General features: G+C 70.5%; 70 protein-coding genes. 37 read left to right on the top strand and 33 right to left on the bottom strand.

Annotated elements, in window-relative coordinates:
• The first annotated feature begins 211 nt into the window (after positions 1-211).
• The 7 genes from K8638_RS38675 to K8638_RS38645 all read left to right on the top strand — a co-directional run bounded on the left by K8638_RS38675 (position 212) and on the right by K8638_RS38645 (position 8,708).
• Positions 212-1,846, top strand: a complete 1,635-nt coding sequence (locus tag K8638_RS38675) for an NACHT domain-containing protein (RefSeq protein WP_223759761.1) — start codon at positions 212-214, stop codon at positions 1,844-1,846.
• A complete protein-coding gene (locus tag K8638_RS38670; protein ID WP_223759760.1) occupies positions 1,843-3,783 on the top strand; it encodes a hypothetical protein in 1,941 nt (646 codons plus the stop codon). The genes K8638_RS38675 and K8638_RS38670 overlap by 4 nt, the downstream gene beginning before the upstream one ends.
• 298 nt (positions 3,784-4,081) lie before the next feature.
• Positions 4,082-4,609 (top strand): hypothetical protein, encoded by a 528-nt coding sequence (locus K8638_RS38665; protein ID WP_223759759.1) that lies wholly within the window; start codon positions 4,082-4,084, stop codon positions 4,607-4,609.
• Positions 4,610-4,619: 10 nt separating this feature from the next.
• Positions 4,620-5,456: a hypothetical protein gene (locus K8638_RS38660; protein ID WP_223759758.1), complete on the top strand. Its 837-nt coding sequence runs from the start codon at positions 4,620-4,622 to the stop codon at positions 5,454-5,456.
• A gap of 527 nt (positions 5,457-5,983) precedes the next feature.
• Positions 5,984-6,778, top strand: coding sequence for a hypothetical protein (locus K8638_RS38655; RefSeq protein ID WP_223759757.1), 795 nt, complete (start codon positions 5,984-5,986; stop codon positions 6,776-6,778).
• Positions 6,775-7,695, top strand: coding sequence for a type VI immunity family protein (locus tag K8638_RS38650; RefSeq protein WP_223759756.1), 921 nt, complete (start codon positions 6,775-6,777; stop codon positions 7,693-7,695). Before K8638_RS38655 ends, K8638_RS38650 begins: the two co-directional genes overlap by 4 nt.
• A 173-nt stretch (positions 7,696-7,868) precedes the next feature.
• Positions 7,869-8,708: a hypothetical protein gene (locus K8638_RS38645; protein ID WP_223759755.1), complete on the top strand. Its 840-nt coding sequence runs from the start codon at positions 7,869-7,871 to the stop codon at positions 8,706-8,708.
• Between the two features lie 24 nt (positions 8,709-8,732).
• Here the strand turns inward: K8638_RS38645 and K8638_RS38640 are convergent, their stop codons facing one another.
• Complete coding sequence (locus K8638_RS38640) at positions 8,733-9,905, bottom strand: FAD-dependent monooxygenase (protein WP_223759754.1); 1,173 nt, start codon at positions 9,903-9,905, stop codon at positions 8,733-8,735.
• 531 nt (positions 9,906-10,436) lie between these two features.
• Between K8638_RS38640 and K8638_RS38635 the strand changes: the two genes are divergently transcribed.
• The 7 genes from K8638_RS38635 to K8638_RS38605 all read left to right on the top strand — a co-directional run bounded on the left by K8638_RS38635 (position 10,437) and on the right by K8638_RS38605 (position 18,891).
• Positions 10,437-11,579, top strand: coding sequence for an ABC transporter substrate-binding protein (locus K8638_RS38635; RefSeq protein WP_223759753.1), 1,143 nt, complete (start codon positions 10,437-10,439; stop codon positions 11,577-11,579).
• 18 nt (positions 11,580-11,597) lie between these two features.
• Positions 11,598-12,623, top strand: a complete 1,026-nt coding sequence (locus K8638_RS38630) for an ABC transporter ATP-binding protein (protein WP_223759752.1) — start codon at positions 11,598-11,600, stop codon at positions 12,621-12,623.
• A 3-nt stretch (positions 12,624-12,626) separates the two neighbouring features.
• Entirely contained in the window at positions 12,627-13,586 is a 960-nt protein-coding gene (locus K8638_RS38625) for an ABC transporter permease (RefSeq protein ID WP_223759751.1), read from the top strand.
• Positions 13,576-14,403: an ABC transporter permease gene (locus tag K8638_RS38620; protein ID WP_223759750.1), complete on the top strand. Its 828-nt coding sequence runs from the start codon at positions 13,576-13,578 to the stop codon at positions 14,401-14,403. Before K8638_RS38625 ends, K8638_RS38620 begins: the two co-directional genes overlap by 11 nt.
• 46 nt (positions 14,404-14,449) lie before the next feature.
• Positions 14,450-15,874, top strand: a complete 1,425-nt coding sequence (locus K8638_RS38615) for a gamma-aminobutyraldehyde dehydrogenase (protein WP_223759749.1) — start codon at positions 14,450-14,452, stop codon at positions 15,872-15,874.
• Positions 15,875-15,896: 22 nt separating this feature from the next.
• On the top strand, positions 15,897-17,174 hold the full coding sequence (locus K8638_RS38610) for a 4-aminobutyrate--2-oxoglutarate transaminase (RefSeq protein ID WP_223759748.1): 1,278 nt from the start codon (positions 15,897-15,899) through the stop codon (positions 17,172-17,174).
• Between the two features lie 109 nt (positions 17,175-17,283).
• A complete protein-coding gene (locus K8638_RS38605; RefSeq protein ID WP_223759747.1) occupies positions 17,284-18,891 on the top strand; it encodes an NAD(P)/FAD-dependent oxidoreductase in 1,608 nt (535 codons plus the stop codon).
• A 195-nt stretch (positions 18,892-19,086) separates the two neighbouring features.
• Here K8638_RS38605 and K8638_RS38600 read toward each other — a convergent pair whose 3' ends face one another.
• Complete coding sequence (locus K8638_RS38600) at positions 19,087-20,115, bottom strand: kinetoplast-associated protein (RefSeq protein ID WP_223759746.1); 1,029 nt, start codon at positions 20,113-20,115, stop codon at positions 19,087-19,089.
• A 385-nt stretch (positions 20,116-20,500) separates the two neighbouring features.
• Between K8638_RS38600 and asnS the strand changes: the two genes are divergently transcribed.
• The 3 genes from asnS (at position 20,501) to K8638_RS38585 (ending at position 26,090) form a co-directional block, all read left to right on the top strand.
• On the top strand, positions 20,501-21,901 hold the full coding sequence (gene asnS, locus K8638_RS38595) for an asparagine--tRNA ligase (RefSeq protein WP_223759745.1): 1,401 nt from the start codon (positions 20,501-20,503) through the stop codon (positions 21,899-21,901).
• 135 nt (positions 21,902-22,036) lie between these two features.
• A complete protein-coding gene (locus K8638_RS38590; protein WP_223759744.1) occupies positions 22,037-24,787 on the top strand; it encodes a TonB-dependent receptor domain-containing protein in 2,751 nt (916 codons plus the stop codon).
• 1 nt (position 24,788) lies between these two features.
• A complete protein-coding gene (locus tag K8638_RS38585) occupies positions 24,789-26,090 on the top strand; it encodes a hypothetical protein (protein ID WP_223759743.1) in 1,302 nt (433 codons plus the stop codon).
• 6 nt (positions 26,091-26,096) lie between these two features.
• Here K8638_RS38585 and K8638_RS38580 read toward each other — a convergent pair whose 3' ends face one another.
• Together K8638_RS38580 and K8638_RS38575 are read right to left on the bottom strand one after the other, a co-directional pair.
• Positions 26,097-26,768, bottom strand: coding sequence for an abortive infection system antitoxin AbiGi family protein (locus tag K8638_RS38580; protein ID WP_223759742.1), 672 nt, complete (start codon positions 26,766-26,768; stop codon positions 26,097-26,099).
• 200 nt (positions 26,769-26,968) lie between these two features.
• Positions 26,969-28,351 (bottom strand): cytochrome P450, encoded by a 1,383-nt coding sequence (locus K8638_RS38575; RefSeq protein WP_223759741.1) that lies wholly within the window; start codon positions 28,349-28,351, stop codon positions 26,969-26,971.
• Between the two features lie 109 nt (positions 28,352-28,460).
• Between K8638_RS38575 and K8638_RS38570 the strand changes: the two genes are divergently transcribed.
• From K8638_RS38570 to K8638_RS38555, 4 genes are all read left to right on the top strand, one after another.
• Entirely contained in the window at positions 28,461-28,838 is a 378-nt protein-coding gene (locus K8638_RS38570) for a TonB family protein (RefSeq protein WP_223759740.1), read from the top strand.
• A gap of 15 nt (positions 28,839-28,853) precedes the next feature.
• Positions 28,854-29,588 (top strand): purine-nucleoside phosphorylase, encoded by a 735-nt coding sequence (deoD, locus tag K8638_RS38565; protein ID WP_223759739.1) that lies wholly within the window; start codon positions 28,854-28,856, stop codon positions 29,586-29,588.
• 254 nt (positions 29,589-29,842) lie between these two features.
• A complete protein-coding gene (locus K8638_RS38560; RefSeq protein WP_223759738.1) occupies positions 29,843-31,315 on the top strand; it encodes a penicillin-insensitive murein endopeptidase in 1,473 nt (490 codons plus the stop codon).
• 142 nt (positions 31,316-31,457) lie between these two features.
• A complete protein-coding gene (locus K8638_RS38555) occupies positions 31,458-32,336 on the top strand; it encodes an alpha-ketoglutarate-dependent dioxygenase AlkB (RefSeq protein ID WP_223759737.1) in 879 nt (292 codons plus the stop codon).
• A 33-nt stretch (positions 32,337-32,369) separates the two neighbouring features.
• On the opposite strand, the gene K8638_RS38550 is transcribed toward K8638_RS38555, so the two are convergent.
• The 6 genes from K8638_RS38550 to K8638_RS38525 are packed head-to-tail and all read right to left on the bottom strand — an operon-like array spanning position 32,370 to position 38,389.
• Entirely contained in the window at positions 32,370-33,626 is a 1,257-nt protein-coding gene (locus tag K8638_RS38550; protein ID WP_223759736.1) for a DEAD/DEAH box helicase, read from the bottom strand.
• Positions 33,627-33,683: 57 nt separating this feature from the next.
• Positions 33,684-34,589 (bottom strand): VWA domain-containing protein, encoded by a 906-nt coding sequence (locus K8638_RS38545; protein WP_223759735.1) that lies wholly within the window; start codon positions 34,587-34,589, stop codon positions 33,684-33,686.
• 34 nt (positions 34,590-34,623) lie between these two features.
• A complete protein-coding gene (locus K8638_RS38540; RefSeq protein ID WP_223759734.1) occupies positions 34,624-36,027 on the bottom strand; it encodes an adenylosuccinate synthetase in 1,404 nt (467 codons plus the stop codon).
• Positions 36,024-36,377, bottom strand: coding sequence for a hypothetical protein (locus K8638_RS38535; RefSeq protein ID WP_223759733.1), 354 nt, complete (start codon positions 36,375-36,377; stop codon positions 36,024-36,026). The genes K8638_RS38540 and K8638_RS38535 overlap by 4 nt, the downstream gene beginning before the upstream one ends.
• 12 nt (positions 36,378-36,389) lie before the next feature.
• Positions 36,390-37,367 (bottom strand): VWA domain-containing protein, encoded by a 978-nt coding sequence (locus tag K8638_RS38530; protein ID WP_223759732.1) that lies wholly within the window; start codon positions 37,365-37,367, stop codon positions 36,390-36,392.
• Entirely contained in the window at positions 37,367-38,389 is a 1,023-nt protein-coding gene (locus K8638_RS38525) for a hypothetical protein (protein ID WP_223759731.1), read from the bottom strand. The genes K8638_RS38530 and K8638_RS38525 overlap by 1 nt, the downstream gene beginning before the upstream one ends.
• A gap of 38 nt (positions 38,390-38,427) precedes the next feature.
• On the opposite strand from K8638_RS38525, the gene K8638_RS38520 reads away from it, so the two are divergent.
• Complete coding sequence (locus K8638_RS38520; RefSeq protein ID WP_223759730.1) at positions 38,428-38,940, top strand: putative toxin-antitoxin system toxin component, PIN family; 513 nt, start codon at positions 38,428-38,430, stop codon at positions 38,938-38,940.
• 11 nt (positions 38,941-38,951) lie between these two features.
• Positions 38,952-39,965, top strand: a complete 1,014-nt coding sequence (locus tag K8638_RS38515) for an NAD(P)-dependent alcohol dehydrogenase (protein WP_223759729.1) — start codon at positions 38,952-38,954, stop codon at positions 39,963-39,965.
• Between the two features lie 41 nt (positions 39,966-40,006).
• On the opposite strand, the gene K8638_RS38510 is transcribed toward K8638_RS38515, so the two are convergent.
• Positions 40,007-41,971, bottom strand: coding sequence for an RIO1 family regulatory kinase/ATPase (locus K8638_RS38510; RefSeq protein ID WP_223759728.1), 1,965 nt, complete (start codon positions 41,969-41,971; stop codon positions 40,007-40,009).
• 273 nt (positions 41,972-42,244) lie between these two features.
• Complete coding sequence (locus K8638_RS38505) at positions 42,245-42,814, bottom strand: DUF4833 domain-containing protein (RefSeq protein ID WP_223759727.1); 570 nt, start codon at positions 42,812-42,814, stop codon at positions 42,245-42,247.
• 328 nt (positions 42,815-43,142) lie between these two features.
• On the opposite strand from K8638_RS38505, the gene K8638_RS38500 reads away from it, so the two are divergent.
• Positions 43,143-43,883, top strand: a complete 741-nt coding sequence (locus K8638_RS38500; RefSeq protein ID WP_223759726.1) for an EF-hand domain-containing protein — start codon at positions 43,143-43,145, stop codon at positions 43,881-43,883.
• On the opposite strand, the gene K8638_RS38495 is transcribed toward K8638_RS38500, so the two are convergent.
• Positions 43,880-45,058 (bottom strand): hypothetical protein, encoded by a 1,179-nt coding sequence (locus K8638_RS38495; RefSeq protein ID WP_223759725.1) that lies wholly within the window; start codon positions 45,056-45,058, stop codon positions 43,880-43,882. The genes K8638_RS38500 and K8638_RS38495 overlap by 4 nt on opposite strands.
• Positions 45,059-45,306: 248 nt before the next feature.
• Between K8638_RS38495 and K8638_RS38490 the strand changes: the two genes are divergently transcribed.
• The 4 genes from K8638_RS38490 (at position 45,307) to K8638_RS38475 (ending at position 51,859) form a co-directional block, all read left to right on the top strand.
• Complete coding sequence (locus K8638_RS38490; RefSeq protein ID WP_223759724.1) at positions 45,307-48,093, top strand: response regulator; 2,787 nt, start codon at positions 45,307-45,309, stop codon at positions 48,091-48,093.
• A 119-nt stretch (positions 48,094-48,212) separates the two neighbouring features.
• The gene (gene gor, locus K8638_RS38485) at positions 48,213-49,628 is read left to right on the top strand and encodes a glutathione-disulfide reductase (protein WP_223759723.1); all 1,416 of its coding nucleotides are present in this window, start codon (positions 48,213-48,215) and stop codon (positions 49,626-49,628) included.
• Between the two features lie 141 nt (positions 49,629-49,769).
• Positions 49,770-51,065: a DNA polymerase beta superfamily protein gene (locus tag K8638_RS38480; RefSeq protein ID WP_223759722.1), complete on the top strand. Its 1,296-nt coding sequence runs from the start codon at positions 49,770-49,772 to the stop codon at positions 51,063-51,065.
• Entirely contained in the window at positions 51,062-51,859 is a 798-nt protein-coding gene (locus tag K8638_RS38475) for a DNA polymerase beta superfamily protein (protein ID WP_223759721.1), read from the top strand. The genes K8638_RS38480 and K8638_RS38475 overlap by 4 nt, the downstream gene beginning before the upstream one ends.
• Positions 51,860-51,885: 26 nt before the next feature.
• Here K8638_RS38475 and K8638_RS38470 read toward each other — a convergent pair whose 3' ends face one another.
• Positions 51,886-53,199: a chitosanase gene (locus K8638_RS38470; protein WP_223759720.1), complete on the bottom strand. Its 1,314-nt coding sequence runs from the start codon at positions 53,197-53,199 to the stop codon at positions 51,886-51,888.
• A 211-nt stretch (positions 53,200-53,410) separates the two neighbouring features.
• On the opposite strand from K8638_RS38470, the gene K8638_RS38465 reads away from it, so the two are divergent.
• Complete coding sequence (locus tag K8638_RS38465; RefSeq protein WP_223759719.1) at positions 53,411-54,745, top strand: hypothetical protein; 1,335 nt, start codon at positions 53,411-53,413, stop codon at positions 54,743-54,745.
• Between the two features lie 24 nt (positions 54,746-54,769).
• Here the strand turns inward: K8638_RS38465 and K8638_RS38460 are convergent, their stop codons facing one another.
• The 4 genes from K8638_RS38460 to K8638_RS38445 all read right to left on the bottom strand — a co-directional run bounded on the left by K8638_RS38460 (position 54,770) and on the right by K8638_RS38445 (position 61,617).
• Complete coding sequence (locus K8638_RS38460; protein WP_223759718.1) at positions 54,770-55,918, bottom strand: serine hydrolase; 1,149 nt, start codon at positions 55,916-55,918, stop codon at positions 54,770-54,772.
• Positions 55,919-55,998: 80 nt separating this feature from the next.
• Complete coding sequence (locus tag K8638_RS38455; protein WP_223759717.1) at positions 55,999-56,919, bottom strand: hypothetical protein; 921 nt, start codon at positions 56,917-56,919, stop codon at positions 55,999-56,001.
• Positions 56,920-56,988: 69 nt separating this feature from the next.
• A complete protein-coding gene (locus tag K8638_RS38450; protein ID WP_223759716.1) occupies positions 56,989-60,102 on the bottom strand; it encodes a poly(A) polymerase in 3,114 nt (1,037 codons plus the stop codon).
• 144 nt (positions 60,103-60,246) lie between these two features.
• Positions 60,247-61,617: a BamA/TamA family outer membrane protein gene (locus K8638_RS38445; protein WP_223759715.1), complete on the bottom strand. Its 1,371-nt coding sequence runs from the start codon at positions 61,615-61,617 to the stop codon at positions 60,247-60,249.
• Between the two features lie 106 nt (positions 61,618-61,723).
• Here K8638_RS38445 and K8638_RS38440 point away from each other — a divergent pair, with 106 nt between their 5' ends.
• Together K8638_RS38440 and coaA are read left to right on the top strand one after the other, a co-directional pair.
• The gene (locus tag K8638_RS38440) at positions 61,724-62,455 is read left to right on the top strand and encodes a M90 family metallopeptidase (protein ID WP_223759714.1); all 732 of its coding nucleotides are present in this window, start codon (positions 61,724-61,726) and stop codon (positions 62,453-62,455) included.
• Positions 62,456-62,530: 75 nt separating this feature from the next.
• Positions 62,531-63,484, top strand: coding sequence for a type I pantothenate kinase (coaA, locus tag K8638_RS38435; protein ID WP_223759713.1), 954 nt, complete (start codon positions 62,531-62,533; stop codon positions 63,482-63,484).
• 2 nt (positions 63,485-63,486) lie between these two features.
• Here coaA and K8638_RS38430 read toward each other — a convergent pair whose 3' ends face one another.
• The 4 genes from K8638_RS38430 to K8638_RS38415 form a co-directional block, all read right to left on the bottom strand.
• Positions 63,487-66,069, bottom strand: a complete 2,583-nt coding sequence (locus K8638_RS38430; protein WP_223759712.1) for a hypothetical protein — start codon at positions 66,067-66,069, stop codon at positions 63,487-63,489.
• A gap of 16 nt (positions 66,070-66,085) precedes the next feature.
• The gene (locus K8638_RS38425) at positions 66,086-68,485 is read right to left on the bottom strand and encodes a hypothetical protein (protein WP_223759711.1); all 2,400 of its coding nucleotides are present in this window, start codon (positions 68,483-68,485) and stop codon (positions 66,086-66,088) included.
• A 220-nt stretch (positions 68,486-68,705) separates the two neighbouring features.
• Positions 68,706-70,274, bottom strand: coding sequence for a DUF1570 domain-containing protein (locus K8638_RS38420; protein ID WP_223759710.1), 1,569 nt, complete (start codon positions 70,272-70,274; stop codon positions 68,706-68,708).
• Positions 70,275-70,292: 18 nt separating this feature from the next.
• Entirely contained in the window at positions 70,293-70,796 is a 504-nt protein-coding gene (locus K8638_RS38415; protein ID WP_223759709.1) for a GNAT family N-acetyltransferase, read from the bottom strand.
• A gap of 83 nt (positions 70,797-70,879) precedes the next feature.
• Here K8638_RS38415 and K8638_RS38410 point away from each other — a divergent pair, with 83 nt between their 5' ends.
• From K8638_RS38410 to K8638_RS38400, 3 genes are all read left to right on the top strand, one after another.
• Complete coding sequence (locus tag K8638_RS38410; protein WP_223759708.1) at positions 70,880-71,947, top strand: AbrB family transcriptional regulator; 1,068 nt, start codon at positions 70,880-70,882, stop codon at positions 71,945-71,947.
• A gap of 100 nt (positions 71,948-72,047) precedes the next feature.
• Entirely contained in the window at positions 72,048-73,832 is a 1,785-nt protein-coding gene (locus K8638_RS38405; RefSeq protein ID WP_223759707.1) for a hypothetical protein, read from the top strand.
• 96 nt (positions 73,833-73,928) lie between these two features.
• A complete protein-coding gene (locus K8638_RS38400) occupies positions 73,929-74,792 on the top strand; it encodes an NAD-dependent protein deacetylase (protein ID WP_223759706.1) in 864 nt (287 codons plus the stop codon).
• A 46-nt stretch (positions 74,793-74,838) separates the two neighbouring features.
• Here the strand turns inward: K8638_RS38400 and K8638_RS38395 are convergent, their stop codons facing one another.
• The gene (locus K8638_RS38395; RefSeq protein ID WP_223759705.1) at positions 74,839-76,224 is read right to left on the bottom strand and encodes an aldehyde dehydrogenase family protein; all 1,386 of its coding nucleotides are present in this window, start codon (positions 76,222-76,224) and stop codon (positions 74,839-74,841) included.
• A 212-nt stretch (positions 76,225-76,436) separates the two neighbouring features.
• Here K8638_RS38395 and K8638_RS38390 point away from each other — a divergent pair, with 212 nt between their 5' ends.
• A complete protein-coding gene (locus tag K8638_RS38390; protein WP_223759704.1) occupies positions 76,437-77,414 on the top strand; it encodes a bifunctional 2-polyprenyl-6-hydroxyphenol methylase/3-demethylubiquinol 3-O-methyltransferase UbiG in 978 nt (325 codons plus the stop codon).
• A gap of 276 nt (positions 77,415-77,690) precedes the next feature.
• Positions 77,691-80,642: an ELWxxDGT repeat protein gene (locus K8638_RS38385; protein ID WP_223759703.1), complete on the top strand. Its 2,952-nt coding sequence runs from the start codon at positions 77,691-77,693 to the stop codon at positions 80,640-80,642.
• A gap of 22 nt (positions 80,643-80,664) precedes the next feature.
• On the opposite strand, the gene cysI is transcribed toward K8638_RS38385, so the two are convergent.
• From cysI to K8638_RS38345, 8 genes are all read right to left on the bottom strand, one after another.
• On the bottom strand, positions 80,665-82,362 hold the full coding sequence (gene cysI / locus K8638_RS38380; protein WP_223759702.1) for an assimilatory sulfite reductase (NADPH) hemoprotein subunit: 1,698 nt from the start codon (positions 82,360-82,362) through the stop codon (positions 80,665-80,667).
• Positions 82,363-82,388: 26 nt separating this feature from the next.
• Entirely contained in the window at positions 82,389-84,248 is a 1,860-nt protein-coding gene (locus K8638_RS38375; RefSeq protein ID WP_223759701.1) for an assimilatory sulfite reductase (NADPH) flavoprotein subunit, read from the bottom strand.
• Positions 84,245-85,981, bottom strand: a complete 1,737-nt coding sequence (locus tag K8638_RS38370) for a GTP-binding protein (protein WP_223759700.1) — start codon at positions 85,979-85,981, stop codon at positions 84,245-84,247. Before K8638_RS38370 ends, K8638_RS38375 begins: the two co-directional genes overlap by 4 nt.
• Positions 85,981-86,886, bottom strand: a complete 906-nt coding sequence (gene cysD, locus K8638_RS38365) for a sulfate adenylyltransferase subunit CysD (RefSeq protein WP_370644224.1) — start codon at positions 86,884-86,886, stop codon at positions 85,981-85,983. Before cysD ends, K8638_RS38370 begins: the two co-directional genes overlap by 1 nt.
• Before the next feature lie 7 nt (positions 86,887-86,893).
• Positions 86,894-87,694: a uroporphyrinogen-III C-methyltransferase gene (gene cobA / locus K8638_RS38360; RefSeq protein WP_223759698.1), complete on the bottom strand. Its 801-nt coding sequence runs from the start codon at positions 87,692-87,694 to the stop codon at positions 86,894-86,896.
• The gene (locus tag K8638_RS38355) at positions 87,691-88,347 is read right to left on the bottom strand and encodes a bifunctional precorrin-2 dehydrogenase/sirohydrochlorin ferrochelatase (RefSeq protein ID WP_223759697.1); all 657 of its coding nucleotides are present in this window, start codon (positions 88,345-88,347) and stop codon (positions 87,691-87,693) included. The genes cobA and K8638_RS38355 overlap by 4 nt, the downstream gene beginning before the upstream one ends.
• A gap of 10 nt (positions 88,348-88,357) precedes the next feature.
• Entirely contained in the window at positions 88,358-89,107 is a 750-nt protein-coding gene (locus K8638_RS38350) for a phosphoadenylyl-sulfate reductase (protein ID WP_223759696.1), read from the bottom strand.
• A gap of 496 nt (positions 89,108-89,603) precedes the next feature.
• On the bottom strand, positions 89,604-90,158 hold the full coding sequence (locus K8638_RS38345) for a Uma2 family endonuclease (RefSeq protein ID WP_223759695.1): 555 nt from the start codon (positions 90,156-90,158) through the stop codon (positions 89,604-89,606).
• Positions 90,159-90,409: 251 nt separating this feature from the next.
• Between K8638_RS38345 and K8638_RS38340 the strand changes: the two genes are divergently transcribed.
• On the top strand, positions 90,410-91,558 hold the full coding sequence (locus tag K8638_RS38340; RefSeq protein ID WP_223759694.1) for a trypsin-like serine protease: 1,149 nt from the start codon (positions 90,410-90,412) through the stop codon (positions 91,556-91,558).
• A 60-nt stretch (positions 91,559-91,618) separates the two neighbouring features.
• Here the strand turns inward: K8638_RS38340 and K8638_RS38335 are convergent, their stop codons facing one another.
• Positions 91,619-92,839, bottom strand: coding sequence for an alpha-hydroxy acid oxidase (locus K8638_RS38335; RefSeq protein ID WP_223759693.1), 1,221 nt, complete (start codon positions 92,837-92,839; stop codon positions 91,619-91,621).
• 121 nt (positions 92,840-92,960) lie between these two features.
• On the bottom strand, positions 92,961-97,463 hold the full coding sequence (locus K8638_RS38330) for a non-ribosomal peptide synthetase (protein ID WP_223759692.1): 4,503 nt from the start codon (positions 97,461-97,463) through the stop codon (positions 92,961-92,963).
• Between the last annotated feature and the right edge of the window lie 28 nt (positions 97,464-97,491).

Genomic DNA, 97,491 nt, shown 5'->3' with positions numbered 1-97,491 from the left:
GCTCCCCGAAGCTATCGCTACCTCTCCTGCCGCCCCGCCCGCCAGGGAGCCTCCTCCATCACCTTGAAAGGGGTGGGACTCAAGAGCCCACGAATTTCTCCGGAAGCATCTTCAAGACGACCTTGAGCGGCTACGTCAGGGCCGGGAGGAGCGGCTCCACAAGTCCACGCACAAGGTACTAGGCGCCCTCCGTGGCATTCCGGGCTTCGACGTGAAGGCGCTCGCACGTCTCCATGTCGAGTTGCTCGATACTCCCGAGAAGGTCGCGTTCCTGCTGCTGAAACAGGTCGTGAGGGCCGGGCGTGAACAAGATGCCTGGAATGCGCTCTTGAAAGAGGCGTTGAACCTCATGCGGCTGAGCGGTCGCAGAACGGAGCAGCATTGGCGTGAATATCTGACGAGTGAGGGCATCCCCCTCTCCCGGGAGGCCGTCGAAGCGGAGACCGTCAGGCGGCAATACCAGGATTGGCTTCTCCAGGAGACCCGCACCCTCTTTATTCCGGGCCTCGGGCGGGAACTGCCCGTCACGGCGGCATGGCTTCGATTGCAGGCGAGAAAGGTGCCATCACGAGCGCAAGTGGCCCAGGAGACGATTGAGGCTCAGGTCGAGGCCTATCGCCAGTGGGGGCAGCGCGATGGAGTCGAACCCGAGAACTCGATCGATGCGGAGCATCTGACGGAGCTGGGCTCCCGGCACGTCATCATCGGAGGCCCGGGAGCAGGCAAGAGCACGCTGCTGCGGTACGTGGCCCACCAGAAGTCCCGTGAGGGGCGGCTTGTCGCTCGCGTACACCTGAAGCTCGTCGCGCTCCGCATCCAGCGGGGCGATACGTTCGACGAGGCGCTGAGCCGGGTGGCCAGCGACGGCTCGGGCCTGTCCGCGTACAGGTGCGAGGAGCTACTGGCACACCCGGAGTTCCTCCTGGCAGATGGACTGGACGAGTGCGGGGCCGATGCTCCCTCTATCGGGGACGCGCTGAGGAAATGGAGCCACGGACACCAAGGCACCACGCTCCTTGTTACGACGCGCCCCGTGGGGTACGAGGCAGAGCGTTTCTCGGACTGGCTGCACCTGGAGTTGCTGCCGTTGAACCGGGAGGAGATCGCGAAGCATGCGCGGCAGCTCCTCCAGATCGTTCTACCCGCAGAGCAGGTCGAGGCTGCCTTGCGGCGCCTCGAGAGTACGGTCGAGAACCATCAGGCGAGCTCGATTGCTGCTCGCAATCCTCTATTGCTCGGCTTTCTCACGAGCCTGGTGAGCCAGAACCGGCTACGAGGGACCCGCCGTGTCGGGCTCTACCGGGAGATATTCAGCCTGGCGGAACAGAAGCTCTCTCGCGAAGGCGCCGTGGAAGCCCCACCCGATATCGCTGTGTCGCGGCACATCCTGGAACAGGCGGCCTGGGAACTCCAAGAGACGCCGGTGATGTCCTCCGACATATTGACGAGGCGCTTGGGCGCTGACCTGGCCCGTCGGCTACAGGTGGATGCGATTCGGGGAGAGGTCAGCGCAGGACAGGCACTGGAGTTCTGGGAGCGGCAGCGGCTCATCGAGCGTTTGCGGGCGGGGACCGCGGAAGTCCATGTCTTTGTCCACGCGAGCTTCGGTGAGTTCGCGGCGGCCCGCCGTTGGGTCCAGATGCCGGTGGAATCACGCGAGATGCTCGTGGCGCAGATGAGACGGCAACCGCGCTGGCATGAGGTCCTTCTGCTGGCGGCGGGCCTTCAGCCCGACTCGGTCATTCCCCCCTGCTCGCACTCGACGACCCCGGTGATGTTGTCTCGTGCGAGGCGGTACTTGCGGCCGAGGCGCTTGATGAGAGCGAGGAGCCGCCTCCCGAGTTGATCAAACAGACCTTGGAGAAGCTCAAGCCGCGGCTCGAATCACCCATCCCCCTGCTCGTCTTCGAAGCTGCGGAAGCCGTCCGGCCGCTGGCCCGCCGTTTCCCTGAAACCATAGGGCCTCTGGCACTTGAATGGAGCGGCTCCGTCAGTTTCTCCCTCCGGCTCAGTGCGCACCTCCTGCTGCTCGAATGTGGCGGGCCCTGGGCGGAACCTTCGAGGGTTCGGGGCATGCTCCGAGAGGTCGCACAGCTCTCGGAGGAGGAGTGGAAGCAACAGTCCTGGGATGGGACAAACCTGTCAGGTCAACGAGCACGGGGCTGGCTTCGGCTCCCACATGAGTTTGTAGACAAGAGCTTGGTCCTGCTCGTCGAGGAACAATCCAACCCGGAACATGACGAGCTGATCATGCGGGTGGGCATGCAGGAGCGGGGAACGCTCTCTGCCTCACTGGGACTGTTCCACCGGCTCGATCGAGAGCGCTTCAAAGCGCTCTTCGAATGGCAAGACCTGATGATGGCAGAGGCGTTGGTTGGGCTCGTGAGCTCCAAGCCAGAGATAGAGCCTCCGCCTTCGAGGGACTGGGATATTCTGGACTTCATACTCCGTATCACTCCCGAGTCACCATCAGGCGCTGTGGCGTCGGCGAACTCGAACCAAGCCTTCGCTCTGGGGCGGTTCATCTGTGGGCTCGGGTTCTCGGATGAGATGTCGCTCGGCGATACGGTCACCTTTCTGACGAGAATCGGTGATTCCGAGCAGAAGGATCTGATCGGCCGCGCAGCCGTGGTGGCGCTTGGGATTTATCCCCTCCTGTTGAGGCAAGAGGCCCTTGCGCTACTGGACTGCGCACGTGGCCCTGTTTCCTGGCTCTCTTTGATGGAAGTCATGGCAGTCATGTTGAAGCTCCCCCGGCTGCCTGTAACGCCCGACTGGAAGAAGGCCGCGAAGCTGGAACTGTCTGGGAGCGACCTCGTTCTTGCTCTCTCCCACCCCTCCTGGGCTGTCAGTCATATCGCGGCCCAGCTCCTGGAGTGTGGCGCTGGAGGACAGGACGTGCCCGAGATGCTCGAGCAGAGATCCCGCGCGCTCCGAGAATACGAGGATGAGCATCTGGTCCGTCACGTGCTCACGCTCGCACCTGTTCTCTGGGGAGCGCGGAGGTCTGCTGCCGTTCTCCTGCCGCTGCTCGCGCCTCCCGTCAGCCTCCTCAACTCAAGGTTGTACGAGGCATTGCCGTGGCTGTATCGACAGGAGCGGTCCGAGGTCATCGTCGAATGCCTCCTTCGAGGAATCGAGTCGCCGGACTCTGGCGTCGCGCACAGGGCGGCCGAGGCGTTGCTTGAGATAGCCGAGCTGCTCCCCACGAATGCGCTCGATGTGCTCTCACGCTCCACTGAAGGATGGGCTTGGAGGGAGCCCCGGTGTGAACGGCACCCCCAAGCGGCAGTGGAGGGAAGAGTCTGCTCCGCGTGTCGCACCGTTCTTTCCCATCCCAAGGTGCCGCTCCTGAAGCTCCTGTTGCGCAAGGGATACCTGGGCGTCGAGCAGGGGCTTCGGCTCATCCAGAGTCCGGACCAGGAGGTTCAACGCATTGCCGCCGCTGCACTCGTCTCTCAGCCTACCGCAGAGCGTCTGGCCGAGCTGATTCGCAAGGGGGCCGAACAGCAGCTCCCGGCGTGCGTAATGGAGCAAGTGCTCGCCCTGGAGGCGATTCACCTGCGAGAAGTTCAAAGCGAGTTGATGGCGCTGCTTCGGTCGCACTGGGCGGCGCTGCGCGAGCGCATGATTGAGGCGCTCGCTACCGCGGAGTGGGTGCGGCGTGATGAGGCGCTGCGCTGTGCAAGGTCCGCGCTCCAGGATCCTGTTCCGAGCGTACGAAATCAGGCGGTCATGACCATCCGGTATCTCGTGGCACAGGAGATTGTTACGGGGGCCTGAGCAAGTCGGAGGGCGCTCAGCCTTCTGCTCTCGCCTCGGAACGACGATGACGCCTTCGCCGCCGAGGCCGCGCGTGACTGCGGCTGGGAGCAGGGGCTCGTGAGTTACGAGGCGCTCACCCGGGGAGGCTCCCTCATGGTCAGTTCTCCGGCCTCCCCAAGCGCGCCAACCTCCACACCTTTACACCGAGCTGGAGTCCCGCCTCATGGCATTAATCCGTTGATGGAGGACCCGGGGACGTGGCAGCGTCCCACTTATGTTGCGTTCTCGACAGTATAAGCTTCCGTTTTTCCTGGCCTTGCTGGGCTCCGCCGCCGTGTCGGCCGCGGAGAAGGCCCCTCCCGAGCCACCGGCCCCCGTGCGCAAGGTGGACCCGACCAAGGAGCAGACCGAAGAGTGGCTGCGCGAGCACATCGAGGCGTGGAACGACTCGGAGGTGCATGTCACGGTGAAGGACTGCCGCATCATGGTGCTGGACAAGCCTCGTGAGCGGACGGAAATCGTCGACCTGCGCGGGCTGCTGCTGCCCATCGAGGTCATCCGGGTCAACAACGGGAATGACGCGACGCTGCGGCTGCGCGTGAAGCAGAAGCACACCGGGACGTACTCCATGTTTCGCAAGTGCAGCGCGGAGAACCGCTACTGCGCGGAGCCGACCGGCAAGTTCCAGAGCCTGCCCTATGTCGACCTCTCGGTGACGTCGGTGCGGGACTTCGTCCCCGGACGGCACACGGATGTCGACAAGAGCCAGCGGCTGGAGCGGGCGCTGGAGCACTACTCGAAGCTTTGTGGAGCGATGGAAGATGCGCGCAACCGGCTCTTCTAGGCTTGGGGCCGTGGCGCTCGCGGCGCTGCTCCTCTCCCAGGCGGGCTGCGGCACGACCTCCGAGTACGTTCGCGGAGAGCGCCTGCGGGAGGTCCCGCTGGAAGAGACGCACACCGACACGCTGGAGACGGTCGTGGACGCGTCCTATGCCGGCCGCGTCACGGTGCGGCGCAACACCTGCACCGAGGTTTCCACCGAGTTCAGCAAGAAACGCATCGACACGACGACGAGCCCGCCCATGGGCTCCCTGATTGCCGGCGTCGCGCTGCTCGGGGGCGGTCTCCTGCTGATGTCGCAGTCCGAGGACTCCTCCGACGAGGAGGACGGCATGGACCTTTCCATGACGCTCGGCATGGGGCTGGCGCTTGGTTCCATCTACCCCCTGGTGACGGCCCTCACCGACGAGGACGTCAGCCGCGTCGAGGTCGCCACCGGCGAGGTCGAGGAGGAGCGCTCGCGGCGTTGCGAGGACCGGACCTTCACGCTCGAGGCCCCCCTGCAATGGAGCGTCACCATGGGCTCCGTGCGGCGCACGGGGCGCACCGGGGAGGACGGCACGGTGCCGCTGCTGCGCCCGCTGCACGAACTGGTGGAGGAGGCCATCACCGACGAGGCCGCTGTCCGCCGGCTCGTCTCGGGACGGGGCATCGGCTTCCGGCTGGAGCTCGAGCGCGCACCGGCCGCGGACTTCCGGCTCGACTCGAAGGCCCTGCCGGACGAGTACTTCCGGCGCTTCGCGGAGAATTACGGGCGGCAGCTCGGGGGCGATGCGCGCGCCCGCTTCGAGAACTGCGAGCTCATTGGCAAGTCCGCGCGCGAGACGCTGGAGTGCTACTGGTCCCAGTAGCGCGTGGGGCCGGGCCTGGTGTTGGCGGAGGGGGGAGCGCCTGGTCGAGGACTGCTCCTTTCGGCCGTGCTCTCGCGTCCGTGATGACCCCTCCCTGCGAGCCGACGGGCCGACGGCGTCCCTCTCCCCGTCGCTTCAACGACGAGCCCCCGTCCGCCAGCACCGCGGCCGGGGGCTTCGTCTTTTCCTGCGCCCCCGCGCCGCTTGATGCCCGGGACTCAATGCGGACTTCATGTTCCACGCCGGGTCCACTTCACGAGAGCTGAAGCGCTGAATCCCAGGGGAAGGCGCGCAGGTAGGCTGCATGGTGCCGCCTCGCGAGGAGATACGGTTCGTCCCGCGCGCCGGCAGGCTCCGGGAAGCGAGAGAGAGGCGGGGGCCAGTGCAACGGGAGTCCCCGCACCGCCGGCGCTGGTGTCTGTGTTAGGGATGAGAGGCGCCTCGTTGTGCCGGCCTGTCGCGACGCTCTCCGTCTCCGCCGCTCGAAGAGGAATATGCCCGCTCTCCGAATGCCGTGCTGGAAGTCCATGCTGCCGCTGGTCGCCAGCGTCCTGCTCGCGGCCTGTGGCAGCAGCCCTCAACGGGCCCCGCGCGGAGTGTTGCGCTTCGTGGACACGGAGACGGCGGGCCGGCTGCGCCACACCGCGGCGGTGGGGAGGGCGGCGAGCGCCGCGGCTCCCGCCGCCACCCGGGTGGTGGCCTCCGTCCTGGCCCAAGCCGTCCCCGTGCTGCTCACGCTGCTGGAGGGCGACAACGCGGTGGGGGAGCTGGAGGAGCGCCTGGTGGAATGCGCCCGGAAGGCCGAGCGCCAGGTCAACGCCGCCTACTTTGGCAACCGCTCCCCGACACGGCAGGAGTGCGGCGAGGAGGTGGAGGTGGACAGGTGCGGAGAGCGAATCACACGGGCGATGGTGCTGGGGCAGCGCAAGCACGAGGTGGCGCTCCGGTGCGCGCGCGAGGTGCTGGAGGAGCGATGGCGCCGGCCGTACAGCATCGAGCAGCGCTATCGGTACTACCCCCACGCGAAGGTGGTGGAGAGGGTGAGTCGTGAGGAGGAATCACGGCTCCTCAAGGAGGGCTGCACGAAGGAGCTGTGGCGAACCATCAAACCGGACCTGGTGCTGCATGAGAACAGCGGCCTGCTGCTGAAGTCGGTGCTCACCGTGGATTACAAGTTCCCCTGCCCTGATACCAACAAGCCGCAGTGGAAGGAATACGGAGGCAACAGTGCCTATGCTGGCTCGGATCAGGGCAGAATCTACCGGGATGCACTGGGAGGAAAGACCTTCCTCATCTCGCCACGGATGGGGGTGAGCCAATGAGAGAGAACATTCCCATCATCCGTTTGCGGAACAGCCACGGCGATCTGGAGGTCCGTGACGGGGTCATCCTCTGCTTCTTCATGCGCCGCTCGCATGGGGAGATTGCCCCGGCGGTGTGGCGCGCCTTGCAGACCTATCAGCGTGCCATTCCGCCCCAGTCGCTGAGTTGGTACGTCAGTCCCGATGGAGACATAATCCCTCTCGACGAGCAGGGATGGGCGCACACCCGCGAGAAGATTCTCGAGCGCCCCTGGGGAGTCGAATGGCTCGTTTCACTATCTGAGGACCCCGGCGAAGCGGGTGGGTATCATTTCAACTACGACGGTCGGAAGCTCGATGACGACTTGTTCTCACACGACGAGGGCGCCACGAGCGCGGTATCCTTCTCCTTGCCCACCGAGTACCTCCTGGAGCATGGCCCCGCCCACCTGCGCGCGCTGGCCCTGGAGCTCGGCCGGGAGCTGCCTTTCAGCTTCGGCTACGCCAGCCTCGGCTTCGTCTCACATCCTGGCAGCTGGTACACCGTGCTGAATGACCTCTTCGGCCTCCTCCACCGCTATTGGGGGTTGGACCTCCATGACCTGGCTGAAACCAGCCGGAACATCGGCACCGGGGCGCGTGGCGCCTGCTGGCTCACGTTTCTAGGCCAGCCGCTCCTGGGGCAGCTCGGAGGCAGTGAGGTGCTGCGGCAGCGGCTGTCATTTCCGGAAGTCACCCTGGAGCCGATGGAGGGGGAGCGGCTGCTCCTGACTCTGGGCGAGTGGCCCGACGCCATGGACACGGAGAAGGGGGGGGGGCCGCCCCAGTATCGGGCGCTGGCGCGGCTGCTGGAGCCCTACCTCCGCGAGGAGAAGGCCGACTGGCCCTCCCTGAACAAGGGATTCAAGCACGGCTGGTCCCGGCGGCTCTGCGAGTAGGCGGGCGCGCCACGCCCAGCGCCCCGGCGCGTCCGACCCCCACCGTGCCGCCTGCGCTGGAGCCCGTTGTGCGCGTCGCTCGCGTAGAATGACGGAGGCCCATTCGAGAGGAGCCCGCCATCCGTCCCTTTCGTCTTGCTGAAAACCGCCTCGCAGTGCCGGGAGTCATCGGCGTGCGCGCTCCCAGCAGCCTGTCCTTCGGAAAGAGGGTGCACGTGCTCCTTGGCCCCGACGCGGGCTTTCCCGAGGCGCATCCGCTGGCGGAGTGGAAGAGCGACGTGGCCCTGGTCGACGCACGCACGATTCCACCCGAGCTGCGGAGGCAGGCCGACCTCCGGCTCCCCGAGGAAGAGCGCGCCGAGTTCGAGGTGTACCTCTGGGAGATGGCGGAGCAGAACGCCGAGTTCATGCCCGACACCCGCGAGCTCGAGGCCTTGAATCTCGACCAGCTCGCGAGGCTGACGTCCCTGGATGCGCAGACGCGCCACTTCCTCGAAAGCCATGGGCAGGCGTACTGGCTGGCCGGATACACGCGGCACTCGGACACGCTCTGGCTCCACCGCGAGGGAGGCGCCGCCCCGTTCAAGTCCTGGGTCAACTGGCGGGATACGGTGCGCGAAGACGCGTCCCCAGGAGCGCCGGGCTGGCTGTCGCGGGAGGCCTGGTCCGACCTGTGGCGTGTGCGCTGGGCGGACCGCGTGCTTCGCGCGCTGAGCGGCGGCGAGGTGACGGAGGCCGCGCTCCTGCTCGCCCACGCGCACAGGGGCCGGCGGCACCTCATCCCGGACGACATCGCCCAGGCCGCCGCCGAGGCCGCGGCCCGCATGGCCGAGGGGGCGGACGAAGTCGAGCTTCCCCTCCACGGCCCCGCGCGGCGCGTGCGGCTGCCCGGCTTCACGATGACTGTCTGGGAGACTCATCCCCTCGATATCAAGCCTGGCGCGCCCGCGCCCTCGCACGAAACCCACGTCCCCGCCGAGGACGCATGGGTGCTCGTGAAGGACCCGGGCTGAGTCGCGAGTCGTTGTTCCCTGGGACTACGCCAGGAAGTCGTAGGCCACCACGGAGCGCAGCTGGTTGAGCGCCACGGAGGGCGGCAGGGTCTGCAACAGCAGGTCTCTCGCCCACCGCGCCACCGGGTTGCGGACGTACCGGATGGACCCCGCCTTCAGGCTCAGCTCGGAGACGTGCGCCGTGCGGGGCCGGCGCCTCGACTCGTAGGTCCGCAGCGCCCGGACCCGGTCGGAGTCCTCGCGCAGGAGCTTCGCCAGCACCAGCGCATCCTCGATGGCCTGACACGCCCCCTGGGCCATGTCGGTCACCATCGCGTGCGCCGAGTCGCCCAGCAGCGTGACGGGGCCCTCGCCCCATTTCGGCAGCGGCTCCAGGTAGTGGATGTCGGTGCGGAGGATGGCGGACTCCGGCGTGGCGCGGACCAGCGACTCGACGGGCTCCATCCAGCCCCGGACCTGGCTCAGCACCGCCTCCCGGTGGCCTCCCTCCGCGTCCCGCCCACCCTCGGGCGCGGGCGCCAGCAGGAACCAGTACATCCGCCGCGTGCCCTCCGGTCCCCGGCCGATGTGGCAGATGCCGAAGCGGGCACCCGGACCGTAGATCTCGAACTGGCTCCCCTCCGGAATCACCTCGGAGGCGACGTCCACGACCCCGCGCCAGGAAGTCCGCCCGCCGTACCGAGAACGCACCTCCGGGAGCAGCCGCTGACGGACGGCCGAGTGCAGTCCGTCCGCGCCGATGAGGCAGTCGCCCCGCACCTGCTGGCCGTCGGCGAAGGTGACGCGGACCCCTCCATCCTCCACGTCAAAGCCCGTGCAGGCGGCCCCCAGGTGCACCACGTCCGGCCCGAGCGCCCGCAGCAGCACCTGCTGGAGCTCCGAGCGGAGCACCCCCACCGTCGGCTGGCCCAGCTCCCGGCACAGCGCGTCCACGGCCAGGCGGGAGAGCACCTTGCCATCCCACCGGTGCATCACCGTCTCGCGCCACGAGGCCCCCGCGCCGGCCACCTCCCGGGCCAGCCCCAGCGCCTCGAAGGCCCGCATCGCGTTCGGCCAGAGCGAGAGCCCGGCGCCGACGGGCCAGTAGTCCTCGGCCCGTTCGTATACCGCGACCTCGAGACCGGCCTGACGGAGCGCGATGGCGGCACACAGCCCACCCAATCCCCCGCCGATGATGACGACTCCGCGTGATTGCATGTGGCCCTCCCTCCAATGCATCGAGGACGGGCGAGGCCCCCCTCGATGGGCTCACCATAATTCGCGGCGGAGTCACCCGCCTCCAGGTGCATCCCGGCCCAGGCGCGGATGCGGAAGACGCTTCATGGCTTCCATGAGCAGGTCCTCGAACGTGGTGACGACGCTTCGCGATGTGCTCGTGCGTGAACGCGTCGGAGGGCTCCCCGTGAGTGGGCCGGCCGTGCTGGGCAAAGCAGACCTCAACCGGCAAGGGCGCCCCTTGCGCTGTCCGCACCCGGGGCGTCCGCTGCCGCCGCGGCATGTCCAGGTGAACGACGAGCGCGTCCGCTGGATTACTCCGCGCGTACTGCAGCGGTTCGATTCGCCTTCAAGCAGGCGGGCTGGCGTCCGCCGCTCGATGCCGCGAGGCACGACAGGCGCTCCCTCCGGCCCTGGTGTCCGCCCGACCCCCCAGGTTCTGGCCCGTGCTGTTGACGCCCCAATCGGCTCCTCTAGAGTCCTCCCGCATCACACAGCCAACGGGAGAACCGCATGCTGAAGCATCTCGCAGTGGGTGCAGTGATGGTCGCGGCGACGCAGGCGTTGGCGGCTCCGCCGCAGAAGCTCGGGAAGCCCGAGGGGCAGCTCAACATCATCGCCTGGCCCGGCTACATCGAGCGGGGCGCCACCGACAAGAAGTACGACTGGGTGACGAAGTTCGAGAAGGACACCGGCTGCAAGGTCAACGTGAAGACCGCCGCCACCTCGGACGAGATGGTCTCCCTGATGAACCAGGGCGGCTATGACCTGGTCACCGCGTCCGGCGACGCCAGCCTGCGCCTCGTCCACGGCAAGAAGGTGCAGGAGCTCAACATCGGGTTGATTCCCTCGTGGAACACCATCGACGACCGCCTGAAGAACGCGCCCTGGCACACGGTGGACGGAAAGCACTACGGCGTGCCCTACCAGTGGGGCCCCAACGTGCTCATGTACAACACCCAGGTCTTCAAGACGGCGCCCACGTCCTGGGCGGTGGTGTTCGAGGAGCAGAAGCTGCCCGATGGCAAGTCCAACAAGGGCCGCGTGCAGGCGTATGACGGCCCCATCTACGTCGCCGATGCCGCGCTGTACCTGATGAAGAAGCAGCCGGAGCTGGGCATCAAGGACCCGTTCGAGCTGAACGACAAGCAGTACGCCGCCGCCGTGGCGCTGCTGCGCGCCCAGAAGGCCCTCACGCACCGCTACTGGCACGACACCACCGTGCAGATGAGCGACTTCAAGAACGAGGGCGTCGTCGCCTCCAGCGCCTGGGGCTACCAGGTCAACGCCCTCAAGGGCGAGAAGCAGCCCATTGACTCCGTGATTCCGCAGGAGGGCTCCACCGGCTGGGCCGACTCCACCATGCTGCACGCCAACGCCAAGAATCCGGTGTGCGCCTACAAGTGGATGGAGCACTCGCTGAACAAGGACCTCCAGGCCTCGCTCGCCGAGTGGTTCGGCTCCAACCCCGTGGTGCCCGAGGCTTGCAAGACGAAGGCGCCGGGCGGCACGGACTTCTGCAAGACCAACGGCTTCGAGCGCTTCAGCCAGGTGCACTTCTGGAAGACGCCAGTGGCGAAGTGCGCCACCCAGGCCGCCTGCGTGCCCTACAGCCGCTGGACGCAGGACTACATCGCCATCATGGGCGGACGGTAGGAGGCACAGGGACACGCCATGAGCAGCTTCGCCGTCGAGCTGAAACACGTCAGCCGTCACTACGGCGCCGTCAAGGCCGTGGATGGCGTGTCCCTGTCCATCCAGGACGGTGAGTTCTTCTCCATGCTGGGGCCCTCCGGCAGCGGGAAGACCACCTGCCTGCGCCTCATCGCGGGCTTCGAGCAACCCACGTCCGGCAGCATCCTGCTGCATGGCCAGGAGGCCGCCGGACTCCCGCCCTACGAGCGCGACGTCAACACCGTCTTCCAGGACTACGCCCTGTTCCCGCACATGAGCGTGCTGGACAACGTGGCCTACGGGCTGATGGTGAAGGGCGTGGCGAAGGCCACGCGCCACAAGGAGGCGGAGGCCGCGCTGGAACTGGTGGCGCTGGCCGGCTTCGGTTCGCGCCGGCCCGGGCAGCTCTCCGGCGGCCAGCGCCAGCGCGTGGCCCTGGCGCGCGCGCTCATCAACAAGCCCCGCGTGCTGCTCCTGGACGAGCCGCTGGGCGCGCTGGACCTCAAGCTGCGCGAGCAGATGCAGACGGAGCTGAAGTCGCTCCAGCGCCGGCTGGGCATCACCTTCGTCTACGTCACCCACGACCAGGGCGAGGCGCTGTCCATGTCGGACCGGGTGGCCGTCTTCAGCCAGGGCCGCATCGAGCAGGTGGACAGTCCGCGCAACCTCTACACGCGCCCGAAGACGGTGTTCGTCGCGGGCTTCGTGGGCACCGCCAACGTGGTGAAGGGGGAATTGGCGCGCCGGCTCACCGGCAGTGAGCGGCCCTTCTCCGTGCGCCCCGAGCACGTGCGCTTCGCCACGTCCGCCGAGGGAAACCGGGTGAGCGTGGAGGGACAGTTGGTGGAGGTTCAGTACCACGGCGCCACCAGCCGCTACGAGGTGCGGGTGGAGGGCAACCAGGTGCTCACCGTCAGCCTGCTCAACGGCGAGGCGGACGAGGCGTCCCTGCCGCGCCGGGGCGAGACGGTGCGCGTGGCCTGGGCCCCCGAGGCGATGGTGCAGCTGGAGCAGGGGGGAGGGTAGGGCATGGACACCCTGCCTGGCATGGCGCTGCCCGCTCCCGCCCGTCCCCGCGCCGGGCTGGCGCGCACCGTGGCCAACGTCCTCTACCGGCGGCGCACGCTGTACCTGCTGCTGCTCCTGACGCCGCCGCTGTTGTGGTTCGGCGTGGTGTACCTGGGCTCGCTCCTGTCGCTGCTGGTGCAGAGCTTCTACACCTTCGACGACTTCACCATGGGGGTGACGCCCGAGCTGACGTGGGCGAACTACCAGGCGCTGCTGGACGCGGCCAACCACGACATCATCCTGCGCACGCTGGCCATGGCGGGCTCGGTGACGGTGGCCTCGGCGGTGCTCGGCTTCCCCGTGGCCTACTACATGGCCCGCTACGCCACCGGCTGGCGCAAGGGCTTCTTCTACATCGCCGTCATGCTCCCCATGTGGGCCAGCTACATCGTCAAGGCCTACTCGTGGACGGTCATCCTCTCCAAGGGCGGCATCATCTACTGGATGGTGGAGCGGCTGGGCCTGCTGCCCGCGCTGGAGTGGGCGCTGGCGCTGCCCGGCGTGGGCGGCTCGTCGCTGTCCACCTCCAACCTGGGCCGCTTCCTCGTCTTCACCTACGTGTGGCTGCCGTTCATGATTCTGCCCATCCAGGCGGCGATTGAACGGGTGCCCGGCAACCTCCTGCAGGCGGCGGCGGACCTGGGCGCGAGGCCCGCGCAGTCGTTCCGCACCGTGCTGCTACCCCTGGCCTTCCCGGGCGTGGTGGCGGGCTCCATCTTCACCTTCTCGCTCACGCTGGGGGACTACATCATTCCCCAGCTCGTGGGCCCGCCCGGCCTCTTCATCGGCAACATGGTCTACACGATGCAGGGCTCCATCGGGAATATCCCCATGGCGGCGTCCTTCACGGTGGTGCCCATCGTCATCATCGGCATCTACCTCACCGTGGCGCGCAGGCTGGGAGCGTTCGATGCGCTCTGAGGCCCGGCGCGAGGACGGCCCCCGGGCCCCTGTGTGGCTGCGGGTGCTCGCCTACGGTGGGCTCCTCTTCCTGCACTTCCCCATCCTCATGGTGGGGCTGTATGCCTTCAACACGGAGGAGAGCGCCTTCAGCTTCCCGCTGAAGGGCCTCACCCTGCGCTGGTTCCAGGCCGCCGCCGCGCGCGAGGACGTGCTCGGCGCCATCAAGCTGTCGCTCCAGGTGGCCCTGGCCGCCACGGGCGTGGCCCTGGTGCTGGGCACGCTGCTGGCCGGAGCGCTCTACCGCCGCCGCTTCTTCGGCAAGGAGGCCCTCAACCTGATGGTCATCCTTCCCATCGCCCTGCCCGGCATCATCACCGGCATCGCGCTGCTGTCCGCCTTCCGGCTGGCGGAAGTAACTCCCAACTTCTGGACCATCGCCGTGGGCCACGCCACCTTCTGCGTGGTCATGGTCTACAACAACGTCGTGGCCCGGCTGCGGCGGATGCCGCACAGCCTGCTGGAGGCCTCCGCGGACCTGGGCGCCGATGGGTTCCAGACATTCCGCCACGTGGCGCTGCCGCAGATGGCCACCTCGCTGCTGGCCGGTGGCATCCTCGCCTTCGCGCTCAGCTTCGACGAGCTCATCGTCACCACCTTCACCGCCGGGCACGAGAAGACGCTGCCCATCTGGCTGCTCGACCAGCTGGGCCGCCCGCGCGACGTGCCGGTGACCAACGTGGTGGCGCTGTGGGTGATGCTCATCACCGCCGTTCCCATCCTCGTCGCCTGGCGCCTGACGCAGGGGACGGAGGACGTGGCCGGCAGCAGCAGGTGACTCGCAACAGCGGCCACGGTGGCCGCGTGAACCTGGGGAGGACGGCATGGACGGCAAGCTGTTGATTGGTGGCGAGCTGGTGGTCGGTGAGGGCCCGGCGGAGGAAGTCCTCAACCCGGCGACGGGCGAGGTGCTGGCGCGCGTGCCCGAGGCCTCCCTGCCGCAAATCCAGGCGGCGGTGGCGGCCGCGGAGCGGGCCTTCCCGGCCTGGTCCCGCACGCCTCCCAAGGACCGCGCCACGGTGCTGCTGAAGCTGGCGGACGCGATTGAAGCGCAGGGCGCGGAGCTGGCCCGGCTGGAGTCGCTCAACTGCGGCAAGCCCTACGCGCTGGCGCTGGGGGACGAGATTCCGGCGGTGGCCGACGTCTTCCGCTTCTTCGCGGGCGCGGTGCGCACCATGCAGGGCGCGGTGGCCGGCGAGTACGCCGCCGGGTACACGAGCATGATTCGCCGGGACGCGCTCGGCGTGGTGGCCTCCATCGCCCCGTGGAACTACCCGCTGATGATGGCGGCGTGGAAGCTGGGGCCCGCCCTGGCCGCCGGCAACACGGTGGTGCTCAAGCCCTCCGAGCAGACGCCGCTGACGACGTTGAAGCTGGCCACCCTCATGGCCGGCCTCTTCCCGCCCGGCGTGGTGAACGTGGTGACGGGCCGCGGCGAGTCCGTGGGTGCACCGCTCATCCGCCAGCCGCAGGTGCGCATGGTGTCGCTGACGGGCGACGTGTCCACCGGCCAGAAGGTGCTGGAGGCCGCGGCCCAGGGCGTCAAGCGCACCCACCTGGAGCTGGGCGGCAAGGCGCCCGTCATCGTCTTCGACGACGTGGACCTGGAGACGGTGGTGGCCGGCATCCGCACCTTCGGCTTCTACAACGCGGGGCAGGACTGCACGGCGGCGTGCCGCATCTACGCGGGCCCCAAGGTGTACGACAAGCTGGTGGCGGACCTGTCCAGCGCGGTGGCGTCCCTCAAGGTGGGCGAGCAGGATGCGCCGGGCGTGGAGATGGGCCCCCTCATCACCGAGAAGCAGCGCCAGCGCGTGGCGGGCTTCGTGGAGCGCGCGGCGGAGCTGAAGCACGTGGAAGTCACGGTGGGCGGCAAGGCGCGCGGCACCCAGGGCTTCTTCTTCGAGCCCACCGTGGTGGCCGGCGCGCGGCAGGAGGACGAAATCGTCCGGCGCGAGGTGTTCGGCCCGGTGGTGTCGGTGACGCGCTTCAGCGACGAGGAGCAGGCCATCGCCTGGGCGAATGACTCGGACTACGGCCTGGCGTCCTCGGTGTGGACGAAGGACCTCTCCAAGGCGATGCGGGTGGCGGCGCAGCTCCAGTACGGCTGCACGTGGGTGAACTCGCACTTCATGCTGGTGAGCGAGATGCCCCACGGTGGCGTGAAGCGCTCCGGCTACGGGAAGGACCTGTCCATGTACGCCCTGGAGGACTACACCGCCGTGCGCCACGTCATGGTGAAGTACTGAGCCGGAAGGGAAGGGAACGCACATGAAGAAGGACACCGCCAACGCCAGCCTGCTCGCGCGCAAGGAGGCCGCCACCCCGCGTGGAGTGGGCGTCATGGCCCCCTTCTTCGTGGCGCGCGCGGAGAACAGCGAGCTGTGGGACGTGGAGGGCCGCCGGTTCATCGACTTCGCCGGCGGCATCGCCGTGCTGAACACCGGCCACCGGCACCCCCGGGTGGTGGAGGCGGTGCGGGCGCAGCTCGACGCCTTCACCCACACGGCCTACCAGATTGTCCCGTACGAGAGCTACGTGTCGCTCGCCGAGCGGCTCAACGCGCTCGTCCCCGGCCCGCACCCGAAGAAGACGACGTTCTTCTCCACGGGCGCGGAGGCGGTGGAGAACGCGGTGAAGATTGCCCGCTACGCCACCGGCCGTAGCGGCGTCATCGCCTTCAGCGGCGCCTTCCACGGGCGGACGATGATGGGCATGGCGCTTACCGGCAAGGTGGTGCCCTACAAGACGGGCTTCGGTCCCTTCCCGGGCGAGGTGTTCCACGTGCCCTTCCCCATGCCGCTGCACGGGGTGAGCGTGGAGGACTCGCTGAAGGCCTTGCAGAACCTCTTCAAGGCCGACATCGAGCCGAAGCGCGTGGCCGCCATCATCATCGAGCCCGTGCAGGGCGAGGGCGGCTTCTACGTGGCCCCGCCGGAGCTGATGCGCGCCTTGCGCAAGGTGTGCGACGAGCACGGCATCCTCCTCATCGCGGATGAAATCCAGACGGGCTTCGGCCGCACCGGCAAGTGGTTCGCCATGGAGCACCACGACGTGGCGCCGGACCTGATGACGATGGCCAAGTCGCTGGCCGGCGGCTTCCCGCTGTCCGCGGTGACGGGCCGGGCGGACGTCATGGACGCGCCCACGCCGGGCGGCCTGGGCGGCACCTACGCGGGCAGCCCCATGGCCATCGCCGCCGCGCACGCGGTGCTGGACGTCATGAAGGAGGAGAAGCTGGTGGAGCGGGCCCACCGCCTGGGTGGCGAGCTGCGCGAGCGGCTCCTGGCCCAGAAGGCCCGGGTGCCGCACATGGCCGAGGTGCGCGGCCTGGGCGCCATGCTGGCCGTGGAGTTCTGCCAGCCGGGCAGCGACACCCCGGACCCGGACTTCACCCAGAAGGTGCGCGCGCGGGCCCTGGAGCGCGGGCTCATGCTCCTCACCTGCGGCGTGTACGGGAATGTCATCCGCTTCCTCTTCCCGCTGACCATCCCCGACGCCGTCTTCGCCGAGGCCCTCTCCATCCTCGATGACTCACTGACGGCGTGAGGTCCTGCGTACGGACTGTTCAATAGTCTCCAGCTTGGCTTGAAAATTACATCTTCAAGAAAATTCTGAGTTGTGAGAGAAGACGGGACCCCACCCACCTGGAGGTCCCGTGGCCCGTACGCCCCTCTTCGAGCTGTTCCGGCAGACCACCCGCGTTGCCCTCGCCTCGGAGCGGCTGGGGGCCCCCAGCCGGGAGGCCACGCAGGTGATGCGGATGGACCGCCGCTCGGTGCTCCAGGGCCTGGCGGCGGTGGGCGTGGGGCTGGCGGCGGGGGCGGCACGCGCGGAGGAGGTGAAGGCGCCACCTTCGGTGCGCGTGGGCATCATCGGCGCGGGGATGGCGGGGCTGGCGTGCGCGTACGACTTGAAGCGCGCGGGCATCCTCGCCACCGTGCACGAGGCCAACGAGCGGGCCGGTGGGCGCGTGTTCTCCATGGGCGGCGCCTTCAGCGGGCCGGTGAGCTTCCCCGGCCAGGTGGTGGAGCGCGGTGGTGAGTTCATCGACACCGGCCACAAGACGATGCTGGCCTACGCGCAGGAGTTCAACCTGCCGAAGGAGGACGTAACCAAGGGGCCCGGCGAGGTCTTCTATTACTTCGGCGGCCAGCGCTACCCGGAGTCCGTCGTCGTCGACGAGTACCGCGCCTTCGTCGCGGCCATGCGGCCTGACCTGCGGGCGCTCTCGGACGCGCCCACCGCGGACCTGCACACGGAGGTGGACCGGCAATATGACTTGATGGACCTGGTGACGTACCTGGAGACGCGGGGCGCGGGGCCGGTGGTGAAGGCGGCCATCATCGCCGCGTACGAGGGTGAGTACGGGCTCCCGGCGCACCAGCAGAGCTGCCTCAACTTCCTCTTCTTCATCCGCGCCAACCGGCGCTCTCGCTTCGAGCCCTTCGGCGTCAGCGACGAGCGCTACCACCTGGTGGGCGGCAACCAGCAGATTCCGCGCGAGCTGGCGGCGCGTCTGCCGGGACAGCTCCGCTACGGCGAGCGGCTGGAGTCGGTGCGCAAGACGGCGGCCGGCGCGCTGGAGGTGGCGCTGCGGCGCGGGAGCACCGCCGTCACCGCGACGTATGACGCGGTGGTGCTCGCGGTGCCCTTCACCGTGCTGCGGAGCGTGCACCTGGACGCGTCGCTGGCGCTGCCCACGTGGAAGACGCTGGCGATTCAGGAGCTGGGCTACGGCACCAACGCGAAGATGATGGTGGGCTACCGCGGGCCCGCCTGGGCGGAGCATGGCTGCAGTGGGGCGACGTACTCGGACCTGGCGGACCATCAGGCCACCTGGGAGACGAACCCCGCGCGGGCCACCGCGGAGGACGCCGTCCTCACCGACTACTCGAGCGGCGTGCGCGGGGCCTCGCTGGACCCGAACAACGTCGCCCGCGAGGCCGAGCGCTTCGTGGCGGGCATGGACCGGGTGGTGCCCGGCTCGGCCGCGGCGGTGAAGCGCGGTGCCGGGGGCCGCATCCTCGCGCACCTGGAGCACTGGCCGAGCAACCCCAACACGCTCGGCAGCTACACCGCGTACAGGCCCGGCCAGTTCACCACCATCTGCGGCAACGAGGGCAAGCCCGTGGGCAACCTCCACTTCGCGGGCGAGCACGCCAACTCGTTCTACTGGTGGCAGGGCTTCATGGAGGGCGCGGCGCTGTCCGGCAAGGACACCGCGGCGGCCATCCTCCAGGCGATGAAGGTGGCGGTGCTCTGATGCGACGCGTGGCCCGGGGCTCCCATGCGCCCCGGGCCGCTGGGCGGCGCGGGCCTGGAGCCGCCACGTTCCAGGCGGTGTCGCTCACTCCGGCGGGGAGAAGGACGGGTCCAGCCGCGGGGCTGGTGCGCTCGCTCTCGTCCAGCGAGGCCCCGCCCTCACACGGGCGAGGCCCTCCGCGGAGGACCACCGGGACTACTTGTTCTTGGAGAACTCGCGGCTGGCGATGACGCCCTGCACCTCGGCCAGCGCGCGGGCGCCGGAGGCGGACTCCAGGGCCTTCTCGGCGATGGCCTGGACCTGGCGCTTGGCCTCGTTGAGCTCCGCCTGGAGCGTCTGGATGGCCTGCGCCTGCTTCGTGCAGGTCTCCTTCAGCGAGGCAATCTCCATGGTGGCCACTCGCTGGGCCGTCTCCGCGTCCTTCGTGGCGAGCGTGAGCTTCATCTCCCACTCGGACTTCACGCGGTTGCCGGCGATGGCGGCCGCCGTGTCCGCCTCCTTCTTCAGCACCTGCGGGAACTCGGCCACCTGCTTGCGCAGGTCCTCCAGCTCCTTCTCGCGCAGCTTCAGGGCCTCCTCACGCGTGGCCCAGTCCTTCTCCAGCTTCTCCTTGCGGTCGCGCTCCTGGGCGGCCTGCTGGCGCAGCCCCTCCGCGAAGGCGTCCTGGTCCTTCTTGCGCGCGAGCTGGGTGTCGTAGGCGTACTGCTCCTCGGCGCGCTTGCGGGCCACCTCGGCGGCCTCGCGCTCCGCGGCCAGCTCCGCGGCGGCCCTGGCGCGGCTGTCCGTGATGTCCTTCTGGAGCCGCTCCATCTCCGCCTCGAGCTCCGCCTTCTTCTTGTCGTACTCGGCCACCAGCACGTCGATGGCGCTCGCGGCCACGTCCTTGCCGTGCAGACCGTTCAGCTCCTCCGTCTTGAGCTGGATGGCCTCGTCGAGCTGCTTCAGCTCCTCCACCAGCGAGATGACCTGCTCGTTGATGCCGGCCAGCGTCTTGTTGATGGTGAGGCCCGCCTCGGTGACCTTCTTCACCGCCGTCTCCGCGGTGAGGCCGGACACGTCCGCGAGGACGTTCTTCGCGTGGGCGTCCTTCGCCTCCTGCTCCTTGGAGACGACGACGGGCTTGTTGCGGGCCTTGCGGGCCAGGTCCTCGAAGGCGGCCTTGGTGGCCTCGGCGGAGCGGTTGCGGGCGACGGCGTTGCGCTTGGACGTGTTGCGAGTAGCCATGTGACTCTCCAGGTATGGCAAGGCCAAGGCAGGCACGAAGGCCTGCGAATGGCGTGTGAGTTCTGCGGGAAGGCTGGCCGCCTCTCTCGCGGCCACGGGAAAGAAGATACCCATGGGGTCTGACACGCTCGGCGGGCGTCCGGACACCCGGCAGGGCCCCTGGATGCCCCGGGAAGGGCCTCCGGGTGGGGTGGGGAAGGGGGACTCCAGGCCTCCCCGGCTTCCGGCCCCTGGCGAGGCTGCTGGAGGCCCCGCTTCCAGGCCGGGCAGCGGGCCTTCGGACGGGGGTCGGAGGGCTTCAGGGCGCACACCAGCCTTGTCCTCGGACCGTCGGCGCGGCTAACTCGCCTTCCAGAATCGGGATTCGGCTCAAGGGAGAGCGTCAATGCAGGTCGTCAGTGTGAAGAAGGTCCTCGCGGGCGCGCTGGAGGAGGGGACGAAGGTGGAGGTCCGCGGGTGGGTGCGCACGCGCCGCGACTCCAAGGCGGGCATCAGCTTCGTCAACGTCAGCGACGGCTCGACCTTCGACCCCATCCAGGTGGTCGCCCCGGCCACGCTGCCCAACTATGAGAAGGAGGTGCTGCACCTCACGGCGGGCTGCTCCGTCGTCGCCCGGGGCACGCTGGTGAAGTCCCAGGGCAAGGGGCAGGCCTTCGAGGTGCAGGCGGACGAGGTGCAGGTGCTGGGCTTCGTGGACGACCCGGACACCTACCCCATCCAGCCCAAGCAGCACACGCTGGAGTTCCTGCGCGAGGTGGCCCACCTGCGCGTGCGCACCAACACCTTCGGCGCGGTGACGCGCGTGCGCCACCGGGCGGCCCAGGCCATCCACCGCTTCTTCGACGAGGAGGGCTTCTTCTGGGTCAACACGCCCATCATCACCGCCAGCGACGCGGAGGGCGCCGGGCAGATGTTCCGCGTCTCCACGCTGGACACGGTGAACCCGCCCCGCACGCCGGAAGGCAAGATTGACTGGCACAAGGACTTCTTCGGCAAGGAGGCCTACCTCACCGTCTCCGGCCAGCTCAACGTGGAGGCGTACTGCCTCGCCATGTCGAAGGTCTACACCTTCGGCCCCACCTTCCGGGCGGAGAACTCCAACACCACACGCCACCTGGCCGAGTTCTGGATGATTGAGCCGGAGATCGCCTTCGCGGACCTCAACGCGGACGCGGACCTGGCCGAGCGCTTCCTCAAGTCCGTCTTCAAGGCAGTGCTCTCCGACTGCGCGCCGGACATGAAGTTCTTCGAGGAGCGCGTGCAGAAGGGCGTCACCGAGCGCCTGGAGAAGTTCATCAACTCCAGCTTCGAGCGCATCGACTACACCGAGGCCATCGACATCCTGAAGAAGGCCAAGAAGAAGTTCGAGTACGCGCCGGAGTGGGGCAAGGACCTCCAGACGGAGCACGAGCGCTACCTGTCCGAGGAGCACGTGGGCCGGCCCGTGGTGGTGATGAACTACCCGGAGGCCATCAAGGCCTTCTACATGCGCATCAACGAGGACGGGAAGACGGTGGCCGCCATGGACGTGCTGGCGCCCGGCATCGGCGAAATCATCGGCGGCAGCCAGCGCGAGGAGCGCCTGGACGTGCTGGACGCGCGCATGAAGAAGTTCGGCCTCCAGCCCGAGCACTACCAGTGGTACCGGGACTTGCGCCGCTACGGCACGGTGCCGCACGCGGGCTTCGGGCTCGGGTTCGAGCGGCTCATCGTCTACATGTGCGGCCTGCAGAACATCCGCGACGCCATTCCCTACCCGCGCGTGCCGGGCTGGGCGCAGTTCTAGGCCGGGATGGCTGCCACGGTGACAGCCGGGCTGCCGCCGCGCGAGGGGTAGACAGTTGCGCTCGCGTATGCAGGTCCGGGGCTCTCGGCGCCCGTTCGAGCCAGTGGGCACACTCCACTGCGTATCCGGACTGGTATGGCCTCTCTTCTCCGAATCGCCCTGTTCGCCGTCGCGCTGTGCACCCCGCCGGGCGTCGCGGGAGCCCAGGCCCCGCCCACCGCCACCAGCGAGCCCCGCGAGGTGGAGGTGGACGTCCTGGCCACCGATGCCGGAACCGCCGTCTCCGAGGACGATGCCTCGCGCCTGGGGCTGGACGCGGATGGCGGCGCGGCGTGGCTGCAACCTCCCAGGCGGGTCGCCGACTCGCCCGCCGCGTGGCCCGAGGGGCTCTGGGGCGCCGCGTCCGAGGTGAAGCTGGTGTTGCTCGTGGATGAGCAGGGGGCCGTCACCGAGGTGAAGGTGGTGGAGCCCTCCGAATACGAGCCCCTCAACGAGGCCGCGCTCAAGGCCGCCCCGGGGCTGCGCTTCACCCCCGCGACCCTCTCCGGCAGGCCGGTGGCGGTGCGTATCGAGTTCGTCTACCGCTTCGAGCCGCCCGCCGAGCAGTACACCCTCCCGGGCCGGATTCGCGGCGAGGTGCGCGCCCGGGGGACGCGCCGCCCCCTGAAGGACGCCGCCCTCTTCGTCGACGGGAGCGAGGGGCCGTCCTCCCTGGTGGACGAGCAGGGCCGCTTCGACCTGGAGGTGCCCGCCGGCGCCCACCGCATCACGGTGCGTGCGCCGGGCCACCAGCCCTTCACCTTCGAGGAGACGGTGATGGGCGGCCAGTCCCTCGAGGTGGTCTACCGGCTCCAGCCCGGCCAGGTGAATCCGTACGAGACGGTGGTGCGCGACGACCGTCCCCGCACCGAGGTGACGCGCATCACCCTGCGCGAGCAGGAGCTTCGAGAGGTGCCCGGCACGCAGGGGGACCCGTTCCGCGTGGTGATGCTGATGCCCGGCGTGGCCAGCGTGGCCTCCGGCCTGGGCTATCCGGTGGTGCGTGGCGGCCAGCCCGCCGCCACCGGCTACTTCCTGGACGGCGTGCGCGTCCCCATGCTGTACCACCTGCTGCTCGGGCCGGCGGTGGTGCACCCGGACTTCATCGACACCATCGACTTCTACCCGGGCTCGCCGCCGGTGCAGTACGGGCGCGTGCTGGGCGGCGCGGTGGAGGGGCGGCTGTCCCGGCCCCGTGAGGACCGGCTGCACGCCACCGTCTATGCGGACCTCATCAACGCCGGGGGCTTCATCGAGTACCCCTTCGAGAAGACGGGCACCTCCGTCACCGTGGCCGGCCGCTACAGCTACACCGGGCTGCTCATCCCCCTGGCGTACGCCATCTTCAACGACGAGGAGGACCATCCCCTCCACGCCGGCTTCTGGGACTACCAGCTCCGCGTGGAGCAGAAACTGGGCGAAGGCCGGCTGCGCCTGTTCGCGCTGGGCAGCTCGGATGACGCCGGCGAGTCCTCCGGCGACTACGAGGGCGGCATGGGCGGCTCCATCGTCTCCCGCTTCCACCGCGTGGACCTGCGCGGCACGCACCCGCTGGCGGGAGGCGAGGGCGAGCTGGGCCTCACCGTGGGCCTGGACGAGGTGGGGCTGGAGGGGATTCGGACGCTGGAGCAGCCGGACGGGAAGCTGCTGCCGATGAAGGTGGGGGTGTATGGCCTGGACCAGCTCACCTTCTCGGCCCGCGCGGGCTGGAAGCGGCGCCTGTCGGACGCGCTGGAGGTCCACGCCGGAGGAGACGTGGAGCACCGGCGCGTGGCCACCACCACCACCGGCACCGCGCGGCCTCCCGGCTGGCGGCCCTCGGATGAGGCGCATCCGCTGAAGCAGCCTTCCTCGCTGGGCACCTTCTCCGGCGCGTTCGCGGCGGTGACGTGGCGTCCCTCGGAGCGGTGGATGGTGCTGCCCGGCGCGCGCGTGGATGCGTACCACCTGGTGCCCGGCATCACCCACGTCGCCGTGGAGCCGCGCCTCAGCGTGCGCCACGCCCTCACGGAGACGCTCACCCTCAAGGGGGGCGCGGGCCTCTTCCACCAGCCGCCCACCGTCCTGCTGCACCTGCCCGCCATGGACGTCTCCGGCCTGCGCTACGGCCTGCAGGAGGGCGCCCAGTTCGACGTGGGCGCCGAGTGGAAGGCCGCCGAGGGCCTGGAGCTGACGGCGGACGCCTTCTACAACCCGCTGTCGCGCACGGTGGAGTTCGACGTGAAGCAGGTGCTGGAGAACCGGCAGCGCCGGGGCCTGCTGCGCGGGGACCCGGTCGCGAGCGGCTACGCGTACGGACTCGACCTGATGGCGCGCCACCCGCTGGGCGGCAACTGGTTCGGCTGGGTCACCTACAGCTTCCTCCAGAGCAAGCGGCACAAGCAGTTCCCCCGGTACAACGACGACACCACCGTCCGGGAGACGGCCGAGGCGGACCTGCCCTTCGCCTTCGAGCAGGCGCACGTCTTCAACGCCGCCCTCAGCTACAAGCTCCGCAACAACTGGACGCTGGGCACGGTGCTGCACTTCAACACCGGCCGCCCCGAGTCCGGAGAAATCTCCTCGGTGACGCAGCGGGGGACGCAGATTGGCAACCAGCGCACGTGGGTGCGGGAGGATGCGGACCAGGTGAGCCGGCTGAGGCCCTTCTTCCGTGTGGACTTCCGCGCCGCGAAGTCCTGGGCCATGGACGACTTCAACCTCGAGGCCTCCCTGGACGTCCTCAACCTGTCCCTCCAGCAGGAGGTGTTCGCCTACGAGTACACGCGGCGCAACGGCAAGCTGCAGCGGAAGCCCCTGGGCGTGCCCGTCGTCGTTCCGCTGCTCGGCCTGAAGGGGAGCTACTGAGATGCGTCATCCATTCCAGACACTGGCGATGCTCGCCGTTCTTTCCAGCGGGTGCGACCGCCTGCAGGACGACCCCATCTTCGCCTACGGCCGCGCCGAGTTCTCCGATGGCTCGCCAATGGTGGGCGTGACGCTGTCCCATGACCGCGCGAAGGTGGTGGAGCCCGGGAGCAACGGGGGCCCGGCCATTCCCTGGCAGCCGCCGGTCTTCACGCCGTACGGGACGGCCACCACCGAGGACTCCGGGGACTACTTCCTGGAGATGCGCTACGGCGACGTACAGGCGGTGGACCCCAACTCGCCGCTGCCCAACGCGACGCAGCCCTACCGCTTCCGCGTGTCGCGGCTGGAGGAGGACGGCTCGGGCACCTTCGTGTCCTTCCTCTTCCGCGACGACGTGGAGCTGCCGGCCCTGCGCCACTGGGACTCGCGGCTGCGAGTGGACCCGGGCTCCGGAGGGCCTGTCGTGTCCTTCGCGCCCGCGCCGCCCACGCCCCAGGTCCCCGTCACCGGTGAGGAGGTGCACACCACCAACGAGGCGGGCGAGGAGGTGCCCGTTTCTCCCACGGAGCCCGAGGTGGTCCTGCAGGTCCTCAGCGGTGGACAGACGGTGTTCCGCTGGTGGGGCGCCACGTCGCCGTGGACCGCGAGCCCCTATGTGCTGGAGGACTTCGCCAGCCCCGAGGTGAAGCTGCGCGCGATGTCGCTGGGCGTCTGGCTCTTCTACCCGCTGGGGGCCCTGCACTCGGAGCTCGACTTCCGCGTGGAGTGGCGCACGCCATCGCTGCCCCTGCCGGCCGGCAACCTCCGGCCCGTCAGCCGGGGCGTGTCGTGCACGCCCTCGCCCGCGGGCGCCTGCCCATGGACGGATGGGCGCCTGGAGCAGGTGCCGCTCTCGACGACCACGAGCGGCGTGCCGTGGCTCACCCTCACGCTGTCCGAGCCCCGGGTGCTCCGGCACGCCGTGGTCCGCGGCATGGGTGGCGTCGAGGGTGGGGCCTTCCGTCTCGAGGGGAGCCTGGATGGCGAGCAGTGGGCGCTGATGGCCGTCTCTCCCCTGCTGCTGTCCGACTCCAATCTCGACCATGTCGGCCTCATTCCCCGCTTCGAGGAGGCGACCCAGTGGGACAGCCCCTTCGACGGGCCGCTGCGCAAGAAGGACGGGTCCCACTTCGGCGAGGCGGCCCTGGCGGAGGTCGGGCCGGTCCGTTACGTGCGGCTCACCGGAACGAGCTTCGCCAACGGGAACAACGGGGTGGAGCGGTTCATCTCCCGGCTGGCCGAGGTGTCGCTGTTCGAGTAGGGCGGCCTACGCCGTCTTGAGGCGCGCCGAGCCCTCGGCGTGCTTCGCCAGCGCGGCGGCAATCTGGTCCGCCTTCCACAGCGGGTCCAGGCAGGGGCAGAAGTAGCCGGGGCCGGCCTTCTCCTTCACGGCCCACTCGAAGAAGCCGCGGGCGGTGGGGTGCAGTTCCTCGGGGAGGAAGAGGGCGGCGACGTCGTACTCGGTGAAGCGCAGGAGCCCCGGCACGCGCCACTCGCGCTCCCAGTCGAAGCGGTAGCTGTAGGGCGCGTTGTGGGTGTCGCCCTGGATGTCCACGAAGGGCGTCATGGACCAGATGGGCTCGCGCTGCGGCTCCTTCGCCGCGAGCGCCTGCCGCACCTGGTGCTTCAGCGCGAGGTGCGCGGGCGAGCCGTACTGGACGTACCAGACGGGCCCGCCGCCCTGGGAGAGGATGTAGCTCTTGCGGAAGGCGATGCCGTACAGGCTGCGGCGCTGGACGAGCCGCCCGAGCTGGTCCAGCGGAATCTCGCTGAAGCACACCGAGCGGTGGCGCTCCGCGACGGCCGGCTCCCCGCGGGTGATGCCGAAGCCCTCCGCGCCGGGGATGAGCGTCCGCGAGCCGAGGATGCTCATCATGTTCTGGTAGGAGTCATGGTAGGGCGGTCCCGGCTTCGTGAAGTGCACCACGAAGTCGGACATGTCTCGCCACTGTGGATTCGCCTGGTAGCCGAGCATCATCCCTACCCCTTCGGTAATGTCCCGGAGGTGCGGGAGGGATGCAACCCGAGGCGCCGGTGGTGCCCGGTGCCTGCCCGGTGTGCATCCGGACGGGCAGGCACCCGCCGCCTCGCGGCAGGGCGGGAGATGCGGGGCCCCTGCGCGTACTCAGGGGCCGTGCCTCAAGGCCGTGTGGCCGTCACCCAGACGCCGGGCCGCGGGCGCAGGGTGATGGCGGGCGCCGGGGCGAAGTCGTGGCCCGGCGCCAGGTCCAGCCGCACGCGCTGGAGCAACGTGGCCAGCACCAGCACCAGCTCCATCAGCGCGAACTGGTTGCCGATGCACTGGCGCGGCCCTCCGCCGAAGGGGAACCAGGCGAAGCGCGGCCGCTCGCGCTCGCGCTCCGGGAGGAAGCGGTCGGGGTCGAACGTGTTGGGGTTGTCCCAGAGCTTCGGGTGGCGGTGCGTCACCCATGGCAGCAGCAGCACGAAGGTGCCCCTGGGGATGCGGAAGCCTCCCACGACGTCGTCCTGGATGGGCGCGCGGGAGAAAATCCAGGCGGGCGGGTAGAGGCGCAGCGACTCGTCCACCACGCGGCGGGTGTACGCGAGCCTGGGAATGTCCTCCACCGTGGGGGCCCGGCCCGCCAGCTCCCGCGCCAGCTCCGCTTCCAGGCTCCGCCGCGCCTCGGGGTTGCGCGACAGCAGCACCACCGTCCAGGCCAGCGCGCTGGCCGTCGTCTCGTGGCCGGCGAGCAGCAGCGTCAGCACCTCGTCCCGGAGCTGGGTGTCGCTCATCCGCTCGCCGGTGTCCTCGTCGCGCGCCTCCATCAGCATCTGCAGGAGGTCGTGATGCTCTCCACCCTCGCGGCGCCGGCGGTCGATGATGGTGCGCACCACGCGGTCCAGCGTGGCCACGTCCTTCTTGAAGCGGAGGTGCGAGGGCAGGGGCAGGGCGCGGGGCAGCGGGATGAGCCGCGTGAGGCGCTGGTTGGCGAACGTCTGCGCCCGGCCGAGCGCCTCGCCGATGGCGTGCGACTCGTCGCCCACGTCGGTGCCGAAGAGGGTGAGGCCGGCGATGCGCAGCGTCAGGTGGGTGAAGTCCTCGGCCACGTCGAAGGGCTGGCCACTGGCGATGCGGGACTCGAGCGTGTTGGCGAGGTCCACCGACGCGTCCACCATGGTGCGCGCGAAGCCGGCCAGCCGCTGGCGGTGGAAGGCGGGCTGGGCCAGCCGGCGCTGGCGCAACCAGAAGTCGCCCTCGCTGGTGAGCAGCCCCTGCCCGAGCAGCTCGCGCACGACCGCGAAGCCGCGCGTCTGCTTGTTGTAGTTGCGCGCGTTGTCCTGGAGCACGTGCCGCACGTGGTCCGGGTGGGCCAGCATCGTCACGAACACCGGGCCCACGCGGATGCGCACCACGTCGCCGTATTCGCGCAGTTGCTTGGAGAAGAAGGCGAGCGGATCCTTGCGCAGCTCGCGCACGCAGCCCAGCAGCGGCTCGCCGCGAGGTCCGGGCGGAAGCGGGGCGTCGGCGGGACTGGACGCGGGGGCGGAGGCGGTGGACATGGCGGTGCGCTCCCTGGGGGCTGGAGGCCCCATGTTACCCTCGCGCCACTTCTCCTGATGGAGGGAGCACCCCCTGGATTCCCTGTTCCGCATCCGCCGTCTGAGCCTCGTGGCCCTGCTCGCGCTGGCCGTGGCTCCCGCCGCGCTCGCCGCTTCCGGCAGCCCCCGGCTCGAGGCCTTCTTCCAGTCCGAGCTCAAGAGCGCTGACTACCAGCAGAAGGTCTACTCCCGCGTCGCCGGCAAGTGGCGTCAGCCCGGGCCCAAGGGCTCTCCGGCCCTGGGCAGGAAGACCGTGGTCCAGGCGGTGATTGGCCGGGACGGGAAGCTCGTGTCCGCCACCGTGTCCGCGGAGTCGGGCTCCAAGACGTGGGACGCCGCCGCGCTCGCGGCCGTGAAGAAGGCCGCGCCTTTTCCCCCGCTTCCGGAGAGCTACACGCTTTCCACGCTGGATGCCCACTTCCACGTGTCCTGGGTGGCCGGCCCGTAGGTATGGTGCGCGTCCATGGCCACTCCTCATATCTCAGCCGCACCGGGCGACTTCGCCGACGTGGTGCTGATGCCCGGTGACCCCCTCCGGGCCCGTCACATCTCCGAGCGCTTCCTGGAGGACGCCCGTGGCGTCACCTCCGTGCGCAACATGTATGGCTTCACCGGCACGTACCGGGGCCGCAGGGTGTCGGTGATGGGGCATGGCATGGGCATCCCCTCGCTCTCCATCTATGCCACCGAGCTCATCCGGACCTACGACGCGCGCGTCCTCATCCGCGTGGGGAGCTGCGGGGCCCTGCGCCAGGACGTGAAGCTCCGGGACGTCATCGTGGCCACGGGCGCCGGCACCGACTCCAGGGTGAACCGGATGCGGCTGATGGACCATGACTTCCCGGCGGTGCCGGACTTCACCCTCGCGCGGCGCGCGATGGAGGCGGCCGAGCGGCGTGGGCGGGCGGTGCGCGCCGGCTCTGTCTTCTCCTCCGACCTCTTCTACCACCCGCAGGCGGCGCTCAACGACACGTTGGCGCGCATGGGCATGCTCGCCGTGGAGATGGAGGTCGCCGGGCTCTATGGCATCGCCGCGGAGCTGGGCGCCCGCGCGCTGGGCCTGCTCACGGTGTCCGACCACATCCTGACGGGGGAGAAGCTCTCCCCCCATGAGCGCCAGACGTCCTTCGACGAGATGATCGAGCTGGCGCTGGACGTCGCCATCGCGGAGCCGGTTCCCGCTCCGGCGGCGGGCTGAGCGTTCCGGCGGGGCGGGGGCGGGCGTCAACCGGCCCCGTCACGCCTCGCCGGAGAGCAGCCGGCAGGGCGGTGACGCGGCGGGGTCCACTCTGGAAGTGTGAGGTGGGCCGTCCCGGAGCGCCCTCCGGGGTAGGGGGGGCGTCCAGAATCTGGTGACGGGTACTTGGAGGTCGGACGGTTTCCGGGTCATCCTTCGCCCCGGTGCGTTACCCAATCTGGTTCCTGCTCGTTTGCGCCGGCTGTGCCGCGCGCGTGGCCCCCACTGCTGGCAATGCGCCGGCCCTCGCCGCCGTGCGTCCCGAGGTCTCCGACGCGGCTCGCGCCGAGGCGCCCCCGGCGGCTTCGGCCCCGGCTTCGGCTCCCGCCGCGGAGAGTGCCGCTCCGGTGGCGGCTCCCACCGCGGACGCGGTGGCAGAGGCTCCCGCTTCCAGTGAGGGCTGCGCGCTCTCCGCCGAGGACCTGGAGGGCGAGGATGACGAGTCGGCGGAGGCCGCCGGCGACGTTGGGGAGGGTGAGTCGACGGAGGCCGTGGCCTCGGGCGACGTGCCGACGGGGCCGCTGTACACGGCCGAGCTCTCCGACGAGGAGCTGACCCGGCGGTGGAAGGAGGAGATTGCCTCGCTCGGGTCCATGGCGGTGGGCTTCGTGCACAGCGGCCGGCTGGTGAACGCGAAGCGGTTCCCGGAAGGCCCCGAGTGGATTGTCGTCTCCCCCGAGGTGGCCTGGGCCACCGAGGAGACGGTGAACTACCTGGCCGAGGCCATCCGCGAGGTGCGCGCGAAGTTCCCCAACGCCCCGCCGCTCCGGGTCAATGGCATCAGCAACAAGGAGGGCGGCTACCTGCGCCCCCACAAGAGCCACCAGAACGGCCGGGACGTGGACGTCGGCTTCTACTACCCGACGGTGGACCCCATCCGTGAGCGCGAGCGCGAGAGGTACATCAACGTGCCGCTCAACTGGGCGTTCATCCGCGCGCTGGTGACGAAGACGGACGTGCAGATGGTGCTCGTGGACCGCCGCGTGCGGAAGGTCATCTACGACTACGCCGTGCAGTCCGGTGAGGACAAGGCGTGGCTGGACTCGATTTTCAATGACGGCCCCACGGGCATCGTCCGGCACGCGCGCCGGCACCGGGACCACTTCCACATCCGCTTCCACAACCCGCGCGCCCAGGAGCTGGGCCGCCGGGTGCAGCCGCTGCTCGCGCTCCAGCCCGAGCACAACGTCGTCACCCACCGCATCCGCAACGGCGACACGCTCGGCGGCATCGCCCTGCGCTACGGGTCGACGGTGTCGATGATCAAGAAGGCCAACCGGATGCGCAGCAACTTCCTGCGCGCCGGGCAGCGGCTGGCCGTGCCGCTGCGCGGGCCGTGCACGCACTGCCCCGTGCCGCCGCCCTTCGTGCTGCCCCCGCGCCGGCTCCCGCCCGAAGCGGCCCCCGCGCTGGTCGCCGCCCGCTCCGAGGCCCCGGCTCCGGCGGCCTCCGATTGCGTGAAGCCCGCGCCGGCTCCGGCCGCCGCTCCCGCCGAGCAGGTCGCGGCGAAGGCGCCGGCTCCCGCTCCCGTCGCCGAGCAGGTCGCGGCGAAGGAGTCGGCTCCCGCTCCTGTCGCCGAGCAGGTCGCGGCGAAGGAGACGGCTCCGGCCGCCTCTCCCGCCGAGCCGGTCGTGGCGAAGGAGCCCATGGGTGGCGGCTCCTCCGTCGGCATCTCGCACGCGCGCTGAGGCGCACGGGCCGCCTTGCATCCGTCAGGGTGCAAGGCAGGGCGGGGGATAGGACCCCGCCTCCCTCCACTCCAGGCGTCCGGGTGGCGCCGATGCCGCTCGGAGGTCGAGGCGCCGGAGCCGGTGTGGTAGCACGGCGCCCATGGCCTTCCCCCCCCACCGGGGCCGCCCGCCGACCCACAAGGTCCGCCAGCGCACCCCGGGCCACCACTACAACGCGAGCTTCCTGTCCGCCGTGGACCGGGCGGAAATCGTGGCATGGCTCGGCACGCTCCACCCGCTGTGGGAGGAGCGCTACTCGAAGCACTTCCCGCCTCCACCGGGGCAGTCTCAGCGGCGGCTGCTGCGGCCGGTGTACTGGCTGGGAAACTGGCAGTTCGCGTGCCTGGACTACTACCGCCCGCCGAAGGGCGTGCTGAACCGGTGCGTGAAGGCCGAGCCCTTCCCCGCGGTGCTCCAGCGGCAGGTGACGAAGATTGAGGAGCTGGCGCGGCGGATGTTCCGCGGGCCGGACATGCCGAAGGGCTGGCACCTCAACACCTGCCTGGTGAACTTCTACGGCAGCCGCCTGGAGGACGGGCGCTGGGTGGACACCGCGCGGGTGGGCGAGCACAAGGACTTCGAGCCGGGGCCGGTGGCGTCGCTGTCCTTCGGCGAGCGCGCGCTCATCCAGTTCGTCACCTCCTCGCGCCCGGGCGAGCGGGACGAGGTGGTGCTGGAGCAGTGGCTGGACGACGGCGCGCTCCAGCTCTTCGGCGGCGCGCGGTGGAAGGACGAGACGTTCCACCGCGTGCAGCGGGTGGACACTCGCGCGGGGCACGTCATGCCGCCGGAGCTGCCGGACTTCCGCACCCGCCGCATCAACCTCACGTTCCGCTACGTGCCCGACGAGCACGTGATTCCGTTCGCGAAGCTGTCGCCGGAGGCCCGCGAGGACGTGCGGCCCTACATGGAGCAGCTCGCGAAGGGCAGCGCGTTCTTCCGGGCGGAGCTGGAGAAGGAGCGGCAGGCGGCGCCCTGACGCGAGGCCGCCGCGTGCGGATGCCGGACGCGCCTACGGGCCACGCTTCTTGTGCGTCCGCGCGTGGCGCCCGGGAGCGTGGTCCGGTGCGCGCTTCGGCTGGCCGTGGTCCTGCTGCGGCGGGCCGGGGTGCTTCTGCGCCTCGAGGAAGCGCTCCCAGTGCTCCTTGAAGACGGGGTCCTCGCGGGGCACCGGGACGCGGGGAATCTCCGCGCGCATGATGCTCTCGATACGGGTGATGACCTGCCCCTCGCGCGTCAGGGCGAAGGTGGAGGCCACCCCGCTGGCCGAGGCACGGGCGGTGCGGCCGATGCGGTGCACGTAGTCCTCCGGCGCGTGCGGCAGGTCGTAGTTGATGACGTGCCCCACGTCCTCCACGTCCAGCCCGCGAGCGGCGATGTCCGTGGCCACGAGGCAGCGGTACGTGCCGTCGCGGAAGCCCTCCATCGCCTGCCGCCGCTGGTTCTGCGTGCGGTCCGCGTGCAGCACCGCGCACTTGTGGCCCGCCTTCTGGAGTGCCCGGTGCACCTTGTCCGCGCGCTCCCGGGCGCGGGTGAAGATGAGCGCCGTCGACGTGTCGCGCTCCATCAGCGTGAGCAACAGCGGAGTCTTCTCCTCCGGCCTGACGAAGTAGAGCCGCTGCTCCGCGCGCTCGGCGGGGGTGCCGCTGCGAGTCACCTCCACGCGCACGGGCTTGTAGAGGCGCTGGCGGGCGAAGCGGCTCACGTCCGGGCCCAGCGTCGCGGAGAACAGGAGCGTCTGCCGGCGGCGGGGAAGCGCGGCGAAGATGCGCTCAAGCTGCGGCAGGAAGCCCATGTCCAGCATCCGGTCCGCCTCGTCCAGGACGAGCGCCTTCAGGTGCGGGAAGGCGGCGACCCCGCTGTCCAGCAGGTCCACCAGCCGTCCCGGTGTGGCGAGCACGAAGGTGGGGCGCTCCTTCAGCGCCGTCACCTGCGTCCCCATGTCCTCGCCGCCGATGACGACCGTGTGCGTGAGGCCTCGCGGTTCCGAGAAGAAGCGCACCGGCTCGGCAATCTGCTGCACCAGCTCCCGGGTGGGGGCGAGCACCAGCCCGAGCGTGCCCTTCTGCCCCGCGAAGCGCTCCACCAGGGGCAGCACGTAAGCGGCCGTCTTGCCGGTGCCGGTGGCGGCGCAGCCGATGACGTCCTTCCCGGCGAGGGCCGGGGGAATGGCCTGCTCCTGGATGGGGGTAGGGCGGGTGAATCGCGCCCGGCGCAGGGCACCGAGAGTGTCCCGCGAGAGGCCGAGCTGGTCGAAGGCGTCGCTCACGCCCCCGGACTACCACGGCGCGAGGCCCCGTGGGGGAGGGCCTCGCGGGCATCTGTTCTACGCCGCGCGCCGCAGGGCCTTGGCCCAGGGCTCGATGGCCCGGACGATGCCCTTCACCCGGTCCTTCGGCGTACCGCTGGCGAGCAGGCGCTCGGCCACTGCGTCGACGCTCGGGACGGCGCCCTCGGTGAGGGCCACCAGCGCCGCGGCCACGTCACAGGTGTCCTCCGGGGCGTCCATGCAGATGACCCGGTCGCCCAGGTAGCCGCGCCAGAAGTCCTCGCAGCGGCCCCGGCGGCGCTGGTCGGGGATGAGGAAGAACGGGTGGAAGGTCCGGTCCAGCCGGCGGACGACCTCCTCCATGGGCACATCGCCTCGGGTCCTGTCGCCGATGAGGTTCTCGATGTGGTCCTTGGCGACGTAGTGGAAGGCGGGCTCGTCACCCGTCATGAAGAAGTAGCCCTTCTTGCCGCGCTTCTCGAAGCAGTCCATCGCGGTGTGCTCGGCGGCGAAGTACATGCCCAGTTCGTAGGTCTCCGCCGGGTTCGCGCCGCCGCCGCGCTCCAGGAACATCCAGGTGAGCCACTGGTCGAGCTGCTGCTCGGAGGACTCGAACTGGCCCACCTGGAGGGGCGCGCTGTCCATGTACGCGTCGCCCACCGCCATGAAGAGCACCTGCGGGTCGGGGATGCCTGCCTCCATCAGGTCCTTCATGAAGGTGGGGAAGGTCTTCCGCGCGAGCGTCTCGGGGATGTCGCCCATGGAGCCCGTCACGTCGAGCGCCATGACGACGGACAGGGAGTTGGGGTGGGTTTCGCTGTCACGGCTCTCGCGGAACTTCACGCCCCGAGGGTCCATCTTCGGATGACAGGACCGCTGCCGGAAGACCTCCTGCTGTGGGACGTCCCTGCGGGCCTTCGTGAGCGCCTCGTGCGCTTCGTAGCTGTAGCTGCCGTACCCCATGTCGCGAAACCCCCTCGTGTGTTGGGCGGGGAGGCTAGCGCGTAGCCGTCGGCGGCGTCAGCCCCCGCTCCCGCTTGTCCCGCGCCGCCGGGCCGTGGGACGTCACCGCCACCCGGACGCACAGGGTGGACTCCACCCAGGAGATGAAGCGCTCTGGCCGCCCGGCCGGCTGCTCTCCCAGGTCCAGTTCCTCGCGGACCGGCTGGCACGTGGCCAGCGCATGGGTGAGGCGCTCCTGGTACGCGAGGTCTCGGTGGGGGCCCAGGCGCAGCGCCGTCACCCGCGAGGTGTCCGCCGCGTCCCGGACGAGTGTGCCTCCGTCGTTCCCTGGTGGCGCACGGTAGGAGGTGCACACGGGCCAGCGCGCGGCGAGCCGGTCCAGGTGGGTGAGCGCCAGGGCGTCCACGCCCCCGCAGGCGGCCAGGGCGTAGCGGGCGAGCACCGCGTCGAAGCCGCCCACACGGAAGTCGCCCTGCCAGCCCGCGGCGTCGTTGTGGGGCTCGGGCACGGCCGGGGCGAGCGCGGGCTCCTCGGTGGGGAAGGGGCCCTCGCCGTGGCGCGTGGCGTACGCGCGCACAACGCCGAGCCGGTGGACGGCGCCGTCGAAGGCCGCATCGCGCAGCAACTCCAGGGCGAGGTCGAACGTGCACGTGCTCCAGGTGGTGTGCGGGTGGAAGCCGCGCCACTCGTCCAGCAGTACGCCCTGCGCGCCTTCGAAGACGGTGGTGCCCTCGCTGAGGCGCGGGGCCAGCCAGTCGTCGCCCACGATTCGCTCGCGCGGGCGGAGGGCTTGCACCGCGTCTGCCCAACGTGAGGGGACGTCCGGGTCCTCCAGCATCGCCAGCTCGGGGGCGGCTTGGGGATGCGGGCGCGCGGCGCGGAGCTCCTCCGAGAGCTCCGAGCGCAGCCGCTCCTGGGCGGCGGCGGCCTTGCGCACGAGCACCGCGGGCCGGGCGAGGTCTCCGGCGTGCACCGCGTCGTCCGGGTGCGCGAGGGCGTCCCGCACCGTCTCGCCCACGCCGACGCCGCAGGTGCCGTGGCGCCCTGAGCCTCGGGCCAGCTCCCGCAGCCTGCCGGAGGCCTGGTGGAAGGGGGTGATGATTCGCGCGCCCTCGCTCACCGTGGTCCGTGCCAGCGCGTCCGGTGCGCCGCGCTCGGCGAGGTAGCGGGCCTCCACCAGCATGGCCAGCGGGTGGAGGATGGTGGGGCGCGCCAGGTGCGTGCGCACGCCCGGGACGAAGGTGCCGGCGCCGAACTGCGAGAAGGTGTGGTGCCGCCCGTCATCGGTGACGACGTTGTGGCCGGCCTGGGCCCCACCGTTGAAGCGCACCACGAGCCCCGCGCCGTGGCGGCGCACCAGCCAGTCCGTCATCGTGCCCTTGCCGGCGTCACCGAAGCCGAGGTCGACGACGATGTGGACCGTGCGGGAGGGGCTCATCTGTCCTTGCCACGAATGAAGCTCCAAAGCTCTCGGAGGAACGTGCCGAAGTCGACTTCGCGGCTGTCGTCGGGCGGGATGGCTCCTGTTGCCAGTACGGCGATGTGCTGGCGGACCTGCTCGAACTGCCCTTCCCGGTCCTCTGGCGACCTGGCGCGGACATCCGCGTCCGAGAAGAAGTGCCACAGGGAATGCGGGATGGTGTGTAGCTCCTCCGACGCGAGGATTCGCTCCTGAACCTCCCTGGCCTCCGCGTACCAGGCCTTCAGCTCGGCCTTCGTTCGCGCCGGGAGGTCCACGAGCCGTTGAAGGTCCCGGGCGAGCTCCTGAGGTCCGTAGGCCGTGCTCACACGTGCTCCGAGTCAGCCCATGCGCCGGTGGCCGGAGTTGGCGTCGTTGGTGGGTAGGTGCTCGTCTTCCAGGTGGGGATGGGGCACTCCGTCCCGTCCCAGTGTCGCGGCGAAGGGCGTCAGCGCGCGGATGACCCGGCCCCGGCCCTGCCTGTCCACGCCCTGCCGCTCCAGGTGCCGGGCGAGCGCGTCCAGGTCGGAGATGGCGCCCTCGCACAGCCCCACCAGCCCCGCCGCCACGTCCACCGTGTCGGTGGGTTCCTCCATGCAGATGACGCGGTCGCCGAGCAGCTCCCGCCAGTCGCGCTCGCAGCCGCGCCGCCGCGCGAGGTCGGGGATGAGGAAGAACGGCTCGTAGGTGCGCTGCAGCTCGTCCACCACCTGCTTCACGGGCAGGTCCTGCTCCAGCGTGTCTCCGATGAGCAGCGATGCCTGCGCACGGGACACGTAGCTGTAGGGCCGCTCGTCTCCCGTCATGAAGAAGTAGCCGCGCTGCTTGCGCTTGCGCCAGCAGTCCAGGTCCGTGTGGCGCGCGGCGAAGTACATGGCCAGCTCGTAGGACTCCGTGCCGGGCGTGCCGCCGCCGCCTTCCAGGTAGCTCCACGTCAGCCACTGGTCCATCTGCCGCTCGGAGGACTCGAACTGGCCCACCTGGAGGGGCGCGTGGTCGCTGTCGGCGTCCCCCACGGCCATGAAGAGTACCTGCGGGTCGGTGATGCCCGCGTCCAGCAGGGCCTTCATGAAGGCCGGCAGCCGCTGGCGCGCCAGCAGGTCCGGGATGTGGCCCATGGAGCCGGTGACGTCCAGCGCGAAGATGATGCCCAGGGAGCGGGGATGCGCCTCGCTGTCGCGGCTCTCGCGCCACTTCACCCCGTGGGGCTCCATCAGCGCATGGCAGCGCCGCTGCCGGAAGACCTCCTGGCGCGGCAGCTCCGACCGCGCCCGTGTCATCGACTCGTGGGCCTCGTAGCTGTAGCTCCCGTATCCCATCAGCGCCACCCCGGCATGGTGAAGGGGATGAACTTCGGCGGGCCGAAGGACTCGCGCGCCGCGGCGTCCACGAGCTCCTTGACCCGCCACGCGTCACCGGTGGACTCCCGGTAGGCCGCATCGCAGAAGCGTCGCACCAGGTCCGCCAGCGGCGGAGGCACGCCCGGCGGCGTGGAGCCCGACACGGGGTCCCCTCCCAGCACCCAGGCGATGGTGCGCGCTCCCATCACCAGGTCCGTGGCGGGAGTGGGCGCTTCGCCCGTCCAGACCGCGTCGGGATAGAAGTCCCGGTGCGCCGCGCTGGTGGAGGGCAGTGCCCGGCCCGAGGCGAAGCGCACCGCGTTGCACCAGCCCACCAGCATGACGCCGTGGTCTCTCGGGTGGAGCACCACGTGCGGCGGCAGCACGGCGCCATGGACGTAGCCGCTGCGATGCACGAAGCCGAGCACTTCCAACAGCCGCTTCCACATCCACACCGCCGCGCGCGGGTCCACTCCACCGGAGTAGACCTCCCGCACGTCTGTGAGCGAGTGCTGGAAGCCGCTGTGCCAGCGGTACACCGCCGCCGCGCGCGGGACTCCCTCCGGGTCCTTCACGGCCCCCTGGGCCACCGGCTGGGGCAGGAGCCGCGAGAAGTGCTCGGCGCCCTGTGCGTCGCCGCGGTGCAGCTCCTCGAGAATCTCGTACTCGCGCGCGACGAGGTCCGCGTCCGACAGGGCCCGGACCACCTTGAGCACCACCATCTCGGTGATGCGCGCGTCGCGCCGCGCGAGGAACACGTCACTGCCGTCGCCCCGGCCCAACCGGCCGAGCAGCACGTAGCGCGTGCCCGCCACGGTGACGCGCGGCCGGTCCGGAGCGAAGGGCGGGTCGTCCGCGGGGCGCTCGGGCATGGGCCACACCGCCGCACCCGAGGCGGACACCATGGCGCGGCAGTACTCGCAGACGAGGATGCCGTTGGGCGCGGAAGGGGATGGAAGGTTCGCGCCGCAGCCAGGACACTTCAGGAGCTTCAATTCCATCCCGCCCTCACGTTCTCCCGGGCGAACATAGCCCACCCATGCCCCCTGCCGCCCCAGAGACGCCCTCACTCCCCGTGCCGGTGGTGCTCGACACCAACGTGGTGCTGGACCTGTTCGCGTTCGGCGATCCGCACGCCCGCCCCCTGGCCGAGGCCCTGGATGCGGGGACGCTCGTTGCCTGGGCGGACGCGGACACGCTGGCGGAGCTGGGGTACGTGCTCGCCTCGCGCAACTTCCGGCCAGGGTGGGACGCGGCGGCGCGGCAGGCGGCCCTGGAGCGCTACCGAGCCCGGGTGCGAGTGGTGCCGGAAGGGGAGGGGGCTTCCGCGCCGGAGCTGCCCCGGTGCCGTGACAGGGATGACCAGAAGTTCCTCCTCCTGGCCGCCCGTGCTGGCGCCGCGTGGCTGGTGAGCAAGGACAAGCGGGTGCTGTCCATGGCCGGCCGGAGCGGGATGCCCTTCCTCATCCTCACCGTCCGGCAGGTCGTGGAGCGCCTGTGTGCGGACACCCGGACTCCTGAAGGGCCCCCTCCACCCGGGAGGGCGAGGTAGAACGGGCGGCCATGAAGGCCTACGAGATTCGCGACGGATTCGGGTTGGACAAGCTGGTTTCCAGCGAGCGGCCGGACCCCACGCCCGGCCCCTTCCAGGTGCGGGTGCGGGTGAAGGCCACGAGCCTCAACCAGCGCGACCTGATGATGGTGGAGGGGCGCTACAACCCGCGGCAGAAGCTGCCCCTGATTCCGAACTCGGACGGGGCGGGCGTGGTGGACGCGGTGGGGCCGGGCGTCACCCGCGTGAAGCCGGGCGACCGGGTGATGGGGCTGTTCTCACAGGCGTGGCCCGCCGGGGAGCCGACCCGCGCCGCGCAGGTGAGCACGCTGGGCGGGCCGCTGGACGGGGCGCTCGCGGACACGATGCTGCTCCACGAGGACGGGGTGATTCCCACACCCGCGTACCTGTCCGACGAGGAGGCCGCGACGCTGCCGTGCGCGGCGCTCACGGCGTGGAGCGCGCTCGTCACGTATGGAGGGCTCAAGGCCGGGGACACCGTGCTGGTGCAGGGGACGGGCGGCGTCTCCATCTTCGCCTTGCAGATTGCCCGGATGATGGGGGCGCGCGTCATCCTGACGTCGAGCCGGGATGACAAGCTGGAGAAGGCGCGCGCGCTGGGGGCGCACGAGCTCATCAACTACGCGACGACGGCGGACTGGGACAAGGCGGCGCGCGCGCTGACGGGCGGCGTGGGCGTGGACCACGTGGTGGAGGTGGGCGGAGCCGGGACGTTCGAGAAGTCGCTGCGCGCGGTGCGCATGGGCGGCACGGTGTCCGTCATCGGCGTGCTCAGCGGGGGGGCGGGGACGGTGCCGCTCACGCCCGTGCTGATGCAGAACCTGCGCGTGCAGGGCATCTTCGTGGGCCACCGCCAGGGCTTCGAGGCGCTCAACCGCGCGCTGACGCTGCACGGCGTGCGCCCCGTGGTGGACCGCGTGTTCCCCTTCGCCGAGGCGCGCGCCGCCTTCGAGTATCTCAAGAGCGGGGCGCACTTCGGGAAGGTGGTCATCCGGGTGGAGTGAGAGGGCTCGTGCCCGAGCGGGCTGGCCCTCCGGAAGACGCCTCAGGAGCCCGTCTCGTGCGGGCCCGGGTCGGAGGACGAGGCCGGACGGGCGACGTAGGAGACCTGGGGACCCGCCTGACGCGGGGGCCGGGGACCGCCGCGGTTCGGCCCCTGCCGGGGCTGCCGGTTTCCTGGACCGTTGCCCGGCCCTCCCGGGCGCGGCTCCCGGAGGCTGTTGGGCTCCGGCGGGCCGGACGGCGTACCCGCCGCGGGCCGCATCTCCACCACGGGCTGGGACCTGCCGGGCCCTCCCCGCCGCTCCCCGCGAGGCATGTTCCCGCCACGAGCGTCGGTCCTCGGAGGATGTCCGTTGCCGCGCGGCTCGCCCTGGGGAGGCGCTCCACCGCCATCGCGCGGCTCGCTCCCGGCGGCGAACCCTCCGCCACGCGGCTCACCCCGAGGCGGACGCCCGTTTCCTCCTGACCGTGGCTCACCCCGAGGCGGACGGCCATTGCCACCAGGGCGCTGCTCATTCCACCCGGGACGCGCTCCACCCGCGAGCTGCTCACCCGAGGCCGGAGCCCCGGGGGTTCCACCCCGCTGCCCGTTCGACCCAGGACGCCCACCGCCCGTGCGCTGCCCACCCGAGGCCGGAGCCCCGGGGTTTCCACCCCGCTGCTCGCTCCAGCCAGGGCGCCCGCCGCCCGCGCGCTGCTCACCCGAGGCCGGAGCCCCGGGGTTTCCACCCCGCTGCTCGCTCCAGCCAGGGCGCCCGCCGTTGCCTCCGGCGCGCTGCTCGAAGGGGCGGGCTCCCGGGTTGCCAGGACGCTCGTTGCCACCGCCACGGGGGCCACCATTGCCGGGCCGTGCCCCGGGCTGCTGCCCGTTGGGCGGCGGACGGGCTCCATTCGCACCGCGCTGCTCGCCGCCTGGCGGACGCGGCCCACCCCCCGAGGAGGGCGGGCGGTTGCCACCGGCGCGAGGAGGCGGCCTTCCGCCGAAGGAGCGGTTCCGCCCCCCGCGAGGAGGCGGCGCCGCCGCGGGCTTGCCGCGCTCGCCGCCACCCTGCTTCAGCACCAGGGCCTCCAGCTCCCGCAGCTCGGCCTCGGCGGCCTCCTCGGGCGTCATCGCCACCTGGGGCGCGGGCACCTGCTCCGCCGGCGCCGGCTCCGGGCGGAAGTCACGGCGGCGGTCATCACCCCCACCCCGCTCCGGAGAGAAGCCCCCGCGCGGGCCCTTGAAGCCGCGGCCGGAATTCCCGTTGCGGCGGGGCGCCTCGCGGAAGTTGCCACGGGGCGTGAAGTCCGGGGTCAGCTCCCGGCGCACATAGGCATTCCAGATTTCGCCCGTGTCCCCCGCGGCGTCGTACAGCCGGGGGTCGATGCCCGCGAGGAAGTTGCGGACATTGTCCAGGTCGCGCCGGAAGTAGAACTCCGCACGGTTGTTGCGCGCCGCCGCCACCGTCTGCGGGAAGTCGATGATGGTGGCGCCCTGCCAGCTCATCAGGATGTTGTACGGGGACAGGTCGCCGTGGATGAGGTCGGCGCAGAGCATGTTCACCACCTGGGCCCGCAGGTCCAGGTAGAGCGCGTGTGCGTCATCGGGCGTGGCGGGCGGGGCCTCCACCAGCCGTGGGGCGGGGTGGCCTTCCGGGTCCAGCACCAGCTCCATCAGCAGGATGCCCTCGTAGAACATCACCGGCGTGGGTACGCGCACGCCCTGGGCGTGCAGCTTGTAGAGCGAGTCCGACTCGGCGCTCTTCCACGCGTCCTCGGCGGCGGACTGCCCGAAGCGGCTGCCCTTCTCGATGGCGCGGCGCGTACGGGAGTTGCGCACCTCGCGCCCCTCCCGGTAGCCCGCGTTGTTGCGGAAGTTGCGCTCGTGGCGCTCCTTGTACAGCTTGGCCGCGACCACCTGGCCGGCGTGCTGGACCAGCCACACCTCCGCCTCCTTGCCGGTCTTCAGCTGGCCGATGACGGCCTCGATGATGCCGTCGGCGAGGAGAGTCTCTAGTGAGTCATTCATTCAGACGCGGAAGTCCAGTGGGGTCCGGGCAAGGAGTCTCGGTGAAGCGCGCGGGCGGCCCTGTTCGCCGCGCGTGACGGCATGTGAACATCTCCCGACCCCCTGTTGCTACCGCCATGCCGTGGCAAGCAGCCTGGAAGACCGGCAAGCCGCCTGCTAGCAGTTTGCAAGTCGGGGTTCCAGGGTAGCCAAGGCTTGCCAATAAGGGTGGGTCATGGCTGACCGAGCGAGCAGGCAGGCCACTGCCAGGCCGGCAGCCCCACCGGGCAGCCCTCAGCGGCGGATGACCTCCCGGGCGGACCGGCCATCCGCCCCGGTCCCGCTGAGCAGCACGTAGTCCACCCCCGAGGGCCAGGCCGCCTTCACGAAGATGCGCTCAATCTGCGCGACCTGGCCGTCCATCCGGGTCCATGCCCTGGCGACGCAGCGGCCGTTTTCCCGGAAGACGTCCACGTCAATGGTCCGGTCCGGCCAGGCGCGCAGCCGGACGTGAACCCTCCAGCCGGAGGGAGTGGACTCCACCTGCTGGCCGTCGGCCAGCCCGTATGCGGGGCCTTCACGGCCGAGCAGCGGCTCGACGTGCCTCTCTCCCTTTTCCAGCATCCGCCAGTACGCATGAACCGGCTGTGGGCCTCGGGGCCGGCAACTCTCGTCCACCTGGATGCCGTAATGGACCTGGTTCTTGTTGGTGCTGCGGGTGATGAAGAAGGCCGAGTCCGCGCTCCGGGCCGGCATGGCGCTTCCCGCCGGGGCGGCCTTCACCGCCGTCTCGGCGAGCGCCGGCCCCTGCCCCAGCAGCAGCGCCAGGCCGAGGGTCCACCCATTCCAGTCATTCCGTCCCACGTGTCCTCCCCTCGTTATGTGGCGCGGCGCCGGGCCGGGTGCCAGGGGCGGCGCACGAATTCGCGGCGCAGAGTGCCTGAAACGCGTCAGCTCGCGAGTTCCACTCCTGTCACGGGTGCGCGGATGTCCTCCCGTCCACGGCCACGTGGGCACTCGAACACCGCGGCGCCAGGAGATTGTCACCGGCATGCTCCCGTTGAGCGCGGGTGGCCGTGCCGCGCCATGCCGCGTCCGGTCAGGGGGCTGCTCCGGAGGGGGGCCTGACACAGCGCTGCTGACCCGCACCACGGGAGCGGTACGATGCGTCCTGCCCAGGGAGGGGCTCATCATGGCGACGAAGTCACGCAAGACCAGTGCTGCGAAGAAGTCATCCCGGCGCACCTCCGGCGCGAAGAAGCCCGCGGCGAAGAAGGCCGGTGCCGGCAAGGCCGCCGCGAAGAAGGGTGCCGCGAAGAAGGGTGCCGCGAAGAAGGGTGCCGCGAAGAAGGGTGCCGCGAAGAAGGGTGCCGCGAAGAAGCCCGCGGCGAAGAAGGCGGCCGCGAAGAAGCCCGCGGCGAAGAAGGCCAGTGCCCGGAAGGTCGCGGCGAAGGCGGCCGTGAAGACGCCCGCGGCGAAGAAGGCGGGTGCCCGGAAGGCCGCGGCGAAGAAGACCGTCACGAAGGCGGCCGGCGCCCGGAAGGCGGCCCGGAGGCCCTCCGCCGCGGAGCTGCAGCAGGAGCTGCCCCTGGCTCCGCCCGCGACTCCTCCGGGCGCGGTCGAGCGGCCGGCCACGGGCTCTCCGTTCGTCGAGCAGGTGGAGACCACGTCCGCCGGCATCCAGCCGCTCGCGCCCGAGCACGCGGCGGTGGACGAGCTGACCAGCTCCGGCAACGAGCTGCTCGACATCTTCCAGCGCTATGACCGCAACCGCACCGGCTCCATCGAGCGCGCCGAGTTCGCGCGGCTGCTGGAGGCGCTCGGGCAGAACGTCACCGACGAGGAGCTGGAAATCGCCCTCGATACGGTCGACACGGACCGCACCGGGAAGATTTCCTGGCGTGAGTTCAAGGCGTGGTGGACCAGCCGCTAGAAGCGCATGAAGAGCCCGGGGCCGGCGGCGAGCGCGTCGTTGCCGCGGCCGGCCGGCATCACCACCGGCACGGGCACGGGCTGGAACGCGCTATCCGCCCGTGCGTCGCGCTGCGTGGGCTCGTCGGGCGACAGGGCGGAGAGCAGGACGGTGATGGCGAAGGTGCCGGCCACGGTGCCCAGCACCGTCTTGGCCACGGTGACGTCGCTGACGTCCAGCCGTGAGCCGACGAGCAGCGCCGTCAGGCCCATGCCGACCGGGAACAGGGTGACGTCCCGCACGGAGGAGGGCGGAATCTCCAGGGGAATCGCCAGCAGCCCTCCGATAATCATCCCCGCCGCGGGCGCGATGAGCAGCGGCGTGTAGCGGAAGCTCTCCCCGGACTGGCGCGAGCCGATGTACTCGACGAGCCCGGTGGTGACGAACGCGTAGAAGGCCGTCATGCCCACCAGCCCCGTGTCGCCGGAGCTGACGTCCTCGCCGCCCGCGGTGATGAACAGCACGCTGGCGACGCCGACCTGCGAGGTGGTGAGGGCGAGCAGGGCCCGCCGCCGGCTGTCCAAATCCCACCCGTTGGCGGCGCTCACCCCCGCCATGAAGCCCAGCGTGGAGGCGCTCGCGGCGAGCAGCGACTCGTTGCGCTTCACGGGGACGAAGTACTGGTAGAGGGTGCTCGCCGTGCCGAGCGTGAGCGCTCCCAGCATCGCGCCCGCGTAGGCGTTGTCGCTCCGGCCGTTCTCGTCGTCATAGGTGCTGCCGAGCATGGCCCCCAGCACCATGCCGCCCACCGCCTCGGTGAGGACGAGCGTGGGACCTCCCGAGTCGGCGGAGAGGCGGCTGTAGCGCAGCGGGCGCTTGGGCGCCGGCTCCAGCTTCCGGGGCGCCGGCGTCTGTCGAGGCTCGGGCTCGGAGGGGCGGACCGTGGGCGCCAGGATTTCCCGGGATTCGGGCTCCGTGGGGCGAGCCGTGGGGGGAGGGGCTTCTTGCGGCTCCGGCTCGGACGTGGCGGGGCTGGTGAGGGAGGGCGGCGTGGCCCACTCGGGCTCGTCCGGAGACGAGGGCGAGGACGTGAGGGGCGGCGGCGGGAGCGGGTCCTGCGGAGAGGAGACGGCGACCGGCTGCTGGGCGCTCGCGAGCGTGGCGGCGAGCCCCAGCAGGAGGGCGATGGGACGCATGGGGAAGCTCCTGGACGGCCCCATCTTCCCTGGTCGCGCCTCCCGGGGGAAGCCCGGTGGAGCCGCGGGCCCCACCTTGACGCACGGCGACTTCCACTCCTCGTGGAACGCACCCGGCCCCGGTGCGACACCCGGCGGGTCTCTCCTGAACCCGGCGGGTGTCTGGCATGATGCAGTCACGCTGTCTGCCGCATGCCGCACGAGGTGGTGAGAGGCCGAGCTGACCTACACTGTCTGTAGGGGGAAGGGTGTCCGACCTGGCGTCCAGCGCTCATTCCGTCGTGTTCGAGCATGCGCGTGACGCCGTGCTCGTGCTCGACTCCGCGCAGCGGATTCTGGAGGTCAACCGCGCCGCGGAGCGGTTCTTCGGACCGCGCTCGGAGCTGCTGGGCCACCCGGTGGCGCACGTTCTGCCCGGGTGGCGTCCGCCCGAGCCACGCGCTCCCTCCGACACCCCCCACGAGACGGAGCTGGCCGGGCAGCGGCCGGGAGGCGGCGGGCAGGCGTACTACCTGCGGGTGATGACGGTGGCCCTGCCGGGCGCGGGGGGCGGGGGCTGGGTGCTGCAGCTCCTGGACATGACGGGCTCGCTGGAGGTTGAGGCCTCCATCCGCCAGCAGAAGGAGTTCTTCGAGGCCGTGGTGCGCAACAGCCCCGTGGCCATCGTCACCATCACCCGCCAGTTCCGCGTGCTGTCGTGGAACCCGGAGGCGGAGCGGCTCTTCGGGTACACGCCGCAGGAGGCGCTCGGGCGGCACATCTTCGAGCTGGTGGCCACCGAGCCCACCGTGCTCCCGGAGGCGGAGAAGGCCAGCCGTGAAGTCCTCGCGCGGGGCCGCGTGCATTCCGTCACCCGCCGCGTGCGGAAGAACGGCTCCGTGGTGGATGTGGAGTTGCTGGCGCTGCCGGTGTCCGTGGGCGGGCGGCAGCTCGGCTTCATCGCCATCTACCACGACATCACCGACCTCCAGCGGGCGCGCCAGGCGGCCGAGGCCGCCAACCAGGCCAAGAGCCTCTTCCTGGCCACCATGAGCCACGAAATCCGCACGCCGATGAACGCCATCATCGGCATGACGGGGCTCTTGCTGGACACGGGGCTGACGGAGGAGCAGCGCGACTTCGTCTCCACCATCCGCCAGAGCAGCGAGGCGCTGCTCACCCTGCTCAACGACGTGCTGGACTTCTCCAAGATTGAAGCCGGCCGGTTCGAGACGGAGCTGCACCCCTTCGATTTGCGCCAGTGCGTGGAGTCGGTGCTGGACCTGCTCGCCGTGCGCGCCAGCGAGAAGGGGCTGGACCTGGCGTGTGACATCGCCCCGCACCTTCCGCAGATTCTGGTGGGCGACGCATCGCGCCTGCGCCAGGTGCTGCTCAACCTGGTGGGCAACGCCCTCAAGTTCACCGAGCAGGGCGGCGCCGTGGTGTCGGTGGACGGGAAGCGGAGCAGCGGCGCGGCGGACGCGCCCTGGGAGCTGACGTTCTCCGTGCAGGACACCGGGCCGGGAATCCCGGAGGAGATGCGGGCGGGACTGTTCCAGCCCTTCAACCAGCTCGACGCGTCGGTGTCCCGCCGCTTCGGAGGCACCGGGCTGGGGCTGGCCATCTCCAAGCGGCTGATGGAGGCCATGGGCGGCCGCATCTGGGTGGAGCGCGAGAGCGTGGGCGGCACCGGCACCACCTTCTGCTTCTCGCTCAGCGTGCAGGCCGCGGCGCAGCAGCCCGCCATGAACCTGCTCCCGGAGCAGCCCCTCCTGCAAGGGCGGCGCGTGCTCATCGTGGACGACAACGCCATCAACCGGCGGCTGCTGGGGCGGCAGCTCCAGCAGTGGGGCATCGACTCGGTGGAGACCTCCTCCGGCGCCGAGGCGCTGGCGCGGCTCCAGGCCGGCGCGCGCTTCGACGTGGCCCTCATCGACCACCAGATGCCGGGGCTGGACGGGCCGGCGCTGGCGGTGCGCATCCGCCAGTGGGGCGACATGCGGACGCTGCCGCTGCTGCTGCTCACCTCGCCCGGCCGCCGCGGAATCACGCCCGAGGGCCTGTTCTCCGCGGTGCTGTCCCGCCCGGTGAAGGCCTCGCAGCTCCATGACGCCCTGATGTCGTGCTTCTCGCACGACGTGGCCCGGCAGGCGCATGCCGCGCGGGTGGAGCGCCCGCCGCGCGCGGGGCCGTTTCCGGGGGAGCGGCCCGGAGACCGGCTGCCCCTGGACATCCTGCTCGTGGAGGACAACCCCACGAACCAGAAGCTGGCGCTGCTGGTGCTGGAGCGGCTCGGCTACCGCGCGCAGGTGGCCTTCAACGGGCACGAGGCCCTGCGCCTGGTGTCCCAGCAGCGGTTCGACGTCGTTCTCATGGACCTGCAGATGCCGGAGATGGACGGGCTGGAGGCCACCCGCCGCATCCGCGCGGAGCTGCCGCCCCGGGCGCAGCCCTGGATCATCGCCATGACGGCCAACGCCATGGACTCGGACCGCGAGCAGTGCTTCGCGGTGGGCATGGACGACTTCCTGGGCAAGCCCATCCGCGTGGAGGCGCTGGCCGCCTCGCTGCTGCGCTGCCAGCCCCGACGCTCCGAGGTGGTTCCGGCCGTCCGGAAGGACGTCGCCGCCCCGGTCGCGCCGCCGTCCCCCCTGGACGGGGACGAGCTGCCCGAGGTGGCGCGCATCCCCGGCCTGGAGCCGGCCGCGCTCTCGCGCCTGTGGCGCGAGCTGGGGGCTCAGTCGGGGCAGATTCTGCCGGAGCTCATCGAGACCGCCATGCACAGCATGCCGGCGCTGCTCGACGACGCCTTCTCCGCGCTGGCCCGGGGCCGGGTGGACGACCTGGGCCGGGCCGCCCACACGCTCAAGTCCAACGCGGCGTGGTTCGGCGCCACGTCACTGGAGCTTCAGTGCCGCGACATCGAGCTGCGCGCCGACGCGGGCAACCTGGACGGCATGGCGGAGCGGCTGGAGCGCTGCAAGGCGGAGCTGGACGGGGCGCGGCACCTGCTGGCGCGCCTGCGCGAGAGCATCCTCTCCCTGTCCCGGAGCTGAGCCGGAGTGTCCGCTGGCGCGAATCCAGGCGCCGCGGCTCCACACTTCCGGTACGGTCCGCGCCTCCCCGGGACTATCTCAGGGGAAACGCATGTCGCTTCTCCCGGAGGACGAGGACCATGGCCCGTTACGACTTCGACCTGTTCACCATTGGCGGCGGCTCCGGGGGCGTGGCGGCCAGCCGCAGGGCGGGCTCCTACGGGGCGAAGGTGGGGCTCTGCGAGGACCGTGATTTGGGCGGCACCTGCGTGCACCGGGGCTGCGTGCCCAAGAAGCTGCTGGTGTACGGCTCCCACTTCCACGAGGAGTTCCAGGACGCGGCCGGCTACGGGTGGACGGTGCAGGAGCCGGCGTTCGACTGGGCGCGGCTGCGCGAGGCCAAGGACAAGGAGCTGGCCCGGTTGGGTGGTGTGTACGCGCGGCTGCTGCGCGACTCGGGCGTGACGGTGGTGCAGGGGCGCGGGCGGCTGGTGGACGCGCACACGGTGGAGGTGGGCGGCAAGCGCTACACGGCGGAGCGCATCCTCCTGGCCACCGGCTCGCGGCCGTACCTGCCTCCGGACGTGGCGGGCATCGGACATGCCCTCACCTCGGATGACGCGCTGTCCTTCCCCGAGCTGCCGAAGCGGCTGGCGATTGTGGGGGGCGGGTACATCGGCGTGGAGCTGGCGGGCATCTTCCACGGGCTGGGCTCGAAGGTGACAGTCATCGTCCGGAGCCCCACGGTGCTGAACGGGTTCGATGACGACGTGCGCGCCTTCCTCACGGGGGAGATGCGCAAGAAGGGCATCGAGCTGGTGACGGACACCTTCATCCGGGACATCGAGAAGCGCGTGGACGGGGTGAGCCTGCTGACGCGCGGGGGCGACACGATTGAGGCGGACGCGGTGCTCTACGCCACCGGCCGGGTGCCCAACTCGGGCGGGCTGGGGCTGGAGGAGGTGGGCGTGGAGCTGGATGCCCGGGGCGCGGTGAAGGTGGACGAGTGGTCCCGCACCTCGGTGGAGAACATCTACGCGGTGGGGGACCTCACGGACCGCATCAACCTCACCCCGGTGGCCATCGCCGAGGGACGCGCGATGGCGGAGACGCTCTTTCATAACAACCCCATGAAGATGGACCACACCAACGTGCCCTCGGCCGTCTTCAGCCAGCCGCCGGTGGCGTGCGTGGGACTGACGGAGCTGGAGGCGCGCGAGCGTTGCGGGCAGGTGGACGTCTACGTCGCCAACTTCAAGCCCATGAAGCACACGCTCAGCGGGCGCGACGAGCGGACGATGATGAAGCTGGTGGTGGAGCGAGCCACCCAGCGGGTGCTGGGCTGCCACATGGTGGGGGCGGACGCGCCGGAAATCATCCAGGGCCTGGCGGTGGCGGTGAAGTGCGGCGCCACCAAGGCGCAGTTCGACTCCACCGTGGGCATCCACCCCACGGCGGCCGAGGAGTTCGTCACGATGCGCGAGAAGCGGCCGGACCCCGAGACGCGCCTGGCCGCCGAGCGCGGGCATGACGCGGGGGCGACGGGCTCTCACTGAAGGCGCTGCGCCCTCCCGGTTTCCAGGCGCGACCCTCGTTTCGTGTCCGGACTTGCCGGGGCTAGCATGGCGCCGGAGGCGTCAGGTCCGCGCCCGCGCCGCCGTCGGGAGACGACTTCGCACCGCACCGGGAGGTGAACAATGGCTGATTCTCCGACGGATTCCTCGCGCCAGGGCGGCGCGCGCATCCGCGGCCTCGAGCAGGTGGACCGGCTGTCGGTGCCCCTGCCGCACGGCACGGAGGTGACGACGCGCGTGGAGCGCATGGCCTCGGGCGGGCGCCGCATCCCCCAGGGCGTGGTGGGCCGAGTCGTCCGCGCGCATGACGGCGGCTTCGACGTGCAGATTGTCGGTGTGGGCGAGGTCTGGTTCGCGCGCGAGGAATTGGTGCCCCGCCGCGTGGGACAGGTGGACTTCGCCCGGCGCCGGGAGGCGGCCTGGTCCGCGCTGACGCCGTGTGTGGTGCTGGAGACGCGCGTGGGCAGTCATGCGTGGGGCCTGGCCAACGAGAGCTCGGACGTGGACGTGCGGGGCGTGTTCGCACTGCCGCTGTCGTGGACCTTCGGCTTGGTGGAGGCGCCGGTGGACCTGGTGAGCGCCGACGGCAGCACCACCTACTGGGAGGTGCACAAGACGGTGGAGCAGGCGCTGCGCGCGGACCCGAACACGCTGGAGACGCTGTTCGTCCCTGGCGCCACGGCGAAGGACGTGCTGGGCGAGTGGCTGCTCGCCGAGCGCGGCGCCTTCGTGTCCAAGGCCATCTTCGGCAGCTTCGGCCGCTATGCCATGAGTCAGCTCGACAAGCTCACGCGCAGCCAGCGGCTTGCCGAGCACAGGGACTTGCTCCTGGAGTGGCTGTGTGAGGACCCGGCCCCGGACCTGGACGAGGTGGCGAAGCGGCTGGCCGCCGTGTCTCCCCGGACGGCGCCCTCGCAGCAGGACGCGCTGCTGGCGGCGAAGACGTACGTGAAGCAGCTCTACCGCTCGTTGTGGGACCAGGGACTCCTGACGGCCAACGACTTCGCGGCGCTCACGGCGTACGCGCGAGACGGCGGGCAGCGGCCTCCGTCCGCGCGCGAGCTGCGGCCGAAGAACGCGTACAACCTGCTGCGGCTGGTGGCCACGGCCACCGGGTGGTTGCGCACGGGAGAGCCCACGTTCGAGGCGGCGGGCGCGCTGAAGGCGCGGCTGCTGGACATCAAGGCGGGCCGCGTGCCGCTGGAGGACGTGCTGCGGGACGCGGAGGCCATGGCGCCGGACCTGGAGGCGGCGCACCGGGAGAGCCGGCTGCCGGAGCATCCGGACTACGAGCGCGCGGACCGGCTGCTGAGGCGCGTGGGAGACGAGGTGGCGCGGCGCTGGGTGCTGAAGGAGCCCGGCCCGCTGGGACGCGACGCGCCGGAGGCTCCGGCCATGGAGTGGAGGGACGCGGAATGAAGGGCACACTGAAGGAACATGAGCGCGTGGTGGCGGACCGGGTGCTCGACGAGGAGTCCGCGAAGCGCGAGCACCTGGTCGTGGCCCTCTCGGGGGCGCACGCGTATGGCTTCCCCTCGCCGGACAGCGACCTGGACCTGAAGTCCATCCACGTGGCGCCCACCGCGGTGCTGCTGGGGCTCCAGCCGAAGCACATCACCGCCGAGCGGCTCCAGGTGGTGGACGGCGTGGAGGTGGACTACTCGTCCAACGAGCTGCAGCCGGTGCTCCAGGGCGTCCTGCAAGGCAACGGCAACTACATCGAGCGCGTGCTGGGCGCCATCTGCGTGCGCGCGTCGCCGGAGCTGGAGGGGCTGAAGCCGCACGTGCGCGCGGTGATGTCGCGCCGCGTGCACCGGCACTACCGGGGCTTCGCCCACGGCCAGCTTCGCGAGTGGGAGAAGAGCGGCTTCAAGTCCGCGAAGAAGCTGCTCTACGTCCTGCGCACCACGCTGACCGGCACGCACGCGCTGCGCACCGGTACGGTGGAGACGGACGTCACCGAGCTGTTGGACCTGTATGGCTTCTCGGAGGCGCATGCGCTGGTGGAGCAGAAGCGGCGCGGGGAGAAGAGCGAGCTTCCGGAGGAACTGAGCACGAAGTGGCGCGCGGAGGTGGCGCGCTCCTTCGAGGTTCTCGACGCCGCAGTGCCGGAGTCCGTCCTCCCCGAGGACCCGCCCGAGGAGGCCGTGCTCGCGCTGGAGGCGTGGATGCTGGACCTGCGCCGGCGGCGCTTCGAGTCGCGGAGGCAGTAGCATCTGCCTCCGCGCCGTGAGGCGGGTTACTGGCAGGAGTACGTGTACGACGTCGGCGTGCTCCAGCTTCCGTCCGGGTTGATCTGCCGCACCGTGTAGCCGCTGAACGGATACGTCGTGCCCCAGCAGTCGCGGGCGCGGACGTCGTTGCGGAAGGCGGTGCCCAGGTCCCAGTTGCCACGCCGGCGCAGCTTCTCGTAGGCGGCGACGCGGTCCACGGCCTCAATCCACGTCGAGTCCCCGGCGAGCACGTCCCGGCGCTTCTCGAGGAACTTCTGCAGCCACGCGCTCTCGGTGATGCCGTTGTAGCCGATGACGGGCGCCACCTGTCCGGAGTTGCCGAGCGCGGTGTTGGCGGAGCGGATGATGCTCCGGGCGCCGGACTCGCCGTGGTTGATGAAGGCGTCGTACAGCGCGGTCTTCGACAGCGCGGTGGTGAGGCCCCACTTCGCGGCCTCGTTCATGGCCGGCGTGTAATAAAGGTTGTCGTTGATCTGGTCCTGGCAGCTCTTGAAGTCCGCGCGCGTGGTGGTGTTGTTGTAGCTGGCGGCCCAGTCGGCCCGCCAGTTGCCCACGGAGTCGAGCTCGGACGTCGAGGACTGGGACTCACCCGTGGAGAGGAAGCGGTTGTTGATGGTGGTGAGCCCCGGCATGTACTTCGCCATCAGGTTGCCGTTGGCCGCGCTCCGCAGGTTGACGTAGCACTGGACGACCTGGATGGCGTCACCCGTGCCGGTGCAGAAGCCCGCGCGCCCATTGGTGTACCCGCGCCCGTCCTGGATGTTCTCCGAGTACGCGTAGTCGATGGTGGGCGTGTCGTTCTCCCAGATGCTGGTCAGGTCCTCCGCCACCTTCTTCTGGTTGGCGCTCAGCCCCGTGCCTCCGGTGGTGCCGCCGCAGCTCGGGTCGGAAATCTGGATGTTGGTGGCGGTGAAGGAGGTGTTCGACGTCGTCGAGTAATAGAACGTGTACGACGCATTCACGGCCACGGTGAGGTCCGACGTCCGCGAGTACGTGCACGTCGTGCCGCTCTGGGTGTGCGTCCAGCCGGGCTCGTCGTAGTCACAGATGACGCCGCTCGGGACACCGAACGCAATCTGTGGCCGCGTCATGGCCGCCGTGCCGGTGTTCTTGAAGACGATGGTGCCCCAGTAGTCCGCGCCCACGTAGGTGTTCGTGGTGATGGTGTACGAGCAGGCCGCCAGCGCCTGCTGCTCCGTGGCCGGGCGCTCCTCCGTGCCGCCGGTGTCCGGTGCGCAGCCCGCCAGCGCCGCCGCCAGCCCCACGAGCATCCCGTGCCGGAACTTCACCCAGGACCTGCTCCGCCGATGCGCTCCCATGTCGTGCTCCCTTTCGTGACGAGTCGGCCATGCGCCAGCCGATGATGTCCGGCCACATCTCCGTCACATTGGGAATACCAGGAATACCCCAGCGCGCCCATGCGGGGGATTCCGTAGGACCTGGGGCACGCCTTGCCGCGACTCGCGGTGCACGCCAGCCGGGGCCCTCGCTGGTCAGGAGCGCCTGGGCCATCTACAACCGGACCTCGCCATGCCTCCGCGCTTTCGCCTGCTGTCTGTCCTCGTCCTCACCTCCTCGGTGCTCGCCTGCGCCACGCGTGGCGCGACGCCCACCTCCGAGCCCTCCACGAACCCGCCGATGACGACACCTTCCTCCCTGGACTCCTCCGCCGAGCAGTACGTGAAGCTGGTCCTCGCCGTGGGCCAGCACGACGGCAACTACGTGGACGCGTACTACGGGCCGGAGGCCTGGGCGAAGGAGGCCGAGGCCGCGAAGCTGCCCCTGCCGGAGATTGCCGCGCGCGCCGCCGCGCTGGTGAAGGCGGTGGAGGACGTGCCGGTGCCCGATGACGCGCTCGTCGCGATGCGCCGCCGCTTCCTGCTGACGCAGCTCTCCGCCCTCGCCGCGCGGGTGCGGATGCTGTCCGGCGAGCGGCTGAAGTTCGACGAGGAGAGCCAGGCCCTCTACGACGCGCGCGACTCGCAGCACACCGAGGCGGAGTTCGAGGCGCTGCGCGCCGGGCTCGACGAGCTCGTGCCAGGACAGGGCCCCCTGACCGAGCGCCTGGAGCGCTTCCGGCAGGGCTTCGTCATCCCCAAGGACAAGCTGGACCCCGTCTTCCGCGCCGCCATCGAGGAGGCGCGCCGCCGCACGCTGAAGTACGTGACGCTGCCGGCCCACGAGACGTTCACCCTGGAGTACGTCACCGGCAAGCCGTGGGGCGGCTACAACTGGTTCAAGGGCAACGCGACCAGCCTCATCCAGGTCAACACCGACCTGCCCATCTTCATCCTGCGCGCCATCGACCTCGCGGCGCATGAGGGCTACCCCGGCCACCACGTCTACAACGCGCTGCTGGAGCAGCACCTGGTGCGCGAGCGCGGCTGGGTGGAGTTCCAGGTGTACCCGCTCTTCTCGCCCATGTCGCTCATCGCCGAGGGCAGCGCCAACTACGGCATCGACGTGGCCTTCCCCGACGCGGAGGCGTACCTGCGCGACGTCCTCTTCCCGCTCGCGGGACTCGATCCGAAGCGCGCCGCGGACTACGTGCGCATGGAGTCGCTGTCCGAGAAGCTGTCCTACGCGGGCAACGAGGCCGCGCGCCGGTACCTCGACGGCACCATGAGCCGGGAGGCGGCTCGCGACTGGCTCGTGCGCTACGCGCTCATCTCCCCGGAGCGCGCGGCGCAGCGCATGGCCTTCATCGACACCTATCGCTCGTACGTCATCAACTACAACCTGGGCCGGGACCTGGTGAAGCAGTACGTGGAGCGGCAGGCGGGCCCGGAGGCGACGCCCGCCCGGCGCTGGGAGGTGTTCCGCGAGCTGCTGTCCTCGCCGAGGCTGCCGTCGGACCTGCGCTGAGCCCCGTCTTCCCGCGCGCGGCGCCTACTGCCCGAGCGCCGCGCGGATGAGGGGCTGGAGCTCGTTGGAGAGGCTCACCGAGAAGTTGACCACTCCATTGTCCTGGCGGTCCAACTGCATGCCGAGGATGGCGTAGTAGCCCGCCTTCCGGTCCACCCAGGGCGTCCAGCCGAAGGCGCCCGGCGAGCTGATGACGTCACAGCCCTCGGAGGGCGTGTCGCAGTGCAGCCAGGCCGTCAGTCCGTAGCGGTACGGCAGTCCCAGGTCCTTCACGGGAGAGTTTCCAATCACCACGCCGGGGAAGGGCTCGCGCGCCTGGGCGTCGAACAGCTCCGGCGTGCCGCGCTCCAGCCCGGCGTAGCGCCCCCGGTGGAAGACGAGCGCGAGGAGCGGGGCGTACTCGTTCATCGACGTGCGCAGCCCGCCAGCGATGAGCGGGTTGGTGAGGCCCTGCCCCAGACGCGGCTGGGTGAAGTACGCCACCTCCTGGGGCAGGCCGAGGGGCACCGCCAGCGTCTCGCGGAAGAGGGCGTTCCAGCTCTTGCCCGTGGTCACCTCGGCCATGCGCGCCGCCACGTGCAGGTGGGTGCTGCCATAGTCGTAGCGCGTGCCGGGCGGGGCCACCGGGTCGGTGCCGGCGATGGTGGCGACGCAGTCCGCCAGGGTGATGCCCGGCTGCATGGTGCAGAAGTGCTCGTTCTGGAGTCCGGAGGTGAAGGAGAGCAGGTGGCGCAGGGTGATGTTCGCCTTGTCCCCGCTCCAGCCGAGCACCTGGCCCGTGGTCGAATCCAGCGAGAGGTGGCCCTGGCGGATGACCTCGAAGAGGACCGTGCCGGCCACCATCTTCGAGGAGGAAGCCACCGCCACCCGCCGGTCCGGCGCGAAGTCTCCCACCATGCGCTCGTAGACCTTTCGGTCCTGCGCGTCGTACACGGCGAGCCCCAGTCCTGGCACGGAGCTGCCCGCATCGGCGACCCGGGCCTCCAGCGCCGTGGTTACCACGTCCCACGGGGAGCCGGCGTCGGGAGTGCCCGCGTCGGAGCCTCCGTCCGTCGTGCTGTCTCCCGCGTCGGGGATACCGGCGTCGACCGGGGGCGAAGGGTCGTCCCCGCCACCACAGGCCCACAACATCAACCCCAGGGACAACCCCAGCACACGCACCATGACCGCCATCGAAATCCTCCTTGGCGGCCTCCAACACGCCAGGCGGCGGATGGTTGCGGGCGAGCGTGCTTTTTCGGGAGGCGTGAGCCTCAGCGGGGGCCGCCTTCGAGCCCGGACAGCTTGCGATTCCGGACCTTCAGCCAGGCCTGCTGCCGGAAGAGGTACGTGGAGCAGACGCGGCGCCAGGTCCACACGTCGGGCAGCTCCCACCACTTCGCGGGGGGATGGATGCCCTTGTCTCGCAGGTTGCCGATGCCCCGGTAGCCGACGCCGTCGAGCCCGTAGGCGCTGTTGGACTCCAGCATGAGGACCTTGTCCGTGGCCGCGTGGTGGTCCACCACCAGGAAGGTATGGCCCGAGCGCCACTGGTTGCGCCAGCCCTGCACCAGGGCCCACGGGTGGGGCGGCACGCTCGGGGACGGCGCGGGAATCGCCATTCCGCTCTCCACGGCGGCCGTCACGGGCGAGAAGTAGTCCTCCGAGGACATGATCATCATCTGCCGGTGGCGGCGCGCATCCCACTCGAACGCGCTGCCATGTGCGTCGCGGAAGGCCTTCACCGTCAGGGCCTCGATGAAGGTGCAGCAGTTGTTGACCGAGGGCGGCGCCAGCGGGACGCGGATGCCCGGAAGTACCCACGGGTAGCGCGCCTCGTCGAGCTCGTAGCGGAAGGGGACGAACGCCGCGAGCAGGGACGTCAGACGCTCCTCGTCCACGGCGAGCGGCTCGGTGCTGAACGAGAGCCGCTCGACGGGCGGAGGCTTCTCCAGGTCGAGCAGCGTCGCGTAGCGCTGGGTGCGCCAGCGCACGCAAATCCAGGTGTCGAGGGCGCCCAGTGTCGGCACCTCCAACCGCGCGTAGTCGGTGTCGGGGTTCGGGTAGTCCCGCCTCTCTTCGAGCACATGGTAGTCGCCCGGCTCGACATAGCCCTCGAACTGCGAGCTCGTGTCCGGCAGGACGAAGCCGCGCAAGCGAATGGGGAGCCGCGCGACCCGATAGGTTTCCGCCATGGACGTCCTCCGCGAGGAAGTGCGCCGGCATCATCGCACACCCCGCGGACGGGCATCTCTGGCCGGGCGTCAGGCGTGCAGCAACTCCACCTGGAGCACTGCGCCCATGGGACGGTGGCTCCATTCCATGAAGGAGGTCCGGAACTCTTCCACCGTCCGGGCAAGGCTTCCGCCGGGGCTCCGGAGGAGCCCCGAGGCCTCCCCGGTGGCCCCGGCCTCCAGTCCGATGACCAGCTTTCCACTTCCGCCCGTGGGCGCCAGGGGACGCACGAAGACGCGGCGGTCGCCCTCCAGCCTGTAGACCAATGCGGTGAGATGCCCGAGCACCCAGCCCGAGGCCACGTCGTAGGCGTGGTCCGTGGGCGCGCTGACGGTGAGCTCCAGGCGGGCGGGAAACTCGTGGGCCACGTCCAGCGGCTCGAGGAGTGACTCCCAGGATTCGGCCGTTCCCAGGGCGCGGGCCTGTTCCACCAGGCCGTGGGCCCGGGCGAGCTCGTCACGCAGCACGCGGTAGGTGGAGCGCGACACGTTGCGCGCGGTGTTGCGCACCGGGAGCGCGGGCGCGATGACCGGCAGGAGGTCCCTCTTGCCGTCGGGCCGGTAGCGCGCCGTCTCGGGTGTGAGTGCCACCGGCTGGGGCCAGGGCCAGGCGGCGAACGTCTCGAAGAAGTGTGCGAGCAGCGATACGTCGGAGCCCGCCTTCTCCCGGGGCGCCCGGGTGCAGGCCCAGGCCGCCATGACTGCCCAGGACAGGCCTCCGAGGTAGCCCAGGGCGTGTGAGTAGATGCCGCGAGCCCTGGCCCAGGACTTCACGGCACGCAGCAGCCTGCGGAAGCGCTCGGGCCCGGCGTCCGCTCGCATCACCTCGTCGAGCAGGACTCGCGAGTCCTCCAACCCCAGGACGGAGCGGAGACCGGCGGTGTCGAGCCCCTCCGAGTGCAGGGCCAACAGCTCCTCGGGAGAGCAGGGGGCCACGCCCTCCGGGCGGCTGGCGTAGGACACGTCGAAGCTCACGCCGTCCAGGGACAGCTTCACCAAGGGGATGGCGGCATCGGCCACGAAGCGGGCACCCGAGGAGGGGGGCAGCTCCTGGATGAGGGTACGCGCGAAGTCCTCGCGCGACAGGTGCGAGGGGCCGATGGCTACCGCGTCCACGTCGCTGTCCGGACCGTCCGTGCCGAGGAGGTACGAGCCATAGGGGTGCAGCTCCGTTCCAATCCGGGCGCAGAGGGACTGGAGTTGCCGCACCGCATCCGTGCGGGAGTGCCGCGCCGCTTCGGGTGTTTCCGCGGCTCCCTGGGCGGAGAGGACGGAGCGGTTGCCTCGACCTCCCGAGCCTCCGAGCGGTATCCGCCGGACGACCTCGAACGGGGTATCGCCCTTCCTGCGGATGATGCAGACCTCGCGCACCTCGAAGGTGAGTGGTTGCCAGTGCTTCCCCCACGAGGCCAGCGTCCGCTCGATGTCCGCGGCGCCCGAGCGAGGGAGCTGCCCGACGGAGAGGTGCGGCGTGAAGCCTCGCGCCGACTTGCGGCCCTGCTCGTCACATTCGGGCAGCGCCTTCTCCAGCGCCGCATGCAGTGCCCTGAGCGCTCCGGGCGGCCGGTCTTCCGGGCGGAGCCACGCCGTCACGTTGGCGCGGTGCTCGAAGTGATGGAAGCCGGAGAGCGTCACCTCGAAAGGCTTCACGTCCCGGAGCGCCTCCGCGAGCAGCGCCTCCGCGTCATCGAAGTGTTCCTCTGGGAGGAACGGGTAGAGCAGGGTGACGTGCGGCATCCAGCGCCGGAACTTCGAGTCATGCTTCCGGCGGAGGGCCTGGATGGGCTCCCACACCGAGTCGGGCGGGATGAGCACCACCGCCGTGTGGTGGACGAGCGGCGCCGTGCGTGCTCTCGGCCGCGCCGGAACGGGAGCGACCTCTGGCATGGGAGCGCTGCTTCGGCGCAGGACGCAGCGAAGGCCGAAGTGGTCCGATGGGTAGAGCGCGTCTCCGGCCGGTGCCGGAGGTCCTTCCAGCGGAGACTCCCCGAGGAGACCCACCACCTCCGGGACGAGCCGCCCCGAGGGCGAGGACACCAGCACCCGGTCCAGCCGCTGACGGCGTCCGGAGCGCGTGGTGAGCGCGGCCAGGGCGTTGCGGGTGGGGTCGTAGGTCTCCCCGCTCTCCGTGGGCCGCAGCGCCGGCCACGCATCCACGAAGCCCGCCTCGGTGAACGCGCTGGCCTCGGGCTCGCCGTCGCTGAAGTTGAAGTCACCCGCAAGCACCACGTCCGGCGCGGCCTCCGGTGCCCCCGCGCCGAGCGAGCGGGTCCACTCGATGAGGGCCTGGACCTGGGCGGCCCGCGCGGTGCTGCCCGTGGGTGTGCGGTTGCTCGTCAGGTGCTGAGTGGCCACCCACAGCGGGGCACCGCTGATGTCGAGCCGGGCCGCGATGACGCGCTTGTCGCGCGAGAAGGCGCGCTGCCACAGCGAGGAGATGGGGAGGCGGGACAGGAGCACCTGTCCATACGGCGTCACGGTGGAGGCGCCCGGACCTTCGGAGAGCCAGTAGTGCTCGCGCACCCACGGCTCGGCGAGCAGCGCGCGGAGGAACGGCGGCGTGACTTCCTGTAACGCGATGACGTCGGCGCCGGAGTCCCGCAACAGGGCGAGCATCGCCGGTGTCCTCCGCTCCGTGGCGAGCAGGTCCGCGTCATACAGGTCGAAGAGGACGTTGAAGGTGAGGACCGTGAGCCGCTCGGGGGAGGGGAGCGGGCCGCCGGTGCTGGACTCCACCCAGGCGTTGGCGTTCGTGTCGAAGCGCCAGGCCGGCAGGGGCGTGAATCCGGAAGGAGTGCCCACGGACGCCTCGTCGGACCGGGGGCTGGCCGCGGCGGGAGCGGGCGTCTCAACCGCCCGCGCGGGAGCCGCCACGATGGGCGCGGGCTCCTGCACGGGCGGGGTGAGGGAGGCGAGCAGGTCGATGCGCTGCTTGCGGTCCCACACCACCTGCCGGCCGCGTTTGAAGTACCAGACGCGGTGCCAGGGAATCTCCCCATCGGGGACGAATGCCTCGAAGGGCATCTCCTCCAGTTGTTCGAGGTGCGCGTCGTAGCCGATGACGAACTCGCGCGCATCGAGACGCGGGTCCCATCGGATGCGGTGGTACACCTCGCGGCTGGTCGTGAAGCGTTCGTGGGACATGGCGGCCACCGGCGGCAAGAGGGAATGAGCGTACACCCGCCGCCACGGAGAGCCCGGGCCGGCACGCGAGCCACTTGACGCCGTGGCAGGGACGCGGCTGACAGGCCGCCGCTTCCTGTCTGTTGGGCCTTGCCGCCGGCCCACTCATGACGGACTCACACCCGCCACGAGGTAGAAGCGGAACTCGCCCGAGTTGACGCCGTAGGCCACGTCCACGCCCACCAGGGGCAGGATGACGTTGCGCAGGTACAGGCGCAGGCCACCGCCCACGCCCTGTACCAGCGTGGCCCCCTTCAGCCCTTCCTCCGAGTCCGGCAGGTAGCCGCGCACCACGCGCCCATTCACATCCACGAGCTGCCGGTCCTCGGGGATGTCCCGCCACAGCATCAGCCCCGTGTCGGAGAAGGCCACGCCCCGGAAGGCCAGCGAGCGGATGGTGAAGAGGGGGAAGTGGTACTCGGCGGTGAAGGACAGCCGCGAGTCGCCGCGGAACTGGCGATGCAGGAAGCCGCGCAGCGAGTTTCCTCCCATCACCAGCTCCTGGTGGAAGGGCAGGTCCACGCCCGCGGCCACCTCGCCCCGCAGCACCAGGTTGTGCTCCTCCATCAGCCGCAGGCCGTGGCGGTACAGCAGCCCGAAGCGCCGGTAGCGGAACTCGCTCCCCACGCTCGGATTCGACACCTCGTACGAGGCCTCGAGGTTGATGCCCTCCATCACCGCGTGGAGGTTCTGCCGCGTGTCCACTCCCACCATCAGCCGCAGCGACGCGTCCCGCTGGGAAGGTCCCGTCGAGAAGGCCTCCGTGGTGACCTCCTCGTCCCCGCTCGGCGCCTTGGCGTCAATCTGCATCAGCCGGTACTTCGCGGCCGCGCGCACGCGCTCGAAGAGCATGAAGCCCAGCTCTCCCGCGACGGAGGCCGAGTTGAGGCGCGTGCTGCGCACCACCTCCGGGTCCTTCTGGCTCGCTCCGGGCTGGTACTCGTCCACGCGGTCGCTGCGGAGCTGCCCCTCCAGGCTCATGCGGAGCTGCGGGAAGCCGAAGAGGTTCGGGTCCAGGTAGCCGGCGAACACGCCGCTCTCCGCCGTGCTCACCTGCGCCGCCGCCCCGAACTTCTTGCTGCGGCCCCACAGGTTGTTCTCCGCGTACAGCAGGCCGCCGCCCACGTTGGCCTCGGACAGCGCGAAGGTGGGCGCCACCACCCAGGACGCCTTGTCCTCCACCTCCAGGATGACGCGCACCCGGTCCGTGCCCGTGGGCTCGGTGCGGACCCTGACCTCCTGGAAGAGGCCGGTGGCCACCAGGCGCCGCTCCACGCGGCTCAGGTCCTCGAGCGTGAGTGAGTCGCCCGCGTCGATTCGTGAATACGCCTGGACCGTCTCCGGGCGCGTCTTCTCCGGGCCACGCACCACGACCTCGTCCACCACCTGCACCGGCCCCGTGTCCTGGGCTCCTGCTCGCGGTGCCAGCAGCGCCGTCACCAGCGCCGCGCACCACCTCACCACTGTTCCGCTCATTGCTCGCGCCACGTCCGTGCCATCTTCCAGGGGCTTCCGGCCCTTGCCCACGGCCCTCACCCTACCGCCAGACGCGGGTCCTTCGGACATCTGCTATGCCCGCCGCATGATTTCCCTCATCCGCCACCTCCGGCGCCGGAGCCTGCTGCGCCGCCCCTTCCCGGAGGCGTGGCTGGGGTACCTCGAAGCGCGGGTGCCCTTCTTCCGCACGCTGTCGCCCGGGCTGCGCCAGACGTTCCTGGACAAGCTCAAGGTGTTCGCGTGGGAGAAGGAGTTCATCGGGGCCGGTGGGCTCACCATCACCGACGAGATTCGCGTGGTGGTGTCCGCCACGGCGGTGCAGCTCGTGGTGCACCTGGACCTGTCCTATTACGACGCGCTCCGGGAGGTCATCGTCTATCCCGGTGCCTTCAAGCTGCCGGACCGCACGGGCGCGGTGCTGGGCGAGGCGAAGCACTGGGGCACCGTCATCCTGTCGTGGCAGTCGGTGCTGGCGGGGCTGCGCAACCCGGACGACGGCCATGACACCGCCGCGCACGAGTTCGCGCACGTGCTGGACCGGGCGGACGGCGCCTTCGACGGGACGCCGAGGCTCCGGCGGTACTCCCACTACCAGACATGGGCCTCGGTGATGAGCGAACACTTCCGGAAGCTCCAGACGGGGCAGCGCCGGGAGCGGCAGGTCCTGGATGACTACGGCGGGCTCAACGAGGCGGAGTTCTTCGCCGTGGCCACCGAGTCCTTTTTCGAGAAGCCGTTACAGATGCGTGAGAAGACTCCTGGGTTGTATGAGGAACTGAAGCGGTTCTACGGGTGGGATCCGGCGACGGGGGCATGAAGTGCCGCGCGCGGAACCCTCCGGCTGTGCTAGGCGGCGAGTACTGTGGTGGCCAGAATCATGGAGGAGTTCTTCATGTCCGCACCCGGCAGCTCGGCTGCTTCCATGTTCATTGACCTGGAACGCGAGGCGTGGCGGGCGCTGCGTGCCTCTACGCCGCTGACGCTCGCGGAGGCGGACGTCGCCGGGCTCCGGGGCCTGGGGGAGCAGCTCGACCTGGATGAGGTGGTGGATGTCTACCTGCCGCTCTCCCGGCTGCTCAACCTGCAGGTGGCCGCGGCGCAGCGGCTGTGGGCGGACCAGCAGGCGTTCCTCGGGGGCTCGATGCAGAAGGTGCCCTTCATCATCGCCATCGCCGGGAGCGTGGCGGTAGGCAAGAGCACGACTGCCCGCATCCTCCAGGCGCTGCTGGGGCGCTGGCCGGACCACCCGCGCGTGGAGTTGGTGACGACGGACGGGTTCCTGTTTCCCAACCGCGCCCTCACCGAGCGCGGGCTGATGAAGCGCAAGGGCTTCCCGGAGAGCTATGACCGGCGCGCGCTGGTGCGCTTCCTGGCGGAGCTGAAGGCGGGGCGCGCGGAGGTGACGGCGCCGGTGTACTCGCACCTCGTCTACGACGTGGTGCCCGGAGAGGCGAAGATCATCCGTCAGCCGGACATCCTCATCCTGGAGGGGCTCAACGTCCTGCAGACGGGCCCGGTGGAAGGGAACCGGATGCCGGGCACGTTCCTCTCCGACTTCTTCGACTTCTCCATCTACGTGGACGCGAGCGAGCAGGACATCCGCCGCTGGTACGTGGACCGGTTCCTCCAGCTCCAGCAGACGGCGTTCCGCGACGAGCGCAGCTACTTCCGCCGCTTCTCCGAGCTCACCCGCGAGCAGGCCGTGGCCCTCGCCGAGTCCGTGTGGGGGGAAATCAACGGGCCGAACCTGGCGCAGAACATCGCGCCCACCCGCTCTCGCGCACGGCTCATCCTCAGCAAGGGCCCGGACCACAAGGTGAAGCGGGTGCGGCTGCGGAAGCTGTAGCCCTACTTCACCGGACTGGGGCGCAGCACGGACTCCGGGACGGTGAAGCGCGCACGCAGCCCGTTCCTGCGAACCTGGTCGAGCCAGGCGTGCGCCTCCTGCACGCCCAGTCCCCGCCGCAGGAGCGTGAAAAAGAGGTGGCAGAACTCGTCCGGCAGGTTGTTGGCGAACGTCACCGGGTCGTCGTCTCCAATGGCCACCAGGACGGGACCTCCCTCGGGCAGGGGCTGGCCCGGGTGCGGCTGCAGGCGGAAGAGGGGATGCTGCTCGAGCGGGACGTCCCCGATGAGCATGTTGCTGGAGGGGTTGGCCTCCACGGTGATGCCCAGCCGTGCGAAGAGCCGCCGCAGGAAACGCTGGGCCTCGTGGAGCATCTGGCGCTCGGCCGCATCCACCGGCACTTCCTCCGGGACCTGCCCCCGCGCGTAGATGCCCGGGTCGGTCAGGTAGAGGTAGCACAGGTTCTGCGCCTCCCCCTTGAAGCGCCAGCGGGGCACATTGAGCATGAAGGGGTAGCGCGCCCTGCCTATCAGGAAGGCAGGGCAGTGGCGGAGCCGCCGTGACAGGATCAATTCCTCCACGTTCCGGTAGGCGCCGCCGTAGATGGCGCGGGCCAGCCGATCGATGCGTCCGTGCAGCCAGTCCACCCGGCCCGCCTCTCCCCGCATGTCTCCGGCGCGGTAGCGGGCAAGCTCCCAGATGAGGTCATCCAGCAGTTCCTCCCGGGGCTGCCAGATGGACGGTGCCGTTTGCGCCCACAGGTCGGGGTCCAGGGCGAGCGCGAAGGCATGGCCCAGCCGGTCTCCAGGCTGGAGCGCGCCGAACTCGATGGGCTCATGCATCCGGCGCAGTCCCTCCACGAGTCTGCGGAAGTCCTCGCCCGCGTGCAGCGTCAGGCGGAAGGGCGGAATCCGCGAATGGGGAGCCAGCAGCCTGGCCGCCTCGCGTGAGGCCGCGCGCATCCGTTCCAGGAGGGGAAGGAACACCCAGGTGGGGATGGCCAGCTCCACGTTGCAGGTGTCCATGCCCCGCAGGACGATGAGCAGCTCCGGGTGGCGCTTGAGGGCATGCTCGACGGCGACGGCCTCGTGATGGCGCCGCTGGTAGTAGCTGCCGAATCGGCAGCCATACACCATGTCCGCCGGGTCCGCGTGGCGCATCCGGCTGGTGCCCGAGGACGTGCGGTCCAGCTCCTTCACGAAGTGCAGCATCAGGCCCCGCTCGGTCTCCCCGTGGGCCGGGCCGGGAGCCGTGGCGATGGCCCGGATGATGCGGCGGTTCAGGTGCCACTGTCGCTCGGGCGCCGTGCGGACCTCGAGTGACTTGAGCGGCAGTCCGCGGGACTCCAGCAGGAGCGCCGAGTTCATCAACACCGGCGTGTCCAGGTCCAGGCGCAGCGCGGAGATGCGCCCGTAATGGATGGTGAACCAGTCCAGCCCGGCCGTTCCGGGTTGCTGGACGAGGTGGCGGTAGGTGCGGTTGCGGATGCGCTCGTACTGCCAGAAGATCTGGGCGAAGTGCTCCTCTCGCGGATTGTCCAGGATGAAGCGCAGCGCGCGCGTCGTGAGCCGCGTCTCGGCCAGGGCCCCACGCGTCATGCTGAACCAGTCGTGAAGCGGGTCCGCGCGGCGGATGTCCTCCAGGGACCTCGGGGGGCGCGTCCTGGGAGAAGGACCGGGGTCCACATGCTGCAGGCGGCGGAGGACCGGAAGGAGTTGCCTGTGGCCCACCGCTCCCTTGCCCCCGGCGAGGGCCGCCATCGCCTTCAGGTGAAGTGAGGCATCGGGACCTCTCGTGACGAGCTTCCGGACAAAGGGGATGAAGGCGTGCTCGCGCTCCCACCTCACGAGTCCTGACTCGAAGTGCCACAGGAATGAGGCCAGGGTGATGCGGGCCAGGGCCGCGGTGACCAGCCAGTCCAGGAACGTCCCGGGAGCGCCGAAGGGGACCCCTCCCTTGGACTGGAGACGCTCCGGACGGGGCGGGCTGACCCCGATGCGGGTCATGAGATTGGTCCACAGCCACTCGAAGGGAATGGCTGCGCCCAGGTGCAGGTGGGTCTGGGCAATGCCGTCCTCCTGGAAGAAGTGCCCCAGGTGTGCCGTGCCGAGGGTGACGAAGTCGGTCGTGGGCTCGGTCCTGCTCTCCGCCGCGCAGGCCGCGATGAACAGGTCCGGCGGGAGGACGAGTGAGATCCACCGCCAGCGCTCCGCCACACGTTCGATGGGCTGCTCATCGCCATGAGACAGTGTCACCTGGTGCCCCAGCGCGACGAGGTATCTGCCCGCGATGTGGAGCAGCAGCCCCTCCAGGGGCAGCTTGCGGTATCCCTTCGTGGAACTCGGCTGGGAGACCGCGGACCAGGCCTGCTCGCGGATCTGCTTGAGCACCTCCAGCGACAACCCGCGAGCAATGGGGCGCAGTTTGTCGATGAGGGCATCCGCGAACCGCCGCGAGGCGCCGACATGGAGGCCATGCTCGTTTCGCTCCATGGCGGTGAGCGCCATTTCGAAGGACAACTCGGAGTTGAAGGGCCAGGCCAGGACCTCCGCTTCGAGGTGGGGTGTGTTCGCGACCGTCGTCATGACCGTGGCACCCGTGTCAGCGCTTGAACTCGCGGATTTCCTTCTCCGACGGAGGCCAGCGCCTGCCCGCTCCCATCAGTTGCTCGTCGAGCTGTTGAAGGAGGCCGCGGGCGCGGAGCTCCACCTTCGCTGGCTTGACCTGCTCCAGCGCGGACTGGGCCCTCTTCAGGCGGGACAGCTCGCTGCGCGAGGGCTTGATGCCCCCATCGACCAACGCATGCATGAGCTTCCAGGAGAGAGTCTCTGGAAGCCCCGATTCAGGCGCCGCCAGCAGGAACAGGCGCTCATCAATCCAGTCCAGGAGCGCCCGCCTGTGTAGCGCGGGCGATTTCCTGGCAGGTTTGCCCTCCTCCGGCTCTCTCTCCGTGAATTGCTTTTGCAAATCGAGGAGTTGCTTCAGCGCTTCTTCCCAATCGAGCGCAATGGCTGTCGGAGCTTCGCCAGGCTTTTTCTCCCCATGCGCCCAGGCGAGACTGCCCAGGAAGATGGCGAGCATCTGCTTGAAGACCTCCTCCCTCGAGGCGCTCTCAACCCCGTCTGGCCATGGCTTCCCGATGCCCTGGTTCCAGTAGTCGTTGGCGTACCTGGCATACGTGGAGCCCACCCAGTCCGGGGTAGGCCAGCTGAACCGGACCTGCAGCACGCCGGAGGCGAGCCGGATTGGAACGGAGACCCGGATATGAGGGGCCACGAGCCCGTCCACCTGGAAGGCGCCCCCCAGTTCATCCTCCTCATCGGCCGCCACGTCGATGGCCAGTACGAGCAGCGCCGTCAGATGGTCGGGAACTTCCCGGGGGAAATCCCCTCGGACCTTCCATACGAAGCCATCGACGGTGCTGAGCTCGTACCGGAGGTCCTCATGGGTCAAGAGAGGTCGTGAGCGGGGTTGGCCACGTTGCCTGAGGGGTTCATCGAGCGACACCCGTAGCGTGCGCGTCCAGGAGCCGTCAGCCGCTTGCGTGTCTGGGAACTGGACCGCATGCCGCAGGCCCTTGTCGGACCCTCGGGAGAACGCCTGGTTCTCGATGGCATCGTGCCAGAAGATGTAGACCAGCTCTGCATGGGTCACCGGCCTTTCCCTGGCTGCCACTCGCAGCAGGGCGTGCTCGAGGTTGCGCAGGCGCCGGAAATACCTGGGAAGACCCACGAGCAGGAAGGGCCGCTGCTCGAATCGTTCCAGGAATTCGACGAGGAGTTTGTATTTTGATTTGAGTTCAACGAGCCATTGCCGGACATCCTTTGATATTGCGGATGGAGGTTTGTTTAGCAGGTCGGAATACAGGAGGCGGACGAGGTGATACAGGCGCAAGTCCGGCGTCAGGGGGTCGAGCGCGAAGCGCTGTCCGGGGGGGATGACCCTGTCATACGCCTGCACGGCGATTTCATGGGCCGAGGGGCGTGCATCCAGGGATTGGAACTCGCTCCGGTTGATGCCACCGCTGCCGAGCTCTCCGCGCATCAGTCCGTGGTGGGCGATGCGGAGCATCTTGACGAACAGGTGACTCTGGCCTGTCAGCATGAACACGAGCTGCGGGTGCCAGAGAAAACGCACCAGCTCCAGCACCTCCACGCAGCGATTCGGATTCATGTCAACGTCGTCGATGGGAAGGACGAGCCGCGCCTTGCCCTTGATGGTGCGGGGGAACTGCCGGCACGCGTACTCGACGACCGCGGTAACGAAGGCGCGCCACTTGACGACCACTTCATGCCGGGAGCGCTCCGTCTGGGTGAGTTCCTCGGCGAACGACTCCGGGTCCAGTCCTCCCCGCCGCTGGTCGAGGTTGCTCTCCCAGCCATAGGCGGCGGCGGTGGCGAACTCCCGCCACGGCTTGTGCCAGGGCGCTTCGTTCCGGGACTCGGGATGCCAGCTCGCGATGGGCTGCGGCGGAATTCCCTCCAGGGTTCCCGTCGCGAGCTGTTCGATCAGGGTCGCGAACTCGTAGATGCGGCTGGCAATCCAGGTCAGTATCGAGGCGGAGCGTGGAAGCGGCTGAAGGTCCAGGGGCTTCAAGGGAATGATGCACCCTGCCTTCGCATGTTCCTTGAGGGCATCCTTGAAGGACATCCCCGCCAGGAGGTAGTCGAGCGTGCGTTGATCCTCCCTGCCCTCCCGGTCATCGTCCTGACACGAGGTGTTGGAAGCCTCCCGGGAGGCTCCGGCTCGGCCGCCCTCCGCTGGAGGCTCATCACAATCCGGGGAGGGACATTCCAGCCCCTCCGTGAGCGAGCGGCGCCAGAGTTCGAGCAGCGTCAGCATGACGCTCGTCTTCCCACTCCCTCGCCCGCCATGGATGAGCAGGACGTTGGAGGGACGCTGAATGTCCGCTGCCTGCCAGGTGAAGGGGCCCTGCTGGGGAAGCCTGACAGGATGGTCCGTTACGAACCTGACCATCCAGCGATGGATGTCGATGGCCACGTGCTTTTGGGTCGCGTCCAGCTCATCCCAGCGGTAGGGCTGCGCTTCGGGCCGCGCATGTGGCAGGACCTGTGTCTGGGGTTGGGTTGGCATCGCGCCAGCCTCTGCCTGGCGCCGGGGGAGAGGACCTGTCCCGGAGGGCTTGTGTCCCCGGGCACACGGGCACTGGTCTCACGGGGCAGGTGACTGTCCGGCGCGAGGAGTTGGAGCCGTCAGGGCGTCACGGCGCGGGCGTCGCGCAGAGCGTCCCGGCGGTGAGCTCCGCCAGCCGGCCGCGCAGGACCTTCTCCAGCGCCGGGTCTCCCTCTTCCTGGAGCAACTCCAGGGCGCGCTGCTCCATCTGGATGGCCGCGTCGCAGTCGCCGCTGCCCGCCAGGGCCATGGCGTAGGTGTCCAGGGCGTAGGTGCTCCAGGGCATCAACCCGACGGCCCCCTGCGCCAGCGGGAGTGCCTCCGCGATTCGCCCCTGCTTGACGTACAGCCACGCCAGCCCCGTGGCCGCGTACGCGTTCAGGGGCTCCAGCTCCAGTGCCTTCTTGTACGCCGCCTCCTGCTCGGCCAACGCTTCCGGGCCCGGGCCTGGCGCCGAGGCCAGCAGCAGCCACGCCTCGCTCTCGTCCGGGTGGGCCTGCACCGCCGCGCGGGCGATGCCGGGCCGCTCATGCCCGGGTGCCGCGCGCAGCTTCGTGGAGAGCGCCAGCAGGCTGTTCGGGTCCAACCGGAGCGCCTCATCCAGCTCGTCGCGCGACAGCTTCCACCGGTTGGTGATGAACGGCTCCCGGTGGGCCATGCCCGCCGCCAGCGCCGCCAGCTTCGCGCGGATGGCGTGGACCTCGGCGTCCTCGAGCTCCTGCTCGATGAAGCTCGCGCTGATGAGCGGCACCGTCACGGTGCGCTCCGCGAAGGAGTGACGCCGGGAGTACTCGCGCAGCACGCCGTCGAGCGACGGGGACTCCAGCTCGGGAAGCGCCTGCCGCAGGGCCTCGTCCGGCGCGGCGCCCTTCGCGAGCAGGGCCTGATACGCGGCGAACTCCCGCGGGCGCTCGTTGTAGAGCCAGTGCACCAGCAGCCAGCTCCCCGCATACATGGCGGTGACCTGCCGGTCCTCCTCGCCGGCCTCCAGCGAGCGCTCCCAGGTGAAGACGTGCCGCATCCTCCACCCACTCAGGTAGGCGGCCCCCGCCTGTGCCAGGGTCCCCCGCATCTCGTGGACGGCCTCCAGATTGGGCGCGCCCACCACCGCCGTCTTCCCGTCCTCGGACACGCGCAGCGTCTCGAGGAACTCGGCCAGGCCTTCCGAGAGCCAGCGCGGCTGGCGGAGGAGGGCATAGGTGCTCAGGTAGTGCGCCAGCTCATGGTTCAGCCGCGACGAGGAGGCCCGTGAGTGTCCCGAGAAGCGCAGCTCCCACGTGCCGGGCCGGCCCGGGAGGGCGATGAGCGCCTCCGTGTCGGACCGGAAGAAGAAGGCCCGCACCCGGTGGGGATAGAGGCCCTCGAACTCGCGCCAGTCCTGGAGGATGTAGACCTGGAGCTTCGGCATCGGCCGGGCCAGCGCGTCGGGCCACATCGCCGCGAGCATGGCGACGCGTGTCCGCTCCAGCAGGTGCATCGCCTTGCGCGCCTCTTCCGGCGGCAGGTCTGTCTGGAGCGAATAATGGTCGCTGTCCAGCCGCACCCACGGGCGGCCTCCCTCGCCAGGGCACCGGGTGAAGCGCGGGCCCACCACGCACGCCATCTGGGACGCGGCGAGCAACGTGAGCAGCGCTCCCATCGCGAGGCCATGGCGCACGTCGTTCCCTCTTCTCCATCAGGGCGTGGGCCCCGGACCGTGAAGGGTGGGCGCGCGAGCCTGACGCGGGCGCACCATCTCGATGTGGGGGATGCCGTCCTCGTCGTACACGTCTCCCTCCGCGTGGAAGCCAACGCTCTCGTAGAAGCGCTGGAGGTAGTGCTGGGCGGAGATGCGGATGGGCGTGCCCGGGTACTCGGCGTCCAGCCGGGCGATGCCCCTCTCCACGACTTCGCGCCCGAGCCCGCGCCCTCGCGCGCGGGGGGCGGTGACGACGCGGCCGAGGCTGCTCGCGCCGGGGAACTTCACGCCGGGGGGCAGCACGCGCAGGTAGGCGGCGAGGAAGGGCGCGCCCTCCGCGTCCTCGAAGGCGAGCAGGTGGGCCGCCTCTCGGTCCAACCCGTCCGCGTCCAGGTAGATGGAGCGCTGCTCCACCACGAACACCTCCTGCCGCAGGGCGAGCACCGAGTACAGCTCGTCCAGCGTCAGCTCCGCGAAGTGTTTCCATTGCCAGCGAGACATGAGGTGGGCGTGTAGCACGGCTGATGGCCCGGGTCCTCCCCACCCGGCGCGGGCGGTGCGCTGCTGGTACCTTCGCGGGCCTCATGACGAAGGACTCCGGGCCCGGAGGCACGTCGCGCGGGCGCGTGGCGGCCGTCACCGTGGCGTCGCTGCTCGGCGCGGCCCTGGCCGAGGCCACCCAACTGCCCGCCGGTGCGCTGCTGGGCGCGATGCTGGTGTCGATTGCGGGTGCGCTGGTGCTGGACGCCCACGTGCCGGTGCCCCGCCCCCTGCTGGTGATGGCGCAGGCCGTGCTGGGCGGGGCCATGTGCTCCTCCTTCCGGCCGGAGGCGTGGGCCGCGCTCGCCGAGCACTGGCCCGTGGCGCTGGCCGCCGTGGTGGGCGTGGTGGCCGTCGCCCAGGGCGTGGCGCTGGTGTGCGCGCGGCTGGGACACCTGGACGCCCGCACCGCCACCCTGGGACTGATGCCGGGCGGGGCCTCGGCGATGATTGCCCTCAGCGAGGAGCTGGGCACCGACTCGCGGCTGGTGACGCTCTTCCAGTACGTGCGCCTCTCCCTCGTCATCCTCGTGGCGGTGCTGGTGGGGCGGTGGGCCGGGGACTCGCCCGACGTGCGGCTCGCCAGTGCCGCGGAGCTGCCCGGTGCGCCCCCGGCATGGCAGGCCTGGGGAACCACGGCCCTCGTGACCGCCGTGGGAGGCTGGCTGGGCGCGCGGCTGAAGCTGCCGGCAGGCGTCTTCCTCGGCCCCGTGCTGCTGGGCATTCCCCTCACGGCCCTGGGCCTGCCGGTGGGGGCGTGGCCTCCCGGGGTGCTGCCGCTGTCACTGTGGGTGCTCGGCGCGCGCGTGGGCAGCCAGTTCGACGCCTCGGCCGTGCACGAGCTGCGGCGTGCCGCGCTCGTCGCCGTGGCCGCCGCGCTGGCCATGGTGGGCGGCTGCCTGCTGCTCGCCTGGGGCTGGTCCGCGGCGAGCGGCGTGGACCTGCTCACCACGTACTTCGCCACCTCGCCCGGAGGCGCGGACTCGCTGCTCGCCATCGCCCTGGGGACGCAGGCCACCCTGTCACTCGTACTCGCCGTCCAGGTGGGACGCCTCCTCCTCATCTTCCTCGTGGCGCCCACCTTCCTTCGGCGCCTCTCCGCGCGGAGGTAGTCCCCAGGGGGAGATGGCCTTTCCAGCGCACCTGGTGTTGAGATGCGCCTTGATGGAAAACCCAGATACTCCTGTAGAAAAGGCTTCTCTTGCCAGCCGCTTGCTGGCGTGGCCCCGCGTCCTCTGGCTCGCGCTGGGGGCGGCCGTCCTGGTGTCGCTGCCGGCGTTCCAGGTGGGGCTCTTTGGCGACGACTTCATCTACCTGGGCATCGTCGCGGGGCGCGAGGCGCCGGCGCCGCTGGCCAACAGCACCTTCGACCTCTACCGCTTCATCGTGGGCGACCCGGACATCGCGCGGCCGCTGGTGCAGAAGGGTGTCTTCCCCTGGTGGACGCTGCCGGAGCTGAAGCTCGCGTTCTGGCGGCCGCTGACCAGCGTGACGATGGCGGCGGACTACGCCCTCTTCGGAGAAAACACGACGGCGTACCACGTCCACTCGCTGCTCTGGTACCTGGCGCTGGTGGCGGTGTTCGCCCTGCTGATGCGGCGCACGCTGGCCGGGGCGGTGGGGGCGCTGGCGCTGGTGCTCTTCGCCATCGACGACTCGCATGCGGTGCCGCTGGCCTGGTGGTGCAACCGCAACGCGATGGTGTCCACGCTGCCCGCGCTCGTGGGGTTGTGGCTCCACATGGAGTGGCGCGAGCACGGCCGCGGGTGGGCCGCGCCCCTGTCGCTGCTGGCGCTGGCCGTGGGCCTGACGGGCGGAGAGACGGCGTTGGGCGTCTTCGCCTACGTGCTCGCCTATGAGTTGCTGGGCGCGAAGGGCCCCTGGCGCCAGCGGCTGCTGGCGGTGGCGCCCGCGGCGGTGCTCGCGCTGGCCTACCTGGCCCTCTACAAGAAGCTGGGCTACGGCTCCTTCGGCTCGGACCTGTATGTGGACCCGGTGGCGCAGCCGGTGGCCTGGCTGAAGGCGGCGTCGGTCCGCATCCCCGCCATGCTCTGGGGACTGCTGCTGAGCATCCCGACGGAGCTGACGCTCATGGGGCCGGACATGGACCTCCTCGCCGTGGCCGTCGGACTCGGCGGGTTTGCCCTGGTGGGGGGGATGCTGCGCGCTGTGTGGCCCCACCTTTCGGAGGATGAGCGCCGTCACTCGCGCTGGCTGCTGGCCGGAGCCCTCCTGTCGATGGTGCCGGTGTCCTCCACCATCCAGGGAGACCGCCTGCTGCTGGTGCCCAGCCTGGGCGGCACCGCCATCATCGCCATGGTGCTGACGCACGTCTGGCGCAACCGCGCGCGCTCCGGAGGCTGGCGCGTCCTCGCCGGTGCCGCCGGCGTGCTGGCTCTGACGCACATCCTGCTGGCGCCGGTGGCCTGGCTCAACGCCGGGCGCACCATGGGAGGCATCGGCGCGAACATGGCCCGGGTCCATAAACAGCTCGAGCAGGACCTGGACGTGGCGGCCCTGCCCGGCCAGCGCGTGGCGGTGCTCACCATGCCCAGCCCGAACCTGTCCCTCTACACCTCCATCGCCTGGTGGGCGAAGGGGCACAGGCTGCCCCGCTCGTGGTGGACCCTGTCCTATGCCTTCGACATCCAGCGAGCCACCCGCATCGGCCCCAACACGCTGGAGGTGGAGCTGACGAGGGAACGCTTCTTCGACACCATCTACGAGCGCGTCCACCGCGGCGGCGCCTTCGCGCTGAAGCAGGGGGATGAGGTGAAGCTCGACGGCCTGACGGTGAAGGTGGTGGAGGCGGACGCGCGTGGCATCAAGCGCCTGTCCTACACCTTCGACGTGCCCCTGGAGGACCCCTCGCTGCTGCTCCTGCACTGGAGGGACCGCGGGCTGCGTCGGCTGGCCATCCCGGAGATGAACGCGACGGCCGTCCTCGACTACGGCACCCTGCCGGGCGCGGCGAGTGCGGCCAGCGGCACCCCCTGACGCTCCAGGGACTTGCGCTGCCTTCCCTGTGCAGGCGGAGTCAGGGAAGGCGGGCGTCCGGCGCCGCGAAGCCCGCATCATTATATACGGCGCGAAATGACCTCCTCGCTCGATGCCCTGCCTGCCCCGGAAGCGACCGGGGGCATGGAAGCCCTCGTTTCACTGCTCCGCGGCCGGCGCACGGTGGTGCTCACCGGCGCCGGGTGCAGCACCGAGTCAGGCATCCCGGACTACCGGGGGCCGGGGACGCGGGCGCGAGCGCGCAACCCCATCCAGCACCGCGAGTTCCTGACGCGGCCGGAGACCCGCGCGCGCTACTGGGCGCGGAGCCTGCTCGGCTGGCCGCGCTTCTCCGCGGCGAAGCCGAACGCCGCGCACCACGCCCTGGCGGAGCTGGAGCGGAACGGGCACGTGCCGGGGCTCATCACCCAGAACGTGGACCGGCTGCACCACGCCGCCGGCAGCTCGCGCATCATCGAGCTGCACGGCGCGCTGGCGCGGGTCCGCTGCCTGGACTGTGGCGCACCTGAGCCGAGGGCGGAGCTCCAGGAGCGGCTGCTGGCGCTCAACCCCGGCTTCACGCACCAGGTGCTGGAGCTGCGTCCGGACGGTGACGCGGAGCTGTCCTCGGAGCTGCTGTCGTCCTTCCACGTGCCGGGGTGCCTGGGCTGTGGCGGGACGCTGAAGCCGGACGTGGTGTTCTTCGGAGACAACGTGCCGGCGCCCACGGTGGAGGCCGCCTTCTCCCTGGTGGAGGAGGGCGACGCGCTGCTCATCGTGGGCTCGTCGCTGGCCATCTTCTCCGGCTACCGCTTCCTGGTGCGCGCCTCGGAGCGCCGCATGCCCATCGCCATCGTCAACATCGGCGAGTGCCGAGGCGTGGAGCTGGCGGACGTGCGCGTGGAGGCGCGGGCCGGAGACGTGCTGCCCCGGCTGGCGGAGGCGCTGGGGCGGGCGTGACGGCGGCTGGCGCCGCTGCGCGCGGCTGCTCGGGACAGCCTCTCACTCAGAACCGAAGCCGGTAGTGGAGGGCCTTCGGCCGCGTCAGCGCGTCGAAGCCGAGCGCGCTCAGCGTCACACCCCGTCCGGAGTCCTTCACGCCGCTCCAAGGCAGCGCGGGGTCCAGCGAGTCGCAGCGGTTCATGTAGACGGTGCCGGCCTCCAGTTGCCGCGCAAGCCGGTCGGCGCGGTCGCGGTCGGACGTCCAGACGCTCGCGGTGAGCCCCAGGCTGGACGCGTTCATCAGCGCCAGGGCCTCCTCGTCGGAGCGGACCGGGGTGATGGGCAGCAGCGGCCCGAAGGACTCCTCGCGCATCACCCGGGCGTCGGCGCTCACGTCCTTGAGCAGCGTCGGCTCGAAGAAGCGGCCCTTCCCATGGACCTGCGTCGCACGGCCCCCGTGGAGGAGCTGCGCGCCGCGGCTGGTGGCGTCCTGGACGAACGCCCGCAGCTCGGCCGGGTGCCAGGGCTGGGCAATGGGGCCGAGCGTCGTCTTGTCGGACTCCGGGTCTCCCAGCACATACGCGCGCACGAGCGGCTCCACGGCGTCCACGAAGCGCTGGTACAGCGACTGGTGCACGTACACGCGCTCCACCGCGCAGCAGCTCTGCCCGGCGTTGTACATGGCGCCGTCGACGATGTTCTCCACCGTCTTGTCGAAGTCGCAGTCGGGCGCGACGTAGGCCGGGTCGTTGCCGCCCAGCTCGAGGCCGATGTGCAGGAAGCGGTCCTTCGCGGCCGCCTGCAGCTTGTGCCCGCCGAGGACGGAGCCGGTGAAGAGCACGTGGTCGATGCGCGCGTCACCGACGAGTTTCTCCGTCGCGGCGTAGTCCAGGAAGATGGCCTGCACGGTGCCGTCGGGTGCACCGGCCTCCGCGAAGGCGCGGGCGAAGTGCTCGCCACAGAGCGGGGTGCGCGGGGAGTGCTTCATGATGACCGCGTTGCCCGCGAGCACGGCCGGGGCCACGGCGTTCACCGCCGTGAGCAGCGGGTAGTTCCACGCGGGCAGGTCCAGCACCACGCCGAGCGGCTCCCTGGCGATGCGCCGCTCGAAGCCCTCCTTGGGCGGGAGGACGGTGTCCGCGAGCGACTCGGCGGCGATGGAGGCCATGTGGCGCAGCCGTCCCGCCATGCCACCCACCTCTCCCCGCGCCTGGGCGAGCGGCTTGCCCATCTGCCGGGTGATGTCGCGGGCGATGGCCTCGGTACGCTTCTCCATCGCCTCGCAGGCGCGCAACACCCGCTTCACGCGCTCCTCCACGCTCATCGCGCGGAGCGCTCTCGCGCCACCCCGGGCCCGCTCCAGCACGGCCTCCAGTTGCGCGGGCGAGGTGGGCTCGACGGAGGCGGCGACGTCGCCAGTGTACGGGTTGTCGACGATGTGTGTGCTCATGGGGTGAAGGAAAGCCGACCGGCGGGGGGACGTCAGTCCGGGAGAGGGGAGCGGGCGGGGGAAGAGCGCGCTTTACGACAGAGGAACCCAGGCAATTGTTATCGGCCCACCGCCCGCGAGGCCGTGCGGAATGGCCCACCGCCTGGAGGGCAAGCATGCATGGGGCCACATGCGCCCTGACGCCCGCGCCGCGGTCGAATACGGTCCGCGTCATGTCGAGCCCCACCGATTCCTCCCCGCGTCCGAGGCGCTTCCACGATGAGCCGCTCATCGACATCCTCCGCCACCTCCGCGAGGAGCTCCGGGCCGGCGGCGCGCGCATCGAGGTGCCCGACCCGGACCTCGGCCGGGGCTGCTATCCGGGCGAGCGGGCAGGGCCGGGCGGTGGGCTCGTGCACCGGCCGCTGCGGAGCTGGTGTGACCTGGCGGAGGGGCTCTCCTGCCGGCTCCTCACGCCGCGCACCGTGGACGCCACCCACGTGGCGCTCACGTTCGAGCGGCTCGGCGCCGAGGCGCCCTGGCACGCGGGAGGGGAGAAAACCGAGGAGGCGCATCCCCCGCAAGAGCGCTACGGGACGGGCTCCGCGTTCGCCCGGGTGCGCAAGCTGGAGGACGCGGGCTTCCTGCTGCCCTGGCTGGAGGCGCTCGGGCGCCTGAAGCTGCCTCCCGGTGCGCGGGTGCTGGACCTGGGCGTCAACCGGGGTGACGAGCTGGCCGCCTTCGCCTGGCTCGAAGGGGCACCGGACGTCACCTTCGTCGGAGTGGACCACGGTGCCAGCGCGCTCGCCGAGGCGCGGGCCCGCTTCCCCGACGCGCGCCACCGCTTCGTCCTCGCGGACCTCAACGCCCTGCCGGCGGACCTCGGGCGCTTCCACCTGGTGGTGTCGGTGGGCACGTTGCAGAGCCCCGGCGTGGACGACCACGCGCTGCTGCGCAAGCTCGTGCAGGAGCACCTCGAGCCCCAGGCCGCGTTCGTGCTGGGATTTCCCAACTCACGCTTCCGTGACGGGGAGGTCGTCTACGGTGCCCGGGTGCGCAACCTGCGCGAGCCGGACCTCTCGCTGCTGGTGAAGGACCTTTCCTTCTACCGGCGCTATCTGCACCAGCATGGTTTCCGCACCTGGCTTGGCGGCAAGTACGACCTGCTGCTCACCGCGGTGCGGGGCGGAGATTCATCGAGCGCTGGCTGAATCCTTCCATGGTGGATGGAAGGCTCCAGGCCCTCCCCTTTGGGCGGGTTGTCCCGGACCCAATCCCTGTCGCATCTAGGCACTTCGAGGTGGTGCAAGCCTTCGCACGCCTGAGGGGATGCCATGTCGCGACTGGGTAGGTGTTTGCTCCTGGCGGTAGCCGTTGTCTGTCTTCTGCCCGGGGCCGGCGTGGCGTCGGAAGTGTCACCTCCTTCCGCGAATTGGGAGCCCGTGCCGGTATGCCCGGCGCCGAGGTGTGCGCCGGCCCTGCCGGTCGTGGACATCGACTTCGGCAGGAGGTCGAGCATTCCCGCCGCGCTCGTCGAAATGGGGGGCACGCTCTACTTCAGTGCGGCGGACCTGGCCCACGGCCGCGAGCTGTGGCGGAGCGATGGGACGGCCGCGGGGACGTTCATGGTCAGGGACATCCATCCCGGGCCTGACAGTGGGGTGACGGACGTCGACGACGAGCTGTGGCTCGCCACCCGCCCGCTGGTGGTGCTGGGCGGCGTCCTCCTCTTCCGGGCCGACGACGGCGTCCATGGCCATGAGCTGTGGAGGAGCGACGGCACGGCGGAGGGCACGGTGCTCGTCAAGGACATCAACCCGGGCCTGGAGGGCTCGGGGCTCTCGGGGATGCTGCTCGTGGAGGGAGTCCTCTTCTTCGCGGCGGAGGATGGAACCGGCGGGCGCGAGCTGTGGCGGAGCGACGGGACGGAGGCTGGCACGTACCGGGTGGCGGACATCGCCCCGGGGCCCGCGAGCTCGTGGCCCGACTCCCTGGCCTCCGTGGGCGGCACGCTCTTCTTCAGGGCCGACGACGGGACGCACGGTGAGGAGCTGTGGAAGAGCGATGGGACGGCCGCGGGCACGGTGCTCGTCAGGGACATCGTCCCCGGCTCGGAGGGTGGGTATCCCTTCCTCCTGACGCCGGTGGGGGACACGCTCTACTTCTCCGCCTCCGACGAGCCGCACGGCCGCGAGCTCTGGAAGAGCGATGGGACGGAGGCCGGCACGGTGCTCGTCGAGGACATCCAGCCCGGTCCCGGCTGGGGCTCTCCAATCGGCCTCATCGCGGCCGGCGGGCGCCTCTTCTTCTTCGGCCACACGCTGGAGCACGGCGAGGAGCCGTGGGTCAGTGACGGAACGGAGGCCGGAACCTTCCTCATCGAGGACATCTACCCGGGTCCCACGGACTCGTTCCCCGACATCGACCTCCCCCGTTTCCGCCTGGCCCTGGGCGGCGTGTTGATGTTCGACGCGGATGACGGTGTGCACGGCACCGAGCTGTGGAGGAGCGATGGCACGGCGGAGGGCACGTTGCTCGTCAAGGACATCCACCCCGGCTCCGGCGACTCGACGCCGTCCTGGCTGGCGGAGGTGGCGGGGACGCTCGTGTTCTCCGCCCGCGACGAGCGGGGCCGTGACGAGCTGTGGCGGAGTGACGGGACGGAAGCCGGCACGTACCGGATACGCGCGGTGACGGGAGGGCCTCGCCATAGGGGGCCTCGCGCCTTCACCGTCCTGGGCGACTCCGTCTTCTTCCTGGCCTTCGACGAGAACATCGGCGGTGAGCTCTGGTCCCTGCCGCTGGCCTCGCTGAGCGAGGCGTGTCTGCCCGATGCGGCGGCACCCTCGGGCCGCCTGGGTGTCATGGGCGGCGGACAGGGAGCGAGCCTGGGGGCCTCGGAGGCCGGGGGCTCACCGGGGACACACGGCCTCTGGGCCCTGCTGGGGCTGCCCGTGCTCGCGCTGGGGCTGGTGCGCCGGTGGCGGTACCGGGCGTGGCCGCTCCTGGCGCTGCTGCTGCTCGTCCTCCCGGGAATGCTGGTGGGCTGCACGTCCTCCGAAGTCGTCGAGGCTGGGGCGCCCCAGGCCGGACCGGTGGACGGTGAGTCAGAAGCGTCCGAGACCTCCGCCTCCTGGTCGACCTGCAAGGGCGCCTACCAGGTCCGGGACATCGCCGCGTGCACCGAGGACTCCATGCCAGGGGGCCTGGTGGACATGCGGGGGACGCTCTACTTCTCCGCGAACGACGGACGCATCGGAAACGAGCTGTGGCGGAGCGATGGCACCCGGGGCGGCACCCGGCGTGTGGACGACATCGCTCCCGGGGCGGCCAGCGCGTTCCCGCGCGAGCTGACCCCGGTGGGAGGACTGCTCTACTTCACCGCGGACGATGGAGTGCATGGGCGCGAGCTGTGGAAGAGCGATGGCACCGCGGCCGGGACGCGGCTGGTCGAGGACATCCTCCCGGGCCCCGAGGGCTCGGAGCCACGCGAGCTGACGGTGGTGGACGGCAAGCTCTTCTTCCTCGTCCGGACGCCGGACTTCCGCACGGAGCTGTGGAAGAGCGATGGGACGCGGGGCGGGACGACGCGGGTGAAGGGCGACGGCGAGCCCTGGCAGCTCGTGGCGCTGGGGCGCCTGCTGCTCTTCGCGGCCTGGGACCCGGCGGGGGGGCTGGAGCTGTGGCGGAGCAACGGGACGCAGGCCGGCACGTACCGGCTCGCGGACCTGGTGCCGGGAGCTGGGAGCTCGAATCCCGTCTTCCTGACGCCGGTGGGCAGCAAGCTCTACTTCGCCGCCTCTCCGGAGGCCGGTGGTGGGCGCGAGCTGTTCGTCACCGACGGGACGCTGGCGGGGACGCGGCTGGTGAAGGACATCTTCCCGGGGAGCGAGGGTTCCTATCCGGAAGGCTTCGTGGGGGTGGGCGACACGGTCTTCTTCGCCGCCTACCGCCCGGGGCCGGACTTCGAGCTGCGGCTCTACAAGAGCGACGGGACGGAGGAGGGGACCGTCCTGGTGGGGAGCGTGTCCCCACGGCCCTTCTCGCTGGTGGCCGTGGGCCGGCAGGTCTTCTTCCTCAACCTCGCGGACGACGAGGACGGGGAGCTGTGGCGGACGGACGGCACGGACGCGGGGACGCGGCGGGTGAAGGACATCGTCCCGGGGCCCGAGGGCTCGAAGCCGGCGGACCTGACGGCGGTGGGCGACTGGCTGTTCTTCACCGCCTTCGACGCGGGCGCGGGCCGAGAGCCGTGGAGGAGCGATGGGACGGAGGCGGGCACGGTGCGCGTCGTGGACCTCGTGCCGGGCCTCCTCTCCTCGTTCCCGCGCGGGTTCACCGCCTCGGGCACGCGGGTGTTCTTCTCCTCGGACGACACCGTGACAGGGGAGGAGCTGTGGGCCCTTCCCCTGGCCTGCCTGCCACCCGCGCGAAGGTGAGGACCGAGGCGTCGGAACACGCTCAAGCCGCGGCGTTCGGCGTCACCCTCCGCGGTGACGCCGGGACGTGGCCGGTCCGCACCACGTAGTCGCCGAAGCCTTCACCCGCCATCCGCTCGCGTGCATATGCGGCCAGCAGCGGCTCCAGCGCGGCGAGGATGCCCTCCTCGTCGATGTTCTCCCGGTACAGCCGATTCAGCCGCTGCCCGCGCACGTCGCCACCCAGGTGGAGGTTGTACCGGCCCGGTGCCTTGCCCACGAGCCCCACCTCCGCCAGGTACGGCCGCGCGCACCCATTCGGGCACCCGGTGATGCGCAGCAGGAGGTTGGCATCCCGCAGCCCATGCGCCACCAGCCGCGCCTCCAGCTTCTCGACGAAGGCCGGCAGGTAGCGCTCGGCCTCGGCCATGGCCAGCCCGCATGTGGGCAGCGCCACGCAGGCCAGCGCGTTGCGGCGCAGGGGGCTGGCGCGCTGGAAGCCATCCAGCCCGTGCCGGACGACGAGCGCATCGATGGCGCCCCGAGCCTCCGGCGGCACGTTGGCGATGATGAGGTTCTGGTTCGCCGTGAGCCGGAAGTCGCCCTGATGGATACGGGCAATCTCCCGCAGGCCCGTGAGGTGCGGCGCTCCGGGCAGGTCCGCCACGCGACCGCTGTCCAGGTGCAGCGTGAGGTGCCATTTCCCGTCATGGCCTTCCACCCAGCCGAAGCGGTCCCCGTTGTGCTCGAAGGCGAACGGCCGCGCGGGCTCCAGGGCGAAGCCGAGCCGCCGCTCCAGCTCCGCGGTGAACCAGGGCACGCCGCGCTCCTCCAGGACGTACTTCAGGCGCGCATGCTTGCGGTTGCTCCGGTCCCCGAAGTCGCGGTGGAGCTTCACCACCTCCTCGGCGACGGCGAGTGTCTTCTCCGGAGGGATGAAGCCCACCACGTCCGCCACCCGCGGATACGTGGCCGCATCCCCGTGCGTGGCGCCCATGCCGCCACCCACCGAGACGTTGAAGCCGGCCAGCCCTCCCTTCTCGATGATGGCGATGAAGCCCAGGTCCTGAGCGAAGACGTCCACGTCGTTCAGGGGCGGAACGGCCACGGCCGTCTTGAACTTCCGGGGCAGGTAGGTGGGTCCGTAGATGGGCTCTTCCTCGCCGCCGGCCACCTTCTCGCCGTCCAGCCATATCTCGTAGTAGGCGCGCGTCCTGGGGAGCAGGTGCTCGGAGATGCGCACGGCCCACTGGTACACCGTCTCGTGAATGCGCGAGTCCACGGGGTTGGGGTTGCACAGCACGTTGCGGTTGACGTCGCCGCACGCGGCCAGCGTGTCCATCAGCGCCGCGTTGATGCGGGCGATGGTGGGCTTGAGGTCGTCCTTGAGGACGCCGTGGAGCTGGAACGCCTGCCGTGTGGTGATGCGCAGCGTGTGGTTGGCGTGCTCGCGGGCCAGTGCGTCCATGGCCAGCCACTGGGCCGGCGTGCACACGCCGCCGGGCAGACGCGTGCGGAGCATGAAGCTGTAGGCCGGCTCCAGCTTCTGCTGCCGGCGCTCCTCGCGGAGGTCACGGTCGTCCTGCTGATAGCTGCCGTGGAACTTGATGAGGCTGGTGTCCGGCGTGGCGATACTGCCCGTCACCGGGTCCACCAGACTCTCCGCCAGCGTGCCGCGCAGCAGGCGGCTCTGCGTCTTGATGTGCTCCACCTCGGAGAGGGGCTTGGGCTGGGTGCTCATGTCAGGGGCTCACAATCACAAGGGGTTCAGTAGACGTCGCGCAGGTAGCGCCGCTGGTCGCGCAGGCCCTGGAGCCAGGCCTCCGCGTCCTCGCGGCTCCTTCCGCCGTGCATGGAGACGATGTCGACCAGCGCCGCGTGGACGTCCGGGGCCATGCGCTGGGCGTCGCCGCAGACGTAGAGGGACGCGCCGCCCTCCAGCCACTCGTAGACCTCGCGCCCGGCCTCGCGCAGGCGGTGCTGCACGTAGACCTTCTCCGCGTGATCTCTCGAGAAGGCGAGCGACAGCCGGTGCAGCGTCTTCTTCTTCAGGGCCTCCTGCCACTCCACCTGGTAGAGGAACTGCGTGCGGAAGTGCTGCTCGCCGAAGAAGAGCCAGTTGCGGCCGCGCGCGCCCACCTCTGCGCGCTCCTGCACGAAGGCTCGGAAGGGCGCCACGCCCGTGCCGGGGCCAATCATCAGCACGTCCCTGTCTCCGTCCTCCGGGAGGCGGAAGCGCTCGTTGGGCTCGATGAAGACGCGGACCCTGTCCGTCCCGGCCGCGCGCGTGGCCAGGTGGTACGAGGCGGCGCCGAAGTGGCGTGTGCCGAAGGCGGTGTAGTCCACCACCGACACCGTCAGGTGCGCTTCCGCGCCCGCGTGCTTCGGGCTGGAGGCAATCGAGTACAGCCGGGGCGCCAGCCGGCGCAGCGCCTGGACCAGCTCCGCGGCACCCCAGGGCGCCCGGTGTGCGCGCAGCAGGTCGATGACCTGGTGGCTCGCCAGCAGCGCGCGAAAGCCCTCCGTGCCCTCCGGCTTCAGCAGCCCCCGCAGCTCCTCGCTGCCCGACAGGGTGGCGTGGCGCTCCAGGAAGGGCCGGCTGAGCTTCGTGAGCTCCAGCTCCTCCGCCAGCCACTTCGCCAGCGGCAGGGTGCGCCCGTCCCGGGTCACCTCCGTGCCGCCGTCCAGCTTCAGCTCGGAGAGGAACGCGTCCACCAGCTCCGGAGGGTTGTGCGGCCACACCCCCAGCGCGTCGCCGGGCAGGTACTCCAGGCCGGAGCCTTCGAGCGACAGCTCCAGGTGCCTCACGTCCTTGAGCGCGCCCCGGCCGGTGATGCGCTGGTTGACCAGCACCTCGGCGGCGAATGGAGCTTCCTTGCCGTGGACGGGCGGGGACGTAACCCCTCGCAGGGGAACGACGGCGGCGATGGGCGCGTCCCGAGGCGACAGGGCCTCCTTTGCCCGGGCAAAGGCCTGGTCGAGCCAACCTCCGGCCACGGGCTCGAAGTCCACGTCGCAGTCGGCGCGCTCCACGAGCCGGGTGGCGCCCAGCTCCGCGAAGCGCGCATCGAGCACGCGTCCCACCTCGCAGAACTTCGGGTAGCTGGAGTCGCCCAGGCCCAGCACCGCGAAGCGCAGCCCCTCCAGCCGGGGAGCCCGCTTGCCCAGCACGTGCTCGACGAAGCCGCGCGAGTCATCCGGCGGGTCCCCATCCCCTTGGGTGCTGATGACCACGCAGAGCAGCCGCTCCCTGGCCAGTTCGCGCACGGGGTAGTCACTGGCGCGGAAGAGGCGCACCGGTAGCCCCGCGGACTCCACCTGCCGCTTGAGCCGCTCCGCCAGCATCCGGCTGTTCCCCGTCTGCGTGCCGTAGATGATGGTGAGCGGGGAGGCGGGAGTGGCCTCGGGCGCAGCGGACACGGGAGCCGCCACCGAGACCGGAGCGGACATCCCGGCTCCAGCAGTCCGCGCCGCGAGGCCCGCCGCATAGCCGCTCAGCCAGTGGAGGGCCGCGGTGTCGAGCCCCTCCACCAGCTTGAGCAGCAGCGCGCCCTTCTCCTCGCCTACCAACGCGGAGACGAAAGACGGGGCGGCGCGAGGCGCGCCTCCAGAAGACGAGGGGCTCACTTCGAGGACTCCCGAGGGTTGAAGAGGCGGTCCACCTGCGGCGCCAGGTCCTCCGCCGCATCCACCTCCAGCCACGCCACGCCCGAGTCACGGGTCTCGGCGCGCAGGGCACGCCGGACCTGGGGCGCGTCGGCGTGCACCAGGGCCACCAGCCCCGCACCGGCCAGCGCCAGGGCCACCTCCACGTCGCCCGCGACGACGGCCACGTGCCGGCCCTGGTCGAACAGGCGGCGCTCCAGTGCGAAGGCCAGGGAGGCCGCCTCTGGTGCCAGGGGCAGGAGCACGATGGCGCCGGGCTGACCCAGCCGCGCACTCCGCTCCGCGGCGGAGATGAGGGAGGACTCCAGCACTCCTCGCGCCCCGGTGTCGGCCGGGCCGAGCACCATGCCCGCGCCCACCGTGTCATGCGTGAGCGCGTCGATGATGATGAAGGCCCCGGTGCGGCGATTCTCCCGGTACGGGTCGCACAGCAGCGGGCGCCGGCACACCAGCCGCACCTTGCCGATGTCGTTGAGCGCCAGCGACTCCGCCGGTTCCTCGGACAGGTCCTCCAGCTCCATGCGCCAGTGGATGCGCTCCATCTGCGCGGGGGCGGTGCGGGTGGCCTGCTTCACCAGGTAGCGGCGCGACGGGTCCAGGGGCTGCTCGCCGAACCACACCAGCATCGCGTCGAGCTGCTGGAGCGCCAGCGGCGGCTCGTCCACATGGGCCAGCAGGTCCCCCCGGCTGGCATCCACGTTGTCCGCCAGCCGCAGGGTGACGGAGGCGGGCGCGGAGGCCTCCTCCAGTGGCCCGTCGAAGGTATCGATGCCCGCCACACGCGTGCGGCGACCGGAGGGGAGCACCTGGACTTCGTCACCCACGCGCACGGTGCCCGAGGCCACCTGTCCAGCGAGCCCCCGGTAGTCCTGGTGTGGACGAAGCACGTACTGGACGGGGAATCGGAAGGGCGCGTTGTCCAACCGGCGCTGGTGCGGCAGCGACTCCAGCCACCCCAGCAGCGTGCCGCCCTCGTGCCACGGCGTGCGGGCGCTGGGGCGGGTGATGTTGTCGCCCCGGCTGGCGCTCACCGGGAAGAGGCGCACGCCCTCGAAGCCCAGGGTGTGTGCGAAGTCCGCCAGCTCGGAGCCGATGCGCTCGAAGGTGGCCCGGTCGAAGCCCACCAGGTCCATCTTGTTCACCGCCACCGCGAGGTACGGAATGCCCAGCAGGTTGGCGATGTACGCATGGCGCCGCGTCTGCGGCAGCACGCCCAGCCGCGCGTCCACCAGGATGACGGCCGCGTCCGCCGTGGAGGCGCCCGTGGCCATGTTGCGCGTGTACTGAATGTGCCCCGGCGTGTCGGCGATGATGATTTTGCGCTTCGACGTGGACAGGTAGCGGTAGGCCACGTCGATGGTGATGCCCTGCTCGCGCTCGGCGCGCAGGCCGTCGGTGAAGAGGGAGAAGTCCAGCTCCTCCTCCTCGGCGCCGGCCGCGGCCCGCAGGCCCTGGGCGAGCAGCTCCGGGGGCACTTCGGTCCGGGCGGCGGCCCGCTTCGCGCTGGCGCGGCGCACGGCGGAAATCTGGTCCTCGAAGAGACCGTCGCACTCGTAGAGGAGCCGGCCGATGAGCGTGGACTTCCCGTCGTCCACCGAGCCCACGACGACGAGCCGCAGCAATTCGCGGCTGGAGTGCTCGTCGAGGAGGTGCTGCACGTCCTGGTGGAGGTGCGTCCGCGGTGCGGTGTCCATTAGAAGTAGCCCTCGCGCTTCTTGAGCTCCATGGAGCCCTCTTCGTCGTGGTCGATGAGGCGGCCCTGCCGCTCGGACTGACGGGCGTGGACCATTTCGTGGATGACGGCCTCCACCGTGGTGGCGGAGGACTCGATGGCGCCGCTCAGCGGGTAGCAGCCGAGCGTCCGGAAGCGCACCCGCCGAAGCGCGGGCTTCTCACCGGGGCGCAGGCGCATGCGCTCGTCGTCCACCATCAGCAGCGTGCCGTTGCGGTCGAGGATGGGGCGCTCGGCGGCGAAGTAGAGCGGCACCACGGGGATGCGCTCGCGCAGCACGTAGTGCCACACGTCCAGCTCGGTCCAGTTGGACAGGGGGAAGACGCGCATGCTCTCCCCGGCGTCCACGCGGCCGTTGTAGAGGTTCCACAGCTCCGGCCGCTGCCTGCGCGGGTCCCACTGGCCGTGGCGGTCGCGGAAGGAGAACACGCGCTCCTTGGCGCGGGACTTCTCCTCGTCGCGGCGCGCGCCACCGAAGGCGGCGTCGAAGCCGTGCTCCGCCAGCGCCTCCAGCAGCGCCTGCGTCTTCATGGCGTGGGTGTACTTCTGGCTGCCGTGGTCGAAGGGGTTGATGCCCTCGGCGAGCGCCTTGCGGTTCTGGTGGACGATGAGGCGCAGCCCGTGCCGCGCCACGAAGGCATCGCGGAAGGCGTACATGTCCCGGAACTTCCAGGTGGTGTCCACGTGGAGGAGCGGGAAGGGCGGGGGGGCGGGGTGGAAGGCCTTGCGCGCCAGGTGCAGCAGCACCTGCGAGTCCTTGCCGATGCTGTAGAGCATCACCGGGTTGGCGAACTCCGCCACCGTCTCGCGAAGGATGTGGATGCTCTCCGCCTCCAGCTCCGCCAGGTGGGACCTGCTTCCGGCCAGCGTGTCTTCACTCATGTCCTGCCTCCGCCACGCGGGGCAGCGAGTGCCCGGCGATTGAAGAACCTCGCGCCACCAGCGAGGGCAGCCGGGAGCGGAGCGCCACCACCTCGCCCACCACCAGCAGCGCCGGCGAGCCGATGCCGTCGCGCCGGGCCTCGAGGGCGATGTTGCCCAGGGTGGACTCCACCACCCGCTGGTGCTCCCAGGTGCCCGCCTCCACCACGGCGGCGGGCGTGGAGGCCGCACGGCCTTTCGACACGAGGGCGCGCACCACCTCTTCCAGCCTGTCTCCCGCCATGAAGAGCACCAGCGTCCGGGCCCTCGCCAGGAAGGCCCAGTCCGGCGCGCCGCCGGCCCGGTGCGCGGTGGCGAACGTCACCTCTCCGGACACGTCGCGGTGGGTGACGGGGATGGCCGCCGAGGCGGGGACGGCGATGCCGGCGGACAGTCCCGGCACCACCTCGTAGGGGATGCCGGCCGCCTCCAGCGCGAGCGCTTCTTCCGCGCCGCGGCCGAAGACGAATGGGTCGCCTCCCTTGAGCCGCACCACCCGGCGCCCCAGGCGGGCCTGGGCGATGAGCACGGTGTGGATGTCCTCCTGCCGCACGGACTCGCCGCCGCCCTCCTTGCCCACGTAGATGAGCCGGGCGTGGGGGCGCGCGTGCTCCAGCACGGCGGGGTGGATGAGCCGGTCATGCACCACCGTGTCGGCTTCCTTCAGAAGCCGGGCCGCGCGCAGGGTGAGCAGCTCCGGGTCTCCCGGGCCCGCTCCCACCAGGTACACGCGTCCCTTCACCTGCTCTCTCATGTCGTCTCTCCGGAGGACTTCAAGGTCTTCAGTTCCGCGCGGAGGTGGGCCCACGCGGCCTTCCGCTCGCCCCGCTCCAGCAGCGCGCCGATGTCTCCCTCCACCAGCCTCTTCAGCAGCCGCTGGCGCTCCCGGCCCGCGGGCAGGTGCCTGCGCAGCCACCCGCTGAGTCGCGCGAGCCACACGTGGTGCGGCGCCACCCGCGCCATCAGCTCGCGCCGCAGCAGGCGCGCCATGGCGGGTGCCTGTCCGGCGGTGGAGATGGCGACGGTGATGGGGCCGCGGCGTCCCACCGAGGGCAGGGTGAAGTCGCACAGCTCCGGCACGTCCGCGGTGTTCACCCAGATGCCGAGCGCGCGGGACTCCTCCGCCACGCGGGGGCCCACGTCGGCGTCGTCCGTGGCCGCCAGCACGAGGTCATGACCACGCACGTCGCCGGGGGCATAGGGGCGCCGCAGCCATTCGAGGCGGCCCTCTTCAGCCAGCCGCCGCAGGGTGGAGGTCACTTCGGGAGACACGACGCGCAGCCGTGCGCCGGCTTCGAGCACCGCCAGGGCGCGGCCCTCGGCGATGGTTCCGCCGCCCACCAGGAGGACGCGGCGGCCCTCCAGACGCAGGCAGACGGGGTAGTCGATGGGATGGGGGAAGGTCATGGGGGTGGGTTCAGCGGACCGGGTGCAGGCCGCACTCGCTGTGCTCGCGGGACTCCCACCACCAGCGGCCGGCGCGCGCGTCCTCGTACGGCTTCACCGCGCGCGTGCAGGGCGCGCAGCCGATGGACGGGTAGCCGCGGTCATGGAGTGAGTTGTAGGGGACGGCGTTGGCCTGGATGTAGGCCCACACGTCCTTCCGGGTCCAAGCGGCCAGCGGGTTGAGCTTGAGCAGCCCTCCGTGCTCGGTGTCGAGCTCGGCGACTTCGATGGCGGCGCGGTTGTCGGACTGCTCGCGGCGCAGCCCCGTCACCCAGGCCTCGCTACCTGCGAGCGCGCGGCGTAGCGGCTCGACCTTGCGGATGGCGCAGCACTCCCTGCGGGCCTCCAGGCTGCGGCGAAAGGAGAAGTACCCCTGTGTGGATTCGAGCGCCTCCACGTGGGCGCGCTCGGGGAAGAAGGTCTCCACGGTGGCGCCGTAGCGGTTGCGGACCACCTCGATGAGCTCGTACGTCTCGGGAGGAAGGCGGCCGGTGTCGAGGGTGAAGATGCGCAGGCTCGGCGCGTGCCGGCGCGCCAGGTCGATGAGGACCATGTCCTCCACGCCGAAGCTGGAGGCGAGGGCCGCGCGAGCGCCGAAGCGCCGCTCGACCCAGGCGAGCAGCACCTCCACGGGCGCGTCCTTCAGCGCGCGCGCTTCGTCGAGCAGCGCTTCGGCCGGGGCAGGTGCGGCGACGGCGATGGAGGACAGCGGCGGCGACATGGGGGAACTCCGGGAGGTGGAAAAAAGAAACGGCCCGCGCCTCGTGAGAGGGGCGGGCCGCGTGAGCAGGGAAGGTCGAGAAAGGGTGTGCTGCTAACCACTCCTCGCTGCTCGGCACCCGCCTGGGGGCGGACACACGGGACACGCACACGCCAGACAGCACGCGCCGCGCGCGGCGGTCAGCGCCTGGGACGTCGGAGCGTGGACGGAGAGCGAGGGCATGGGACGCGGGAGCTGCGGTGCGAAAGCGGCAGGGTGGAAAGCAGACGGCCCGGCTCCTTCGAGAGGAGGCCGGGCCGGGCGGACAGCGCGAGGCTCAGGAGAGGTCCGGAGCGCGCGTCAACAGCCCAGGCCCGACAGGGCACAACAGGCACACGACCGACAGCAGCGGCAGCGGAACAGCGCGGCGGTCGGGGTGGAGTGCGTCATCGGGAGACTTCAAGGTAACGAGGTCGAGGGGCCCCGTCAACCCGCCCCCAGGTTGGTGTCTCCCGCCCTACGTCTCGCCCCAGAGATAGGCGAGCTCGAGCTCGGCGGCCTCGAAGGGCTCGGCGCGAATGAAGGTCGAATCTGAGTGCATCGCGAGCAGTGAGTACTTCGCACCCTCCAACCGGAACACCTCCAGGGTGCGTGCCTCGGGGTCCACGAACCAGACGTGCCGCACCCCTTCGCGTGCATACACGGGGAGCTTCTCCTTCCGGTCCAGGGCCTTCGTGGAGGGCGAGAGCACTTCACAGACCCAGTCTGGCGCGAGTGTGTAGGCGGCGGTCCTCGGAGGGCTGGGCATCCGCTCGCGGCGCCAGCCGGCCAGGTCCGGGACGAGCACGTCCTCGCCCAGGTGAAGCTCCGGTTCATCCAGGATGAACCATCCTCCGGGCCCGTTCCTCCCCCGGTCAAATGGGCCTCCCAGCTCGATTCCCAACCGGGACGCCGCGACCGCATGGGGCCCTGCTGGTCGTGGGCTGACGTGCAGCACCCCACCGACAATCTCCCCGACGACGTTGTCGGGAAGTGCCTCCAGGTCCGAATAGGTGGCCGGTTTGTGTTCCATGACTGCCCCATGTTCCCCGACGCCCGTCTCCATATCCATGGGGCGGGAGTAACACCCGGGTCTGACCTGTCAGGGTGTCAACCACCCGGCCGCTCTGTAAGGTTGTCTCCGGTCTTGGTCCAGCGCAAGCCCCCGGACGAGGCAGGACCGAAATAAACGGAAATATTGATACAACAGGAATTCCGTTGATTTTGGGGTCAGGCGCTTTCACACTGCGCGAGCCTCATTCCCCCAATCACCGAGGTCCCCCCATGTTCTCTGGTGTGTCCAAGCGCCGCTGGGCAGTCGCCGGCGCGATGTCGCTGCTGGTTGGTTGTGGTCCGGAAGTCCTGGATGAGCAGCACCCGCAGGAGCCGGTTGGCTCCGGCGAGCAGGAAATCGTCGGTGGCACCAACACGACGATCACCGAGAACCCCTGGCAGGTGTCTCTGCAGAGCAGCTCGGGCTCCCACTTCTGCGGTGGCTCGGTGCTCAACGCGAACTGGATTCTGACCGCGCAGCACTGCGTGAAGTCGGGCAGCACCACCACCGCGCCGGGCCGCATCCTGGCGGGCAGCACCTCGCGCACCGGGAGCGGGCAGGTTCGCACGGTCGCCCAGGTCGTCACGTATTCCGGCTACTCGACGCCGGAGCTGGGCAAGGACGTGGCGCTGCTGCGCCTGTCCACGCCGCTGGACCTGAGCGGCACGAGCGTGAAGGCCATCCCCATCGTCACGGCGGCGGACGCGGCGGCGGGCGTCACCAACGCGGGCGTCGTCGCGCGTGTTACCGGCTGGGGCACGCTGACCAGCGGCGGCAGCACGCTCCCCACCACGCTGCAGACGGTGGACGTGAACCTCCTGACCAACGCCTCGGCGCAGGCGTCCTACCCGGATGAGACCATCACCGCGGACCAGCTCGCCGCGGCCGCGCCCGGCAAGGACTCGTGCCAGGGCGACAGCGGCGGTCCGCTCACGGTGCTGAAGAACGGCACCCGCGTGCTGGCGGGCGTCGTGAGCTGGGGCTACGGCTGCGCCGATCCGGCCTACCCCGGCATGTACTCGCGCGTGTCGTCCTTCGAGAGCTGGATCAACTCCACCATCAACGGCACCACCACCAGCACGACGCTGCTCGACAAGACGGGCCTGTCGGGCTCGAGCAGCACGTGGCAGCACTTCGCCATCACCGTCCCCGCGGGCAGCAGCAGCCTGACGGTGGTTCAGTCCGGCGGCACGGGTGACGCGGACCTCTACGTCCGCCAGGGCTCGCAGCCGACGACGAGCTCCTACAACTGCCGCCCGTACCTCAGCGGCAACGCCGAGACCTGCTCCATCTCCAGCCCGGCCGCCGGGACCTGGTACGTCTCCGTGCGCGCCTACTCGGCGTACTCGGGCGTGTCGCTGAAGGCGACCGTTCCGTAATTCGTCGCTCCCGCTGCATCCGGCGCCGGTCCTCGCGAGGGGGCCGGCGCCGTTTCATGTCTACCCGTGGACGCCCCCCGCGGGCAGGCGCCGAGCCCCCTCCACGAGCCGCAGCGGGGACACCGGCGAGTCCAGCAGCGCGGGCGCGTCCACGCGGAGGGACGAGCGGTCCAGGTCCGCCAGCCGGGGCCGGCCGAGCAGCGCCAGCGTCCGGTCAATCTCCTTGGAGAGGATGTCCAGCGCCAGCTCCACGCCGGCCTGTCCGTTGGCCGCGAGGCCGTAGAGGAACGGGCGGCCAATCATGCAGGCCCGCGCGCCCATGGCGATGGCCTTCACCACGTCCGAGCCCCGGCGGATGCCGCCGTCGAGGATGACCTCGCTGCGCCCCTCCACCGCGTCCACCACCTCGGGCAGCACGTCCACGGCTCCGGGGAGGAAGTCGAGCTGCCGTCCTCCGTGGTTGGAGACCACGAGCGCCTCCACGCCCAGCTCCACGGCGCGCCGCGCGTCCTCCGCGCAGGAGATGCCCTTGAGCACCAGCGGCCCCGGCCACACCGAGCGCAGCCACTCCACGTCCTTCCACGTCACCGACGGGTCGAACTGGCTGTTGGTGAACTGCGCGACGGAGACGGCATCCGTGCGCTTCAGCTCGGGCAGGTCCACGAAGTTGCCGAAGGTGGCGCGAGGGCTGGAGGACATCCGCAGCACCCAGCCCAGGTGACGGAACACGTCCAGCAGGTTGGTGAAGGTGATGCGCGGCGGAAGGGTGAAGCCATTGCGCCGGTCGTTCTCCCGGTTGCCCATGGCCGGCACGTCCACCGTGAGGCACAGCGCGCGGTAGCCCGCCGCCTTCGCCCGCTCCACCAGCGAGCGCGTGACGCCGCGGTCCCTCCACACGTAGAGCTGGAACCAGAGCGGTGACGGCGCCGCGGCGGCCACCTCCTCGATGGTGCCGATGGACATGGTGCTCAGCGTGAAGAGGGCGCCCCGGCTCGCGGCGCCCTTCGCGGCCAGCTCCTCGCCGCGAGGAGCCAGCAGCCCCGCCAGGCCGGTGGGCCCGAGGATGAGCGGCGTCGCGAGCTTCTCGCCCAGCACCGTGGTGGAGCGGTCCACCACGCTGACGTCCACCAGCGAGCGCGCACGGAAGAGGTAGCGGTCGAAGCCCCGGCGATTGGCACCCGCCGTGAAGCCGTCCTCGGCGGCGCCCTCGACGTAGTCGAAGACGGCCTTGGGGAGCCGCCGTCGGGCGCGCTGGCGGAGGTCCTCGATGTTGACGATCACGATGCGTACTCCAGCGGAGTGGTGAGTCCCGGAGTGCGTCCGCCCGGGCCGTGTCCCTGGCGAGGATAGCAGCCTCGCCAGGGAGTTCGCCGGTCGCCTCCGGGGATGGGAGGCGGTGGGCTCACTCGGAGTCTGGCTTCACGGAGTCGAGGAGCCCGGCGAGCGTCCGGGCGAGCGGGGTGACGTGGGGCGCGCGCAGCAGGGTGTAGTGGTCGCCCGGCACCTCGTGGACGGAGGGCGGCTCGGTGAGCCACGTCCCCCAGCCCAGGTCCGCGGCGGGTGTGTGTCCCTCGCCGGGTGTGGCCGCCGTGAAGACCCAGGTGGGGCCCGTGTAGGTGCCGCCGGGAACGTAGTGGCGCAGGGCTTCGTGCAGCCGCTGGTACACGGCGAAGAGGCGCTCCGCCGCGGACAGCTCCAGGCCGGGCGCTCCCGAGGGGGAGTGCCGCGCCTGCTCCAGCACGTAGGCCAGTGCGTCGCGCACGTCCAGCCGGCGCAGGTGCTCCACGTCCAGCGGGAGCTTCCACCAGGGCAGGCCGAGCACCTGACCGAAGCCGGCCAGGAGCGAGAGGGGGTCCGGCTCGGGCCGGGCCTGGGCCGTGGGTGCATGGCTGTCGAGGAGGGCGAGCACTTCCACACGCTCGCCGTCGGCCTGGAGGAGGCGGGCCATCTCGTACGCGACGAGTCCGCCAAAGGACCAGCCTCCCAGCCGGTAGGGGCCATGAGGCTGCACGGTGCGCACCTGTGAGAGGTAGTCGCGCGCCAGCATCTCGATGGAGGCCGCGGGCAGCTCGCCGCCTTCGAGCCCCGAGGCCGACAGGCCGTAGACGGGCCTGTCTTCGCCGAGCTGGCGGACGAGGTCGGAGTAGCCGAGCACCCCGCCACCACCTCCGTGCACGAGGAAGAGGGGGCTCCGCGTGGAGGTGCCCGAGTCCAGCCGCACGAGATTGGGAGTGGACCGTGCCCCGTCTCCACGTTGCTCCACCCACCGGGCCAGCCGCTCCACGGTGGGGGCCTGGAACAGGGTGGCCAGTGGCACCGTCAGGCCGGTGAGCTGGCGCAGGCGCGCCATGAGGCGCACGGCCAGCAGCGAGTGGCCGCCCAGGGCGAAGAAGTCGTCGGTGATACCCACCTTCTCCACGCGGAGGACCTCGGCCCAGAGTGTGGCGAGCGCCTGCTCCGTGGGAGTGCGCGGCGCGACGAAGCGGTGTGCGGAGGATGCAGCGGCGTCCGGCGCGGGCAGGGCCTTGCGGTCCACCTTGGCGTTGGCGGTGAGCGGGAAGGCGTCGAGGACGACCACGGCTGACGGAACCATGTACTCGGGCAGCCGCTGCGCGAGGAAGGCACGGAGCTGCGAGGAGTCCAGCACGGAGGATGGTGCGTCCTTCGCCGCCGGCACCACGTAGCCCACCAGCCGCTTGTCCCCGGGCACGTCCTCGCGAACGAGGGCGAGGGCCTCGGCGACGCCGGTGTGGGTGCGCAGGGCGGCTTCGACCTCGGCCAGTTCGATGCGGTAGCCGCGCACCTTCACCTGCGCGTCGGCGCGGCCGAGGAACTCCAGCACACCGTCATGTCGCCAGCGCGCGAGGTCGCCCGTGCGGTAGAGCCGTGCACCGGGAACACCGGAGAAGGCGTCAGGCACGAAGCGCTCGGCGGTGAGGGCGGGCTGCTCCACGTAGCCGCGCGCAAGGCCGTCGCCACCGATGAACAGCTCACCTGTGACACCAACGGGCACGGGCTGGCCCGAGGCGTCCAGCAGGTACACCTGGGTGTTGCCGATGGGCTTGCCGATGGGGACGGAAGTGCCGACGTGGGCGACGTCCGTCATGCGGTGGCAGGAGGCGAAGAGGGTGGACTCGGTGGGCCCGTAGCAGGCCGTTACCGGAATGGACATTCCTTCCAGCACCCGGCGGACGTGAGGCGCACTCACCACGTCGCCGCCGGTGAGGAGCTGCTTGACGCCGCGAAGTGCTGCGAAGTTGTGGTCCACCACCTGGGTGAAGAGGCCGGAGGTGAGGTGGAGCGTCGTCACCGCGTGCTTCGTCAGCACGGACTCCAGCTCGTTCAGGTCGGAAGGAGAGTGCGGCGGGAACACCACCAATCGAGCACCGTGGAGCAGCGGGCCCCACAGCTCCAGGGTGGAGGCGTCGAAGGAGACGGGGGCGATGAGGAGGAACGTCTCGTCCGGGCCGAGGTGGGCGTAGTCGACACCAAAGAGGGTGCGCAGCACTGCGGCCTGCGGAGTGCCGACGCCCTTGGGCCTGCCGGTGGAGCCGGAGGTGAAGTCGATGTACGCGAGGCTGTCGGGCAGCGCGGCGGGTGGAGGAGCGGAAGTCGGCAGCTCCTCCAGGGACACCTCCCCCAGCAGCACCGTGGCCAACCCGGAGGCGTTCCGCTCACCCGAGGTGGGGAGCGCGGGCCCGTGCGTGACGGAAGTCGCCGCACCAGGAAGCTTCGCCAGCAGCTCGCGTGTGGTGACGAGCACGCACGGGCGCGAGTCCTCCAGCATGGCGGCCAGGCGCTCACGCGGATACGACGGGTCCAGCGGGACATAGGCGCCGCCGGCCTTGAGGATGGCCAGCAGCGAGACAATCAGCTCGAGCGAGCGCTCCAGGGCAATGGCCACGCGCGAGTCGGTGGACACCCCGAGGCCGCGCAGATGCCAGGCGAGCTGGTTGGCGCGCTCATCGAGCTGCCGGTACGTCAGCTTCGCATCCCCGAACTCGATGGCGACCTTGTCCGGGAAGCGGGCCACCACCTGAGAGAAGACCTCGGGGAGGGTGGAGCCACGCGGGTACTCGGAGGCGGTGGCGTTCCACTCCACGAGCACCTGCTGGCGTTCTGCCACTGTGAGCATGGACGCCGAGGCCAGGGGCGCCTCGGGCCGGGAGACGAGGGCCTCCACCAGCGAGAGGAAGTGCTCCGCCATCCGCGCGGCCGTGGCGGCGTCGAAGAGGTCGGTGTTGTAACCCAGGACGCCCTGGTAGCCACTGGGAGTCTCTTCCAGGTTCAGCTCCAGCTCGAACCGGGCCGCGGGCGTGTCCACCTCCAGGGTGCGCAGCTTCAGCCCCGGCATGTCCGCCGAGGACATGGGCGCGTTCTGCAAGGCGAAGAGCACCTGGAAGAGCGGTGGGCGGCTCAGGTCGCGCGGAGCCTGAAGCTCCTCCACCAGCCGCTCGAACGGGACGTCCTGGTGTGCGTACGCGCCCAGCGCCGTCTCCTTCACCTGACGCAGCAGGTGGCGGAACGAGGCGCCTTCTTCCACCCGGGTCCGCATCACCAGCGTGTTGACGAAGAAGCCGATGAGGCCCTCCGTCTCACCGCGCTGGCGTCCGGCGATGGGCGAGCCGACGCTGATGTCCGGCTGTCCGGAGTAGCGCGACAGGAGCACCTGGAATGCGGCCAGCAGCGCCATGAAGGGCGTGGCCCCTTCCTGTTGGCAGAGTGCCTTGAGTGCCTCGGAGTCGGGACGCGAGAGTGCGACGGGGACCTTGGCGCCACGGAAGGTCCGCACGGGTGGGCGAGGCCTGTCTGTCGGCAGCTCCAGCGTGGCGAGCCCGGAGAGGTGCTCGCGCCACCAGGAGAGCTGCTCCTCCAGCACGGCCCCTTGCAGCCACTGGCGCTGCCAGACGGCGTAGTCGGCGTACTGGATGGGCAGTGCCGGCAGGGGAGGCGTCTGGCCCTGGGCGTCGGCCGCGTAGAGCGCGACCAACTCCCGCACCAGCACGCCCATGGACCAGCCGTCCGAGACGATGTGGTGCATGTTGAGCGCGAGCACATGCTCGGTGGGCCCGAGCTTCCACAGCCCCGCGCGCAACAGCGGGCCCTGGGAGAGATTGAAGGGCCGCGACGCTTCCTCGCGGAGCTCGCGCTCCAGTTCCTCCCGAGCGGCTTCCGGCTCCAGCCCACTGAGGTCCACCGTGGCCAGCGGTGGCGCTACGTGCGGATGAATGAGCTGGAGGGGCTGTCCCTCCTGCTCGTGGAAGGTGGTGCGCAGCGCCTCATGTCGGCGAACCAGTTCGGAGAGCGCACGCCTGAGCGAGTCCACGTCCAGCGCGCCTTGGAGGCGCACGAAGGTGGGCATGTTGTAGGTGGCACTGCCGGGCTCGAGCTGGTCGATGAACCACAGGCGCTGCTGGGCGAAGGACAGTGGCAGCGGGCCGGTGCGAGGCACGGGGACGATGGCTGGCGGCTGCCCCTGGAGAGCAGGCGCACGGGTGGGACCCACTCGCGCGGCGAGCCCTTCGACGGTGGGGGCGGCGAACAACTCGCGCAGCGGCAGTTCGACACCCATGGCGGCTCTCACACGGGAGACGAGCTGCGTGGCCAGCAGCGAGTGGCCACCGAGCGCGAAGAAGTTGTCGCGCACGCCCACGCGAGGCACGCGCAGCACCTGGGCGAAGAGTCCGGACAGCAGCTCCTCGGTGGGGGTGCGCGGGGCGACGTAGGACTCGGCAGGCGAGGTCAGCACCGCGTCCGGAGCCGGCAGGGCCTTTCTGTCCACCTTGGCATTGGCGGTGAGAGGCAGGGAGGCCAGAGGGACGAGTACCGAGGGCACCATGTACTCGGGCAGCCGCCGGGCCAGGAGGGCACGCAGCCGTGCCGTGTCCACCGGAGAGGGCGACAAACTCCCGCCCTGGACCTGCGCGCTGGCG

The organism is Myxococcus sp. RHSTA-1-4 (genome assembly GCF_020037125.1).
In the GTDB taxonomy this organism is placed as follows: Bacteria; Myxococcota; Myxococcia; order Myxococcales; family Myxococcaceae; genus Myxococcus.
This window is presented reverse-complemented; position numbering and strand designations above follow the sequence as displayed.

Coding starts and splice junctions, on each gene's coding strand:
- K8638_RS38655 (WP_223759757.1), top strand. CDS start 5,984: ATGCTGCCGCTGGTCGCCAGCGTCCTGCTCGCGGCCTGTGGCAGCAGC.
- K8638_RS38650 (WP_223759756.1), top strand. CDS start 6,775: ATGAGAGAGAACATTCCCATCATCCGTTTGCGGAACAGCCACGGCGAT.
- K8638_RS38640 (WP_223759754.1), bottom strand. CDS start 9,905: ATGCAATCACGCGGAGTCGTCATCATCGGCGGGGGATTGGGTGGGCTG.
- K8638_RS38635 (WP_223759753.1), top strand. CDS start 10,437: ATGCTGAAGCATCTCGCAGTGGGTGCAGTGATGGTCGCGGCGACGCAG.
- K8638_RS38630 (WP_223759752.1), top strand. CDS start 11,598: ATGAGCAGCTTCGCCGTCGAGCTGAAACACGTCAGCCGTCACTACGGC.
- K8638_RS38625 (WP_223759751.1), top strand. CDS start 12,627: ATGGACACCCTGCCTGGCATGGCGCTGCCCGCTCCCGCCCGTCCCCGC.
- K8638_RS38620 (WP_223759750.1), top strand. CDS start 13,576: ATGCGCTCTGAGGCCCGGCGCGAGGACGGCCCCCGGGCCCCTGTGTGG.
- K8638_RS38615 (WP_223759749.1), top strand. CDS start 14,450: ATGGACGGCAAGCTGTTGATTGGTGGCGAGCTGGTGGTCGGTGAGGGC.
- K8638_RS38610 (WP_223759748.1), top strand. CDS start 15,897: ATGAAGAAGGACACCGCCAACGCCAGCCTGCTCGCGCGCAAGGAGGCC.
- K8638_RS38600 (WP_223759746.1), bottom strand. CDS start 20,115: ATGGCTACTCGCAACACGTCCAAGCGCAACGCCGTCGCCCGCAACCGC.
- asnS (WP_223759745.1), top strand. CDS start 20,501: ATGCAGGTCGTCAGTGTGAAGAAGGTCCTCGCGGGCGCGCTGGAGGAG.
- K8638_RS38590 (WP_223759744.1), top strand. CDS start 22,037: ATGGCCTCTCTTCTCCGAATCGCCCTGTTCGCCGTCGCGCTGTGCACC.
- K8638_RS38585 (WP_223759743.1), top strand. CDS start 24,789: ATGCGTCATCCATTCCAGACACTGGCGATGCTCGCCGTTCTTTCCAGC.
- K8638_RS38580 (WP_223759742.1), bottom strand. CDS start 26,768: ATGTCCGACTTCGTGGTGCACTTCACGAAGCCGGGACCGCCCTACCAT.
- K8638_RS38575 (WP_223759741.1), bottom strand. CDS start 28,351: ATGTCCACCGCCTCCGCCCCCGCGTCCAGTCCCGCCGACGCCCCGCTT.
- deoD (WP_223759739.1), top strand. CDS start 28,854: ATGGCCACTCCTCATATCTCAGCCGCACCGGGCGACTTCGCCGACGTG.
- K8638_RS38555 (WP_223759737.1), top strand. CDS start 31,458: ATGGCCTTCCCCCCCCACCGGGGCCGCCCGCCGACCCACAAGGTCCGC.
- K8638_RS38545 (WP_223759735.1), bottom strand. CDS start 34,589: ATGGGGTACGGCAGCTACAGCTACGAAGCGCACGAGGCGCTCACGAAG.
- K8638_RS38540 (WP_223759734.1), bottom strand. CDS start 36,027: ATGAGCCCCTCCCGCACGGTCCACATCGTCGTCGACCTCGGCTTCGGT.
- K8638_RS38530 (WP_223759732.1), bottom strand. CDS start 37,367: ATGGGATACGGGAGCTACAGCTACGAGGCCCACGAGTCGATGACACGG.
- K8638_RS38525 (WP_223759731.1), bottom strand. CDS start 38,389: ATGGAATTGAAGCTCCTGAAGTGTCCTGGCTGCGGCGCGAACCTTCCA.
- K8638_RS38520 (WP_223759730.1), top strand. CDS start 38,428: ATGCCCCCTGCCGCCCCAGAGACGCCCTCACTCCCCGTGCCGGTGGTG.
- K8638_RS38515 (WP_223759729.1), top strand. CDS start 38,952: ATGAAGGCCTACGAGATTCGCGACGGATTCGGGTTGGACAAGCTGGTT.
- K8638_RS38510 (WP_223759728.1), bottom strand. CDS start 41,971: ATGAATGACTCACTAGAGACTCTCCTCGCCGACGGCATCATCGAGGCC.
- K8638_RS38500 (WP_223759726.1), top strand. CDS start 43,143: ATGGCGACGAAGTCACGCAAGACCAGTGCTGCGAAGAAGTCATCCCGG.
- K8638_RS38495 (WP_223759725.1), bottom strand. CDS start 45,058: ATGCGTCCCATCGCCCTCCTGCTGGGGCTCGCCGCCACGCTCGCGAGC.
- gor (WP_223759723.1), top strand. CDS start 48,213: ATGGCCCGTTACGACTTCGACCTGTTCACCATTGGCGGCGGCTCCGGG.
- K8638_RS38480 (WP_223759722.1), top strand. CDS start 49,770: ATGGCTGATTCTCCGACGGATTCCTCGCGCCAGGGCGGCGCGCGCATC.
- K8638_RS38475 (WP_223759721.1), top strand. CDS start 51,062: ATGAAGGGCACACTGAAGGAACATGAGCGCGTGGTGGCGGACCGGGTG.
- K8638_RS38470 (WP_223759720.1), bottom strand. CDS start 53,199: ATGGGAGCGCATCGGCGGAGCAGGTCCTGGGTGAAGTTCCGGCACGGG.
- K8638_RS38465 (WP_223759719.1), top strand. CDS start 53,411: ATGCCTCCGCGCTTTCGCCTGCTGTCTGTCCTCGTCCTCACCTCCTCG.
- K8638_RS38460 (WP_223759718.1), bottom strand. CDS start 55,918: ATGGCGGTCATGGTGCGTGTGCTGGGGTTGTCCCTGGGGTTGATGTTG.
- K8638_RS38455 (WP_223759717.1), bottom strand. CDS start 56,919: ATGGCGGAAACCTATCGGGTCGCGCGGCTCCCCATTCGCTTGCGCGGC.
- K8638_RS38450 (WP_223759716.1), bottom strand. CDS start 60,102: ATGTCCCACGAACGCTTCACGACCAGCCGCGAGGTGTACCACCGCATC.
- K8638_RS38445 (WP_223759715.1), bottom strand. CDS start 61,617: ATGAGCGGAACAGTGGTGAGGTGGTGCGCGGCGCTGGTGACGGCGCTG.
- K8638_RS38440 (WP_223759714.1), top strand. CDS start 61,724: ATGATTTCCCTCATCCGCCACCTCCGGCGCCGGAGCCTGCTGCGCCGC.
- coaA (WP_223759713.1), top strand. CDS start 62,531: ATGTCCGCACCCGGCAGCTCGGCTGCTTCCATGTTCATTGACCTGGAA.
- K8638_RS38430 (WP_223759712.1), bottom strand. CDS start 66,069: ATGACGACGGTCGCGAACACACCCCACCTCGAAGCGGAGGTCCTGGCC.
- K8638_RS38415 (WP_223759709.1), bottom strand. CDS start 70,796: ATGTCTCGCTGGCAATGGAAACACTTCGCGGAGCTGACGCTGGACGAG.
- K8638_RS38410 (WP_223759708.1), top strand. CDS start 70,880: ATGACGAAGGACTCCGGGCCCGGAGGCACGTCGCGCGGGCGCGTGGCG.
- K8638_RS38400 (WP_223759706.1), top strand. CDS start 73,929: ATGACCTCCTCGCTCGATGCCCTGCCTGCCCCGGAAGCGACCGGGGGC.
- K8638_RS38395 (WP_223759705.1), bottom strand. CDS start 76,224: ATGAGCACACACATCGTCGACAACCCGTACACTGGCGACGTCGCCGCC.
- K8638_RS38390 (WP_223759704.1), top strand. CDS start 76,437: ATGTCGAGCCCCACCGATTCCTCCCCGCGTCCGAGGCGCTTCCACGAT.
- cysI (WP_223759702.1), bottom strand. CDS start 82,362: ATGAGCACCCAGCCCAAGCCCCTCTCCGAGGTGGAGCACATCAAGACG.
- K8638_RS38370 (WP_223759700.1), bottom strand. CDS start 85,981: ATGGACACCGCACCGCGGACGCACCTCCACCAGGACGTGCAGCACCTC.
- cobA (WP_223759698.1), bottom strand. CDS start 87,694: ATGAGAGAGCAGGTGAAGGGACGCGTGTACCTGGTGGGAGCGGGCCCG.
- K8638_RS38355 (WP_223759697.1), bottom strand. CDS start 88,347: ATGACCTTCCCCCATCCCATCGACTACCCCGTCTGCCTGCGTCTGGAG.
- K8638_RS38350 (WP_223759696.1), bottom strand. CDS start 89,107: ATGTCGCCGCCGCTGTCCTCCATCGCCGTCGCCGCACCTGCCCCGGCC.
- K8638_RS38345 (WP_223759695.1), bottom strand. CDS start 90,158: ATGGAACACAAACCGGCCACCTATTCGGACCTGGAGGCACTTCCCGAC.
- K8638_RS38340 (WP_223759694.1), top strand. CDS start 90,410: ATGTTCTCTGGTGTGTCCAAGCGCCGCTGGGCAGTCGCCGGCGCGATG.